74 protein-coding genes and 3 pseudogenes are annotated in these 105,042 nt (G+C 70.3%); 55 read left to right on the plus strand and 22 right to left on the minus strand.

All coding sequences use genetic code 11. The features are described 5' to 3' along the window. The 4 genes and pseudogenes from ABZS40_RS24950 to ABZS40_RS24965 form a co-directional block, all read left to right on the plus strand. Positions 1–198, plus strand: a pseudogene (locus tag ABZS40_RS24950) (arsenate reductase ArsC); the annotation flags it as partial. A 457-nt stretch (positions 199–655) separates the two neighbouring features. After that, positions 656–3,844 carry a hypothetical protein gene (locus ABZS40_RS24955; RefSeq protein ID WP_354945855.1) on the plus strand — a complete coding sequence of 1,063 codons (3,189 nt, stop codon included), beginning with the start codon at positions 656–658 and terminating at the stop codon, positions 3,842–3,844. Positions 3,845–3,847: 3 nt separating this feature from the next. Then, positions 3,848–7,705, plus strand: a complete 3,858-nt coding sequence (locus ABZS40_RS24960) for a hypothetical protein (protein WP_354945856.1) — start codon at positions 3,848–3,850, stop codon at positions 7,703–7,705. A gap of 5 nt (positions 7,706–7,710) precedes the next feature. Continuing rightward, positions 7,711–11,565 carry a hypothetical protein gene (locus ABZS40_RS24965; RefSeq protein WP_354945857.1) on the plus strand — a complete coding sequence of 1,285 codons (3,855 nt, stop codon included), beginning with the start codon at positions 7,711–7,713 and terminating at the stop codon, positions 11,563–11,565. Here the strand turns inward: ABZS40_RS24965 and ABZS40_RS24970 are convergent. From ABZS40_RS24970 to ABZS40_RS24985, 4 genes are all read right to left on the minus strand, one after another. Further along, positions 11,528–14,230: an AAA family ATPase gene (locus ABZS40_RS24970; RefSeq protein ID WP_354945858.1), complete on the minus strand. Its 2,703-nt coding sequence runs from the start codon at positions 14,228–14,230 to the stop codon at positions 11,528–11,530. The two genes, ABZS40_RS24965 and ABZS40_RS24970, sit on opposite strands and share 38 nt — an antisense overlap. A gap of 339 nt (positions 14,231–14,569) precedes the next feature. After that, complete coding sequence (locus tag ABZS40_RS24975; protein ID WP_354945859.1) at positions 14,570–16,066, minus strand: sulfatase; 1,497 nt, start codon at positions 16,064–16,066, stop codon at positions 14,570–14,572. Between the two features lie 218 nt (positions 16,067–16,284). After that, entirely contained in the window at positions 16,285–16,815 is a 531-nt protein-coding gene (locus tag ABZS40_RS24980; protein ID WP_354945860.1) for a hypothetical protein, read from the minus strand. Between the two features lie 320 nt (positions 16,816–17,135). Further along, complete coding sequence (locus ABZS40_RS24985; RefSeq protein ID WP_354945862.1) at positions 17,136–17,768, minus strand: TetR/AcrR family transcriptional regulator; 633 nt, start codon at positions 17,766–17,768, stop codon at positions 17,136–17,138. Positions 17,769–17,899: 131 nt separating this feature from the next. On the opposite strand from ABZS40_RS24985, the gene ABZS40_RS24990 reads away from it, so the two are divergent. Next, positions 17,900–18,652, plus strand: coding sequence for an SDR family oxidoreductase (locus tag ABZS40_RS24990; RefSeq protein WP_354945863.1), 753 nt, complete (start codon positions 17,900–17,902; stop codon positions 18,650–18,652). 86 nt (positions 18,653–18,738) lie between these two features. On the opposite strand, the gene ABZS40_RS24995 is transcribed toward ABZS40_RS24990, so the two are convergent. Continuing rightward, a complete protein-coding gene (locus ABZS40_RS24995) occupies positions 18,739–19,650 on the minus strand; it encodes a chlorophyllase (protein ID WP_354945864.1) in 912 nt (303 codons plus the stop codon). A gap of 423 nt (positions 19,651–20,073) precedes the next feature. On the opposite strand from ABZS40_RS24995, the pseudogene ABZS40_RS25000 reads away from it, so the two are divergent. Beyond that, positions 20,074–20,301 (plus strand): annotated as a pseudogene (locus ABZS40_RS25000) (LysR family transcriptional regulator); the annotation flags it as partial. 120 nt (positions 20,302–20,421) lie between these two features. On the opposite strand, the gene ABZS40_RS25005 reads toward ABZS40_RS25000, so the two are convergent. Then, positions 20,422–21,024 carry a response regulator transcription factor gene (locus ABZS40_RS25005; RefSeq protein WP_354945866.1) on the minus strand — a complete coding sequence of 201 codons (603 nt, stop codon included), beginning with the start codon at positions 21,022–21,024 and terminating at the stop codon, positions 20,422–20,424. Beyond that, positions 21,021–22,175 (minus strand): histidine kinase, encoded by a 1,155-nt coding sequence (locus ABZS40_RS25010; RefSeq protein WP_354945868.1) that lies wholly within the window; start codon positions 22,173–22,175, stop codon positions 21,021–21,023. Before ABZS40_RS25010 ends, ABZS40_RS25005 begins: the two co-directional genes overlap by 4 nt. Positions 22,176–22,279: 104 nt before the next feature. Here ABZS40_RS25010 and ABZS40_RS25015 point away from each other — a divergent pair, with 104 nt between their 5' ends. The 3 genes from ABZS40_RS25015 to ABZS40_RS25025 are packed head-to-tail and all read left to right on the plus strand — an operon-like array spanning position 22,280 to position 24,590. Continuing rightward, positions 22,280–23,161: an ABC transporter ATP-binding protein gene (locus tag ABZS40_RS25015; protein WP_354945869.1), complete on the plus strand. Its 882-nt coding sequence runs from the start codon at positions 22,280–22,282 to the stop codon at positions 23,159–23,161. Positions 23,162–23,187: 26 nt separating this feature from the next. Beyond that, a complete protein-coding gene (locus ABZS40_RS25020) occupies positions 23,188–23,907 on the plus strand; it encodes an ABC transporter permease (RefSeq protein WP_354945870.1) in 720 nt (239 codons plus the stop codon). Beyond that, positions 23,904–24,590, plus strand: coding sequence for a GPP34 family phosphoprotein (locus ABZS40_RS25025; RefSeq protein WP_354945871.1), 687 nt, complete (start codon positions 23,904–23,906; stop codon positions 24,588–24,590). Before ABZS40_RS25020 ends, ABZS40_RS25025 begins: the two co-directional genes overlap by 4 nt. A 115-nt stretch (positions 24,591–24,705) precedes the next feature. On the opposite strand, the gene ABZS40_RS25030 is transcribed toward ABZS40_RS25025, so the two are convergent. Beyond that, complete coding sequence (locus ABZS40_RS25030) at positions 24,706–25,284, minus strand: TetR/AcrR family transcriptional regulator (protein WP_354945965.1); 579 nt, start codon at positions 25,282–25,284, stop codon at positions 24,706–24,708. A gap of 156 nt (positions 25,285–25,440) precedes the next feature. On the opposite strand from ABZS40_RS25030, the gene ABZS40_RS25035 reads away from it, so the two are divergent. From ABZS40_RS25035 to ABZS40_RS25050, 4 genes and pseudogenes are all read left to right on the plus strand, one after another. Beyond that, positions 25,441–26,460 (plus strand): aldo/keto reductase, encoded by a 1,020-nt coding sequence (locus ABZS40_RS25035; RefSeq protein WP_354945872.1) that lies wholly within the window; start codon positions 25,441–25,443, stop codon positions 26,458–26,460. 24 nt (positions 26,461–26,484) lie between these two features. Further along, positions 26,485–26,793 carry a GNAT family N-acetyltransferase gene (locus tag ABZS40_RS25040; protein ID WP_354945873.1) on the plus strand — a complete coding sequence of 103 codons (309 nt, stop codon included), beginning with the start codon at positions 26,485–26,487 and terminating at the stop codon, positions 26,791–26,793. Positions 26,794–26,808: 15 nt separating this feature from the next. Next, positions 26,809–26,874: pseudogene (locus tag ABZS40_RS25045) on the plus strand ((4Fe-4S)-binding protein); the annotation flags it as partial. Continuing rightward, positions 26,854–27,099: a CDGSH iron-sulfur domain-containing protein gene (locus tag ABZS40_RS25050; RefSeq protein ID WP_354945966.1), complete on the plus strand. Its 246-nt coding sequence runs from the start codon at positions 26,854–26,856 to the stop codon at positions 27,097–27,099. The pseudogene ABZS40_RS25045 and the gene ABZS40_RS25050, both read left to right, overlap by 21 nt. 349 nt (positions 27,100–27,448) lie before the next feature. On the opposite strand, the gene ABZS40_RS25055 is transcribed toward ABZS40_RS25050, so the two are convergent. Continuing rightward, positions 27,449–28,630: an MFS transporter gene (locus ABZS40_RS25055; protein WP_354945874.1), complete on the minus strand. Its 1,182-nt coding sequence runs from the start codon at positions 28,628–28,630 to the stop codon at positions 27,449–27,451. Positions 28,631–29,125: 495 nt separating this feature from the next. Here ABZS40_RS25055 and ABZS40_RS25060 point away from each other — a divergent pair, with 495 nt between their 5' ends. Next, positions 29,126–31,162 (plus strand): glycoside hydrolase family 76 protein, encoded by a 2,037-nt coding sequence (locus ABZS40_RS25060; protein ID WP_354945875.1) that lies wholly within the window; start codon positions 29,126–29,128, stop codon positions 31,160–31,162. Between the two features lie 84 nt (positions 31,163–31,246). Here ABZS40_RS25060 and ABZS40_RS25065 read toward each other — a convergent pair whose 3' ends face one another. Beyond that, entirely contained in the window at positions 31,247–32,878 is a 1,632-nt protein-coding gene (locus ABZS40_RS25065; RefSeq protein ID WP_354945876.1) for a copper resistance protein CopC, read from the minus strand. Positions 32,879–32,919: 41 nt separating this feature from the next. Continuing rightward, positions 32,920–33,678, minus strand: coding sequence for a YcnI family protein (locus ABZS40_RS25070; protein WP_354945877.1), 759 nt, complete (start codon positions 33,676–33,678; stop codon positions 32,920–32,922). 218 nt (positions 33,679–33,896) lie between these two features. Between ABZS40_RS25070 and ABZS40_RS25075 the strand changes: the two genes are divergently transcribed. Next, positions 33,897–34,121 (plus strand): tautomerase family protein, encoded by a 225-nt coding sequence (locus ABZS40_RS25075; RefSeq protein WP_354945879.1) that lies wholly within the window; start codon positions 33,897–33,899, stop codon positions 34,119–34,121. A 205-nt stretch (positions 34,122–34,326) separates the two neighbouring features. Here ABZS40_RS25075 and ABZS40_RS25080 read toward each other — a convergent pair whose 3' ends face one another. Next, a complete protein-coding gene (locus tag ABZS40_RS25080; protein ID WP_354945880.1) occupies positions 34,327–35,115 on the minus strand; it encodes an IclR family transcriptional regulator in 789 nt (262 codons plus the stop codon). A 164-nt stretch (positions 35,116–35,279) separates the two neighbouring features. Between ABZS40_RS25080 and kduI the strand changes: the two genes are divergently transcribed. The 10 genes from kduI to ABZS40_RS25130 all read left to right on the plus strand — a co-directional run bounded on the left by kduI (position 35,280) and on the right by ABZS40_RS25130 (position 53,272). Next, a complete protein-coding gene (kduI, locus tag ABZS40_RS25085; RefSeq protein WP_354945882.1) occupies positions 35,280–36,095 on the plus strand; it encodes a 5-dehydro-4-deoxy-D-glucuronate isomerase in 816 nt (271 codons plus the stop codon). Continuing rightward, positions 36,092–36,871 (plus strand): 2-dehydro-3-deoxy-D-gluconate 5-dehydrogenase KduD, encoded by a 780-nt coding sequence (gene kduD / locus ABZS40_RS25090; RefSeq protein WP_354945884.1) that lies wholly within the window; start codon positions 36,092–36,094, stop codon positions 36,869–36,871. The genes kduI and kduD overlap by 4 nt, the downstream gene beginning before the upstream one ends. A gap of 56 nt (positions 36,872–36,927) precedes the next feature. Next, positions 36,928–38,019 carry a sugar ABC transporter substrate-binding protein gene (locus ABZS40_RS25095; RefSeq protein ID WP_354945886.1) on the plus strand — a complete coding sequence of 364 codons (1,092 nt, stop codon included), beginning with the start codon at positions 36,928–36,930 and terminating at the stop codon, positions 38,017–38,019. 2 nt (positions 38,020–38,021) lie between these two features. Next, positions 38,022–39,017 (plus strand): ABC transporter permease, encoded by a 996-nt coding sequence (locus ABZS40_RS25100; protein WP_354945888.1) that lies wholly within the window; start codon positions 38,022–38,024, stop codon positions 39,015–39,017. Positions 39,018–39,072: 55 nt separating this feature from the next. Next, positions 39,073–40,626 (plus strand): sugar ABC transporter ATP-binding protein, encoded by a 1,554-nt coding sequence (locus ABZS40_RS25105; RefSeq protein WP_354945890.1) that lies wholly within the window; start codon positions 39,073–39,075, stop codon positions 40,624–40,626. Beyond that, positions 40,623–41,618, plus strand: coding sequence for an ABC transporter permease (locus ABZS40_RS25110; RefSeq protein WP_354945892.1), 996 nt, complete (start codon positions 40,623–40,625; stop codon positions 41,616–41,618). The genes ABZS40_RS25105 and ABZS40_RS25110 overlap by 4 nt, the downstream gene beginning before the upstream one ends. A 33-nt stretch (positions 41,619–41,651) precedes the next feature. Further along, positions 41,652–43,148 (plus strand): aldehyde dehydrogenase family protein, encoded by a 1,497-nt coding sequence (locus ABZS40_RS25115; RefSeq protein WP_354945894.1) that lies wholly within the window; start codon positions 41,652–41,654, stop codon positions 43,146–43,148. A 319-nt stretch (positions 43,149–43,467) separates the two neighbouring features. Further along, entirely contained in the window at positions 43,468–47,778 is a 4,311-nt protein-coding gene (locus ABZS40_RS25120; RefSeq protein WP_354945896.1) for a LamG-like jellyroll fold domain-containing protein, read from the plus strand. A 371-nt stretch (positions 47,779–48,149) separates the two neighbouring features. Further along, a complete protein-coding gene (locus ABZS40_RS25125) occupies positions 48,150–51,596 on the plus strand; it encodes a discoidin domain-containing protein (protein ID WP_354945898.1) in 3,447 nt (1,148 codons plus the stop codon). Between the two features lie 209 nt (positions 51,597–51,805). Then, the gene (locus ABZS40_RS25130) at positions 51,806–53,272 is read left to right on the plus strand and encodes a glycoside hydrolase family 76 protein (RefSeq protein WP_354945900.1); all 1,467 of its coding nucleotides are present in this window, start codon (positions 51,806–51,808) and stop codon (positions 53,270–53,272) included. 50 nt (positions 53,273–53,322) lie between these two features. Here ABZS40_RS25130 and ABZS40_RS25135 read toward each other — a convergent pair whose 3' ends face one another. Then, a complete protein-coding gene (locus ABZS40_RS25135; RefSeq protein WP_354945902.1) occupies positions 53,323–54,447 on the minus strand; it encodes a DICT sensory domain-containing protein in 1,125 nt (374 codons plus the stop codon). Between the two features lie 261 nt (positions 54,448–54,708). On the opposite strand from ABZS40_RS25135, the gene bla reads away from it, so the two are divergent. Next, positions 54,709–55,677, plus strand: coding sequence for a class A beta-lactamase (bla, locus tag ABZS40_RS25140; protein WP_354945904.1), 969 nt, complete (start codon positions 54,709–54,711; stop codon positions 55,675–55,677). Positions 55,678–55,682: 5 nt separating this feature from the next. Continuing rightward, a complete protein-coding gene (locus ABZS40_RS25145; RefSeq protein ID WP_354945906.1) occupies positions 55,683–57,842 on the plus strand; it encodes a transglycosylase domain-containing protein in 2,160 nt (719 codons plus the stop codon). 80 nt (positions 57,843–57,922) lie between these two features. On the opposite strand, the gene ABZS40_RS25150 is transcribed toward ABZS40_RS25145, so the two are convergent. The 3 genes from ABZS40_RS25150 to ABZS40_RS25160 form a co-directional block, all read right to left on the minus strand. Beyond that, positions 57,923–58,843 (minus strand): serine hydrolase, encoded by a 921-nt coding sequence (locus ABZS40_RS25150; RefSeq protein WP_354945908.1) that lies wholly within the window; start codon positions 58,841–58,843, stop codon positions 57,923–57,925. Continuing rightward, complete coding sequence (locus tag ABZS40_RS25155; RefSeq protein WP_354945910.1) at positions 58,840–59,772, minus strand: LysR family transcriptional regulator; 933 nt, start codon at positions 59,770–59,772, stop codon at positions 58,840–58,842. Before ABZS40_RS25155 ends, ABZS40_RS25150 begins: the two co-directional genes overlap by 4 nt. A gap of 160 nt (positions 59,773–59,932) precedes the next feature. Then, positions 59,933–61,003: a PHB depolymerase family esterase gene (locus tag ABZS40_RS25160; RefSeq protein ID WP_354945912.1), complete on the minus strand. Its 1,071-nt coding sequence runs from the start codon at positions 61,001–61,003 to the stop codon at positions 59,933–59,935. 392 nt (positions 61,004–61,395) lie between these two features. On the opposite strand from ABZS40_RS25160, the gene ABZS40_RS25165 reads away from it, so the two are divergent. The 4 genes from ABZS40_RS25165 to ABZS40_RS25180 are packed head-to-tail and all read left to right on the plus strand — an operon-like array spanning position 61,396 to position 64,875. Next, positions 61,396–62,292 (plus strand): ABC transporter ATP-binding protein, encoded by an 897-nt coding sequence (locus tag ABZS40_RS25165; protein WP_354945967.1) that lies wholly within the window; start codon positions 61,396–61,398, stop codon positions 62,290–62,292. Continuing rightward, complete coding sequence (locus ABZS40_RS25170; RefSeq protein ID WP_354945914.1) at positions 62,289–63,038, plus strand: ABC transporter permease; 750 nt, start codon at positions 62,289–62,291, stop codon at positions 63,036–63,038. Before ABZS40_RS25165 ends, ABZS40_RS25170 begins: the two co-directional genes overlap by 4 nt. 23 nt (positions 63,039–63,061) lie before the next feature. Then, positions 63,062–64,222: a histidine kinase gene (locus ABZS40_RS25175; RefSeq protein WP_354945916.1), complete on the plus strand. Its 1,161-nt coding sequence runs from the start codon at positions 63,062–63,064 to the stop codon at positions 64,220–64,222. After that, entirely contained in the window at positions 64,219–64,875 is a 657-nt protein-coding gene (locus tag ABZS40_RS25180) for a response regulator transcription factor (protein WP_354945918.1), read from the plus strand. The genes ABZS40_RS25175 and ABZS40_RS25180 overlap by 4 nt, the downstream gene beginning before the upstream one ends. Before the next feature lie 46 nt (positions 64,876–64,921). On the opposite strand, the gene ABZS40_RS25185 is transcribed toward ABZS40_RS25180, so the two are convergent. Continuing rightward, a complete protein-coding gene (locus ABZS40_RS25185) occupies positions 64,922–66,466 on the minus strand; it encodes an MFS transporter (protein WP_354945920.1) in 1,545 nt (514 codons plus the stop codon). Between the two features lie 285 nt (positions 66,467–66,751). Next, on the minus strand, positions 66,752–67,348 hold the full coding sequence (locus ABZS40_RS25190) for a TetR/AcrR family transcriptional regulator (RefSeq protein ID WP_354945922.1): 597 nt from the start codon (positions 67,346–67,348) through the stop codon (positions 66,752–66,754). A 399-nt stretch (positions 67,349–67,747) separates the two neighbouring features. Here ABZS40_RS25190 and ABZS40_RS25195 point away from each other — a divergent pair, with 399 nt between their 5' ends. After that, complete coding sequence (locus tag ABZS40_RS25195) at positions 67,748–69,778, plus strand: hypothetical protein (protein ID WP_354945924.1); 2,031 nt, start codon at positions 67,748–67,750, stop codon at positions 69,776–69,778. A 29-nt stretch (positions 69,779–69,807) separates the two neighbouring features. Here ABZS40_RS25195 and ABZS40_RS25200 read toward each other — a convergent pair whose 3' ends face one another. After that, entirely contained in the window at positions 69,808–71,379 is a 1,572-nt protein-coding gene (locus ABZS40_RS25200) for an alpha/beta hydrolase (RefSeq protein WP_354945926.1), read from the minus strand. A 100-nt stretch (positions 71,380–71,479) separates the two neighbouring features. After that, the gene (locus ABZS40_RS25205) at positions 71,480–72,199 is read right to left on the minus strand and encodes an ABC transporter permease (RefSeq protein WP_354945928.1); all 720 of its coding nucleotides are present in this window, start codon (positions 72,197–72,199) and stop codon (positions 71,480–71,482) included. 363 nt (positions 72,200–72,562) lie between these two features. Between ABZS40_RS25205 and ABZS40_RS25210 the strand changes: the two genes are divergently transcribed. The 4 genes from ABZS40_RS25210 (at position 72,563) to ABZS40_RS25225 (ending at position 79,782) form a co-directional block, all read left to right on the plus strand. After that, a complete protein-coding gene (locus tag ABZS40_RS25210) occupies positions 72,563–74,056 on the plus strand; it encodes a hypothetical protein (protein WP_354945930.1) in 1,494 nt (497 codons plus the stop codon). 46 nt (positions 74,057–74,102) lie between these two features. Then, on the plus strand, positions 74,103–75,995 hold the full coding sequence (locus ABZS40_RS25215; protein WP_354945932.1) for a right-handed parallel beta-helix repeat-containing protein: 1,893 nt from the start codon (positions 74,103–74,105) through the stop codon (positions 75,993–75,995). A 209-nt stretch (positions 75,996–76,204) separates the two neighbouring features. After that, positions 76,205–77,449, plus strand: coding sequence for a LysR family transcriptional regulator (locus tag ABZS40_RS25220; RefSeq protein ID WP_354945934.1), 1,245 nt, complete (start codon positions 76,205–76,207; stop codon positions 77,447–77,449). After that, positions 77,446–79,782 (plus strand): sigma-70 family RNA polymerase sigma factor, encoded by a 2,337-nt coding sequence (locus tag ABZS40_RS25225; RefSeq protein ID WP_354945936.1) that lies wholly within the window; start codon positions 77,446–77,448, stop codon positions 79,780–79,782. The genes ABZS40_RS25220 and ABZS40_RS25225 overlap by 4 nt, the downstream gene beginning before the upstream one ends. A 10-nt stretch (positions 79,783–79,792) precedes the next feature. Here the strand turns inward: ABZS40_RS25225 and ABZS40_RS25230 are convergent, their stop codons facing one another. Then, positions 79,793–81,280: an aldehyde dehydrogenase (NADP(+)) gene (locus tag ABZS40_RS25230; protein WP_354945938.1), complete on the minus strand. Its 1,488-nt coding sequence runs from the start codon at positions 81,278–81,280 to the stop codon at positions 79,793–79,795. A 103-nt stretch (positions 81,281–81,383) separates the two neighbouring features. On the opposite strand from ABZS40_RS25230, the gene ABZS40_RS25235 reads away from it, so the two are divergent. The 19 genes from ABZS40_RS25235 (at position 81,384) to ABZS40_RS25325 (ending at position 103,947) form a co-directional block, all read left to right on the plus strand. Further along, on the plus strand, positions 81,384–82,094 hold the full coding sequence (locus tag ABZS40_RS25235) for a GntR family transcriptional regulator (RefSeq protein ID WP_354945940.1): 711 nt from the start codon (positions 81,384–81,386) through the stop codon (positions 82,092–82,094). Next, positions 82,091–83,242 (plus strand): hypothetical protein, encoded by a 1,152-nt coding sequence (locus tag ABZS40_RS25240; RefSeq protein WP_354945941.1) that lies wholly within the window; start codon positions 82,091–82,093, stop codon positions 83,240–83,242. The genes ABZS40_RS25235 and ABZS40_RS25240 overlap by 4 nt, the downstream gene beginning before the upstream one ends. After that, positions 83,239–84,180 carry an ABC transporter permease gene (locus ABZS40_RS25245; protein ID WP_354945942.1) on the plus strand — a complete coding sequence of 314 codons (942 nt, stop codon included), beginning with the start codon at positions 83,239–83,241 and terminating at the stop codon, positions 84,178–84,180. Before ABZS40_RS25240 ends, ABZS40_RS25245 begins: the two co-directional genes overlap by 4 nt. Positions 84,181–84,193: 13 nt before the next feature. Then, positions 84,194–85,078, plus strand: a complete 885-nt coding sequence (locus ABZS40_RS25250; protein ID WP_354945943.1) for an ABC transporter permease — start codon at positions 84,194–84,196, stop codon at positions 85,076–85,078. Between the two features lie 46 nt (positions 85,079–85,124). Then, on the plus strand, positions 85,125–86,687 hold the full coding sequence (locus ABZS40_RS25255; protein WP_354945944.1) for an ABC transporter substrate-binding protein: 1,563 nt from the start codon (positions 85,125–85,127) through the stop codon (positions 86,685–86,687). Between the two features lie 15 nt (positions 86,688–86,702). Beyond that, positions 86,703–88,547, plus strand: coding sequence for an ABC transporter ATP-binding protein (locus tag ABZS40_RS25260; RefSeq protein ID WP_354945945.1), 1,845 nt, complete (start codon positions 86,703–86,705; stop codon positions 88,545–88,547). Beyond that, entirely contained in the window at positions 88,535–89,749 is a 1,215-nt protein-coding gene (locus tag ABZS40_RS25265; RefSeq protein WP_354945946.1) for an enolase C-terminal domain-like protein, read from the plus strand. The genes ABZS40_RS25260 and ABZS40_RS25265 overlap by 13 nt, the downstream gene beginning before the upstream one ends. Further along, on the plus strand, positions 89,746–90,543 hold the full coding sequence (locus ABZS40_RS25270) for an SDR family NAD(P)-dependent oxidoreductase (protein ID WP_354945947.1): 798 nt from the start codon (positions 89,746–89,748) through the stop codon (positions 90,541–90,543). Before ABZS40_RS25265 ends, ABZS40_RS25270 begins: the two co-directional genes overlap by 4 nt. Further along, positions 90,540–91,277, plus strand: coding sequence for a ribonuclease activity regulator RraA (locus tag ABZS40_RS25275; RefSeq protein ID WP_354945949.1), 738 nt, complete (start codon positions 90,540–90,542; stop codon positions 91,275–91,277). Before ABZS40_RS25270 ends, ABZS40_RS25275 begins: the two co-directional genes overlap by 4 nt. Before the next feature lie 108 nt (positions 91,278–91,385). Continuing rightward, the gene (locus tag ABZS40_RS25280; RefSeq protein WP_354945950.1) at positions 91,386–93,347 is read left to right on the plus strand and encodes a hypothetical protein; all 1,962 of its coding nucleotides are present in this window, start codon (positions 91,386–91,388) and stop codon (positions 93,345–93,347) included. 62 nt (positions 93,348–93,409) lie between these two features. Further along, entirely contained in the window at positions 93,410–94,795 is a 1,386-nt protein-coding gene (locus ABZS40_RS25285; protein WP_354945952.1) for an FAD-linked oxidase C-terminal domain-containing protein, read from the plus strand. After that, a complete protein-coding gene (locus ABZS40_RS25290; protein WP_354945954.1) occupies positions 94,792–95,898 on the plus strand; it encodes a (Fe-S)-binding protein in 1,107 nt (368 codons plus the stop codon). Before ABZS40_RS25285 ends, ABZS40_RS25290 begins: the two co-directional genes overlap by 4 nt. Before the next feature lie 156 nt (positions 95,899–96,054). Next, positions 96,055–97,308: a cyanophycinase gene (locus tag ABZS40_RS25295; protein WP_354945955.1), complete on the plus strand. Its 1,254-nt coding sequence runs from the start codon at positions 96,055–96,057 to the stop codon at positions 97,306–97,308. A 186-nt stretch (positions 97,309–97,494) separates the two neighbouring features. Next, complete coding sequence (locus tag ABZS40_RS25300; RefSeq protein ID WP_354945957.1) at positions 97,495–98,922, plus strand: hypothetical protein; 1,428 nt, start codon at positions 97,495–97,497, stop codon at positions 98,920–98,922. A gap of 108 nt (positions 98,923–99,030) precedes the next feature. Further along, complete coding sequence (locus tag ABZS40_RS25305; protein WP_354945959.1) at positions 99,031–99,960, plus strand: MurR/RpiR family transcriptional regulator; 930 nt, start codon at positions 99,031–99,033, stop codon at positions 99,958–99,960. 91 nt (positions 99,961–100,051) lie between these two features. Beyond that, positions 100,052–101,005 (plus strand): transporter substrate-binding domain-containing protein, encoded by a 954-nt coding sequence (locus ABZS40_RS25310; RefSeq protein ID WP_354945960.1) that lies wholly within the window; start codon positions 100,052–100,054, stop codon positions 101,003–101,005. Between the two features lie 115 nt (positions 101,006–101,120). Next, positions 101,121–101,972: an amino acid ABC transporter permease gene (locus ABZS40_RS25315; RefSeq protein WP_354945961.1), complete on the plus strand. Its 852-nt coding sequence runs from the start codon at positions 101,121–101,123 to the stop codon at positions 101,970–101,972. Further along, complete coding sequence (locus tag ABZS40_RS25320; protein WP_354945962.1) at positions 101,969–102,775, plus strand: amino acid ABC transporter ATP-binding protein; 807 nt, start codon at positions 101,969–101,971, stop codon at positions 102,773–102,775. Before ABZS40_RS25315 ends, ABZS40_RS25320 begins: the two co-directional genes overlap by 4 nt. After that, positions 102,775–103,947 (plus strand): M20 family metallopeptidase, encoded by a 1,173-nt coding sequence (locus tag ABZS40_RS25325; protein WP_354945963.1) that lies wholly within the window; start codon positions 102,775–102,777, stop codon positions 103,945–103,947. Before ABZS40_RS25320 ends, ABZS40_RS25325 begins: the two co-directional genes overlap by 1 nt. A 201-nt stretch (positions 103,948–104,148) precedes the next feature. On the opposite strand, the gene ABZS40_RS25330 is transcribed toward ABZS40_RS25325, so the two are convergent. Beyond that, the coding region (locus ABZS40_RS25330; RefSeq protein WP_354945964.1) for a PP2C family protein-serine/threonine phosphatase at positions 104,149–105,042 on the minus strand (894 nt) is incomplete at its 5' end.

Genomic DNA, 105,042 nt, shown 5'->3' on the forward strand with positions numbered 1-105,042 from the left:
GTGATCCGCGCCGCCGACGTCGTGGTCACCATGGGCTGCGGCGACGCCTGCCCGGTCTTCCCCGGCACCCGCTACGAGAACTGGGACCTCGACGAACCCGCCGGTCGAAGCCTGGCCGACGTCCGGCCGATCCGCGACGAGATCGAACGCCGCGTCCGCCGTCTCCCTCACGAGCTGCACGTCCCCGCCACCCCATAGCCCCCTCGGGCCGACATCGGCTCACACCGCTACCGCACCAGGAGAGAACACACGATGACCATCGCCATCTGGCGGCGCCTGTTGGCCGAGTTTCTCGGGACCGCACTGTTGGTCACCGCCGTGGTGGGCTCCGGCATGGTTCCTCGGCCGCCGCGCCGGCACCGGCCTGACCGGCCGGGACCTTGGGCAGGTGCGGTGGGCGACGAGGTGGCGGTGCGTCAGGGTCCCGGTCGATGCAGGGCCTGCGGCGCGGGCGGCGTGGTTGCTGTCGGTGGCCGTCGCAGGGGTGCTCACCGCGGCGATGGCGGTCAGCCCGACGGTGGTCCCACCGTGTCATCGATGGCGGCGTTGGTCGTCGACGCGATGGTGGCGGCACGTGCAACGTAGGTAGCGGTCCGGCGAAGTATGGGCAGCGGTTACCGATGTCGTCGCGGGTGGTGGAGGCCAGGGTTGGCGTATGGCCTTTTCGCCGTCGTTCGCCCTCATCCGGGCCGAGGACCAACTCGTGTTGCAGGTGTCGGTCAGCAACCTGCAGCCGCAGCTGCGCCCCGGCCCACCGACAGGCTACGACCTGAAGCTGGTTGTCGGCGCCGCACAGGGGCACGTGTGGGTGCAGTTCCCTCCGCAGCAGCTCATGGAGAACGCGGCCCGGGGCGCCAGCCCGCGACTGGTGCAGACCAAGCCGATCTTCACGCCACGCAGCGACGTGGTGTTCGTGGTGCGCCCGTCGGACGGCCCGATCGATCTGTCCGTCGCCGGTATCCTGGCCGCGATCTCCCGGCTGGAGATCGTTGCCGGTGAACAGGGCGGCGCGGTCGACCCGCTCGACGCCCGGCCACCCCGGCCGGCCACCTCGGCGTACCACCTGGTCGCGGCCGCGATGGCCGGGCACGTCGGCCGGCCCGAGGACTCGGCCGCGGCGAAGGACCGGCGCCAGGACCGCGCGGCCCGCCGGGCGGCCGTCAGCCCACCGCGATCCAGCGGTACGTCCAGCGCCCGCGCGGCCGACGCCGCGCTGGTGGCCGCCCCGCCGCCGGGCTTTCCGCAGGCGTCACAGTTCCGCCTGCCCTACCTGCTCAACCTTCAGTCGCCCGGTGGCCAGGTCCGGCTGCGGCACGCCGCCGCAGCGCGGGTGAACGCCGGCCGCACCGCCCTGTGGAGCACCCGGCTGGAGGTCACCTCGGTGGACTTCTCGGCCAGCGCCGAAGTGCCACTGGCGGCGCGCTTCACCCACACCGCGCAGAGCAGTGCACCGCAGCCGGGGTGGGCCGACGACGTCAACGACGCGCGGCTCAGGAACACCCTCAGGGCCGACCTGTGCGTCGAGATCTCCGAGCAGTCGCGCACCGTCGCGCCGGCCACCGTGCAGCGGCTCGCACTGAGCAGCCTCGGCGGCTGGCTCAGCGTGCGTGGTGACTGGCCCGACCCGCCGCCGGGCTCCACGCCGGAGCAGATCGCCGCCACCGTCGCGCAGTGGCGCCACGACACGTCGATGGGCCGCGACCAGGCTCAACGGATCGTCGTGGTGGGCCGGCTCTACCCGTTCGGCCACCGGGCGATCTTCACCGAGGAGACGGTTCGGCGCTTCGAGAGCGGCAGCACCCGGGTGGCCGCGCTGCGCACCGCGGCGACCATCCTGGTCACCGATCCGCAGATGCCGTTCGTGCCGCCCGCCAAGGCGGTGACCGATGTGGGCGGCGATGCTCATCGGCGCTGGCCGTTCACCCGCGTCGATGTCATCACCACTGTGACCCCGCCGCTGGAGGCTGTCCAGCCGGTCGGTGGGATGACTGGCTCACGGGTCCTGCTGCTGGACGCCGCCACACCATTCGCCTATCAGCTGATCGGCTACGACCACGAGGGCAGCCCGGTGCCGTTCGCGCTGCCGCTGCTCTTCGTGCCGGGCACCGCCTCGGATGCGCAAGCCCGGGCGTTGTGGGACACCCTCGGCGGCGGAGCCCAGGTGCCCGAGAACGTCTTCCGGACCATCCAGGCCGGTGGACAGCCGATGGCGGTCGCCCCGATGCCGGAGCCCGCTTCGGCGGCGACCCGGTCAGCGGCCGGCCTGGACGTGCCCATTCCGGAGCAGGCCACGACGGTGCTCACCCGCAAGGTCGACCTGGCGCTGGATGCCGCCACCGGGCTGCCGGTCGCCCAACAGATCGTCGGGCGCATCGCCGCGCTGGACCGCTACGCGCCGGGGGCGAAAGAGGCGGTGCTGCAGTACGCCGCGCCGTACACCCAGGCGCTCTTCGACGGGGCGAACGCCCAGGGACAGGTCTTCCTGAAGCTGATCAGCGAATCGCCGGCGGTCGGCCTGGCGCAGCAGGCCACCGGCGGGCTGGCCGCCCTCACCCTGAGCACCTCGGCGATCTCCCGGCAGTTCGGGGCGCTGGCGGGCGCGGACCTGCCCACCCTGGCGGCCGGGGCGGTGGACCTGTCGTTCCTCAAGGACGCCGACAAGCTGCTGGGTCTGGCCAGGATCAAGGATCTGCTGCCCACCGACGAGGGCATCGTCCGGGAGCTGGGCAAGGCATACAAGATGGTCAGCGACCTGGTCGACGGCGTCGCCTCGCAGGTGTTGACCTGGGACACCAAGCTCTTCGGCGACAAGCCGCAGGCCCGCTTCCACCAGGGTTTCGTGGTGTTGCGGCCGCTGCGGGAAAGCCCCGGTGACGCCAACCGGGCCAACCTGAGGATCACGCAGACCACCGAGGTGGACACCGTCCGGCTCGAGACCCGGTCCACCAGCGAGTGCCTGGTCGAGCAGGTGGAGTTGCAGATCCACTCCACCACCACGCCGGCCTTCGACACCGTGCCGCTGCTCAGCGTGCCGATCAGGAGCATCCGGTTCACCAGCAGGGACGCCGGCAAGCCCGACGTCGACATCAAGCTGGGCGCGCTGCGCTACGGCCAGGTGCTCGCCTTCATCGCCACCCTGGCCGAGGTGATCGACCAGGAGGGCTTCTCCGATCCGCCGGCGCTGACCGTGACCCCGACCGGGGTGCGGTCCGGCTTCAGCTTCCCGGTGCCGTCGCTGGCGATCGGCGTCTTCGCGCTGGAGAACATCGCCATTTCCGCCGGCGCCGAGCTGAACTTCACCGGCGAGCCGTACCCGCTCTCCTTCGATCTTGCGTTTTCCACCCCGGACAACCCGTTCCGGCTGACCATCGCCGCGCTCGGCGGGGGAGGGCACCTCGCCATCGGCCTGGCCACCACCGGTTTGATCAAGCTGGTCGGTGCCCTGGAGTTCGGCGCCTCGCTATCGGTCGACCTGTTCGTGGCGCGCGGGTCGGTGGAGGCGATGGGCGGTGTGCTCTTCGACATCGACGCCAGCAAGGACATCGCCCGTATCGGCGGCTACTTCCGCATCCGCGGAGAGGTCGAGGTTTTGAGCATCATCAGCGTCTCGATCACCCTGACGCTCACCCTCGACTACGACCTCGACTCCAACGAGCTGTTCGGCTACGCCGAGATCGCCGTGGAGATCAAGGTGCTGTTCTTCAGCGAGTCGGTGGTGGTGGCCATGGAGCGCCGCTTCGCCGGCCCCAGCGCCGACCCGACCTTCGCCCAGCTGATGGCGCCGACCGGGCGGCCCGGCCCGCGCCCGTGGGACACCTACTGCGCCGCGTTCGCACAGGAGTAGACGATGACGTACAGCGTGCTCTGGACCGTTCTGCCGGCCGGCCTCGCCGACGGCAGGGCGCAGCTCAGCCTGGTCGCCGCTCCGCGCGGCCAGGGCATCACCACGATCGGCGGTACGCCGCTGGCGAACTGGCCGGCGGTGGTCAACGCCCTCGGGCCACTCTTTTTGGCCGACACCGGTGGCGGTGAGCCTCTGCCGCTGACCCGGCGCAGCCACCCGGCGTCGTCGCCGCTGTGGACGGCGCTCTTCGGTCCGGCCACCACTGTGCTCACCAAGGCTGGCGGGCGCCGCGCGTTGGGAGCCGCCCGACCGGGGCCGGCCTTCGCCGCCACCGCAACGGCTCTGGAGCAGTTGTACGGCAGCGTCAACGGCACCAACCCCACCGACTCGCTGGGCGCCGACCATGTCGTGCGACGGGCGATCGCCGCACTTGCCACAGTGGGCAGTGACCCCCGGGTGGCCCGGGCGATGGGCCTTCCGGCCGGCACCGCCCTGCTCGCCCCGGCGGCGACGTCGAACGCGACGCTGGCCACCGCGGTGCAGCGGCTGCGCCAGGAGGGTCACGAGGATCTTGCGATGGCGCTGCCGATCGCCGCCTACGCCCGCTGGTTACGCCGCGCAGGCGGCCCCCGCAGGGCACCCGGCCCGGGTGGGCGGGCCGCCGACGGGCCGCTGGCCGGGGTCAACTCGGTCGCCCAGGCCGACTTCCATCAGGTCTGCACCCTGCTGATGGCGCACCCCGCACTCTCCGTACCGCTGGGTCTACGCGTTGATCTCGAGATGGCGCCGTTCGACGGCGCACGCACCGTCCGGGTGGTGGACGCGGCCGGTCAGCCGCTGAACGGCCCGGTGCCCCGCTCCCAGCCTTTCAGCGCGGTGGTCAGCGACCTGCCCGCGCGCCGGTTCACCATGGCCACCGAGCCGGACGCCCGCGCCGAGATCGTCGGCGGGGTGCTCGACCTGCGTAACCCGGCCACCACCTACGTGCTGACCAGCGTGGATGTGGCCAGCCTGAGCGGTCAGCTGGTGGCGGCGTCGACCGCGTCGGCGCGCTCCGGCGAGCCGCTGCCGGCCCGGCTGCCGGTGCGCCGCGACGTCGGTCTGACCCTCGGCCAGCAGGCCCGTGCCGAGACAGTGGTCAGCCATGCCACCACCCGCACCGACGCGATCGCCTCGGCTGGTGTCCAGGCCCCGGCGGTGCTGTTCGCCGACGACGTGACCACCGGCTACCGGGTGGACGTGGCCACCGACGGCGGGCCGTTCCGGTCGCTCATGCGCCGCCGGGTGCGTTACACGGTGGGTGAGGTGACCATCGACGCCGACGACGAGGGCCGCACCGAGGCGGTGGTCGCCGCACAGCAGGATGACGAGTTCGGCGTCGCCCGGCTCATCGTCGGCGAGGAGGTCGCCGGGTGGGACGGCTGGGGCCTGTCGGTCGGCAAGCCGGGGCCGAAGGTGGGCGGCGACGGCCGCAACAGCCCGGAGGTGGAGGAGATCGACAGCGTCCTCGCGCCCGGCTACCCGCTGCGCGCGGAGATCACCGCCGCGCCGGGCACGCTACCGCGGCTGCGCTACGGACGCAGTTACCAGCTCCGGGCCCGGGCGGTGGACATCGCCGGCATCGCGATCGACCCGGACGTCTGCGATCCCACCCAGGTGCTGCCCGCGGTGCGCTACCTCCGCCACGAGGCGGCCGGCTCGCCCACCCTGGTGCCAACCAGGCGCTTCACCGAGGGCGAGTCGCTGCTACGGCTGGTGGTGCGCAGCGACGGCCAGGGCGCCCTACTGGGCACCTGCGAGCGGCACGTCGCCGCACCGGACAGCCCGCAGATGCTGGCCGAGCGGCATGCCATGTTCGACGCGGCCTTCGGGCCGCAGGCCACCCCGGCGGCCCGCGAGCGGATGTTCGCCGTCGCCCGTCGCGAGGAGGGCTCGTTCCTCGACCCGATGGTGCCCGGCCCGAGCGGCGCCATGGTGCCCCAACCGGGCCTGCAGATGGTCAGCAGCGACCCGACCAGGCTGGTCAAGGGCACCCTGCCGGTGCCTCGCGGGCGGGCACTGCCCAACGGCGCCTACGTGGTGATCGACGCGCCGGCCGCCCTGCTGCCCTACCTGCCGGACCCGGCCGTCGCGGGCGTGGCCATCGGCGGCGTGCCGGGTGCGTCGCCCGTGGTGAGCACGGGGTACGGGGGCAGCTGGCCGGATCTGCCGCCGGCGAAGCTGGTGGTCCGCCCGATGGCCGCCGGCTCCAACCTGGTGCAGGTCTCGGTGAAGAAGTCCGGCGGCCGATCGGTGATGACCATCGAGGTTCCTCCTGGCGTGGAGCAGACCTTCGAGCTGTCCAGCACGCTGCACCCCGACCGTCTGGACCACCTCGCCGTCGGCGCCGCCAACCCTCAGGACGTCCTGGACGGTCAGGTTCTGGGCCTGTCCTCCCGGCAACCGGTCACCGTGGTGCACGCGGTGCAGAAGCCGCTGGTGGCGCCGGCCCTGATCGGGCCGACGACGGTCACCGCGACCGGCCCGACCGGGCAGGTGACCGTCACCGCGCAGGTGCAGGCGCACCGGCCGACCACCGGCCGGGTGCACCTGGCGGCGTCCTGGCTCGAAGCGGTGGACGCCGGCACCGGCAGCGTCGAGCCGCAGCCGCGCACCGCCACGCTCGCCCCTACCGACCTGGAGCGCACCGGTGGACCGGTGGCGCTGACCGCGTCGCAGTTCTTCGGTGACACCCGGCACCGGGCGGTCGCCTACCGACCGGTCGGGTCCACCCGGTTCCGGGAGTACTTCCCTCCCGTGCCGGACGGCGATCAGAGTCAACTGCGCGAGGGCGCCCCGATGCTGGTGCACGTGCCCAACCGGGCCGTGCCGCCACCACCGGACGTGCACTCGGTGGTGCCGTCGTTCCGCTTCACCAGGGGCATGGAGTTCGGCGAGTGGACCAGCACCCGTGAAACGATGGGTGTGCGGGTGTGGCTCAACCGCCGCTGGAACCGCACCGGTGAGGGCGAGATGCTCGGCGTGGTGCTCTTCGCCAGCACGGCCGACGGTGACGTCGAGGAGGGCCGGGCGCTGTCCGGCCTGGTCACCCGCTGGGGCAGCGACCCGATCGAGGAGATCGGCCTCGGCGACCAGCAGCACTTCGTCGCCGACGACTTCGACACACCGGGCCAGGTCACGACCACCGTCACGCTGCTGGACCCGGCCGCGGGCGGCCGGCAGGTCACAGTGATCGGGCACCCGGTGCACTTCGACGCCGAGCGGGACCTGTGGTTCGCCGACATCGACGTGGACGTCGACCTCGCGGTGTGGCCGTTCCTGCGGCTGGGACTGGTGCGCTTCCAGCCGCACTCACTGCCCGGCTGCGCGGTTTCCCGGGTGGTCACCACCGATCTGGTCCAGCTGCCCCCGCACCGGCAGATCAAGGTGAAGAAGTTCGGGTCCACCGGAGTGCGGGTCAACGTCTTCGGCAAGCCCGCCGCCGCCAGCGAGTTCACGATGCGTCACGAGCGCCGGATGCCTGACCCGTTCCTGGCCAGCGCCGACATCGGCTCCGACATCGGCGTCCGGGCGCAGGAGGGCATCACCGGCACGCCCGGTGACGGCTGGCGGGTCACCGCCCTGCCCGCCCCGGCCGGTGGCATCGCCGCGATGCGCCTGGAGTGGGTGGCCGCCGGGGCGCCACCGGATCAGCTCATGCGCGAGCTGCGCGCCGGCCGGGTCGTGGTGCAGGAGCGCCAGCGCGGCTGGGCGGTCACCGGTCCGGGCGAAGCCCTGCGAACGGTCTACACGGAGGTCCTCGACCGCGCGCTGATCGACCCCAACCCGCCGGCCACCACCGCCGCGACCGAGGAGAGCTGAGCACAGTGGACGTCTTCGGACTGCACATCCGTGACGAGATCCGCATCGATCAGGCGTTCGTCGACGCTCTGCAGCCCTCGATCGCCGACAGTGGTCGCGCACTGGTCTTCATCGGCCGCCGGGTGGTGCTGCTCGGCGCGGTGATCCGCGGCTTTCGCAACGTCTTCGTCGTCGGTGACGAGATAATCGGCGGCGGCCCGGCCGGTACACCCTCGCTGGCCATGCAGGTGCCCGGCACCGCCGCCCAGGGCGAGGAGGGTCTCTCCGGCCGCCGCCTGGTGATCCACGCCCGCAGGCTGACGGGCGTCTCCGCCACCAGCACCGGGCAGCAGGGCGGCACGGGTGCGACCGGCGACCCCGGCCCACCGGTCAACGACCCGGGCGTCTCGCGGACCACCGCGCTGCCGCTACCTCCGCCGCCCCCGCCGCCGATCGGCGGGCATCCCGGTCTGCGAGGTCACCCGGGCGGCCCCGGAGGGGCCGGAGGTCCGGTGCACGTCTTCTTCGTCGAGGCATCCGGCACCAACACCTTCACCGGAGTCGGCGGCCCGGGTGGCGCGGGCGGTGCCGGTGGACCAGGTGGGCCAGGTATTCCCAACGACCCGGAGAACCAGGGACCACAGGGGCCGACGGGGGAGCCGGGTGGCCAGGGCGGCCCCCGCGCCGCCGAGGTGCTGGCCCGCACCCCCGAGCAGTACGACGAGGGGCTACGCCCGCTGCTCTCCGGCCGCGGCGGCGACCGCTGGGCCGAACAGCGCGGCCGGCAGGCGTGGTACGAGTTCCGCTCCGGGAACCTGATGCCGGCCGAACGGGAGTCGGCAGCCGTCGAGCGGCTTCGCAAGGGCACCATGGCGCCACAGGTGCGCGCCCTCATGGCCGATCACCGCACCGAGATCGGCGTGGAGCGCGATCTGGAGCTGGACCTGGTGCCGGCGGTCGACTTCTACGCCGGGCAGTGGCGCGCCGCGGCGGACACCCTCCGGGCGGCGCTGTTCGCGTCCGACGACGGCCCGGTCCTGCTCGCCGGCGACCAGCAACGGCTGCTGCGGGCCCGGGAGGCGGTGCGCACCCAGTTGACCGCGCTGCTGGGCGACCACGGGCCGCTGGAAGAGACCATCGGGGACAGCGCCCGGCGTCGACGGGCAGCCGCCGAACAGGCCCAGAAGGCCTCCGGGCAGCTGATCGGCCAGAGTGTGCTGCGCATCCAGGAACGGCTCGGCGACCTGACCGTCGCCGAGGCGCTCATCTCGTACGGCTCAGGCACTGTCTCCGGGTTCGACCTGGTCACGACGATCGCCCAGGTGCTCGGCGCACCCGACCCCACCCAGCCACATGGCGCCGCGGGCCTGCTGTTGCCGGCGGACACCACGGTGCTGGTTGACGCCGGCACCGCGGCCGGCGGCCCCTACCTCGCCGGGCAACCCGCCACCACTCAGCTGGCCGCGGCGGGTGTGGGCCTGGACGCGCACGGTCAATGGGCCCAGATCGGCACCCCCGGTTCCGGGCGGGTCGTGCACCTGCGCCGGGTCGCAGCCGATCTGCGCGCCGCCCAGGGTGACGGGCCCCTGCGGGACCTGCTGATCGAGATGACCGAGGCCTGCCACAGCTGGCGGTTGGCGACGCTGCGGCTGCGGCAGATCGATGGCACGACGGCGGCCATCGACGACCTCAAACGGCGCGCCCGGGAGGCGATCGGGGACCTGGACTCGGTGGACACCGACGATCGGCCGGCCAAATCGCCGGTGTCACGATTGCTGCGTGGCCTGCTCTGCCTTTTCGACGCACTCGACCATTGGAGCCAGCGGGCCCAGCGGGCGTTGAAGCTCTACATCCTGGATCGCGGCAACCCCGGCAGCATCTCGGGACAGACCGCGGCGCTGGCCTACCCGGACCTGGATCTGGACCTGGACGAGAAGGTCATGCCCGACTTCCCGGTGGGCGCCTACGACCTGATGATGAACGCCATCTTCACCCGGGACCCGGTGGCTGAGCGCGACCGGCACCGGGCCAAGGGACGGCCACTGGCAGTCCAGGACGGCACCCAGGTGATTCACAACGCGTTCTCCGTCGGCGCGTCCACCGCGGCGATCAACCGGTTCGTCAACGCCAAGTCGCTGTGGTTCGACCTGCCGCTGGCCAAGCTGCCGCCCGGGCTGGCCGAGTTGAAGGTGGTCGGGGTCACCGTCAACCTGCGGGGGATGGCCGGCAATGACAACAGCCTGCCGATGACGATCACACATGCCGGCTTCTCCCAACAGCGCGACCTCGATCTCGGCGTGCACGATCTGACCGGTCCACCGGCCACCCAGGAACTGGTGCTGCGCTTCGAACCGGCCACTCAGGTCTGGACCGGCGACACGGCGGCCGTCGCCGGCCAGGAGCACCTGTTCAGCCTGTACGGGCGTGGCCTCACCGGCGGCTGGACGCTGGCCTACGACTCGGTGACCGTCCCGTTCACCGGCCTGCAGCAGGTCGACGTCAACATCCAGTACGAGGCGATGGAGTCCCTCGACTCGGTGTCGCTCAAGCGAGTGGAGCACGCCCGCACCGGGCTCTTCGTCGGAGCCCGGGCCACCGGCCGGGTGCTGCTCACCGGCCCGGCACCGGCCGGCGGCAAGCGGGTCACCCTGCACAGCGGCCGGCCCGATCTGGTCAAGGTTCCCAGTGGAGTCGACGTCGTCGCGGGAGCTTCGACGGCTGAGTTCGCGATCGACGTGCTGGCGCCCACCGGTCCGCAGCCGATCGACATCTCGGCCAGCATGGCCGGCGTCCGGCGTGAGGCGATCGTGCACGTACCGCCACCGGTGCCGGCAGCGCCGCTGGTGACGACGGTGTCCCTGGGTGGTCCGGGCGCCGTCGCGGCGGTGGCGGTGTCCCGCGACGGCGCCGGCGGACGGGTCTTCGCTACCCATTCACCTCACGACCAGCCCGACGAGGACGGCACCCTGAGCAGCTGGGACCTGGCACTGACCCAGGCGCGGACGGCCGCCGTGGGTCACGGGCCGCGCGCGCTCACCATGCAGCCGCAGGGCAACCACGGATTCGTGGTCAACGGCGGCCACCACGACTTCTCCGTGCAGCGCTTCGAGGTGACCGCAGGCATCCCACAACCGGGGATCAGCAGACCGATCGGGCTGGGCGTGGTCGACGTGGCGCTCGACGCGGCCGCCCAGCGGCTCTACGTGGTGCACCAGGGCGGTGCGCCGCCAGTGGGAGTCGACATGCACGTGCGAGTGCTCAACCCGACCGACCTCAGTGAACTCGACGTGGTGGGTGACGAGGACGGCTTCGCCGGGATCATCGCCGCCGCGGTGGACAGCACCGCGGCACGCCTCTACGTTGCCCGGACCTACCGCGCCGGCGTACCGCAGACGGCAGCCATCTCGGTGATCACCCGGCGTGCGGACGGCCGGCACGCGGTCACCGGCACGGTCGACCTGCAGGATGTGCTGCTGCAGCCGGTCGACGTGGCGGTCGACGTACCGGCCGGGTTGATTTTCGTGTCCTGTCTCGGCGGCAACACCACCCACCCCTCGGTCGTGGTGCTCGACCAGGGCGACTTTCCCACCGACGGCGGCACCCGGCCGGTGCCGGCCGGCGCGGTGCTGCCGGTGCCCGGCGGTGGGCGGGCGGTGGCCACCCGACCGGGGACCGGCATCGGCTACGTCGCGACCTCAGCCGGTCTTCTGATGGTGGACGGCCGCTCCCGGGCCCTGCGGGTGGCGATCAAGCTGGGCGCCGCGCCGTGCTCGGTGGCGGTCGACCCGGTCACCGGCGTGGCCTACGTCGGTGACTTTGTCGCCGGCACCCTGAGCCGGGTGCTCACGCCGGCCGATGTGGCACCTCGGGCGTGGCGTTAGCCGGGCCGATGCCCCGAGCGCGGGCGGCCGCCGCGGCCTCCTGCCGGGTGCGCACCCCCAGCTTGTCGAAGATCGCTGCGACGTGGTGGTCCACTGTGCGCACCGACAGCACCAGGTCGGCAGCGATCTCGGCGTTGGTCCGGCCGGCGGTGAGCTGGCTGAGCACCAGCAGTTGCCGCTCGGTGAGGTGGGCCGGGTTGGCTAGGGTGCCGCGGCGCGCGCCACGCGGGACCCGGGCACCTCGATCGCGCAGCCGGCCCCGGACCAGGTCGGCCGCTGCCACCGCGCCCAGCCCGTCGAGCATCTGCAGCCCTCCGGCCACCGTGTCCGCGTCCGGGGATTCGGCCAGTTCCAGAGCCTGCTCGTACGGGTCGCCGTGGGTCGCCCACTGCGCCGCTGCGGTGGCCCAGTCACCACGGGCACCGGCCGCATACGCCTGGGTCACCACCAGATCGCACGCCTGCCTGCCCGCCGCATCGGTCACCGCGCTGCTGACGGGGTCGACAGCGACGCCCAGGCGGACCAGGTACCGCACCGCCTCGGCACGGAACGGCGCGGCACCCGGGTGCGCGAGGCGGGGCAGCAGCTCGGCCGCGACCTCCTCGGCCCGCTGACGGTCGTTGGTCAGCCAGGCCCACTCCAGGTAGGCGAGGCCGGCGTACGCCGTGCCCAGCAACAGCCGGCCGCGACGGGCCCGATCCCACGCCTGTGCCAGCAGCGGCGCGGCGGCCGGGTCACCCCGGCGGGCGCGTAGCCGGGCGTACCAGGGCACGCTGTAGACGTACAGCATGTCCGGGTCGTTCTGGCGCTGCGCCAGCGCGCGCAGCCCCGGTTCGGCGTGGTCCCAGCCGCCGCGGCGCAGCTCGACCAGCAGGTGGTGCACCCGCAAGTTGTAGGCGTGCGACCAGAAGCCGTGTTCCTCAGCGAAGGCCAGCCCGGCGCGCACGCACCCGGCCACCTCGGTCAGGGCGCCCATCCGGAAGAGCATCTCGCCGAGGTTGGTGTAGCCGCGCGCGACATACTCCAGCAAGCCGTCCTCGCGGGCCGTGTCGACGCTCTGGCGCAGCATGGCCAGCCCACCGGCGTCACCCACCTCGATTCGAGCGATGCCGAGATAGTTGAGGCACAGGGTGTCCAGGTCGGTGCGGCCGGTCCGGGCGGCCCGCTTGCGGGCCGACTCCAGGGCGGTGACCGCCCGCGCGAAATCGTCGGTCAACGCCAGGATCGCGCCCTCGTAGAGGAGTGCGTGTGCCGCCGCCGCGTCGTCGGTGCGGTTGTCGAGGATCCGCACGGCCTCGCCCGCGGTCCGCTCAGCGGCGTCGGTCTCGCCAGCCATGAACTGGTGCCGCGAGACGCGGATCAGGCAGCGCCCCCGGGCCGGCTCGTCGCCGAGCGCGGCGAATTCCCGGGCGGCCTGCTCGCCGACCCGCACCGCCTCGTGGAACCGGTGCGCGTTGTAGAGCTCCCAGCCGTACTCGTCCAACAGCGCGGCGCTCTCCGCGCCTCCCAGCCGGTCGCGGTAGGGCAGCACCGACTCGAGGAGCACCAGTGCCTGCCGGTGCGAGCCCGCTGCCGCCGCGGCTCGGGCCGCGCTCGGGCCGACCGCGACCACTGTCGCCGGATCGTCTCCGGCGACCGCGTGGTGCACCAGACGCCCCCGGTCCGGCGACGACTCGGCCCGCAGCGCCGCCAGCACCCGGCGGTGCAGCAGTCGCCGACGCAGCTCAGGCAGGTCGGCCTCGATCGCCCGTCGGGCCAGCTCGTGTCGGAAGGCCAGACCATCCGGTCGTACCTCGATAACCCCGCTCTGCTCCGCCTCGGCCAGCGCGGCCAGCGCCTGCGGCCCGAGCAGGATGGCGGCCAGGTCGACCCCGACCGCCCCCGGGATCACGCAGAGCTGCGCCAACGCCTCCTGACAGGCGGGCGTGAGGCGGCGGCACCGGGCGCGGACCGCGTCGCGCACCGCCCCCGAGGCGGCGGAGCCGTCGGACGCCAACGACTCACTGACGAAGAACGGGTTGCCGCCGGTCAGGGCGTGCAGCGCGGCGCCGTCGTGGCCAGTGCCGGCCGCCATCCGGGCCACCGCGGCCGCGGACAGCGCGGCCAGCGCGACTCGGACAACCGGCGCCGCGGTCAACGATCCCAGCAGGCGGTGGACGGGGTGCGCATCGTCCACGTCGTCACGCATGCTCAGCAGCAGGACGGCCGGCAGCGGCGCAATCCGCCGGGCGGTGTAGACCAACACGTCGATGGTCGCCTCATCCGCCCAGTGAATGTCCTCCACCACCAGGAGCGTCGCGGGAGCGCCGCGCAGCTCGGCCAGCATCGCGGGCAGCACAGCCACCAACGGGTACGCCCCGGCCGCGTCGCTCGGCGTGGTTGACGGGTGCGGCGCGGCCAGGGCGGCCGCCAGAGGACCCTCAAGATTCGCGACCGCCTCGCGCAACGGCGCCAGAGGAGCAGGGGCGATCAGATCGTCGCAGCCGCCGGAGAGCACCCGCACGGCCGGATCGACCTCGGCGAGCAGTTGGCGCACCACGCTGGTCTTGCCGATTCCCGCCTCACCGGTGAGCAGGGCCACCGAGCCCGCGCCGCCCAGCGCGGCATCGACAGCGGCCCGCAGCGTGGTCAGCGCGGACCGGCGCTCGAGGAGCTGCGCGGGCATTCTCCGATGGTGCCACCCGCATCGGGGGCGACTCCGGTTGAGACGGCTTGCTGACCCTACCTGCTGTACCGGCAGCCGAAGCCGCTGACCGATCCACGTGACCGGGACGCTCATCCCGCGCGGCGGCCACCTCGTCCCGCTCGACAGTCCAGACGCCGTCGCGGAACTCCTCCTCGGTCTCTCTGAAACCCCCGCCGTGCGGATCCGTCGACCTGGCGGCTGATATACAAGAACAATTTGAGCGCATTCGCGCTGATCGGCGGGGGGACCCGACGGCGATCGGTCATGGCCTGCGACAGCGCACTGTCGCAGGCCATGACCGCTGCGGTTGGTGCGCCGTCAGGCCGGCACGTGACCGGCCGTCCAGCACGCCGAGTGGCTGCGGCAGGAGACGTACGCCGCGAGCGCATCGTGCAGCGCGGCCAGTCGCGTTGTCGAGAGCCCGGCGGCGATGTTGTTGAGCTGGTGGGGGTCGATGGTCCGGTTGTAGTACTCCCGTTCGCCGTTTGCGTACTCGACGTAGGTGTAGGTCGCTGTTCGTAGGGCCTCGTAGGTGACCGGGCTGCCGTTGCGCCGGTCCTGGGCGTCGGGGTCATCAGCCGCCTGGTTGGGGCCGTGGTGCTCGATCAGCGCCCCGGTACGCCAGTTCGGTGCCGGGTCGCCCTGTGCGAGGGGGAGCAGGTTGCGTCCGTTGACGTGTGTGCCGACGTCGGCGGCGCCGATGCGGTGGAAGGTTGGTGCCAGGTCGATGTTCTGCACGATCTCGTCGCGCTGCGATCCTGGGACGACGCCCGGTCCGGCGACGACGAGCGGCACGCGTACGTCGGTGTCGAAGGCGGTTTGCTTGCCTCCGGTGAGTCGGTACTCGCCCATGTGGAAGCCGTTGTCGGAGCTGAACACCACGTAGGTGTTGTCGGCGACGCCGCTGGTGGTGAGTTGGGCGCGCAGGTTGCCGATCAGTCGGTCGACGGCTTGGACCGATTGGGCGCGCTTGCGGAAGTTCGTGTCCAGGGTGCTCTTCTCCTGGGCGGTCAGCGGTCCGTTGCCCGCCAGCCAGGACGGCGGGTTGGTGGGCAGCCGGTCGTACGCTGCGGTGCGCGGTGCGGTGAGGCCGGGAAAGTCGTCGAGGTCCTGGTTGGCCGGGGTGAACGGGCTGTGCGGGGCGAAGGTCGAGACCTCGAGCAGGAAGGGCGTGTTGGCGGCCGCAGAGCGCTGGATGAAGTCTTTGCCCTTGCGGGACAGCACGTTGGTCAGGTAATCGGCCGGCTGGTTGCCGTAGTGGACGACTGTGTGATTCTCGTTGAGGTCGTAGTTGTACCCGGCGTACCCGCTGCCCGCCACGTACCACTCCGACCAGCCGGGCGGGACGTACGGCAGCGCACCACCCTGCGTGTCCGCCGGAAGGTAGCCGTTGAGGTACTTGCCGAGGAAGCCGGTCCGGTAGCCCTTGCCCTGCAACGCGGTCGCGAAGGTTCGGTTCTCGTTGCCCCGGCCCTTGAAGACCGCGAATCCACCGTCGGCTCCACCGTTGGTGAAAACTCCCGTGTTGTGTGGGAACTGGCCGGTGAGGATCGACGAGCGGGACGGGCAGCACAGCGAGTCGGTCACCGTGTAGTTGGTGAAGGTGACCCCCTCACTCTGTAGTCGCTGCACCTGCGGCAGGTACGGCACGAGGTTCCACGCGAGGTCATCGACGAGCACGAAGATGATGTTGGGTGCGGTGGCGGTGGGCGCCGGCGGAGCGGGCTCCGCGCCGCGTGCCGGTGTCCAGGCGGCGAGCAGAGTCAGCCCGGCCACGAGGGTGGCGCCGAGGAGGCGTCGGTAGGTGATAGCCATGCTGCCAAGCGTGGTTGAAATTTGTCAGCATCTATTCAACAAGTGGTGATGATCCGATCAACATCCCGGCCCGGCCCGCGCCACGTCGCCATCGGGGCGAGTGGGCTCTGGTCGACGGCGATGAGCACCGCCCGAGGTGACAGGCGGCCGACGGATCAGTGACTGCCTGAACCCGCCCTCTCAAACAGGGCGAAGCCGGGCCGGGCGCACGGCGGGTGCTATGCAGGGGCGTCATCTTGCCGGGCCGGCCCGAAGAGAGTCATGACGAGCGCCACAATGCTGAAGAAGCCAGATCCCAAGGCCAGCAGAAGCGAGGGTACGAAGGCACTTGGCGGTGGCACCCAGCCACCAAGCACCCAGGGCAGCGTGACAAGGACGACGACCGCTGCCGTGGTGGTGACTTCGTTGACAATGAACGCGGTCGATATGGCCGAGCCGCCGCGAGCGACTGTGCGGTAGGTCGTGTCGGCGGTTGAGGCGATCAGCAGGACCGAGAGCGCGATGAAAGTAAGAGCACCCCAGATCGGCTCCAGGCCGGCGAGTGTGAGGGACACGATGAGCGGCACGGCCGAGACCAAGAAGATCCACCGCACTCCCGAGCGCATGTAGCGGTCGGCCGCAGCTGCGCCCTGGCGGGTCTTGTGCAGGTCGGAGTCGAGGTAGAAGAAGACTCCAACGAGGAGTGTGCCGACAATGGCACCCGAAATTTCTGCCATAGTCAAGAAGAACTCGTCGCCAATTTCTCGCATCGCGACCGACTCCCCTTCAACATGCAAGATGTCCCGACAGCGGTTTCTCGGTCACCTCGTGCAGCGCCCGGAACCGCCGCGGCTCCTGCCACTGTTCCGAATCCAGGGTCATCGCCGCCTCCGCCGGATCAGCCCATACCGGGCGAAGTCTCACTCACCGGACGGCCACCGGCGGCGCCGACACGCCGCAACCCTGGGCACGTCGAGATAGAAGGCACCCGCACCGCCCGCTTTGAACCCAGGCTGACGAAGTCGATCAGGCGCTGCTGACCTTCCTGAGCGAGTAACCGGAGACCGCAGTCCCGGTCGCTGTCCGGAAGTTACCGTCCTTCTGGCACCTGCAGCAGAACGGGCGGCCAGTTCTGCAGGACGGCATCGACGATCAGCTGAAGGTCGGCGCGTTCGGCGCCGCCGGCAGCCTGCACCGCGACGCCGTTGCCGATCGTCATGACGTACCTTGCCAGCAGTGCCGGGTCGGTCTCCGCGGGCAGGTCGCCCTCGTCGACGGCTCGCCGGAAGCGCTCGACCAAAAGGGTGCTGTTCTCGTCGCGCCACGTGGCCAGCAGGTCGCGGATCACTCGCCCGTCCTCGCCCCCGATCAGGGAGGCCCGCAGGCTGAGGCAGCCCGTTGGGTAGCCCGGCAGGGTGCTGCTCCGAACCGCGCCCTGAAGGAATACGGTGGCCACCCGGCGGGCGGTCGGCTCGGCCACCGCCTCGACACCGTACGACGCCGGGCCATGGGCGTAACGCTCCAGGGCCTTGCGGAACAACTCCTCCTTGTTGCCGAAGGCCGCGTACATGCTCGTGCGGCTGATCCCCATGGCCTCGGTCAGGTCAGGCAGGCTCGCACCCTCGTAGCCGTTCTGCCAAAACACCCGCATCGCGGCCTCAAGAGCCTCGCCGATGTCGAAGCCCCGAGGTCGACCGACCGGCGCGCTCCGTTGGATGTCCACGTGATTGAGCTTACCAATTGCGTACCGACCGATCCACAACTGCTACGTTAGTTCTGCACCGATCGGTCGGTACAGAATTCCAGGTTGCCGGGATCGGTGAGATGAGACCGTCTAGAGAGAGAGTGCGCGTGATGAGTGAGTTGACCGGTAAGACTGCACTGATCACCGGTTCCACCACCGGCATCGGCCGGGCGACGGCCTACGCCTTGGCCGCGCGGGGCGCGAGCGTGGTGGTAACCGGCCGCGACACCCAGCGCGGTGCCGAGGTGGTCAAGCGGATCCAGAACGATGGCGGCACGGCCCGTTTCATCGCCGCCGATCTGACCAACCAGGAGGACGTGACCCGGTTGGCCCGCGAAGCCGGCCAGGTGGATGTGCTGGTGAACAACGCCGGGGCGGCCAGCTTCGGCCCCAGCGCCAGCATTACTACTGAGCAGTACGACTCAATGCTCGACGGCAACCTGCGGGCGGTCTACATGCTGACCGCTGCCCTGGCTCCGAAGATGGCCGAGCGGGGCAGCGGCAGCGTGATCAACGTCAGCAGTGGGTCAGCCACACTCGGGGACTTCAACAACGCGGTCTACGCCGCCACCAAGGGAGCGGTGAACTCCCTGACCCGTGCCTGGGCCGCAGAGTACGGCCCGGCCGGTGTGCGCGTCAACACGGTCGCACCCGGTCCGGTGTACACCAGCGCTCCTGTCGAATATCTCGACAAGTACATCCCTCTCATCCCGCTGCGCCGCGTCGCCCAACCGGAGGATGTCAGCGAGGTGATCGCCTTCCTCGCCAGTGCCGGCGGCTCGTACGTGAACGGGGCCGTTATTCCCGTGGACGGTGGCCTCACCGTGGTCGAGCCCCCGAAACCCTCGCTGTCGATCGACTGACAGTCGAACGGACGCACCACATCGACCGGATCCTTGAAGAAGAGGAAGGTGCCGTGAGATCCACACTCCCTCCTGAGCTTGCGTACCTATTTGTTCTCGATGGTGAAGGTGTCGAAGCTGCCGGCAGACTGATCCTTCAGGGCGTCCCAGCCGTTCGCGTCGAGGCCTAGGACATCGAGTAGGTAGGCAGAGATGGCGTCAGCGACGAGGGCGACGCGGGCGGGGTCCTCGTCGGTGGTCTCCTTGACAGCTTCGCCAGCGACCCCGCCGAGGGTGTGCTCGCCGTCGGGAATCGTGAGCAGTCGCTTCGGCGCCGGGCTGAGGAAGTAGGCGTCGGTGAACCAGTCGGGTCCACGGGTAGACATGGCCGACTGGTCCTTGCCGCCGGCGATGACCAACGTGGGCGCGGTCATGGTGGAGAAGTCCGGGCGCATGAACGGGAGGTGCTCGACGGCGAAGGGGGTCAGGGAGTCGCCAGTACCGGTCGTGGTGATGAGGGCGCCAGCCTTGACGGCGGGGTGAGAGAAGTCCTCGCCCGGGTTGCCGGCGGCGTCGAATACCCGGGCACCGAGGATGGCTCCGGTGGTGTGCCCTCCCCAGGAGTGCCCGACGGCCGCAACGCGGTCGAGGTCGACTCGCGTGAGTAGGCCGCCGCTCTGACCGAGGATCTCCCGGAGGTGGTCCAGAACGGCATGTATGTCGGCGATTCGCACCCGCCAAATGCTGGCGAAGCGAGGGTCGTCGAGGCCGATGCGGTTGCGGCGGGAGTCGAGGTGTGTGGGCTGGACCACGACGAAACCGGCCACCGCCCACCGGTCTACGAGCGGCTCGTAGCCATCCATCGACCAGGCGTTGCCGTGGGAGAAGACGATAACCGGCAGATTCTCGCCGTCGGCCGGTGCGGTGACCTTAACCTGCAGGTCGATGCCGCGGTCGGTGGTGGGGACGGTGATGGGCTTGACGGCGATGAGCTGGCGTCCGTGCGGTGTGTTGGGCAAGGTGTTTCTCCGTAAGATGCTTTGCACCTGTCAAATTAACGGAACAGCGTTCCGCAACCGTAGCGGAACGTTGTTCCGGCAACAATGGGTGTGGTGCCCGGCACAATCGGCGCACGCGGCGGAACATGCGATGTGACCGCGAAACGTTGTTGGTCGGCGGCGACGGCGGTGTTCCTCGACGAGGGCTTACAGGCGCCTGTCCGTGACATCGCCAACTGCGCTGACGCGGAAGGCGGCACCGCCTACCGGCACTTTCCCACACGCAGACCTGGTAAGTGCCGTGTTCGGTCGCCAGGTTGACGAGTGCACGGCCCTGCCCGCAGAGCTTGCGCAGCATCCGGTCCCGGCTGTCGAGGCGTTGAGTCGATGGATCGCCGCCTTCGTTGAATTCCTGGCAATCAAGCACGGCCTCAGCGTCGCCACGCGAGGACCGACGACGCCCGGCGGGCACGGTTGCGCCCGCTGCGGGCCGCCGTACCCGAGGTCTGCCCGCCGTGCCGCATGGCCGCCCTGGGCGTCGCGGCGTGGCGGCAACAAATCCACCTGGAGGTACGGCCGGACGGCCCGTCTGAGCGCGCCCGGCTCTGCCAGACCCTGGAGGTCGCGGCCGGGATCGTCGCGGTTCCGGAGGCGTCGCCGTCCTGGCGGGTGCTGCTGGCGGCCTTGCCGATCTTGCCGACCGACCGCAGGCCGGTCAGGAGTTGCTCGGCAAGGGGTGCCCGCGGCGAACGCCTGCTGGGTGAAGCGCTCGGCGAGTCGGCCGTCCGCCGCTCACAGCCAGTCGTGTTCGCGGGCATAGCGGGCCGCTTCGTGGCGGGTGCGGGTTTGGGTCTTGCGCATGGCGTTGGAGAGGTAGTTGCGGACGGTGCCCGGGGCGAGGTAAAGCCGGGCGGCGATGTCGGCAACTGAGTAGCCCTCGCTGGTGACCCGCAGGACGTCGGCTTCGCGGTCGGTGAGGGGGGAGTCGTCGGTGACGGCGAGCGCGGACACGTCCGGGTCGATCCAGCGTTTCCCCGCGTGCAGGGTGGCGATGACCGAGGTGATGTGGGCTGGTTCGGCGGACTTGCTGACGAAGCCCTGGACGCCGAGCTTCAGCGCCTTGCGCAGCACGCCGGGGCGGGCGTGCCGGGTCAGCATGAGGATCACCTGCTCGGGTCGGTCCCGGCGGATCTCGGCGACCGCGTCGAGGCCGTCCACGCCGGGCATTTCCAGGTCGATGACCAGCACGTCGGGCCGGTGCCGGAGGGTGGCGGCGATAGCCGTCTGGCCGTCCTGCGCCTCGGCGAGAACGCTGATGTCGCCCTCCATCGGCAGCAGCGCGGCGAGGGCCGTGCGCAGCAGCACCTCGTCGTCGGCGAGCACGATGGTGGTCATCGGCCGTCCCCCGTAACGGTCGGGGCCGCGTCGGCCCGAGCGGGTGGGAAGACCGCTGCGGTCAGGAACTGCCCGTCGTTCTGTTCCACTGTCAGCTCACCCCCGTCGCCGGCCACCCGTTGCCTCAGTGCCGCCAGTCCTCGAAGCTCGGGGGGCGTGCCGGCGGTCGCGCCGTCGTTGACGATGGTGATGCCCGACGCGGCGAGCGTGATCTGCACCTGGGTGGCCTGCGCGTGGCGCAGGATGTTCGTTGTCGTCTCCCGCAGCACCAGCCCGAGCAGTTCGCTGGCGCGGGTGTCGACGTCGGCCTCGCGGGTCACCCGGACCCGGATACCGGCGGCCTCGAACAGGTTCTTCGCGTTCTCGATCTCCGCGGTGAGGTTGAGCCGCCGTTGGGCGTAGGCGAGTTCCTTGGTCTGCGCGATGGTGTCGCTGACCAACGTGTACGTCTCCCGCAGCTCCTTCTCCGCCCGAGCGGTGTCGCGCACCAGGAGTCGCTGGGCGAGGGCGATCTTCAGCTTGACCACGTGCAGGGTGTGGCCCTGGATGTCGTGCAGGTCGCTGGCGAACCGTACGCGCTCCCGCACCACGGCCAGCTCCGCCTCGCGTTCCCGAGTCTGTTCGAGCTCCCGGATGAGGTCGTAGAACCGCTCGCCCACGATCGTGAAGACCGTCACGACGACGGTGAGGACGGTCGGGATGAGGACGTAGGTGACCAGAACGTGACCGATGTCGTCGCGCTGCACCAGCAGCCGCGCCGCGCCGACGGCGGCGACGTAGGTGAACAGGCCGGCCACCGCCAGCTTCCGGCGCCGCCGGACCTCCCGCAGGGCGAGCGACCCGACGGCGCACACACCCCAGTAGGCGTTGGGGCTGCCGGTCACCAGGACCCCCAGCGGCCACACCGTCGCGGCCACGACCAGGCACGGCAGGGCGACCCGGGCGAGGTCGTTGGCCGTCCACCGTTCGAAGGCCACCACGGCCGCCACGACCCCGGGCGCCAGGACGACGATGTGCCACCAGGCACGCGCGTCGGTCCAGAGCAGGACCACCGCGGCGAACACCACCGGCGGCAGTGACGTGGCGAGGTTGAGCCGGCGCAGCCTTCCCTGCGTCGACTCGGTGAAGCGCGGCGATCTCGCGGTCACCATGTCAGTATCCGGCAGCCACCGGCCACGACCAGTGACACCACGTCACTTGTAGCCATGACGTGGTTGCACTGACGGCTGGCCGCGATCGCTGCTGTCATGGGTGCATGTCCACCACACCCGTCATCGAAGTCGAACGGCTGAACCTCACCTACGGCGACTTCCACGCCGTGAAGGACCTCTCCTTCGAGGTACGACCCGGAGAGCTCTACGCACTGCTGGGCACCAACGGAGCCGGGAAAACCTCGACCCTGGAGGTCATCGAGGGACACCGGAGGCCAACCTCGGGCACCGTACGCGTCTTCGGGCGCAGCCCCGACGACCGGCGAGCGGTACGTCCCCGGATGGGCGTCATGCTCCAGGAGAGCGGATTCTCCCCGGACCTCACCGTACGTGAGTCCGTCCGGCTGATCGGCCGGCTCAGCGGACGCACCGACGACGTCGACCGGGTGCTCGACATGGTCGACCTCACCGGCCGAGCTGGCCGCAAGGTGTCGCAGCTGTCCGGCGGGGAGAAACGGCGGCTGGACTTCGCCACAGCGGTCTACGGCACCCCGCAGCTGATCTTCCTGGACGAGCCGACCACCGGCCTCGACATCCAGTCCCGCGACGCGGTCTGGACGACCGTCGACCGGCTCCGGGAGAACGGCGCGACCATCGTGCTCACCACCCACTATCTGGAGGAGGCACAACAACGCGCGGACCGGATCGGGCTGATGCACCAGGGCACCCTGCACCGGGAGGGCACCGTGGCCGAGCTGACCCGCACCCTGCCCGCGGTCATCCGCTTCTCTCTCCCGGTCGGGTCACCGACGCTACCGCTACAGGCCGCCGTCAACGCCGAGGGGAAGGTCGTGGTCGAGACCTTCGGACTGCAGAAGGACCTGCACGTCCTGCTCGGCTGGGCCCAGGACCACGCCGTCGAGCTGCAGGGCCTTGAGGCCGGACCGACCCGCCTGGACGACGTCTTCCGCGCCATCAACAACTGATCCGATCTTCCGCGAGGAGCCGCACCGTGTTGTCCATCGCGTCCAGCGAACTGATCCAGATCTTCCGCAACCGGCTGGTACTGATCACCAGCCTCATCATCCCGGTGGTCGTCAGCGCGTTCTTCGTCCGCCAGCACGAGACCTACGCCGCCCTCGGCAGCCTCGGCTACATCGCCGCGATCGTCCTGTTCACGATCACCGCCTTCGGGCTCTATGCCACCGCCGTCACCACCCTGGCCTCCCGACGACAGAACCTCTTCCTCAAGCGGCTGCGCTCCACCGCCGCAAGCGACACCAGCATCCTCGCCGGACTGCTCCTGCCCGTCGTCGTCCTCGCCCTGATCCAGGTCACCGTGATCCTGACCGCCCTGGCCATCGTCGCCGGAGACCCGGCGAACATCGCCCTGCTCGTGGTCGCGACCATCGCCACCCTGGCCATGATGATCGGACTGGCGCTGGCCACCGCCGGGCTGACCAACTCACCCGAACACGCCCAGGTCACCACCCTGCCCATCACCCTCGGCGTGATCGCCGTGTCCAGCTGGATCGGCATCACCGGCACCGCGGACCTCACCTGGCTCAAACGACTCCTGCCCGGCGGCGCCGCCACCGAACTGACAATGAACGCCTGGAACGGCGGCGTCGCCGTGACCGAATCCCTGCTCCTGCTCGCACCCACCCTGGCCTGGGTCGCCATCGCCGTCACCCTCGCCACCCGACTCTTCCGCTGGGAGCCCCGCCGATGACCACCGAACCCCGCGAGCATTCCCACCAACCGACACTGGTGGAAGACCTCCTGCTGCTCCTGTTCCAACCTGCGTCCGGCACCATCGCCGGCGAGAACACCCTCTTCTACGTCCTCGGCGGAGCCGTCCTCACGGACCTCGCCCTCGGCGACCACCTGACCACGGAGGCCCGGGGCAGGGTCAGGAGCGTTGAGGGTCACCCACCGTCGGACGACCTTCTGCGTCCGGCGTGGGACTACCTCTCCGCAAAGCCAAAGGGCGTACAGACCGCGCTCGCGGCGATCGGTCCCCCTCTGCGTGCGCCGGTGCTGGACAGGCTCATCGCGCGAGGCGACATCGACCAGCATCCGCGCAAGGTGCTCGGCCTCTTCCGCACGACAGCTCTCCGGGAGGGTGGGACCGGACGCCGGGCACGTCTGCTCGCCGACGTCCGACAGGTCCTCGTGGAGGGCACGCAGCCGCCGACCCGCATCGCCGCGCTCGCGGCACTGCTCTCCGCAAGCGGAACCCTCCCGCAGTTCCACAGCGAGATCCCATGGACGTCATCGGTGATCACGCGGGCCAAGGAACTCGAGCGAGGCGACTGGGGAGCCGACGCCGCGGCGCAAGCCGTAACCCGCACCGTGACAGCCACCGTCGTCAACAGCGCCATCGCGGCCATCACCGTGCTTCCACGCAGCTAGGACACACCTCACCACACGGCGGGTGCCGGCAACTGGGACACCATCGACACCCACATCCGCCGAGGCGACGGCTACCTCCGCCCGCGCGATCCGAGGCGTGCCTTCCAAAGCCCTACTAGCGGACGCGAAGCCCGGCCACGACGAGGCCGACCAGGCGGCGTGCGTCGTAACGGGGATCGTTGCCCGCGCCGATGCAAAGATTGCCGACGCCGCGCAGCAGTCCGTAGGCATCCATGTCGGGGCGGATCTCGTCGGCGGCGACGGCGGCGGCGAGGAGCTGGTCGCAGACCGGGACGAGCCGGTCGAGGAAATAGGCGTGCAGGGTCTGGAAGGCGGCGTCGTCGGACTGTAGCGCTGCGGCGAGGCCGTGCTTGGTGACCAGGAAGTTGACGAACAGGTCGATCCACTGCGCCAGGGCGGCGTGCGGTGTGTCGCTGTCGGCCAGCAGAGCCGGTCCTGCCTCGGCGCATGCCTCGATCTGGTGGCGGTAGACGGCGACGATGAGGTCGGCTCGGGTGGAAAAGTGGCGGTAGATCGTGCCTACGCCGACGCCCGCCCTGACGGCGATGTCCCGCACAGGGACGTCGACGCCGGAGGTGACGAACGCCGCGGCAGCGGCGTCGAGCAGGGCCTTCTCGTTGCGCCGGGCGTCGGCCCGCTTGCGCGGGACCGGTTGCTCCGAGCCGCTGTTGATGTCGGCCACGTCGCGTTACCTCCGTCACTCCACTAGGCATACGGAACATCGTTCCGTATCTTGTTTATCGGAACAGCGTTCCGCTTGTTCACCATACTGACCGGCCGTGCTGTCACCAAACCAGGCACCGCCGGACGTCTGAAGGGGGAAACAGTCATGCAGTACCGCACCTTGGGTCGCACCGGTGTACAGGTCAGCACCCTCGCACTCGGCGCGATGAACTTCGGCAAGATCGGCAACACCAGCCAGGAAGAAGCCACCGCCATCGTCGACGGCGCGCTCGAGGCGGGGATCAACCTCATCGACACTGCCGACGCCTACAGCGGCGGCCAGTCCGAGGAGATGGTCGGCAAGGCCATCGCCGGCCGCCGGGACGACGTCGTCCTGGCCACCAAGGCGACCCTGCCGATGGGCGACGAGCGCAACCAGCGGGGTGGCTCGCGCCGCTGGCTGGTCACCGCATTGGAGAACAGCCTGCGCCGCCTCGGCGTCGACCACGTCGACCTCTACCAGATGCACCGGTGGGATCCGACGACCAGCGACGACGAGACGCTGTCGGCGCTGACGGACCTGCAGCGCGCGGGCAAGATCCGCTACTTCGGCTCCTCGACGTTCCCGGCCTACCGCATCGTGCAGGCGCAGTGGGCCGCCCGCGAGGGACGTCTGAGCCGTTACGTGACCGAGCAGCCGAACTACTCGATCCTGCAGCGTGGCATTGAGACCCACGTGCTGCCCGCGACGCAGGAGTACGGCATGGGCGTGCTCGCCTGGAGCCCGCTGGCGTCGGGCTGGCTGTCCGGGGCGATCCGCGCCGGCCAGGACATCAGCACGAACCGCGCGGGCTTCATGCAGCAGCGCTACGACATCAGCATCCCCGCCAACCGCGCCAAGCTCGACGCCGTCGAGCAGCTCGCCACACTCGCCGACGAGGCCGGCCTCAGCATGATCCAGCTCGCCCTCGGTTTCGTCACCGCACACCCGGGCGTGACCAGCGCGATCATCGGCCCCCGCACGATGGACCACCTCCGCTCGCAGCTCGCGGCCGTGGACACGGTGCTCTCGGCCGACGTGCTGGACGCGATCGATGCGATCGTGGCTCCCGGCGTCGACCTCGCCGCCAACGAGAAGAACGACACCCCGCCCGCCCTGCTCGAGCCGGCGCTGCGCCGCCGCTGACCACTGAAGACACATGGAGGGCACATGGCAGTAAGGGTGAGTGATGCTCCCGAGGCCAAGCGATATGAGGCCCGGGTCGAGGGAGAGTCCAGGGTCGCGGGCGTCGCGCAATACATCCGTACCACGGAACTCGTCGCGTTCGTCCACACCGAGGTTTCGCCCGAGTACGAGGGCAGGGGAGTCGGAGCGGCACCGGCCCGCACCGCCCTCGATGAGGCGCGGGCCGCGAACCTGCTGGTCCTGGCGACCTGCCCATTCATCGCGGGGTGGATCGCCAGGCACCCGGAGTATCAGGATCTGGTGTACCAGTCCCGCAGCAGAGTCAGCGACTGAACGGGTCAGCGGCCGTGGATTCGGCCCGACGGGGCCGAGGCCGAGCGCTTGGCCGAAGTGGTGCGGCGCTGCCCCTCGGGGGCGCTGCAGTACGAACTCGTGGACGGCGGGGCCGAGACCCCGGACCGCCCCGCGCGGATTGCGCGCAACTCCATCGGACAGGTGGTCGTGCACGGCGAGCTGAGCGTGGATACGCCGGAAGGTCCGCGCGCGGAGACCAGGGTTGTCCTGTGTGCGTGCGGGCAGAGCCAGCTTCAGCCGTACTGCGACCACTCGGGGCCCTGCGGTCAGGCACCGCAGGGCTGACCCGTCACCCCCATCGGTGGATGCTCCGGGAGAGCGCTGTGCCGGGTGGTCATGCCGAAGGAGGCGGGGATGGGTGCGACGCCGCAGAGGCGTCGACAGGTTTCATCGATGCGGTGGGGGAGGGCCGGATCCGACGCCACTGACCGAAAAGACCTCGCGGCCGCACCGTCCGGGCGGCAGGTGCTCTGTCTCTCCGTCGCTGCGTTCGTCGACGGAACATGGACGGTTAGCAGCATCGCCTCGGTGGCCGGCCCGCCCCGCCGTGTCCGGATGGCTTCTGGTGGCGTCCGGTGCGCCGACGACGACCCGTACCGCGCCACGGTCGTCATCGGGGCGAAATTGGGCCCCACTACAGTGGGGGCGGCGTTGCCGCGGGTGTGGTGCTGAGGTGATGACGGCCTGCGAAGGCGGCGGCCAGGGCGACGACGCCGGCACCGGTGGCCGCCCATAGGGCGGCGTCGGCACCGGTGGTGTCGATGAGGGCACCGCCGATGGGTGCGCCGACGGCGATGCCGGCGGGAATGGTCACCCCGAGCCAGGTGTACGCCTCGGTGACGGCGTGGCCCGGTATCACGGTGGCGACGAGCGTGTTACCGGCGATCAGGGTGGGCGCGTTGGCCACGCCGGCGACCACGAGTGCCGCGGTGGCCAGCGTCAGCGAGCTGGTGCAGGCGGCGACCAGGACGCTGCCCGCCGCCATGGCGGCGACACCGCGCAGGAACCGTCCCCGCGTGTGGGTGCGCCAGGTTTGGCCGCCATAGACGACGCCGGAGATCAGACTGGCGCCCGCCCAGGCGGCGAGCATGGCGCCGGACACGTCGGGACGTTCGAGTTCACGGGTCAGCGCCACGACGCCGACCTCGATGAAGCCAAACAGCGCGCCGATGCTCAGGAACACGGCGATGAGCACCCACAACGCGGGGTGGGACGTCGCTCGCACCCGGCGGCCGCCATGTCCGTCGGGCTGCGCCGCCGGCTCGGTCGACCGTTGAGCGAGGAACAGGCCGCAGCCGACGGCGACGACGGCGGCAGCGATGAGTAGCCCCGCTCCGGGCGCGATGGCCGTCGTGGCGGCGACGACCAGTACCGGGCCGATCACGAAGATCGCTTCCTCGATGAGCGACTCGACCGCCAGGGCGGTATCCAGGCGCTGATCACCGCGCAGCAACGCTGTCCAGCGGGCGCGTGTCAGCGCCCCGATCTGCGGCACGGACACCCCGACGGCCACGCCGAGCCCGATCAACGCCGCCGCAGGCGCCTGCCGGTAGGCGGCGATGACCAGGGCCAGCAGCGCCGTGACGTTCGCGAGGGCCTGCGGTGCCAGCACGCGGGCCTGACCCAGCCGGTCGGCAAGCCGGCTGACCTGCGGTGCGAGCAAGCCCTGCGACAGCGAGATCGCACCGGCGACCGCACCGGCGACCGTGTAGGAACCCCCCAGACTGGTGATCATCATGACCGCGCCCAAGCCCACCATCGCCTGCGGCAGCCGGGCAAGGGCGCCCACGGAACTGAACGCCAGCGCGCCCGGCACGGACCACACCTGGCGATACGACCCCCACCAGGGGCCGGGGTGCCTCGGGCCACTCATCGCCAGTGCGGCCTGCCGTCACACAGGATCATCCCCGGACCGTACGGCACAGAGAACCAGGTCCGGTCCGGGCCTTCGCCCTACTCGACTCTCGACCATCAATCCCGTGAGGCAGGTCAAGCCGCCCAATGCTTTGGTATCGCCGTTACACAGGCACCTCGGGCAGCGGCCTTCGGCAGTGGTACACGAAGGCAGGCGGGAGGTTGCGCCAGGTGGTCCGTCCCACGGTGACTTCCTCGAAGGCGGCCTGGGGAAGTTTGGGGGATGGGCCGCCAAGACGGCCGGCACCGGCGAGTACGGGCGTGTCATCATCGGCTTCGGCGGGGCGTCGGGCCGTCGAAGACCTGGAACTCATTGGAAACAATCCTTGTTAATGTCGAATGACAGCCGTCAATATGTGTGCCAGGGCAGTTCCGGTCCAGCGCTGAGGAGCGCGCCATGTCACGCATGCTGGTCTTCATCCTCGTCACCGTCCTCATCGGAGTGTCGCCGCAACCTGCGGCGGCCGATCCGCCGATCACCACCCTGGCGGCGGTCTGCTCGGTGTACTGCGACACACGCGACCCGTCCCAGGCCCGGCAGGACACCTTCCCGGTGCCGGACCGGATCCAGAACGGGCGGCGGATCGCGCTGCACCTGTCCGAGGCGGACGCGATGGCCTGGGGCAGCATCGACGACGGCACGAACGGTGACGCCATCTGGCTGGACCGCAGTTTCGACGGCGGCGCCACCTGGGAGGGCCTGCTCGGGCGGGCCACCGTGCCGGGCAGCTGGACCGGCACCCGGACGCTGATGTACAACCTGGCCGACCCGGCCAGGCATCGCCGAGGGGTGATCCGGGCGTGCGGCGACTCGGCCGGCATCCAGTGCACCGACTGGGTGCGGGCGCGGGCCTGCGACGCGCTCTGCGACGGCGCCGGCGCGGGCACCGCCACCGGAGATCAGCAACCGGTCGGCCCGGCCTCGCTGAGCGGCCGCACCATCGCACTGCACCTGGACACGCGCGGCCTGGCCTGGGCGACCATCGACGGCGGTGCGTCGGGCGACGAGGTCTGGCTGGACCGGTCCTGGAACGAAGGCGCGAGCTGGCCCGGCGGGTCGTCACTCGGCCGGACCTTGGTGCCGTCCGGCGGCACCGGCACCCGGACCACGCTCTTCGCGTCCCGGGACCCGCAGTACCGGCTCTACGGCGGTGCCCTGCGGGCCTGTGGACGCGCGGTCACCGGCAACAACGGCGCCTGCACCGCGTGGGCCCGCCCGGCGCACGACCGCCCGGCCGGTGCTGTGGACGCGCTGATGTATGACTACCGGCCGGACACCGCGTGGTGGCCGTCCAGCTGGTGGAACTCGGCGGTGGCCGTGACGCACGTGATGGACTGGATGCAACGCACCGGACGCACCGACTACCGCTGGATCGTGGACCGGACTTTCGAGGTCAACCGGGTGGCGTTCCCGGCCGGGGTGAAGAGCTCGGATGCGATCGAGGGACATTTCATCAGCCGGGCGATCGACGACGCCGCCTGGTGGGGGATCGCCTGGGTTCAGGCGTACGACCTGACGAGCGACCGCAAGTACCTCGACGAGGCAATCACCATCGCCAATTACGTGCACCAGTTCTGGGACACGTCGACCTGCGGTGGAGGGGTCTGGTGGGACCGCGAGCGCACGTACAAGAACGCGGTCACCGCTGGTCTCTACATCCGCCTCACCGCAGCGTTGCACAACCGGCTGGCCGGCGACACCACCTGGCTCGATCGCGCGACCACCTCCTGGACCTGGTTCACCCGCAGCGCAATGGTGAACGGCTCCAACCTCGTCAACGACGGCCTGACCACCGCCTGCACGAACAACAACCAGCAGGTCTGGACCTACAACCAGGGCCTGGCGGTGGGCGGGTCGCTCGAGGTCTGGCGGGCCACCGGCAACGGTGACGTTCTGGCGTACGCCCGGCGTCTGGCCGACGCGGCGATGACCAGCGGCGCGCTCAGCCCCGGCGGCATTCTCACCGAGGCGTGCGACGCGCCCGACCGGACCTGCGGCGACAACGCGAAGCAGTTCAAGGGCATCTTCATGCGCTACCTGATGGACCTGGCCGATGCCACCGGGGTGACCTCCTACCGGGCGTACGCGCGGGTCCAGTCGGACCGGATCTGGAGCGCCGACCGGGACTCGCTGAACCGGCTCGGACAACGGTGGACCGGGCTGACCTCGTCCGCGTACCCCAATGGGCGCGACTGGCGCACCCAGGCGTCGGCGCTGAGCGCCCTGCTTGCCGCCACCGACCGCCCAGGGGGTCCCACGACGCCGCCGCCCACCACCCCGCCACCCGGCGCGGCTGCCTGGGCGCCGGGTGTTTCCTATGTAGCCGGAGGGATCGCCACCTATGCCGGGATTCGCTATCAATGCCGCCAGCCGCACACGTCTGTCGTCGGCTGGGATCCGCCGAACGTCCCAGCCCTGTGGCTCCGACTGTGACCCGCGCCGGCGCGGACCTGTCCAGTGGCCGGTTCAGCGCTGCTGAGCGCAGCTGGCGACAGAGTCGAGATCCCCACGGCCTGGTCATTCTGCGACTGCGAACTCCATTTCGCCCACGGGGTTCGCGAAGTCGCTGACTCGCAATGACACCTGCAACCGCCACGTTCCGGCTACCGGAAGCATGACCTGGGCCGTGTAGTGGCCCGGTGATACCTGTGTCAACGGGACAGCGCCGAGCGTCGCTCGGTCGGAGGACAGGCGCACCACCGGCGGCGCAACACCCTCCGTGGGTTCACCGTTCGCGGAACTCAGCCGAAGGGTGACACTGTTGGAACCGCGGGTCAGTGGTGCGACGACGGCCCGCACCTCGATGTCGCCCAGAGTTGTCATCCGAGTGCCGGGGTTGGTCTCGGCCACCGCGCTCGCGGGCCCGGAAACGCCCTCGGGGCTGGTGTCGACGAGGAAGCCGGTGATGAGCAGGGCAACAGTAAGGACGGCACCCTCAATGGCGGTGGCGCGCGCGACCGGCCGGGCGAGCGTCTGTCGGTCGGGTTGTTTCGCTGCCCGCTTGAGCCGGGGGAGGAGCGACCACCGGTTCCAGGCCGCGATGGCGAGCGCCGCCAGCACGACGGCGATTTTCGACAGCAGTAGCTGCCCATAACTGGTGTCGACGAGAGCTGTCCAGGACCCGAGGATCCGCCATGCGAGCAGCGAGCCGGTCGCGACCAGGGCCGCGAGAACGCCGGCGGCGGCGGTGGAGAACCGGGCGAGTACCTCGGCCGCGGCGGTGCCACGACGGGAGAGGCCGGGCAATGTCAGTGCCAAGCCGGTGACCCCGCCGAGCCAGATGCCGCCCGCGAGTAGGTGCAGCGCATCCGCAGCGACGGCGAGGAATTCTGGGCTCGCTGCGCGGGTGTGCCCGACCAGCGCAGGAGCCATGGCCGCGATCGCAGCGGCCGCTACCGCTGCGCTGCGTCGCTGTCGTGAGGCGGCCCCGGTGCCGAGCAGAGCCACAGCCACTACTGATCCACCGATCACGGCCGCGGAGACGGCGTAGTCGGTCGGCGGCAAGGAGGCCCATGTCGAGCCTCGGCTGAGCAGGCTCGGCCCGCCGCCGAGCAGATAGACCGCGGCTATCGGCAGAACTGCGAGCCACGCCCCAGCCCCGACGGCCGCGGCGGCACGTGCGGAGATGACCAAACGGCGTCGTGGGCGGTCGGCCCAGGGACCGGTGGGCAGGAGGATGGCGGCGAAGATGACGAGCCCGGTTGCGAGGAGGAGGCCGACATAGCCCACCCAGCGGGTCAGGGTCAGCGGCCAGGGGACCTCCGAGACACTGCTCGGTTCGCTCGAAGAGGGGGTGACGTCGCGGCTGGGCGCGCCGACGGAGAAGGTGAGGGCGCCGCCGATGGGGTGCCCGTCGTCGGAGATGACGCGCCAGGTGATCACGGCCGTACCGTTGCCCAGTTGTTCGGACAGATTGACGTCGAGCTTGGCGCCCTCGACTGTCGCCCTCGCTTCGACCGGCTCACCCTGGGAGTCGAAGACCTGAACACCGTTCGGTACGCCGCGCACGGCCTCGTTGAATGTGAACAGGACCTGGTTGGGTGCGGTCTGGAGAATTGCGCCTTCGGCCGGGTCGGTGCTGATCAGGTTGGCGTGGGCGTACGCCGGCCGGGAAATGCCGAGCAGCATCGCGGGCACCAGGACCAGCATCAGCAGTGCCGTTCTCCGGACTCGCCGCGGTCGCCGGTCGATCATGTGCGGCGGCGCTGCCGAACAAGCGCTGCGCTACCGAGCAGCGAGCCGAGGAGGCCGGCCGCCAGTGCGGCGAGTGTCAGCGCGTTGTCCTTTCCTGCCGCCGGCGTCGCAGCACGCACCTGCTCGGCGGTCACGTGGTGGTGCGTGCCCCCAGCAGGTTCGGAGATGGTGAAGCTGGGGGCGGGCAACTCGAGTTCCCCGACGGTATGCGCGTCCTGCGGTACTTCTATCCAGGCCGATTCGCCCTGTTCGCAGGTCTGGATGGTCGGAAACACCAGTGTGGTTCCGCTGGCTTCGGGCAGCTGGACCGCGAGCTCGAACACCTCGCGGTACCCGTCCGGGAGCGGGGTGTCCGTGCTGAACGTGACCGAGGCGACCCGTTCCACGATCTTGTTCCCGTGTGGGTCGACAGCAGGCGGGTCGACCTTCTCGGTCTTCTTGGCGACCTTCCACAGCGCTGTGCGGGTGGGGGTCACCGAGGTGATCTGCGCCGGGATCTGGACGGTGACGCTGGTGGTGGGCGACGTTCCGCAGCCGTGCCCGACACCGAACTGGAGGACAGCGTGGGCGCCGGCAGCGGTCGTGGAAGGGGTGACGGTGACGTGGGCCCTCGCTGGGGAAGCGATACCAACCAGGCCGACGGTCAGCGTGGCGGCGCCGATTCGCTGAATACCCCGCGACCGCGTCCGGGCCGAACGACGGCGGTCGTGCTCGACAGTCGGGGGCTGGGCAGATGCTCTGTCATCGCGCCGCATGTCGCATCCTCGCGCGTCAGGACGAGTCGGCTCGCCGTGTTGATCCGGGGGAGGTTCGTCGACTGTGATCAGAGGGATTGGATCAGCAGGCAGAATTCATGTCAAGGATGTGAACCATGATTGGACCGCGCATTGCGGCGCCCTGAGTAGCGCTGTAACGTTCGTTCACGTTGGTGAACCGAAGTCCGCAGCGTGAACGACTGATAGGAGGGGCCGCCATGCCCAACATCACCGTCGAGTTGCTCGCAGGCCGGTCCTTGGAGCAGCGCAAGGCGTTCGCGCGGGCCGTGACCGACAGTGCCGTCGAGATCCTCGGCGCCCGTCAGCAGGACGTCCGCATGGTGTTCACCGAGATCACGGCGGATGTCGTGGCCAATGGAGGCGTACTGGCCAGCGAGGACGCCTCCCGCGCCGGCGTGTTGGCCGCGCTCGACAAGAACTGAGGTCGCCGACGCCGCGCAGCGCGGTCGCGCGGCGCAGCGGTTTGATCAGGGTTACGTTGCCTGCGACAGGCGGCGACACTGTGGTCTCCTGCCTGTCGCCTCGATCAGGCGGACGACGCCGACACCGAGAGGTTGCCGTAGCCCGCATCCTCGGTGTCGGCGTCGCGTGCTGTCGGCGGATGATCCGCGGCATCGTGTTCCCGGGTCAGCGCATCAACCCGTTGTCACGCATCGCCGACAGGCGAGCCTTCACACTCAGCAGGGTCTCGATGATGAAGTCCTCCCGCCCTTGGCCGAGGCGGCTGACCGGGACTGCGACGCTCAGCGCGTCAACCGATCGGTGGGAGAAGGGCATGGTGACGCCGAAGCAGCGTACGCCGAGGCAGGATTCCTCGCTTTCCTCTGCGTAGCCGAGCTGGCCGGCCTTCCCGATGATCGCCATTAGGAGGTCCCGGTCGGTGATCGTCTGGGTGGTGACGGGCTTGATCTGGTGGGGGACGAGTGTGTCACGGACGTCTTCGGGCAGCTCTGCGAGAATCGCCCGACCGAGTGCCGTCATGTAGGCGGGAAGGCGGCGGCCAACAGCCGAGTACATGCGCAACGGATGCTTGGACTCGCGCTTGGCGGTGTAGATGATCTCCGCGCCCTCCAGGCGACCGAGGTGCACCGTCTCCTCGGTGGCCGCCGCGATCTCGTCCATCACCGAGCTGGCGCGCGACAGCACCGGGTCGCCGTCGAGATAGGCGGAGCTGACCGTCAGCGTGTGCACTCCGAGTCGGTAGACGCTGCCGGTCTCGTCGGTGTCCAGCCAACCGCGCGAGCACATGGTGCGCAAAAGCGCGTGCAGACTGCTCTTCGGGATGCCGAGGCGCGTCGCCAGCTGCAGTTGGGTGCCGGGACCGTTGGCGGCGATGTCGTCCAGAGCGTCGAGGACTCGTGCCGCAGATTTGACCTGCGAGGTGGCGGAGCCGTTGGCCGTCTTCTCCCTGTCCACCGAGACCTCCTGAGCAGTCGACACGCCTTCGTTTGAGATCGCACCACCCTACACCCGTTCACATAGAGGAACACGCTTCGGCCCCTTGACCTGTGATCGGAGCCATAGGTATCGTCGCGCTCAGTTCATATAGCTGAACGCGGTTCACAAACGAGGAGAGTTCCTTGATTGAGGTTAGGTACTCCGCATCGCCCTCCGCCGTGGAGACGGCGACGAATGCGGACCTGCGCAAGAACTTCCTCGTGGAGAACCTGTTCCGCATCGGCGAGGTGCACGGGGTGTACACCCACGACGACCGGCTGGTTGTCGGCGGTGCGGTGCCCGGCGCCGGTCAGCTCCAGCTGCCGGCCTGGGACGTGCTCGGCACCACCTCGCACCTGGCCCGCCGCGAGCTCGGCATCGTCAACGTCGGGCAGCCCGGCCACGTGCTCGTCAACAATGAGAAGTTCGAGCTCGGCCACCTCGACGGACTGTTCGTCGGCCGTGGCAACGAGGTCGTCTTCGAAGGCCCCGACGCCGCGTTCTACTTCGTCTCCGCCCCGGCACACGCGGTCTACCCCACCGCCCTGCTGAACCACTCGGCGATCGAGCCGGTCAAGCTGGGCACGCCTCAAGGCGCCAACGAACGCCACCTCTATCGGTACGCCTGGGGCCAGGAACTCCAGACGTCGGTTCTCCAATTCGGCGTGACGGTCATCGCCGACGGCTCCGTGTGGAACACCTTTCCGCCGCATCTGCATGACCGGCGTACCGAGGTCTACCTGTACGTCGATCTCGACGACAAGGACCGGGTCTTCCACCTGATGGGCCGGCCCGGCGCCGCCCGCCACCTCGTCATGCGCAACCACGAGGCCGTCATCTCGCCGCCGTGGTCGATCCACTCGGGCGTCGGCACCGGCTCGTACGCCTTCATCTGGGCCATGGGGGGAGAGAACAACGAGTACACCGACTTGACCCCGGTGGCCCTGGAGGACCTGTGACCACCCAGACTGCCGCCGCGGTGCGCTCGCCGTTCGACCTGCACGGCCGCTGCGCCGTCGTGACCGGCGCCGGCCGCGGCCTGGGACAGGCCATCGCTCGTGGGCTCGCCCAGGCAGGAGCCGACCTGGTTCTCCTGGGCCGACCGGGATCCCAGTCGTCCACGCGGGACCAGGTGGCGGACCTCGGTGGTGACGTGGAGATCGTCGATCTCGACATCAGCGACCACGACGCCGTCGAGCGGGTCGCCGCCGAAGTGACCAGCAACCGCCAGGTGGACATTCTGATCAACAACGCCGGCGTCATCGACCGCGCCGACTCGGTCGATGTGAGTCAGCAGTCGTGGCACCGTGTGGTCGACATCAATCTGACCGGCGTCTTCCTCCTCTGCCAGCAGTTCGGGCACCCCATGACCGAGCGCGGGCAGGGAAAGATAGTCAGCGTCGCCAGCCTCCTCTCCTTTCAGGGCGGGCTCCGTGTGGCGGCGTACACCGCCAGCAAACACGGTGTCGCCGGCATCACCAAGGCGCTGGCGAACGAGTGGGGCCCGCTCGGGGTGCAGGTCAACGCCATCGCACCCGGTTACATGGCCACCGACAACACGACCGCGCTGCGCGAGGACCCCGACCGTTCCCGGTCCATCCTCGAACGCATCCCCGCTGGCCGCTGGGGAGACGCCACCGACGTCGCCGGAGCGGCCGTCTTCCTGAGTTCCGCCGCCGCCGACTACGTCAACGGCCATGTCCTGGTCGTCGACGGAGGCTGGATGGCCCGCTGACCGCGGCCTTTCCCGTACCGAACAAGCAGTTTCCTTTGGAAAATGGAGGATCGACAATGAAGCTCCGCACTCGTCCCAGTGCAGCCATCATGAGCCTGTCGCTGGCGGCGGCCGTCCTTGCCGGTTGCACCGAGGAGGCCGCCGGAGGAAACGACACTGCCGGCGCTGCCGCCGGTGCCTGCGCACCGACCGACGTCAGGCTGGTGGGACAGGTTCGTAACGAGTCCAACCCCTACGAGGCCTCGTGGCTCACCGGCGGCGATGCCTTCGCCAAGACGGTCGGCCTCACCCAGGAGCGCCTCACCTACGACGGCGACTCCACCAAGCAGCAGGAGCAGATCAGCCAGATCCTCGCCGGCAACACCAAGTGCCTGGTCATGAATGTGCTGCCCAACGGCGACTCGGACACCGCGCCGATCGTCAAGGGCGCCGACCAGGCCGGCGCCTACCTCGTCACCCAGTGGAACAAGCCGGCCGACCTGCGCCCGGCCGACCACGACACGTGGCTCAGCCACATCACCTACAACGGCGTCGAGTCGGGCCAGCAGATCGGTGACGCGCTCGCCGCTGCGATCGGAGGCTCGGGTGGCATCATCGCGCTGCAAGGTGTCCTTGACACCGCGGCCGCCAAGGACCGGTTCACCGGCCTCGAGACGTCGCTCAAGAAGAACACCGGCGTCAAACTGCTCGACCAGCAGGCCGCCAACTTCTCGCGCGCCGAGGCGCTCACCGTCACCAAGACGCTGCTGACCAAACACGGCGACAAACTCAAGGGCATCTGGGCCGCCAACGACGACATGGCCCTCGGCGCTCTGGAGGCACTCCAGCAGGCAGGTCGGGCCGGCAAGGTGGCGGTCGTCGGTATCGACGCCGTTCCGGACGCCGTCAGCGCCGTCCAGAGCGGAACCATGACCGCCACCGTCTCCAGCGACGGCGCGTGGCAGGGTGGGATCGGTCTGGCGATCGGCTTCTGCGTCGCCACCGGCAAGCTGTCGGTCAAGGACATCGCCGCTGACAACCGGGCGTTCTTCGCCGAGCAGTTCCTGATCACCAAGGACAACGCCGCCAACTTCGCGCAGCCGAAGACGAACCCATCGGACTTCGAGTGCGGCAACGTCTTCAACCGTGTGGCCGGGCCCCTGACGTGACAATGACTTCCGAGGTCGTCACCGCTCCTCGCCGCCAGTCCCGGCGAGGGGCGTCGTTTCGAGACGTTGGCCCATCGGTCGCGCTGATCGTCATCTTCGTGATGTTCGCGGCCTTGAGCCCACAGTTCCGCAGCATCGACAACGTCCGGAACATCGTGGACGCGGCCGCCGTGCTCGCCGTCGTCACCTGCGGCATCACGTTCGTGCTGATGATGGGGTCCATCGATCTCTCGGCCGCCGGTGTGATGGGCGCCTCCGCCCTGACCGTGTCGCTGCTGGTGGCCAACAATCGCAACGACAACGACTTCGGGCTCTGGGGAATCGTGGTGGCCGTCCTGCTGGGCTGCGCTTTCGGTTGCCTGAGCGGGCTCGCACTGGTTCTCTTGAAGGTTCCCTCGTTCATGGGCACGCTGGGGGTTTCGGCCGTCGGGCTCGGCGTCGCGACCCTGATGTTCGCCGGCGTCCAGCCCAACATCTCTGATGCCATGCTCGAAAGCTGGGCGATCGAGCGCCTCCTGGGGTTCTCCTACCTCACCTGGATCGCCGTCGCGTGTGTCCTGGTGGGCTGGCTCGTTCAGCGCTACACCCGGCTCGGTCGCTACGCCTACGCCATTGGCGGCGCCGAGGAAGTCCTCACGCTCTCGGGTATCAGGGTGAAACCGTACAAGGTCGCGGTCTTCACCCTGGCCGGCGCCTTCTACGGCCTGGGCGGTGTCATGGTGACCAGCCAGCTCGGCGCTGGCCTCGTGCAGGCCGGCGACGGATACGACTTCTCCGCCATCACCGCCGCCGTCGTCGGCGGCACCCTGCTCACCGGAGGCCGGGGCGGCATCCTGCACTCCGCCGTCGGTGTCGTGCTCGTCATGGTGCTCACGAACGGTCTCGTGCAGGTCGGGGTCAGTCCCTACTGGCAGAGCGGTGTCGAGGGCCTCATCGTCGTGGCCGCGGTCGCCGCCGCCGTCATCCCTCAGCGTCGACGAAATCAGGTGGTCAAGTGAGCGCGAGGAGTGAGCCGGGTTTGCGAGCCCCGCAGTCGCGAACAGAGGCGGATCAGTGAGCGTCTCCGTCGGGCCGGAGCCCATGACGTCCACGCCGGTGTCGGCGCTCGAGATCCGCGGCCTGGTCAAGCACTACCCGGGCGTGAAGGCTCTCGACGGCGTCGACCTGGTGGTCCGGCAGCATGAGGTCCTCGGTCTGGTTGGCGAGAATGGCGCGGGCAAGTCCACGCTGCTCAAGGCGTTGGTTGGCCTTGTCGCCCCGGACGCCGGTCAGATCTGTGTCCGTGGCGAGCCGGTCAGACTGCGCAGCGTCGTCGACGCCGCCGACCACGGCATCGGGATGGTCTTCCAGGAACAGTCTCTGGTGCCCAACCTGACCGCTGCGGAGAACATCGTCCTCGGCAGCGAAGGAAACGCGGTCCGGCGGGGCATCTACCGCTGGGACGCCATGCGTCGCCTGGCCCAGACGCAACTCGACAAGCTCGGGTCGGACATCGACGCCCTCGCTCGTACCGACACGCTCAGCTTCGCCGACCGGCAGATGGTCGAGATCGCCAAGGTGCTGCGCATCGAGGAGCGCAGCCAGCACCCGCCGGTCATCATCCTGGACGAGCCGACCTCGGTCCTGGAGTCGAAGGAGATCGACACCCTCTTCGCGCAGATCCGTCGGCTGCGCGAGTTCGCCTCGGTCGTGTTCGTCTCGCACCGTCTCGACGAGGTGCTCAATGTGTGCGACCGCGTCGTCGTGCTGCGCGGCGGCCGGTCGGTCGGCGAGGTCGCCACGGCAGGCGCCGTCCCGCGCGAACTGCACCGGATGATGATCGGGTCCACCGGATCCGACGATCACTACCACGAGAACGCCGCCGAGCGCATCGGGGCCGAGCAGCCTCGGCTGTCCGTACGCGGGCTGTCGGGCAGGTCGTTTCACGACGTCGACCTGGACGTCGCGGTCGGCGAGATCGTGGCGATCGTCGGCGTCCACGGGTCCGGACGCGAGGACATCTGCCGCGCCCTGTTCGGCGCCGAGCCAACGACAGCCGGCGAGATCCGGATGGACGGCAAGAAGATCGTCCTGCCCAACACCCGCGCCGCGTGCGCCGCCGGCATCGGCTACGTGCCGGCCGAACGCAAGATCGAGGGCATGGTCGGCTCGATGTCGGTGGCCGAGAACATGACCCTGACCAAACAGAAGGCCCGCTGCGCGGGCCCGTTCGTGGCACCCAGGAAACAGGCCACTCTCGTGGACAGCTGGATCCGCCGGCTGTCCATCCGAACCCCGGGCCGGGACACCGCCATCCAGCGGCTCTCCGGCGGCAACCAGCAGAAGGTGGTCCTCGCCCGATGGCTCGTCGGCGGCGACATCCGGCTGCTCTTACTGGATCACCCGACGCGCGGCCTGGACATCGGCGCCCGCTCGGAGGTGTACCGGCTGATGCGCGAACTCGCCGCAAGCGGAGTCGCCACCGTGCTGTTGGCCGACAGCCTTGAGGAGGCAATCGGCATGGCCGACCGGATCCTGGTCATGAACGACGGACGGGTCGCCACCGAGGTCGCCTGCCCGAACGGCGGCAAGCCGAGCCCTCTGGACCTCGTGAAAGAAATGGTATGAGCACTGACGTCGCCATGCACCCGGCCACCGAACCCGCCACCGTCGGAGCGAGGCCCCGCCTCAGCGAACGACTCACCGGGTTCATGCCGCTCATCGCCCTGGTAGCGCTGGTGACCGCTCTCACCATCGCCGACCCGGATTTCCTGACTCAGCGGAGCCTGACCGCCGCAGCACGGACCGCCGCGCCTCTCATCGTGCTCGCTGCGGGGGCGACACTCGTCGTCCTCTGCGGTGGGATCGATCTCTCCATCGCGGCGTTGGCCTCGCTGTCGACAGTCTTTCTGGCCCTGTGGCTGCCGGACCTCGGTGCCCTGGCCACGCCGGCCGTCATCGGAGTCGCGGCGACGATCGGCGCGGTGCAGGGCGTGGCCCACGTGCTGCTGCGGATTCCGTCGTTCATCGTCACCCTCGGCGGGTTGAGCATCCTCTCCGCAGTCGCCCTCGTCGTCTCCGGTGCCGGCACCGTGCGGGTCGTGGACGACTCGACGGTCAGGTGGCTCGACCTCTACGTCGGCGGCTACGTGCCGATGTCGGTCGCGGTGGCGGTCATCGTCGTGGCCCTGATCGCCGTGGTCCTGAAGGTGACCCCGCTGCACAGTTGGATCTCCGCGACCGGCTACTCGGAGTCGGCCGCGCGGCTCGCCGGCACGCCCGTCGATCTGGTCAAGATCGGTGCGTTCTGTGTCTCCGGGGCCTGCGCCGGACTCGCCGCAGTCATGCTGGTCTCCCGGCAGTTCAGCGGCGGTCCCACCATGGCCGACAACCTTCTTCTGCCGGCGGTCGCGGCGATCGTCGTCGGAGGCACCGCCATCACCGGTGGTCACGGCAGCGTGTGGCGAAGCCTCGCCGGCGCGCTCGTCGTGACCCTGCTCCGGGTCGGCCTGCCGATCGTCGGTGTGCCGTCCGCCTACGAGCAGATCCTCTACGGCGCGATCATCGTCGTCGCCGTCGCACTCACCCTCGACAGGTCGAAAATCTCGATCATCAAGTAACCGGTTCAGCCCACCCCGATACGGAAGGCCACCATGCCCCACGAGAACCCCGCTCTGCTGCCCGCCGTCCGCTCGTTCCTCTCCGCACCCAAGCAGTTGCTCATCGGCGGCGAGTGGGTGGACGCGAAGGACGGCAGAACCTTCGCCACCGTCAACCCGTCCACCGAGGAGGAGCTCGTCCAGGTCGCGTACGCATCGGCGGTCGACGTGGATCGCGCGGTGGTGGCGGCTCGTACGGCGTTCGAGTCTCCCTCTCCCTGGTCGAAGATGACTCCGCGCGACCGCTCCCACCTGCTGTGGCGGATCGGCGATCTCATCGAGGCCCACGCCGACGAGTTCGCCCAGTTGGAGGCCCTCGACAACGGCAAGCGCGTCGACGCGGCCCGCAACGGTGACATCGCGGTGGCCGCCGAGCTCTTCCGTTACTTCGCGGGCTGGGCGACCAAGATGGAGGGCACGACCATCCCGATGTCCGTGCCGGGTCGCGACTTCCACGCCTACACCCGCCGCGAGGCGATCGGCGTCGTAGCGGGCATCGTGCCGTGGAACTTCCCGTTGCTGATGGCCTGCTTCAAGATTGTCCCGGCCATCACCGCGGGCAACACCGTCATCCTCAAGCCGGCCGAGCAGACCCCGTTGACAGCCCTGCGCCTCGGTGAGCTCCTGCTCGAGGCCGGTGTGCCCGGCGGCGTCGTGAACATCCTGCCGGGCTTCGGTGACACCGGCGCCGCGCTGGTCGACCACCCCGGTGTCGACAAGGTCGCTTTCACCGGCAGCACCGAGGTCGGCAAGAAGATCGCCGCGGCGGCCTCGGTCAACCTCAAGAAGGTCTCCCTCGAGCTCGGCGGCAAGGCGCCCAACATCGTCTTCAATGACGCCGATATCGACGCCGCCATCGCCGGAGCGGTGCTGGGTGGCTACTTCAACGAGGGGCAGTGCTGCGTGAACGGCTCGCGCCTCTACGTCCAGCGCGGTGTCTTCGACCGGGTCGTCGAGGGAGTGGCCGCCGCCGCGCGCGCGATCACGGTGGGCGATGGCTTCGACCCGGCTTCGCAGATGGGCCCTCTGGTTTCACGCGAGCAGCACGAGAAGGTGCTGGGCTACATCCGTGGTGCGGTACGCGACGGTGCCAATCTCAACGCGGGAAGCGCCGACGCGGTCGGTGATCGCGGTTTCTTCGTGTCGCCGACGCTCATCACCGGCGTCAACGAGCAGATGGCGGTGCAGACCGACGAGATCTTCGGTCCGGTCGTGACTGCGGTCCCGTTCGACACCGAGGACGAGGTGGTCGCGGCCGCGAACAACACGGTGTACGGGCTCGCCGCGGGTGTCTGGTCGACGAACATCGGTACGGCGCATCGCGTCGGTGCCCGTCTGCGGGCCGGCACTGTGTGGCTCAACACGTGGCATGCCGACGATGTCACCCTGCCGCGCGGTGGCTTCAAGCAGTCGGGCTGGGGCCGCGAGCTCGGGTCGTTCGGCCTGGACGACTACACCGAGCTCAAGACCGTCATCGCCGAGTTGCGATAAGCGTCGTCATCGACATGTTGCGGTGGTGCCGGCTGTCGTCCTGAAGGGTGCCGCGTACACCGATGACCTCGGCGCTGCCTTGGTCGCCGGAGCAGAGGACAGGCCCGGCAGGGTTGAACGGAAATAGGCTCCGCGTCATTCGCTGGAGTCTATTTTTGTCGGGACATGATTCACATATGGGAACTGCATTGATTTCGGTTCAAGTATATAGACGTAGTTCTTGACTATGCATCCATGGGCGTCATACGTTCAGGCCCTCCGGTGGCGGTGGCCGTCCCCACCGCCATGTCAGCCGAACCTCGAGGGATCTCTTATGAAAGTGCCCCGCAGGTCTGCCCACCCCCATCATTTCGCCCGTCTCGATCGACTCTTCGGAGGGATCTTCGTTCCGGTCGCCGCAGCGTTCGTCGCGTTGACGCTGGTTGCCGGATCGGCGTCCCCCGTCTCGGCCACCGCCGCCGCCAGAGCGGCTGCCGTCGACGACGGCCGGCTCAACGTGCTGTTGTTCTACAAGCCCAATTTCCACGCTTCTCACGTGCAGGCGCGCCAGGCTGTGCGTGACCTGGTCACCCAGCTCGGCACCCAGTACAACCAGCCCGTGGACATTCAGGAGACCGACGACCCCGCGGTCTTCAACACGGCGAACCTCGCCGCTCGGGACACTGTGGTCTTCGCGCAAACGGGTGGCGTGCTGTTCAACGCGGCGCAGCGCAGCGCGCTCGAGGCCTACATCCGCGGCGGTGGCGGCTTCATGGGCCTGCACTACACCGGCTGGTCGGTCGGTGAGAGCGAACACGACGTCAACCCGTTCTACGCCCGCCTGGTCGGAGCCGTCTCCGAGGGGCACCCGGAGAACCCCGGCGTCCGGCCGGGCCGAGCCGTGGTGAGGGACACCAACCACCCGCTCACTCAGGGTGTGCCGGCCACGATCACTCGTAGCGATGAATGGTACGACTGGGTCGTCAACCCGGCGCCCAACGTCCGTACCCTGATCGAGGCCGACGAGGCGTCCTACGGCGGGGGCCGCCAGGGCACCTCGCACCCGATCACCTGGTGCCAGAAGATCGACTCTGGTCGGTCCTGGTACACCGCGATGGGGCACGAGGGCACGGCGTACTCCGAGTCCTACATGCGCGCCCAGATGAAGAACGGCCTCGCCTACGCCGCCGGGCTGTTGCCCGCCGACTGTTCACCGCCGACGAAGGATCGGGGCGGCGCCTGGAGCGGCGTCACGCCATGGCCGCTGATGCCGATCAACATGGCGTTGACCTCCGACGGCAAGGTGCAGTCGTTCGGCAGCGTCGGGGGCTGGGGCAACGACACGACGCCGTACGACTGGACCGGCAACGACTCGATCACCCAGGGCGGCCAGATGGAGGTCGACGTCTGGGATCCCGCCCAGCCGCGCACCCTGGCGAATCTGCGCGCCGGCATCCTGCCGAACGTCACCTACACCGACCTGTTCTGCTCCATGCAGGTGCAGAACCCGCACGACCACTCCACGATGACTGTCGGCGGCGACGACAGTCTGGGCGGCAACAGCCCGAACGATGCCGCCATCGGCGTCACCAGCTACACCACCAACAACGGGCTGCAGAACGAGGCGCCCATGAACTACCCCCGCTGGTATCCGACCGGCACCACCATGCCCAATGGCGATGTCGTCGTCCAGGGCGGCAGCCTCCGTGGCGGGCCCGGTGGACCTGGCGTGCTCACCCCGGAGATCTACACCCCCGAGTCGGGCTCAGGCTGGAAGACGCTCACCGGCGCCAGGAGCCCGGCGGCGTACGGCGACGGCGGAGCCGACCACGCCGGTGCGGACGAGAACCGTTGGTGGTACCCCCGCGCGTTCGTCGCGCCGGGCAGCGGAAACCTCTTCAACATCAGCGGCACACAGATGTTCGAGCTCAACCCGCAGGGCAACAACGGCACGGGACAGCTGGTGCTGCGCGGCACGCTACCCGCCGGCATCGCCAACCAGGGCACCAACGGCAACCCGGTCGGTGCGACGTCCACCGCCACGATGTACCGCCCCGGCAAGATCCTCCAGGTCGGCGGGGGCTGGTGGGCGAACGGTGGCGGCCCGGACGGCGCACGCGCCGGCTTCACAGTCGACATCACCGGTGGCACGGCCAACCCGGTCATCGCGGCGACCGACCCGATGAAGTACCAGCGCCACTGGGCGACCTCGACGGTTCTGCCCGACGGCGACGTGCTCGTGACCGGTGGCGGCCGTGAGAACAACGGTGCTGGCGGATACGTCACGAACGCCGAGATCTGGGACCCGGAGACCGGCGACTGGAGCGAGGTCTCGGTGCCCTACGAGCACGCTCGGCTCTACCACTCCGCGGCCCTGCTCCTGCCCGACGGCCGTGTGATGATGGGCGGCGGCGGTGCTCCCGGCCCACGCAACTACACGGACGTGGAGTATTACTCCCCGTCGTACCTGTTCAACGGCGATCAACTCGCCCCGCGCCCAGTGATCACCACCGCGCCGCAGAAGATCGGCTACAACGGCAACTTCGCGATCACCGCGTCCGGCGCCGTCTCGCGGGTCTCGCTGGTCCGCAACGGTTCGGTGACGCACGGTTTCAACAACGATCAGAACTTCCAGGACCTGGCGTTCAGCCAGTCCGGTTCGACGGTGAACATCACCGCGCCGGTCAACGGCACGTACGCGCCCCCCGGTTCGTACATGCTGTTCGTCTTCGACGCCGCCGGCACCCCGTCGGTCGCGAAGATCGTGCAGATCGACCCCTCGGTGAAGCTGACGCAGCTGAACCCGCGCGTCGTCGACCAGTTCGAATACCCGCGCGTACCCACCGAATGGCGCACCAGCAACCCGCCGGCCGTCGTCGACGTCGCCGCCGGCAACGCCCGGATGGCACCGTGGACCGTCGAAAGCCCGGTCCAGTTGGTCCGCGGCACCGCTACCGGTCAGGGCGGCCTCGGCCTCACCGGTTACCAGCTCAGCCTGGGCAACGCGGGCAGCATCAAACGCACCATCAACGGTCTCACCCCCGGAAGTACCTACCGGATCTCACTGCGCTACGCCCGCGACAGCCGATCCGCCTCGGCGGCCGGCGCGGCAACGGCCGCACTGACGGCCGGCAACCTGAACGCCACCATCACGGCCACGACAGGCCTGCCCTCGACGGGTGCCTACGGCACGTACGTCGGCACCTTCACGGCCGCGACGAGTTCGCTGACACTCGGCCTGAAGGCCCCGGGAACCGGCGCTGGCCTGATGATCGACGACCTGGTGATCGTGGGCGATGACGCCCCGGTGGTTCCCGGTGTCCCAGTCCGTTACGAGTTCGAGGAGGGCCAGGGCACCTCTGCCGCGAACACCGGCGCCCCCGGCGGTGCCGGGCCGGCCATCCTGACCGGAACCACAGGCTGGTCCACCAACGGTGTCATCGGCAAAGCCATCAACCTGCCCGGTGGCAGCACCGCCAACGCGGTAGACCTGCCGGACAATCTGCTTCAGGGCGCGGCCAACTTCTCCACCGGGTTCTGGGTGCGCCCCGACACCTTGAGCAACTGGACCGGGCTGTTCCACATCGGCGACGGGCTCGGCTCCGCCGGGAGCTACTTCCAGATCCAGATGCAGACGCAGGCGGGCGGCAGCACAGGGCTCGCCGCCACCTTCAAGGCGAAGAGCAGCGCCACCGAGGAACGGATCTACGCCAGTCCGGCCCGGGACGTGGCCGCCAACCAGTGGAACCATGTGGCCTTCACCCGCCAGGGCGCGGTCGGCACGCTGTACCTCAACGGTGAGGCGATCGCGAGCCGGACCAACCTGACAATCGACATGAGCGGCATCGGTCCGACAGCCAACAACTGGCTGGGCCGCAACGGATACCCGGACGCCGCGTTCGACGGTCTGATGGACGACGTACGGGTGTACACGTCCACGTTGAGCGCGGCGGAGGTAATCGCGATGTATCGCGAAGGTGCCGCAGTCCGCTACACCTTCGACGAGAACCAGGGTGTCTCCGCTGCCAACACGGGAACGACGCTGTCGGTCGGCGCAGCCACCCTGCAAGGCACGGCGTCCTGGAGCACCGGTGGCCGGTTCGGCAGCGCGGTGTCACTGCCGGGTGGTCCCGCGTCCTCGAACAATCAGGTCCGGCTGCCTGACAACATCGAGGCCGGCCTGGACGAACAGTTCACCGTGTCCTTCTGGGCGCGTCCGGACCTACTGCCGAACTGGGTGCCGCTGCTGCAGATCGGCAGCAGCACGGACACGTTCTTCCTGCTTCAGTCATCCACGAACGGCGGGACTACCGGGTTCGGTGCCACGTTCAAGGCCCCGGGGGTGCCGGCGCAGGAGCGGCTCCTTCTCGGCGCGGGCAGGGATCTGCCTCTCAACGAATGGACGCACGTGGTGTTCACCATGAGCGGCTCGACTGGAAAGATCTACTTCAATGGCATCCAGCAGGCCATTCGAACTGATTTTCCCATCGGCATCGGCGGCGTCGGCGTGGGCGGCACCACCACGGCCAACTTCATCGGCGGGACGAGCTGGGGGGACGCGAGGTTCGACGGCTTGATCGACGACGTCCGGTTGTACAGCCGTGAACTCAGCGCCGAGCAGGTAACGCAGTTGCACGCGGGCCGCCGATGAGCGCGTAGGAATGTCCACGCAGGCGTGGGCCCTGGGAACCTCTCCAGGGCCCATGTCTCGGGCAGCTCGGGTACGGGGCGGAGATGACGAAGGCGGCCTGTTGAATGGGCCGCAGCAGTCCTGCGGGTCTGCCGTAGCCGATCTTTTGCTTCGGCCAGCAAAAGATGACTCGATTTCTGCAAAACATCTAGACGTTTGGATTAAAGAATCCTAGATTGATGTCACCAGGCAGCGGCGTGCCAGGCCAACCACCCGAGATGACATCGATGTCATCGGTTGACCAGACACGTCGTTGAGCGGATGCCGTGTCGGCGATCGAGTGTCGTTGTCCCGCTCCCCCTGGAGGAGAAGTGTTCGGACCCTTCCGACGAGTGCGCCTGTCTGTGGCGGGTGGGCTTACCGCCGCACTCGCTGTCGCCAGCCTGTGGTTGCCCACCGCAGCCACGGCCGCACCCGCAGCCCCACCACCGCAGGAGCCCGGCGTCACACTCCGGATCTTCGACCTGCAAACCTCTCTGAACAGCCTCTGCACGCTGAAGGCGGCACAGACACCGAACATCGACAAGGTCATGTCGACGATCAACTGGACGACGGCAGCCGAGTTCGGGTTGGAAGACAACTTCCTGGCCCAGGTCTTTGGCAACGTCAACATCCCGCAGGCCGGCAGTTACTCGTTCCGGTTGACAAGCGATGACGGCTCACGTCTGCTGATCGACGACACGCTGGTGATCAATCACGACGGCCTGCACGGAGCCGAACCGAAAGACGGCTCCATCAACCTGACCACCGGCTATCACTCGTTGCGCATCGAGCACTTCGAGGCAACCGGGGGACAGCAACTGACACTGCAGTGGCAGACGCCCGGCTCGACGTCGTTCGTGAATGTTCCCAACTCGGCCCTGAGCACCGACGCCGGCGTCGTGCGGGTGACCGCTCCGGGCCGCAAGGAGTGCGAAGCCACCGGCGACTCGCCGGGCGACGGCTTGCCGTTGACCTCCGTGCACCCGAATTTCTCGCTGACCAACCTGCGACCCAACGGCTTCCAACCGAAGGTCACCGGGATGGACTGGCTGCCCGACGGTCGCCTGGTCATCTCCACCTGGGGCGGCAACGACCAGTCCGGCTCCTCGCAGGCCGGTGAGGTCTACATCCTCTCCAACACAGGTGGCAGCACGTCACCCGGGAACGTGACGACCAAGCGCATCGGCAGCAACCTCAAGGAGCCGATGGGGCTCAAGGTCGTCGACGGCGTCGTCTACGTCACGGAGAAGGCGCGGCTGACCAGGCTGGCCGACACCAACGGCGACGAGGTCGCCGACCAGTACCAAACCGTCGCGACCTGGCCCTACGGCGGCGGCTTCCACGAGTTCGCCTTCGGCCTGCTCTATCAGGATGGGTTCTTCTACCTGAACCTGTCGGTGGGCATCGACTACGGCGGCAACACCACGAATCCGCAGACGGTCGCCAACCGTGGAACGACCATCAAGGTCAACAAGGACACCGGCGCGGTGTCGTACGTAGCTGGTGGACTGCGGACGCCGCACGGCATCGGTTGGGGACCGGAGAACGGCATCTTCGTCACCGACAACCAGGGTGGCTGGCAACCAGCGTCAAAGCTGGTGCACATCAAGCAGGGTCGCTTCTTCAACCACTACCTGAACCCGGCGGGCCCGTTCGACAACGCGCCGGTGACCCAGCCGGTGATGTGGATGCCGCAAAACGAGATCGGCAACTCGCCGAGCACGCCGCTGCTGATGCCGACCGGCACCTACGCGGGCCAGTTCGTGATCGGTGATGTCACCTACGGCGGGTTGCAGCGGGGCTTCGTCGAAAAGGTCAACGGCGAGTACCAGGGTGCGCTGTTCCGCCTCACCCAGGGCTTGGAGGCCGGTGTCTCGGAGGTCAACCTCGGACCGGACGGCGCCATCTACGTCGGCGGGCTCGGGGCCGGTGGTAACTGGGGCCAGTCCGGCAAGCTCAACCACGGGTTGCAGAAGCTGACCCCGAACGGCGGTAACGCCTTCGACATGCTGGCCATGCGGGCCCTGCCCAACGGGTTCGAGGTCGAGTACACCCAGCCGCTGTCCGCAGCGACCGCCAGCGCCCTCGCGACCAAGTACCGGGTGAAGCAGTGGCGTTACGTCCCGACGGCAGCCTACGGCGGCCCGAAGATCGACGAGGAGACCTTGTCAGTGTCCTCGGCGACCCTGTCGGCCGACGGCAAGAAGGTCACGCTCGCGATCAACGGCCTGAAGCCCGGCCGGGTGGTGCACATCCGCTCACCGAAGCCGTTCGCGGCGAGCAACGGTCAGTCGCTCTGGAACACCGAGGTCTGGTACACGCTCAACGCGATCCCCGGTCAGGCCGTCGCCACCAACCTCGCCCTCGGCAAGCCGGCAACCGCCGACAGTTCCTGCGCCACCGCGGAAGGCCCCGCCAAGGCGGTCAACGGCACCATCAACGCCGGCAACACCGACAAGTGGTGTTCGCTCGGCACCAACAAGTGGCTGCAGGTGGACCTCGGCTCGACGCAGAACGTCAACAGGCTGGTGGTCCAGCACGCCGGCGCCGGCGGCGAGGACGCCGCCTGGAACACCCGCGACTTCAATCTCCAGGTCAGCACCAACGGCACCTCCTGGACGACTGTCGCGAACGTCACCGGCAACACCGCCAACACCACCACGCACACCATCGCCGCCACCCAGGCCCGCTACGTCCGGATCAACGTCACCACCGGTGGCACCTCCGGCAACGGCGCCGCCCGGATCTACGAGTTCGAGGTCTACGGGGGTTCCACCCCACCGGCCGGCAACATCGCCCTGAACAGACCGGCAACCGCGGACAGCTCCTGCTCGGCCACCGAAGGCCCTGCCCAAGCGGTCAACGGCAGCGTCAGTGGAGGCAACACCGACAAGTGGTGTTCCCTGGGCGCCACCAAGTGGCTACAGGTCGACCTCGGCTCCAGCCAGAGCGTGAGCCGCTTCGTCGTCAAGCACGCCGGCGCCGGCGGCGAGGACGCCGCCTGGAACACCCGCGACTTCAACCTCCAGGTCAGCACCAACGGCACCTCCTGGACGACTGTCGCGAACGTCACCGGCAACACCGCCAACATCACCACCCACGACATCACCACCACGCAGGCCAGGTACGCCCGGATCAACGTCACAGCGGCCACCAGCACCACTGACACCGCCACCCGCATCTACGAGTTCGAGGTGTACAGCGCCGCCGGCCGGGTGACCCTGTTCAACGGGTCCAACCTGGACAACTTCCAACACGCCAACGGCAGCCCGGCCACCTGGCCGCTCGCCGGCGGCGGAATGGAGGTCCTGGGCGGCGACATCAAGACCAGGCAGGCATTCGGCGACTTCAAGCTGCACGTCGAGTTCTGGCTGCCAAACCTACCGCCGGAGATCACCGGCCAGGCCCGGGCCAACAGTGGCATCTACCTCCAGGACCGCTACGAGCTCCAGGTCCTGGACTCCTTCGGAGACACCACCCCCGCCAACAACGAAGGCGGCGCCATCTACGAGAAACTGGCCCCCTCGGTAAACGCCGCCACCGCGCCACAGACATGGCAGACCTACGACGTCACCTTCCGCGCTGCCCGGTTCAACGCCTCCGGAGCCAAGACGGAGAACGCCCGGGTCACGGTCGTGTGGAACGGCGTCACCATCCACAACAACGCCCAGATCACCGGCTCCACCGGCAACGGCGCAGCCGAAGGCCCCTCCGCCGGTCCGATTCGTCTGCAAGACCACGGTGACCCTGGCGCCAACATCGTCTACCGCAACATCTGGGTCGAACCGATCAGCTGAACCATCGCGGGCGGGAGGAGTGGCGCGGCGCCCCTCCTCCCGCCCGCTGGTCACGCACTGGTACTCCCCGCATCCGTGGACTCGCGGATATGTCTCGCGCCGTCAGGACAAGCGGCGGGCCTGAGCATGCGTGGTGCACCGCCCGACGAGTCCGCGGACCGTCCCCCCGCAACATCCGGCTCCACCCGCTACTTCCCAGGAGAGTCACGATGTCCGTCCTCATCTCCCGGCTCGCCGCACTGCTGACAGCCGGCATCTCCGCCGGGATCGGCGTCACGGCGACGCCCGCTGCGGCGACTGCCGCTCCCGCCAAGCTGGCCATGATCTGCAACCGGCACTGTGACGGTCGTGATGCCGCGTTGGCGCCGTCCGATCGGGCCGCGGTCACGGCGACGATCCACGGCCGGCAGATCTCGCTGCACTTCAACGACATCGACGCCATGTCCTGGGCCAACATCGGCAACGGCAACCCCGGCGACCAGACCTGGCTCGAGCGGTCATTCGACGGCGGTCGCACCTACGCCGCCGACGGCCGGCTCGGTCTGACCCCGATTCCCACCGGCGTACGCACCGGCCGCACCGCCATGCACAACGTGGACAACTGGGCGACCAACCGTGTCGGGGCGTTGCGCGCCTGCGGCAAGGCAGGTGATCGGCCCGAGACGGCTTGCACCACCTGGGCCCGCTCGACGTGGAACGCCAGCAACCGCCGGACCGCCGCCGCCACCGGCCTGATGATGAGCTACAACCTTGACACCGGTCTGTTCGACACGACCGGCTGGTGGAACTCCGCGAACGCACTCACCGCCGTGATCGAGAACATCAGGGTGAGCGGGATGGGCAGCTACCGGTACGCGATCGCCAACACCTACGACCGCAATGTCAACAAGTGGCTCGGTCAGTTCCGCAACGAGTACCTCGACGACACTGGCTGGTGGGCCATGGCCTGGATCGCCGCCTACGACCTGACCGGCGAGGCGCGTTACCTGGCCACCGCCCGCGCCGCCGCCGATCACATGAGCGCCTACTGGGACACCCGGTGCGGCGGCGGCATCTGGTGGAGCACCGCCAGGGCCTACAAGGCGGCCATCGCCAACAGCCTCTACCTACAGGTGACCGCAGCGCTGCACAATCGCATCCCGGGCGACACCGCCTATCTCCAGCGGGCGCAGCAGGAGTGGGCCTGGTTCCAAGGCACCGGCATGATCAACAGCTCGAACCTGGTGAACGACGGGATCAGCCTGTCCACCTGCCGCAACAACGGCAGTGCCGTGTGGTCGTACAACCAGGGTGTGCTGTTGGCAGGATTGACCGAGCTGCACCGCGCCACCGGCGACGCGGCGCTGCTGACACGGGCCCGGCAGATCGCGAACGCCGCGACCACCAGCACCCAGCTCAACTCGGGCGGCATCCTGCGCGATCCGTGCGAGCCGAACAACAACTGCGGAGCCGATGGCGCGTCCTTCAAGGGCCCGCACGTCCGAGGGCTCGGCCAGCTGAACGCCGCGCTCAGTGACCATCCGTACACCGGTTATCTGCGGATGCAGGCCGACACGGCGTTCGCCAACGATCGCACGGCGTTGGACACCTACGGTCTGCGGTGGGCCGGACCGGTCGACGTCACCGACGCGGCCCGTCAGCACATAGCGGTAGACCTGCTCAACGCCGCTCCATAACACGTTCGCGCCCGGGTCACCCCGACGAATCCAGTTGCTGGGCTCTGGGCTCAGCGGACACCGGCTGGCGCCGGAGCGGGCTCCAGCGCCACGGTGGCCAGCGGCACCCCCTGCTCCACCGCCCACGACAATGCGTGCCTGACGTCGGTGACCGGCAGGGGTCGGCGGGCGGTCACCGTGAGGGCGGCGTGCACATCGAACGCGACGAACGGGTAGGAGCGGGCCAACCCGGCGACACCCTCCCGGATCCGGTCGGTTACCTCGATCGCCTGATCCTCGTCGAGTGAGGGCAGCACCAGCAGATATTCGTCCTCTGCCAGCCGGACCGCCCGGTCGTTGGGGCGCAATGGCGCGGTGAGCGCGCCGAGCACGGCCTGCGCCTCCCGGGCGGCGCCGCGCCGGCCGAACCGTTCCGGCGCCTCGGCCGGCTCGGTCACCCGAACCGCGACCAGCGCCACCGGCAGGATTCCGGAGGCGGTAACCCCGTCCAGGCCGGTCCAGCGCCGCATCGCCGCGTCGTCGAGCAGCGTGGCCGGTTGCGCCGAAACGTCATCCGGTCGGCGGGTGGTGTCGAGCGCGACCCGGTCCCGCTCGGCGCGCCGCACCAGCAGCCGGATCGCCGCCTCGCCTCGTGTCTCGCCAGGCGTCGCCGGCAGCTCACGGGTCCGGCCCAGCACGTCGTCGAGCACCAGCAGCGCGGCCCGGGGCAGCCGGTCACCGAGTTGCCCGCGCAACCGGACCATCTCGTGCAGCGCGTCGTCCCGCCGAAAGCTCCACCCGCCGTCGAAAAGCCGCCCGGCCTCGAGCGTCGCCGCAGTGGGCTCCACCTCCATCCGGTCATGGGCCACCAGCGCCGCACCGAACCGCGGCGTGAGCACCAGCACCGACCACTCCCGGGCCAGCGGCTCCGCCGCGTCCAGCAGCACGCCGTACGTCCCCTGCGGCAGCGCGGGCGGGGTGGGACCAACCATCCCGATCACGGTGACCGCCGCGGTCGCCGCGATGCGCTGGTAGAGCGCGCTCTCCCGTTCGAAGTACGGCATCCGCTGAAAGAGCGCCACGACCACCAAGGGCCCGTCCTCGGCGGGCGCCAGGGCCGCCCGCTCGATCGCGTGCGAGACAGCGACGAGGCTGCGCTTGGTCAACCGCTCCGGGACGCGTCCACTCTGCAGCACTGGCCGAGCCTAACCGCCTCACGGCGCTGCCGCTGTTGTGGACGCGGTGTCCGGCGCCACGACCTGTTCGGTTGGCGATCTGCCCCCGGCACCACCGACCTGACCTCGACCAGGAGTTGCCCGCACAGCGGCGGCGATGCCCGATCGGCATGAACACCGCCACTTCCGTCTTCGACGGCATGCCGGATCGCTGCCAGTGTCGAGTCCTGCCCGACCGGCGCTGTCCGGCGCCGGGGGCCACGGCACCCACAAGGAGCGATCATGGTTCTTGCGACACACCGCCTGGTGACCGCTGTGGCAGCGGTGTTCCTCGCCGCATGCGGCCCCGCCGGTGCCGCCGAACAGCCGACGCGGGATCGTCCGATGACGGCGACCACGTCATCCGGCGCCGACCGCGACCACGAGTTCCGGCATTTGGAGGAGGAGTTCGACGCGCGGCTGGGGGTCTACGCGATCGACACCGGCACCGGTCGCACGGTGCAGTACCGAGCCGACGAGCGGTTCGCCTTCACCTCGACGTTCAAGGCGTTGGCCGCCGCCGAGGTTCTCGACGAGACCACCGACGCCGAGCTGGACCGGGTCGTGCGGTACTCGGCGGACGACCTGGTGACCTACTCGCCGATCACGGAGCAGCACGTCGCCGACGGAATGACGCTGCGCGCCATCGCCGACGCCGCCGTGCGCTACAGCGACAACACCGCCGGCAACCTGCTCCTGCGCCAGCTCGGCGGACCGCAGCGGTTCGAGAAGGAACTGCGGGGTGTCGGCGACAGGGTCACCGATCCGGCGCGCTACGAAACCGCGCTCAACGAGGCGAGGCCGGGCGACCGGCGGGACACCAGCACCCCGCGGGCCCTGGCCCAGGATCTGCGGGCGTACGCCGTCGGCGACGCCCTCGAACCGGCGGACCGCGACGTGCTCACCGGTTGGCTGCGGGGCAACACCACCGGCGGCGAGCTGATCCGCGCCGGTGTGCCTGACGGCTGGGTCGTGGGGGACAAGACCGGTGCCGGCGGCTACGGCACCCGCAACGACATCGCGGTGATCTGGCCGCCGGATCGTGCGCCGATTGTCCTCGCGGTGCTGTCCAGCCGCGACCAGAAGGACGCCGGTTACGACAACGCCCTGATCGCCCGGGCGACCGAAGTCGTGATCGCCACGTGGTGTCGGTGTGCCGGCCAGCCCGGGGTTCGCACCGTCGGCTGGCTGCATCACGCGGATCGAGGTTGACCAGAATGCGTAAGCGTGATCACAGAGCCCTGACCAGCACCGTGTCGCTACTGGCCTGTGGCCTGTTGGCCGGCGTGGCGGTCGCGGCAGTCGCCGTCCCTCCGGTGGCCGTGTCCGGCCTGGGGGCGAAGGCCGGCGCGGAGGCGTTCGGCGCGTTGCCGAGTGAGTTGACGGTGGCCCGCGCGCCGCAGATCAGCTACCTGTTCGCCGCCGACGGCAAGACCCCGCTGGCAACCGTGTACGACGAGAACCGTCGCGACGTGAAACTGACCGAGGTGGCGCCGGTGATGCGCAAGGCGATCATCGCCGCCGAAGACCACGACTTCTACCGGCACAACGGGGTCGACCTCGCCGGCATCGCCCGCGCCTTCGTCAACAACTCCTCCGGCGCCCAGGACCGGCAGGGCGCCTCGACGCTGACGATGCAGTACGTGCGGCTCGCCCTCGCGTACTCGGCGGACCACCCGGCCGACGTGGTCGCGGCGACGGAGGACACCAGCGCCCGCAAGGTGCGCGAGGTGCGTTACGCGCTCCAGGTCGAGAAGGACTACGCCAAGGACGAGATCCTCGAGCGCTACTTGAACATCGCCTCCTTCGGCAACGGCGCGTACGGCGTCTTCGCCGCCAGCCAGGTCTACTTCGGGAAGCCACCGAGCAGTCTCACGATCGCGGAAGCGGCTCTGCTGGCCGGCATGGTGAAGGCGCCCACCACCAACGACCCGACCACCCGTAGCGGCCGTGTGTTGGCGCTGGACCGGCGCAACTACGTGATCGGCAACATGGTCACGACCGGTGCCGCCACACAGGCGGAGGCCGATGCCGCCAGGGCGGCCCCGCTGGTGGTCACTGGCAAGCGCCCCCCGAACGGTTGCGTCACCACCAACGAGAAGCGCTGGGGATTCTTCTGTGACTACTTCTACCGCTGGTGGCTGTCACAGGAGGAGTTCGGCGCCACCCCGTACGACCGGGAGCGGCGGCTCAAGGGCGGCGGCCACCGGGTGGTCACCACCCTCGACGCCCAGGTGCAGCGCGGCGCCGACCGGGCCGTGCGCAGGGCCAAGGGCGAGACCGCCAAGGAGGCTGCCATGGTCGCCGTGGTCGAACCCGGCACCGGCCGCGTCCGCGCCCTCGCCGTGAACCGCACCTTCCGGATCGACGACCCGGAGCATCCGGCCAACAAACCCCACAGCGACCCGAAGCAGCGGGCGAAGAGCACTGTGGGCAACTACCCCAATACGGTGAACCCGCTACTCACCGGCGGGGACGGCATCACCGGCTACCAGGCCGGCTCGACCTTCAAGATCTTCACCGTCGTCGCCGCCCTGGAGAAGGGCATCCCCCTGAGCCACACCATCGACGCGCCGCAACGGTTCCGGTCGGAGTACGTCATCGACCGCGCCAGTCCCACCGCGTGTCCCGGCACCGACCGCTACTGCCCCACCAACTCCGATCAGAAGGCCGGTGGCGCGCTGAACATGTGGAGCGCGTTCGCCCGGTCGACCAACACCTACTTCGTCCCGCTGCAGCAGCAGGTCGGCGCCGAGAACGTGGTCGACGTGGCCAAGCGGCTCGGCATCCAGTTCCGGGTCGACCGGGAGAACCGGTGGGCCGCCGACCGGGAGGCCGCCCACGACTGGGGCGCGTTCACCCTGGGGGTCTCCGCCACGACCCCGCTGGAGTTGGCCAACGCATACGCGACGCTGGCCGCGGACGGTACCTACTGTGTGCCGACTCCGGTGCAGGAGATCCGCGGCCCGGACGGCAGAACGCTCGACATCGCCAGGCCCCGCTGCGAGAAGCGCGTCGCCACCGATGTGGCCCGCGCCGCCGTCGACGCCGCCCGCTGCCCCGTGGGCGACGACTCTGCCACCAGCCGCTGCGGCGGCAGCCGTACGGCCGCGCAGGTGAAGGCCGCCGTCGACGCTCCGGTCGCCGGCAAGACCGGCACCACCGACGCGGAGAACTATGCCTCCCTGGTCGCGATGACGAAGCAGTACGCGGTGGCCGGCATCCTGACCGACCCGGACTGGCCTCAGTCCAGCGTGAAGATGCGGCACCAGCAGCGCAACGGCATCAATCCGCCGGTCTACGAGAGCCTGGCTGCGGCGATGCACGGCAAGCCGCGCATCGATTTCTCGCCCGCACCGGCCGACCTCGCCAGGTGAGGTGGTCGGGGCGCCGTCGACATCGCCATGGTGGCGCTGGTCTGGCTGCACGAGCGGCGAGCCCGGGTCACCAGCGCGGGCTAACCCCACCAGGGCAGGGTGCCCGTCCGCAGGTGATCGTGCAGCCCCCGGGCGACCTGGGCCATCGTCGCCTCGCTGCCGGGCTGCGCGACGGCGGGCACCCGGGACGCGGTGAGCGCGGCGACCGCGTACGACTGCCCGTCGGCATGATCCACCACCCCTACCTCGTGGCGCAGGTGCAGCAGGGTGCCGGTCTTGGACGACCAGCGGGACGCGTCGGAGGTGAAGTCGGGGGCGAGTCGCTGCCGGTGCAGGTTGTCGGCCATCAGGGCGCGTACTCGGGCGGCGGCGGACTCGTGGATCGTCGAGGGCCGCCAGAGGGCGTGCAGCAGGTCGACAAAGGCTCGCGCCGACCCGGCGTTGGCACGGGTGACGTCGAGTTGGGCGACTGGGTGGCCCTGCCCGGGGGTCGCCGCGCCGATGGCGAGGGAATGCGCCAGGTGCACGCTGTCGGGCCCGAGGCGTTCCGCCGGCGTCTCGGCGAGGTCGCCGACCCGGTGCCGCACGGCGATGCCCTCGATCCGGAGTCGCCGGAGTTCGGCGGCGACCGCGGCCGGCGGGATGAGGTCGAACAGGGCGTCGGCGGCGACTCCGTCGCTGACGGAGGTGCTCAGGTAGAGCAGGTCGTCCACGGAGATCCGCGCAGGATGGCGGAAGCGGCTGAGCCCGGTCGGGCCGGGGGTGGTGATCCGACCGGGCGCGACGTCGACCGGCGTCGCCAGGTCGAGTTCCCCGCGCACGACCCGCTCCAGGACGGCGACCGCCAGCGGCACCTTGAGCAGCGACGCCGTCGGGTACGGGGCGTCGGCGTCGAAGCCGATCTCCTGGCCGGTGTCGAGGTTGCGGACGAGGAAGGCGCCGTGTAGCCCTGCCTCGTCGAGCAGGTCACGCGCGTTGCGTACGACGGCGGCGGCGCTCATTCCGGATCTTCCGTCGAGCGGTCACCGGGTGCGCGATTCCCGCCCGGACCCGAGGGGCCGGTGGCCGCGCCCAGGCATCGTGCGACGTCCGCGTACAGAACTGTGCGGAGGTGGTCGAGGTCCTCGCGTACGCCGGCGGCGACGTCGTAACCCCGTAACAGCCGCGGGCCGGCGAGGGGGCACCAGTGCAGCGCGAAGTCCTCGGCCTGCTGACGAGAGCAGAGCAGCAGATCGGGGGAGCCGAGGGCCGCTGCTGCGGCGTCGACGAGGGACGGCACGACCGATACCTGAGCCGGTGCCAGGCCGGCCGACTGGCCGGCGCGGGTCAGCGGGTCCCGCAGGTGCGCGACGTCGTCCTCGGGCTGGATCAGGATCCGCCGACGTGCCTGCGTGCGGGCTCGCCCGCTGCGCAGCGTCTCCAGGAACACCGTCGCCGCCGGGAAGGGAGTCCGGGCGGCCAGCCCGAGCGGCACCCGCCAGGCTGCCGTTCCTTCCGGAACCGCCACGATCCCGGTACCGACCTCAAGGGTCTGGCAGAGCCGTTCGCGCTCCTGCGGACCGGCCGGCCGTACCTCAAGGTGGATCCACTGCCGTCGTGCCGCGACCACCAGGGCTGCGAGGCGGTGCGGCGGACAGATCTCGGGTACGGCGACCCGCAGCGGCCGCAACCGGGCCCGCTCGGCGTCGTCGGCCATGGCGTCGGCGAGGTCGACCAGGCGTCGCGCCGTCGGCAGCATGTCCTGCCCGAACGGGGTCAACCGGACCGCGCGGGACGTCCGGTCGAACAGCCGCGCCCCGAAGTGCTCCTCGAGGGCGGCAATGCGGCGGCTGGCGACCGACTGGGGAATCCCCGCTGCGGCGGCGCCGGAGGTGAAGCTGCCGCGGCCGCTGACGGCGACGAAGGCCCGACAGCCGGCGACTAGATCCATCCACCGAACCTATACCCGGAACGCATGGACGAGGCAGCAGGGAGCCCGATCAGCATCGTTCGGTGGGCGGTTCGCGATGAACGCAACGCGGGCCATGCGCTGGCGAGTTCGTGGTACGGGTCCACAGCCACCACGTCTGCCAGCCCCGTCGACGCCGTCCTCACCTCATCGGGTGGCGCTTGGCGAACTCCCAGACGATCTCGCTGGCGTCGGGGCCTGCGTGATCGGTGTACCTGCCGTCGCCGTCCGGGCCCGGCCAGGCGTGCCCCATGTCCTGGACGCGGTACGCCTCGACGATCGACGTGCCGTTCGGTGCCTTGATCGTCGAGTGCGCGTACGCGTGGCGGCCCATCGCGGCCGGCACGGACACGGTCTCCTCGGTCTGGTCGAGGCTGTCGTTGGGCAGTTCGTCGTCGACGAGATCGCCCACCGTGGTCCAGTGTTCGACGAGTCGGGTGGCGACCAGGGGTGGGACGACCTCGTCCTCTTCGCCCTGAATGACCAGCAGCGGCACCTGTCGGGCGCGGCTACCCATCTGCGCCCGGGCCTGACGTGCCGTGTCCAGCGGTGGCGTCGCGTCCGGGTCGTCCGGGTCGACCTGGTCGAGTCCGTACTCACCGCCCGCCACCGAGGTCACCGTGGCAAACACGTCGGGGTAGGTCGCGCCGAGGATCACGGCCGTCCCCGCGCCGGACGAGGCGCCCGCCACGTGCACCTGGTCGGGATTCGCGTCGTACTCCTCGACGACCTGGCGGGCGACGCCGGCGAGCAGCGCGGGTTCGCCGGTCTGGCGGTGTTGCTCCCGAGGGTCCGTCGAGTTCCAGCAGTTGATCGGACTGCGGAAGATCCGTTGCGTTGGGTAGACGACGATGAAGCCTTCGCGATCGGCCAGGCTGTTGAACTGCGTCGTGGACTTCATGGAGTTCCACCCGTAGCCGGTCATCGCGCAGCCGTGAATCGCCATGACGACAGGCAACCGGGCCGTCCCGTCGTGCTGAGGCGGAAGGTGGACCTGGTAACGCTGCGAACCGGCGTCGCTCTCGTACACGTGGTTGCGGTCCCCTTCCTGCATCCACCACGGCAGGCCGAACTGGAGAGCGGTCGTGCCGACGCCGATGGCGACCAGGACAGCGACGAGGGAGGCGGTGACGATCCATGGCCATCGCCGTCGACTGGGCGGAGGAGCGGACGGTTCGAGTTCGGCATCAGGCGCGGAGGGTGGGGCAGTCATTCGGGCGATCCTCTCTCAACGGGTTGGGCCTTAGATGGTCGCCGTCGCGGCGGTGGGGCGTGCGCGCGGCGGCGCTGCCTGCATGCATGGTGAGGATGCGTTCGCCAGGATCGACTCACGGATGGCGCGAGCGCGCTCGTTGTACCCATGACAGCAGCGGTCGCGGCCATCCGTCAGTGCAACCACGTCACGGCTACCAGTGACGTGGTGTCACTGGTCGTGGCCAGTAGCTGCGGTCACTCGACGGGAGGCCTCCGAACGGTGGACGGCGACCGCCCCTGTGGGCCGGCCCCGCTCAAGGGGCACCAGTGGTACGTGGGTACCACTGGCGGCCGGAAAGTGTCGACTGCGGTACCACGATCCTGGCGCTGCGCGAATCTAGCGTGGCGAGCATGATTCAGGTACGCGAACTCACCAAGCGATACGGTGCGAAGACGGTCGTCGACCATCTGTCGTTCACCGCGAAGCCCGGACAGGTCACCGGCTTCCTCGGCCCCAACGGCGCCGGCAAGTCGACGACCATGCGGATGATCGTCGGCCTCGATGCGCCGACCTCCGGCGACGTGCTGGTCAACGGCAGGCCGTACGCATCGTCGAAAGCCCCTCTGCGCGAGATCGGCGCGCTGCTCGAGGCGAAGGCCATGCACCCGGGCCGCACGGCGGTGAGCCACCTTCTCACCCTGGCTCGTACGCACGGCATTTCTCGCTCGCGCGTCGACGAGGTTCTCGGCCTGGTCGGCCTCTCGGCCGTCGCCCACAAGCGGGTCGGCACCTTCTCCCTCGGCATGGGCCAGCGGCTCGGCATCGCCGCCGCGTTGCTCGGCGACCCGGCCGTGGTGATGCTCGACGAACCGGTCAACGGCCTCGACCCGGAGGGTGTCCTCTGGGTGCGCAACCTGCTCACCGGCCTGGCCGCCGAGGGCCGCACCGTGATGCTGTCCTCGCACCTGATGAGCGAGGTCGCGCTGATCGCGGACCACCTGGTCATCGTCGGCCGGGGCAAGCTGCTCGCCGACACCACCGTGGCCGACCTCGTGACCGCCGAGGGCGTCCGGGTCGTCACCGCCGCCCCGGACGCGCTGCGCACGACGATCGCCGGCCCGGGCGTCACGGTCACCTCGACCGGCGCCGAGGAGCTGTTCGTCGCCGGCACCTCCGCCCGCAAGATCGGGCTGGCCGCGGCCGCCCGCGGCATCCCGCTGTTCGAACTCACCCCGCAGAACGCCTCGCTCGAAGAGGCGTTCATGAACCTGACCCGCGACGCTGTCGAATACGAGGCCACCCGATGAAGATCACCCCTGGCGGCGTCGTCGCCGCCGAATGGACCAAGTTCTCCTCGCTGCGCTCCACCTGGATCACGACCGGCATCTCCGTCGTCCTTCTGATCGCCTTGGGCGTGATCGCCTCGGCTTCGTTCTCGGGCGACAACCTGAGCTCGATCGATTTGGCCCTGTCCGGCAGCTTCCTGGCAGCCCTCTCCGTCGGCGTGCTCGGCGCGCTGCTGGGAGCGGGCGAATACACCACCGGCATGATCCGGGCGACCCTCGCCGCGGTGCCTCGCCGGTTGCCGGTGCTGTGGTCGAAGAGCCTCGTGGCGGGGTCGGCGGCCTTCGTCACGATGACCGCCGGTGCCTTCGCCGCCTTCGCACTGGGGTCGGCCGTGCTCAACGACAAGGTCGGCGGCCTGGGCCTCGGCGACGACGGCGTGCTGCGGGCCCTGCTCGGCGCCGGCCTCTATCTGGGCCTGGTCGCGGTGCTGGGCGTCGCGCTCGGCATGCTCGTCCGCTCCAGCGCCGGAGCCATCGCGATCCTGGCCGGTCTGCTGCTGATCGTGCCCGGTCTGGCCGCGCTGCTGCCGGATTCGATCTCCGAAGCCATCACCCCCTACCTGACGAGCAACGCCGGTAGCGCCGCGATGGCGCTGACCCAGACCGACGGCACCTTGGCTCCGTGGACCGGTCTCGCGGTCTTCGCCGGGTACGTGGTCGTGACGCTCGCCGCGGCGGCGTACCGGCTCAAGATGACCGACGCGTGAGCGGGTAAGGGGAGAATCGGCTGATGAGCACGCAGGGATGGCTGGTGGACCGGCAGGCGCGGGTGCGGGCCTTCGACCGGCGCCACCCGTGGGTCATGGACACCCTGGTGGCCGTCCCGATCGTGCTCTTCAGCATCCCCAACCTCATCGAGAGTCCCCTGTCGGCGGCGATCGCGACCCTGGTCGTGCTGCCGCCGCTGTACTGGCGGCGGCGGTACCCGTTCCCGGCGTTTCTGGTCACCGCGACCATCGAGTTGATCCAGGGATTGCTGGACGTCCGCGTCGGCGCCGGGGTGATCCTGCTCGTGATGCTGTTCGGGGTGGCCTCCCGCGCTTCGTGGCGGGCGCTGGCCTGGGCATCCGGGATCAGCCTCGCGCTGCTGGTCACCGAGATCTACCTGGTCAACCCCGTGCCCGTGACGCAGAGCCGCCTCATCACGCTGCTCCTGTCGATCGGCACATTGGGGGCCGCGATCGCGTCCGGCGTCGCGGTGCGCACCCGCCGGGCGTACCTCATCGCCCTTGAGGACCGCGCCGCCCGCCTGGAGGTCGAGCGGGATCAGCGGGCCCGCCTCGCCGTCGCCGAGGAGCGAGCCCGGGTGGCCCGCGAGATGCACGACATCGTCGGCCACCACGTCTCGGTGATCGTGGGCCTGGCCGACGGCGGCGCCGCGGTCGCGACCTCGCGGGCCGAGCAGACCGCCGAACCGCTCCGGTTGATCGGCGACACCGGCCGGCAGGCGCTGTCCGAGCTGCGCCGGGTACTGGGCGTGCTGCGCGAGAGAGACGCCGATCCGCAGCTGAGCCCGCAGCCCGGCATCGACGATCTCGACCAGCTGCTGCCGAGCGTGCGGGCGGCGGGACTGCCAGTCACCTACTCCACCTCGGGCGAGCTGCACACCCTCGGTCGGGGCGTGCAACTCGCGGTCTACCGCATCGTGCAGGAAGCGCTCACCAACACCCTGAAACACGCGGGACGCGGGGCGGCCGCGGACGTCACTCTCGCTGCCTGCGATGGAGAGGTACGGGTACGGGTACGCGACGACGGCCGTGGCAAACCCGCTGCTCCGAGCCACGGCTTGCTCGGCATGCGGGAACGCGCCGCCATGTACGGCGGGGTGGTGACCGCGGGCCCGGCCGAGCGGGGCTGGCTCGTCGACGTAGTCCTCAGGGAGCCCTCATGACCACCGTGCTGATCGCAGACGACCAGCAGTTGCAACGGATGGGTTTCAAGATGCTGCTCGATGGCACCCCCGAGATGACAGTGGTCGGCGAGGCCTCGGGCGGCGCCGAGGCGGTGCGGATGGTGGAACAGACCCGCCCTGACGTGGTGCTGATGGACGTGCGCATGCCCGGCATGGACGGCATCGAGGCCACCCGCCGGATCACCGCGGCCGGCTCGCGAACCCACGTGCTCATGCTGACCACCTTCGACTTGGACGAATACGTCTACGCCGGACTGCGAGCCGGAGCGAGCGGCTTTCTGCTCAAGGACGCCCGCCCCGAGGAACTGATCGCCGGCATCCGTGCCGTCGCGAGCGGAGACTCAGTGGTAGCCCCCAGCCTGACCCGCAAGCTGATGAACGCCTACCTCAAGGACTCGGCACCGACCAGACCTGCGGACCCCCGCCTGAGCAGCCTGAGCGAGCGAGAGCGAGAGGTCCTCGAAGCAATCGGCCGGGGCGCCACGAACACCGAGATCGCCGAACGCTTCACCCTCACCGAATCCACAGTGAAAAAGCATGTCGGACGCGTCCTGGCCAAAATCGGAGCGCGGGACCGAATCCAGGCGGTCATCTTCGCGTACGACAACGGCCTGGTCGAACCACGCGCCTGAGCACATTCCGTCACAGCTCAGTGGCAGAACGAGGGGACCAGCTCGGTCAGTGCTCGTGGTCTGCGGCGAGATCCTTGTTCGCATCTGCGCCGCGCAGGGTGATGAAGGCCCAAACCGCGGTGACGACCATGATCACGGCACCGGCGATACCGGTGATGGTGATCGCTTCGGTGAACGCGGCCATGGCGGTATCGAGGATGGAGGTTCCCGTGCTGCCACCGACCTCGCTGGCCACCAGCAGGGCTTCTGCCATTGTCGAGGACGCTCGTTCGGCTACGCCTGCCGTCAGGTCGAGGGCTCCGGTTCCCGCGGTGACGGCCCGCGTGTACCAGGCGACGAGTACCCCGCCCAGGATGGCCGTACCCAGCGTCGTGCCGATCTCGTAGGCGGTCTCCGATGTCGCGGCGGCCTGTCCGGCTCGTTCGGGCCTGACCGAGCTCATGATGATGTCGTTGCTCAACGTGAGGCTTGTGCCCGCGCCCAGCGCGACCAGCGCCAGCGAGGTGGCGACCAGCGCGGGACTCGAAGTCGGCGTCAGGAAGATGGTCAGTCCGAAGCCGACGGCGGCGATCAGGAGTCCGGCGGTGATGACATATGCGGGCAGGAAGCGCTTGACCAGCGCTGCCGCGAGGACGGCGGCGACCGCGGCCATGACCGCCTGGGGCATCAGCCAGACGGACGCCTCAAGCGGGTTGAGGCCGAGGACCAACTGGAGGTACTGAACGAGGGCGACCAGCGCGCCGACCATCGCGAAGACCGACAGCAGGTCCCCGACGACGGCGCCGCGGAAGTAGCGCAGTTTGAACAGCCTGACCTCCATGAGCGGAGTGGGAAGCCTGAGCTGTCTGCGGACGAACAGGACGACGGCGATCAGGCCGATGATCAGGGTGGCGATTCCGAGAGCTACGTCCTTGCCGCCGGTGAGGGTCTTGATGGCGTAGACCACTCCGATCATGCCGACCAGGGAGAGCGCGACGCTGAGGATGTCGATCCTGTGCAGGTCAGGGTTGCGGCTCTCGGGCAGCAGGAGCGGGCCGAGGACGAGCAGGAGCAGCATGACGGGGATGTTCATCAGGAAGGCGGCCTGCCAACTGAACGTCTCGATGACCCAGCCGCCGACGATCGGCCCGATCGCCGCACCGACCGAGGCCATCGCCCCCCACACGGCCATGGCGTACCGGCGCTGCTGCCGGTCGAGGAACATGTTGCGCACCAGCGACAGTGTCGAAGGCATCATGATCGCGCCGCCCACGCCCAGGAGCACGCGAGCGCCGATCAGCATCCACGGCGCTGTGGCCAACGCGCCGGCCACGGAGGCGATCGCGAAGACGACCGCGCCGATGAGCAGGTTGCGCCGCCGCCCGAACCGATCGCCCACGGCGCTCATCGCCACGAGCAGACCGGCGAGGACGAGCGAGTAGGTGTCGATCATCCACAGCTGCTCCGTGCCCGTGGGACTCAGCTCGGCGGAGATCGCGGGCAGGCCCAGGATCAGGACGGTGCCGTCGATCGTGATCAGCAGTAGGGGCAGGACGAGCACGGCTAGACCGAGCCAGGTCCTGGCTGTGGCCTTGGGAGGGGCGTCTTTCACGAGAGTTCCTTCTCAAAGTCGGGTGACCGATGGTCAGGAAACAGCTTACCGACCATATGGTCTGCTGAAAAGCACAGCAGGACTTTAGTAAGGAACCACGGTTCGGCTGAGGTTCTTCCCACCCAAGACCGAGGCGGGGAAGCGGCTGCTCTGGCAGGCGACCGGCCAGCCGGGGTCGTCCCGGGGCGGTGTGAGTCCACACGGATCCCGCCGATGGCGGGGATCGGCGATCTCAGACTCGTGGTGGCGTGTCTCGCCGCTGGGACGCGGGAGCGGCGTCGGGGATCAGACGGGCGTGTGGAAGGTGCCGTCGGTAGCGAGGTCGAGCAGCAGGCGACGAGCCGTCGCGATGCTCACCTCGTCCTCTTCCCCGTGCAGGGCCGCGGCTGCGACACCCTCGGCGGCTCGGCGCACGATCTGGATGCGCTCGGGGCCGAGCCCGTCCAGGGCGAACTGCTCGCTCCACCACGCGCTGTTCTGGTCGATGACCGACGCAACCGCAGGAATCGCGTACAGACCACTCCACATCGGCACAGACGTCACGTCAGGCGCAGCCAGAGCGTCGGTGCTTCCTGCGCAGAGCGCGCGAACGTAGGCACGAAGCATCTTGCCGGGATGGTTCTCTGACAGGTCGAGGTGGCTGACAACCGCCTCCCGGAAGCGCTCGTACACATCTTCCACCACGGCGATCACCAGGTGATCCCGACTCCCGAAGTGGTGGATCAGACCGCTCTTGGACACTCCGGCGACCGATGCGACCTGAGCCAGGGTGACGGCGGCGCCCTTCTCGAGAATCACCTGGGTGGCGGCATCGAGAACCGCGCGCCGCGTGCGCTCGGTGTTGCGCGTCTGTCGCACGTCGACCGCCGGATCACCTGCCATGCGTCTACGTTACTACTGACCAACTGGTCGATAAGACGGCACGCCCTGCCGGAAGTGTGGTCCGTGCCTCGGTGGCCTGGTCGGGTCTTCGCAAGCGTGTCGAGGCGGAGAGCTTTGCAGGTCTGTCATGGGGCCGTTCGGGTATGCGCGGCTGGACAGCGCCTCACTCCGAGGTCTGTTCCAGCCTGTGAGGTAAGAATGCCGGAGTCATCGCCGTGCTGTGCACGTGGGCCACGCCATCCTCCGGGTGACGTCGTCGAGTTGCGGGTGCACGGGGTGATGGGTGCCGGAGCGGACGACATCCTGGATCGGCCGCACGTGCAGCGGGTCGCCGGCGATAGGAAGGCTGGCTTCTACCGGCCCCGTGAAGGCTATGGCGACTCCCGAGGTGCCTGCGGCGTGGTGTTGGAGACATACCAGTGGAGCGATCTGCGGAGCGGTGCGGCCGCGAGGACGCTGTCGCTGGTGCTGCTGTTGCCGTTCATGGCGTGCAACGCGGCGGCCTGGATGCGGCCGAGGGCGAAGGTCAGCGGCGGTGTGGTCTGGGTAGGTTGCCGGCTGGTCGGCCTGAGCCTCACGGCCCTGTACGTCTTGTCCTTCGTCGGTGTGGCGTTGGACCTGCTCGCCTACAAGTGCATGTCCCTGGGTAGTTGCCTCGGGGGTCGGACCTGGCTGTCCTGGCTCGGCGGTCAACCGGTCGGATTGCGCGCTGCGCTGCTGGCGCTGGTGCCCGTCGCCGCGATCTGGGTGTTGTGGCTTGCGGGCTCCTGGTGCGGCCACTGGTATGACAACTTCATCTCACCCACTGGTGGGCCGGCCGACACACCACTGGGCGCGATCGGGACGCCCAACGCCACGCCGGGAGTGCTGCGACTTCGCTCCATCCATGTGGCGACCGGTCTCGCCGTACTCGATCTCAGTCTGGTTGCGGCGTTGTGGGCTGCGCGGGGACCAAGCCCTGTCAACGTCCTGCTCACGGTCTGCGGCGTGCTCGTCCTTGTCGCCAGCGTCGTGCTGCTGTGCGTACCGTCCGTCATCGACGCCGTAGCCGGCACTCCGGTGGTCGATGCGGTGGTCCGTGCCCTGCGGTCGGCTGCCGTGGTGGTGACTGTCGTCGTCATCGGACGGGTCGCGTTCGACCGCAGCGAGTGGCCCGCCGGAAAGGGGCTTCCCGGCCACGACGTCGCGGTCGTCCTGCTCTTCGGGATTCAGGGCGTCCTACTGGTGCTGCTCGGGATCGCGGCACTGATAGGCCGGGATGGCAGCCTTGGGAAGCTACGCTGGTTTGGTGCGCCGCTGTTCGCGTGTCTGGCGGTAGGACTCGCGGTCAGCTTTGCCACCGAATTCAACTACCGCGTCTCGGACTACCTCGACCGCGACCTGCCGACACCCGATGTGCTGCCCACCAGCCCTGTTCTGCCGTACAAGTGGACGATGTTCGGCTTCTTCGTGTCGGTCCTCGGCGCAGCGGTCACAGGTGTGGCAGTGGTGCTGTTCGGGCGGATCTACCGACGGCGGGCGGCGGACGACATCGTCGCGCGCGACTTCCCTGATGCGGCGGCGGATGCGACGACGGCCCGACGGCGGGCACGAGTGCGCGACACGATCGCCCGCGCGCGGTTCACCGAACAGCTGTGTCCGCTCGGGGTGACCTACTGCTGCGTCGTCGCGCTGAGCCTGGGTTTCACAGCTCTGGCCCTGGACGAGCTGCAGCCGAGTGTCGCCGTGGAGGGCCTGGTCGGCCTACCGTCCGACTTCGTCAGTGCTGGCACCCAGTTTGGCAGCTACCTGATGGCACTGCTGTTCGTCGGCTTGTTCTTCGTTGGGCTGTTCGCCTACCGGACGACGACTGTTCGTCGCTACATCGGCATGCTCTGGGACCTCGGGATGTTCTGGCCGCGTGCCGCTCACCCCTTCGCCCCACCGTGTTACGCCGAGCGCGCCGTGCCCGAACTCGCATGCCGTATCAGCATGCTGGTCCGGCAAGGGAGGTACGTGTTGGTAGCGGCGCACAGCCACGGGTCGGTACTCGCCCTGGCGAGCGTCCTGCAACTAGAGCCGTCGGTGCTGTCCAGGGTCGCTCTGCTGACGCACGGTTCCCCGCTCGGACGCATCTACAGCACGCTGTTTCCGGCGTACGTGGGCCCGGATGTGCTGAGTGAGGCGGGCCGCCGGCTGGGCTGGCGCTGGGTGAACCTGTGGCGTGACACCGATCCCCTCGGCGGCTGGATCTTCACGCGCGGATACGAGGGCGACGACACCCTGCGTCGGCGGTCCGAGGTGGACCGCCGGCTCCGGGATCCGGAGAATCTCGACGCCCGAGGCCGTGACACGGTCTGGCCCCCGATCTGCGGTCATCAGCCGGACGTGACGGACGACCGGTACGAGGCGGCGGTCTGCGAGCTGTCCGAGCGACTCCGGACCGGTTGAGGTGATGTAGCTGTCGCCGACCTTTAGGGTCAGCCGGTGCAGGTCGCCCCCTCCGCGGGGAGCTTGAGGTTGATCAGGTAGTCGGCGGCGATCTGGAGAACGCAGGGGTTGGTGCCGGCCAGGACGATGGTGTGTCCCTCGCCCTGGACGGTGAGCAGTGCGCTGCCGAGGGTCTTGGCAAGGCTGATTCCGCCTGCGTGAGGCGTGGTGGGATCACCGGTGATCGAGACGACGAGGGTGTTCGGGAGCCCTTCGACGTTGTCGGCGTACGGGTAACCGAGGGTCGGCTTGGCCGGCCAGTGCTCGCAGCCTTCACGGGCGCCGGTGGAGACGTCGACGCCGGGATCCATGAACGGGGCGTCGCGGAAGGTCTCCGTCCGTAGCCTGCCACCTTCCTGTTCGCTGAGTCGTTCCTCGTCCATGCAGTTGATGGCGAAGTTGGCCTCGGCGAAGTTCGTCCAGGCGCCCTTGGCGTCACGCCCGGAGAAGTCGCGGCTGAGCTGGAGCAGTTCGTCACCGCGGCCCTGCTGGAGCTGGGTGAGGCCGTTGATGATGCGCGGCCACGCCTCCTTCGTGTAGAGGCCCGCGATGACCCCTCCGACCGCGTCGTCGAAGCGAAGCTCGACGCCGAGGGCCGGCACGGGGGTGGCGTACAGCGGCCGTACGATCTTCTGGAACTCCTGGGTGGCCTTGGCCGGGTCGCCGCCGAGCGGGCAACTCTCCTGCGTCGCGCAGAAGGCTGCCATCCGGTCGAAGGCTCCCTGGAACCCGGCGTACGCGCTGGCCCGTCGTTGCACGGTGCCCTGCTGCGGGTCGATGGCGCCGTCCAGCAGCATCGCCCTCACGTTCTGGGGGAACTGTTCGGCATACACGGCGCCGAGCCGCGTGCCGTAGCTCTGGCCGAGGAACGAGAGTTTCTCGTCCCCGAGCACGGCGCGCAGCACGTCCATGTCCCTGGCCGTGTCGCGGGTGCCGACATGGGTCAGCATCTCCGCGCCGCCGGAGCCCTTCGCGCAGCGATCGAAGATCTCCCGAGTGTCCTGCTCGGTCAACTGCAGGGTCGTGCCCTGTGCCGAAAGCTTTACGGCGCCGCGATCGTTCTCGTCGTCGGAGTAGCAGTCGATCGCCGGGACGGACGCGCCCACACCGCGCGGATCGAAACTCACCAGCTGGAATCGTTCGGTCAGCGGGCTCGTGGCCAACGTTGCCGACGAAGCCGCCGCAGCGAACAGACCCGAGCCGCCAGGCCCACCGGGATTCAACACCAGTGAGCCGATCGCCTGACCACGCGCGGGCTTGCGCATGACGGCGATCTGGATGGTACGGCCCGCTGCGTCGTCGTAGTTCAGCGGCACGTTCATGCGCGTGCACTCCAACGCGCCGCTGAGCGCGAAGACCTTACTCTCGGTCTCGTTGGTCGCGTAGTCGTCGCACTTCTCCCACGCGAGCTTCTGATTGTAGAAGCTCTCAAGACCGGCCGGGGTGCCGCTGGGTGACGGCGACGGCTTGTCGGGTGCAGCCGGGGAGCAGGCCACGAGCGGCATGACGAGCGAGGCGGCGGTGACGCAGACCAACACTCGCGCAAAGGTGGATCTCATCATCAGCGGGTCCTTGTTGGTCGATGCACTGGGGTGTGAAGACGAGCAGTGACGCCGTCTGGGCGCGGCGCACGACATGGGCGCGCCGATCGTGGCGCGCCGCTCATCGGCGGGGCTCCCAACGGAACAGCCGGGCGGCGATGGCGACGGCGACGACGACCCAGCCCAGCGTCGGTGCGAGCAGGAGGAGAGAGTCGCTGACGGCGACGCCGCCGTTCCAGGCGTTCACAGTCAGCTCGGTGGCCGCGCCGCCGGGCAGCAGCCGCTTGAGCAGGGCGAGGTCCTCGGTACCGCTGATGCCCACCCAGGTGGCGACGCCGATCACGCCGAGGGTGACGGGCAGGGTGGTGACCTGGGCGTGCTCGGGTGAGTTCGTCAGCCCCGCGGTGGCCAGGCCCAGACCGATCATCATGGTCAGGGTGGCGAGGACCGCTGCCACCAGCAGGGCGACGTTGGTCGGGCCGCCAGCGACGATGGCCAAGGCCGTCAGGATCGCGGCCACTTGCACCACCGCGATGACGGTGGCGGGTAGCAGCAGGCCGGCGAGGATGCCGCGGTCCGACGCGGCGGTGGATCGCAGCCGCTTGAGGAAGAGGTTCTGACGCCGGGACGCCAGGGTTGTGACGGCCGTGGTGTAGAGCCCGAACGCGGCCACGGTGAACATCACGATCGCGGCGATGTAACCGAGACTGCCGATGGCCTCGAAGGTCTCGTGCTGACGGACGAAGAACGCGCTGACAGCCACCGGAATGATGAGACTGGTGACCAGCACCAGCCGGTTGCGGAGGATCTGGATCAGCTCACTGAAAGCGATGGAGAGCACGGGTTGCATTCCTTCCGGGAAACGGGTCGGTGACCCTGACGTTCAGCTGCCAGTGGTGCGGAAGACGTCATCGAGCCGGACGGTGAGATCCGGGGAGAATCCGCTCTCCTGGAGTAAAACGTCCATCCGGGGACATGCGGCGCGCCGATCTCCGGGGCTGTGCCGCCGTTGGACTTCGATGACGGATGTGGTGGACATGTACCCATGACATCAGCGGACGCGCCTACCCGTCAGTGCAACCACGTCATGACACCATGTGACGTGGCGTCACTGGCGAAGATTCAGCTGGCCGGCGTTGCCTCGAATGCGTCCGTTCCCTGCCGCGTACGATCCGCTGCGGTATCTCTGGGAAGGGGCAGGCCCGTGCACCAGATCTTCACCCACCGGCGGATGTCACTGACCGCGGCGCTGCTCACCGTCGCCCTCGCCGGTTGTGGGGACGGGACGTCGGCCGAGGGTGCCCGCTGGTCCGACGCTGCGCCAGCGACGCCGACCACCGCCGCACCGCCGTCAGACGCCTCTCCGGCCGCCGCCGGCACGCCCACCGCGACCACCGTGAATTGCCCCGAGCCCGGCCCGGCCCCGCGCGCGGCCACCGCGCTGGACCCGACGGCAGCCACCTATCTCGGGCGGGACGGCGCGGACAGCGCCAACGCGGTCGACATCACCGCCAGCTGTGAGATCGCGGTCGGCGGCCGCTTCACCGGTCTCACCGGCGGCACCGCCACCACGCTGGGCAAGGGCGGCGCCGGTGCGGTGCTCCGGCTGGACCCCACCGGCCGCAAGCTGCTCGGCACCACCCGGCTCGCCGGCACGGTGGAGGACCTGGAGGTACGCCGCGGCGGCGGCGGCGAGATCGCGGTCGCCACCGACCGGGGCGTGATGCTGCTCGACGCGCGCGCCACGGCCGCCCGCTGGCAGCGCGGCGGCGCAGCGACCCGGGCCGCGGTCGGCAGCGCGGGCACCGTCGCAGCCCTCGTCGGCGGCACCGTCGAGGTGTACGACCTGAAGGGCGCAACCCTCACGCGCATCCGCCCGTCCGACCGGACCGTGAGCGACGTGGCGGTGGACGACCGCTCCGGCCTCGTCTTCGTGAGCGGGTTCCGGCAGGTCAAGGTGGGCCGCTGTGTGCCGGTGCAGATCGCCTACGTGCACGCCTACGACCATCGGGGCAAGCTGCGCTGGCGGGCGTACGACCACGCGGCCGACCGGCTCGGCGACCTCTGCGCGGACAGCCGGGCCGACCGGATCGCGCTGGGCCGCGACGGCCGTCTGTACCTGGCCGGAGAGACCGCGGGCGGAAACACCATCTTCAACAGGTCCGCCGCCGACCCGTCCCGGCCGGCACCGAACGTGGTGATCGACTCGTTCACCGAGGCGTCCAACACGTCGAACGCGCACCTCACCTACCTGGCCCGGTTCGACCCGGCCACCGGCCGGCAGCTCGCCGGGCAGATGCTGCTGGCCCGGATCGACACCAAGGGCGACCAGGGCAACACCATCAAGCCGTACGCGATCACCGCCGACGAGTCCGGCCGGGTGTACGCGGGGGGCGTCTCGGCGTACCAGATCGCCGGCCGGAGCCGGGCGACCCTCGGTGGCGACCGGCTGGCCCCGTACGCCGGCGGGGACGCCTGGGTGCTGGTGCTGTCGGCGGACCTCAAACGGCGTACCACCTGGACGGTCTTCACCGACGGCGGTGCCGGCGCGGTACGCGGGCTGGTCGCCGGTTCCGGGATCGCGGCCGCCGCGGCCCGGGTGGACAAGGGGCGGTTCTGGCGGACCCGCAGCGTGCAGTCCGGCGGTCCACCCGCCGGAGGCTCCGGCTACCTGGCGGCCTGGCCCGGACTGTCCTGACTGGACCCGCCACGTGCGCCTGTCAGCCGGCGTTGGTGCGTGCGGGGTGTCCGCGTGCACCCGGGAGGGCACCGACCTCGCCGATATTGACGAGGACATGTCAGCTCAGGTCGCCGCTGGGTACGCACCCGGCTTGGAGGCCCGCCATGCCGGATACCTTATCGACGTGCCCGGCCATAAGCGCAAGAACATAATCGCGGGTCAACGGCGTGTGCCCATTAAGTTTCTCGTAAGAATTGCCGATCCGCCGCTTTATCCGGGTGTGGCCGACAGCTTCCTCGCTAATCTTCCACCGGTCAGGCCAGCGATTCCAGCGGCCGACAGGAATTGTTTACCACTGAAAGGCGAAGGATCAATGCGAGTTCGTTCGGACGACCGCACACGTCGTACAACCGCGCTCTCCGGCCTCGCTGCCGGCGGCGCTGTGCTGCTGGCCCTCACCACGGCGCTGACTGGATGTCGGGCGGAGAGTGGGGCCGGTGACGCGCCGGCTCCGGCCTCGCCCACCACCGCGTCGGGCGGCGCCCCGGCCCCCGGTGGCAGCGAGCCCGCCACCGCGCCGACCGTCGCCGGGGGCGAGCTCGGCTCCGCGCCGCCCGCACCGAGCCGGTCGCCCGCGCGTCCCGGCGTCCCGAGCGGACCGGGCGCCGGAGCGGGCAACGGCGGGCCATCCTGGGCAGCCGGAGCAGTGCCGCCCACCCAGGGCGGGCGTTACCTCTACGTCTCGACCAGTGGCAACGACCGTGCCGACGGTCGTTCGCGGGCCACCGCGCTGCGGACGCTGCAACGTGCCGCGGACCTGACCGAGCCGGGGGACACCGTGCTGGTCGGCGGCGGCGAGTATCGGGCGCCCGGGCGGGTCAACGTGTTGGGGGTGAGCCGCTCCGGCACCGCGCAGCGGTGGATAACCTATGCCGCCTACCCGGGTGAGCGGCCGGTGGTCAGGGCCACCGGCTGGCAGGGCATCAACGTGCGGGCCTCGTACATCACCCTGGCCGGCTTCACGGTGATCGGGTCGCGGGCCACGCTGACCCCGGCGCAGATCGCGAAGGCCAAGCGTAACGACATCTCCGACGTCGAGGTGACCAGCAACTGCATCGCCGTGGACGAGCAGCGCAACGCCAACCCGCCGCACCGGCCGCACCACGTGGTGGTCTGGGGCAACACGGTCACCGACTGCCCGTTGGTGGGCATCTCGGCGCAGTATGCCGACTACGTGACCATCTCGTACAACGAGGCGGCCCGCAACGGGCACTGGTCGCCGCTGGGCGGCAGTGGCATCTCGGTGTTCGGCGGCTGGAACTCCGACGGCAACACCGGATACAAACTGATCGTGCGGGGCAACGTCACCCACGACAACTGGAACCATGTGCCTTGCCGGTGCAGTGGATTCAAGAAAGTGACCGACGGAAACGGCATCATCATCGACTCCCACGACAATGTCGACGTCGCCGGTGCCCCACTGTTTCAGAAGCCGTATGCGGGCCGGACCCTGGTGGAGAACAACATTTCGTACAACAACGGCGGTCGGGGCATCAACGTCTTCAAGAGCGACCACGTCGACGTGGTCAACAACACCTTGTACCACAATGCGCGGCACCCGGCGATCGAGACCGACCTCGGGGTCGCCAAGGCCCATGACGTGCGGGTGGCCAATAACATCGTCGTCGCCGGCGGGAGCAAGCCGGCGGTTCAGGTGGGTGGTGCCACCGGCGTCCGGCTCACCAGTAACCTGCTCGTCGGCGTGTCGAAGGCGCCCGCCGACCCGAGCGCACTGACCAGGGACCCACAGTTCGTCGCGCCCGACGCCGCTGATTTCCGGTTACGGTCGGGCAGCCCGGCGATCGACAGCGGCACGTCTGCGCTGGCGCCGTCCGCCGACGGCCGGCGGGCTCCTCGCGCCGGCCGGGTTGACCGCGGCGCACTCGAACGCGGCTGACCCACCCAGCGTCCGCCCCGTACCTCCCTTGGTGCGGGGCGGGCCCGTGCGACCCGGTCGCCGAATTTCTGTAACGCCCGGCGCGCCAGCCGGGTCCCTCTGGGCGGCCGTCCACGCGGACGAGCCGTCGAAGGAGGAAGTGTGAATCGTCCTGACCGACTCCGACCGTCCCGCGTGGGCTTTTCCCGCCGGCCACGCTGGAGGCGGCCATGAACTGGGCCGACCTGGTGGCGTTCGGCGTGTTGGCCGAGGAGCGCCATTTCACCCGGGCCGCCGCTCGACTGGGTGTCTCGCAGCCGGCGTTGTCGGTGCGGATAGGCCGCCTGGAGCGGGTGCTGCGCGCGCGACTGGTCGACCGGACTTCGCGCGGGGCGGTGCCGACCCCGGCTGGCCGGAAGCTCGCCGAGTGGGCCGCGGCCACCCAGCGGGGCTGGGACGAGATCCGCCTGGAGGTCGCCGACCTGGGCGCTGCCCACGACACCGCCGGTGGCAATCCGGCCGTTGGGGTCCGAGGCGCGCCGACACCGACGGTACGCATCGCGGTGTCCCGCTCGGCCGACCCCCACGTCGTCGACCGGCTCACTCGCGACCAGCCGGGGGTGGACTGGCGGCTGCGAACGGTGGTCGACCCGGCCACGCTCGCCGAGCGACTACGCCTCGGCGACGTGCAGCTCGGACTGTGGTGGGATTGGCCGCACACACCGTTGGTCGACCTGGCCGGTCTGCGGGCGCTCGCCGTGCGTCAAATTCCACTCAGCGTGGCGCTGGCTGCCACGCACCAGTTGGCCGGCGTCGCGCTGGTCGACCTCGTCGACCTGGCCGGGGAGGAGTGGGTCGCCAGCGCGGACCCGCACCTGCGCGACGCGCTGCGGCGCGTGTGCCGGCAGGTGGGGGGCTTCAGCCCGATGATCAGCCACGTTACCGATGACCAGGCGCAGGTGGCGGCCCTGGTCGCGGCGGGCCGCGCGGTTACCGTGGAGGCCGCGCCCGCGCCGCCCGCGCCCGGGGTGGTCCGGCGCCCGTTCCGGGGCGCGCCGCCGGCCACCGTACGGCTGGCCTGGCGACCCGAGACCGTGTCGGAGCGCCTGGTCCGCGACGTGCTCAACATCCTCACCGACGCCCCCGTCAACTCCGATGCTCCGGTGCGTCGTGACGGTCCGGCCGAGGGCGGTGACCGAGGCGCTACCGCCGGGCCGAGGGTTGCCCAACCCGCGGCAGCGGAACGACCCTCCGCCGCGCCGATCGCGTCGGAGCGACGACGCCTCGCGCGGTCCGGGGAGCCGGGCGGCGTCCGACCCCACAGCCGGACGGTTCCCCTCCGGTCCCGGCCGACCGGCGAACCCCGGGCGGCCGGCCGAGGGCCTGATGCGGTTAACCTCGCCCATCCGGTGCCGGGTGTGCTCACCACTTGGCCCACCGCCACCACCCGCCCAGTTCAGGAGCGACCACGATGACGTCGGCAGAGGAGACGAGCCGGTTGGTCCGCTCCGCCCAGCGCGGTGACCGGGCGGCGCTGGACCGGCTGTTGCGCGGGGGCCTGCCGCTGGTGTACAACCTGGCCGCGCGCAGCCTTGAGCCCGCGGACGCGGATGACGTCACGCAGGAAACGATGATCCGCGCGATCCGCGGGTTGCCGGGGCTTCGCGAGCCGGCGAAGTTCCGTTCCTGGCTGGCCACGATCGCCTTGCGCGAGACCCGTCGGCGCGGGGCCCGGGCCGTCGCGCACCGTCGGTCGGTGCTGCTGCTGGACCCGGACGTGCTGCCCGGTACGGCCGACGCGACGGACGACGACGCCACGCACCGCGGTGACGTTGATCTGCAGCGCCGGCAACTGGCCGAGGCGACCGGCTGGCTGGACGTCGCCGATCGGGACCTGCTCAGCCTGTGGTGGCTGACCCAGGTGGGTCGTCTGGATCGCGCGGACGTCGCGCGCACGCTGGGCATCTCGGCGGCGCACGCCCGGGTTCGTCTGCATCGGCTGCGGTCCCGGCTCGACACGGCGCGGCGCATCGTGGCGGCGCGGGAGGCCGCCGGCCGGCCGGACGGCTGCCCAGAGCTGCGGCGGAACCTGGCCGGCTGGGACGGGGTGCCGTCGCCGGTCTGGCGCAAGCGGCTGGCCCGGCACCTGGACAGCTGCCGCAGCTGCGCCGGATCGAGTACGCACCTGTTGGCGCCGGAGCGGTTGCTCGCGGCGACGCCGCTGCTGCTGCCGCCGGCGCATCTGCGCCCACCGGCCGACCACGCCGTGCTCTCCGCCTTCGCCACTCCCGCCGGCGGGTGGCGAGGGCATCCAGTGCGCCCGGTGGTTGGGGTGGCGGCGGTCGTCGTCCTCGCGCTGGCTCTCGGGGCAGGGCTGATCTGGCGGAGCGACCCGCCGCCCGGGGCCGTCGCCCGGGCACCGGCTCCGGCGGTGTCGCCGGCCACCACAGTGCCCTCGGCACGCCCGTCGCCGTCCGCGTCGCCCACGCCGACCGACGGTGGGGGACCGGTCGCCGGGGCGGGCACGGGCGGCCCTACCTGGGGTGTCGCCGACCTGCCGCCCACGCAGGGGGGTCGCTACCTGTACGTCTCCGGCACCGGCGACGACCGGGCCGACGGTCGGTCCCGGCGCACCCCGCTGCGCACCCTGGGCCGGGCCGCCCAGCTCACCCTGCCGGGTGACACCGTGCTGGTGGACGACGGGGAGTACGCCGACCGGGACACCTCCGCCGTGCTGCCGATCGAGCGCTCCGGCACCCCGCAACGCTGGATCACCTGGGCGGCGCTGCCCGGCGCCCGGCCGATCGTGCGTGCCACCGGCTGGCAGGGCATCCGGGTGCACGCCGCGTACGTCATCGTGCAGGGCTTCACGGTCGTCGGAGGCCGGGCCACGTTGTCCGCCCTGCAGCGCACGGCGGCCGGGCGAGGCGACGTCTCCGACCCGGCGGTCTCCACCAACTGCATAGCCGTGGACGAGCAGCGAACGGCCGACCCGCCGCGCCGGCCGCACCACGTGATGGTCTGGGGCAACACGGTGACCGACTGCCCGCTGTCGGGGATCTCCGCCATGTACGCCGACCACGTGACGATCGCCTACAACGTGGCCGCCCGCAACGGCCACTGGTCGCCGTACGGTGGCAGCGGCATCTCGGTGCACAGCAGCTGGAACTCCGACGGCGACACCGACACCAAGATGATCGTCCGGGGCAACGTGGTGCACGACAACATGAACAGGGTGCCCTGCCTGTGTAGCGGCGCCGCCCGCCGGATCACCGACGGCAACGGCATCATCGTCGAGTCGTCGACCAACGAGGACGTGCGCGGCGCACCACTGCGTCAGACCCCGTACACCGGTCGGACTTTGGTGGAGAACAACGTCGTCTACCGCAACGGCGGCCGGGGGGTGAACATCTTCGACGCCGCGCACGTCGACGTCGTCAACAACACCCTGTACCGCAACGCCACCCACGCCGACATCGCTACCGACCTGGTGGTCACGCGGGCACACGACGTGCGGGTCACCAACACCGTCGTGGTGTCCGCGCCGGGCGAACCGGCGGTCGCGGTGTCCGCCTCCACCGATGTGCGGTTCAGCCACAATTTGATCGTCGGCCGGTCCAGCGCAACCGCCGATCCGGCGGGCCTGGCCGCGTCCCCCCGCTTCGTCGACGCGGACGCCGCGGACTTCCGGCTGGCCGCCGGCAGCCCGGCGGTGGACAGCGGCGTCGCGACCGGGGCACCGGAGCGGGACGCCGCCAGGGCGCCCCGGACCGGCCCTGTGGACCGGGGCGCCCTGGAACGGCGGTGACAGCGGTGGGTCAGACGGACGACGTGCCGGGGCGTGGGACGAGCACCCCGTCCACCCGGCGGGGCAGGCGCAGCGGGTTGGCGTCGTGCAGCGCCTCGGGCAGCAGTTCGGCGGGCACGTCCTGGTAGGCGACCGGGCGCAGGAATCGCCGGATCGCGGCCGCCCCGACGCTGGTGTGCAGCGATGCGGTGGTGGCCGGCCACGGCCCGCCGTGGTGCATCGCCCAGGTCACTGCCACCCCGGTCGGCCAGCCGTTGACGACGACCCGTCCGGCCCGCTCGCTGACCACGTCGAGCACCGCGCGGACCAGCTCGCTGTCACGGTCCGGTTCGGTGTGCACGGTGGCGGTCAGCGCCCCGGGCACGGCGTTGAGCGCGGCCAGCAGCTCGGCCCGGTCCGCGTACTCCACGACCAGCGACGCCGGCCCGAAGCACTCCCGGGCGGCGGCCGGCTCGGCCAGAAAGTGGGCGGCGGGCATGGCGAGCAGGGCCGGCGTGGCAGTGATCCCGGTGCCGGCTGTCGGCGCCACCAGCGACCGGACGCCGGGCACCGCAGCCAGGGCGGCCACGGCCTCGTCGAAGCCGCCGCGGATCCACTCACCGAGCAGCGGACCCGCCGCCACGGCCCTCACCGCGTCGACCAGCGCCGACTCCAGGCCGTGCCCGGCCGGCAGGAAGAGCAGCCCGGGCTTCGTGCAGAACTGCCCCAGACCCAGGGTGTACGAGGCGACGTAGGCTGCCGCGACAGCGGCGCCCCGGACGGCCACGGCGGTCGGGGTGACCACCACCGGGTTCACCGAGCCCAGCTCGCCATAGAACGGGATTGGGTCCGGCCGCCTGGTGGCCAGGTCGAACAGCGCCCGGCCACCGGCCTCGGAGCCGGTGAACCCGACCGCCCGTACCGCCGGATCGATGACCAGTTCGCGGCCAGCGGCCCGGCCGTGCACGACGGTGACCGCGCCGGGTGGCAACACGTCGGCGAGCACCCGGCCGACCAGGTCGGAGAGGCGGGGGTGACCCTCGTGCGCCTTGACCACCACCGGGCAGCCGGCGGCCAGAGCGGAGGCGGTGTCCCCACCGGCCACCGAGAACGCGAGCGGGAAGTTGCTGGCCGCGAAGACAGCGACCGGCCCGAGCGGGCGCATCATCCGACGTACGTCCGGCCGGGGCACCGGCATGGCCGCCGGGTCGGCGCGGTCGATCGTGACGTCCAGGAAGGACCCCTCCTCGACGGCGTCGGCGAAGAGCCGCAGCTGTCCGGTGGTGCGGGCCAGCTCGCCGGTGAGCCGGGTCGGACCGAGGTGGGTCTCGGTGTCGGCCAGGGCGACGACCTCGGCGGCGGAGGCGTCCAGCGCGTCGGCGGCGTCGCGCAGCCGGGCGGCCCGGGAAATGAACGGTTCTCGGGCGAGGATCGGGGCGGCATCGCGGGCTGCCGCCACGGCCTCGGCGACGGTGGTGATGTCAAGCGGGTTGGCGGTGGCGGGGACGAGAGAGGTCACGGCTGCTCCTGTTACGCGGAGGTGACGAGCCGGTCAGCGGAAAATGAAGAAATTCCGCTCCGAACGCTTGTCTAAAGGCATCGTGGTATACCACGATACTGGCATGCCGCGATCGCTTCCTCCCACTGTGGATCCCGCCGTTCCCGCGGGCGCCGCCCTCGCACTGGAGCAGCCCGCCTCCCGGGCCGACCGGGTCCGCGACGCGCTGCGCCGGGCCATCCTCGACGGCACCCTCGCGCCGGGCCGGCCACTGGTCGAGCGGGAGCTCGCCGAGCTGCTCGGTGTCTCCAAGACCCCGGTCCGGGAGGCGCTCAAGCAACTGCACTCCAGTGGACTCGTCGAGATCAACGCCTACCAGGGTGTCAGCGTCCGGCGGATCGACGCCGACACCGTGCGCCAGCTCTACACGGCGCGGGCCTCGGTCGAGCCGGCCGCGGTGCGGCTGGCCAGCCAGGGCTCCGGCTCCTTCGCCGCGGCCCGCGCCGCGCTCGCCGACGCGGCGGTGCTGGTCGACACCGGCGAGACCGCCGGGCTCGGCATCGCCAACCGGCGCTTCCACCGTGAGCTCTACCTGGCCTGCGGCAACCCGTTCCTCTGCGGGTTCCTCGACCAGTTGCAGGACCTGACCGCGTTCGTGGCCACCGCCGGTTGGCGGCTGCGCGCCACCTTCGCCCAGGAGTCCGCCGAGCACGAGGCGATGCTTGACGCCGCCGAGAGCGGTGACGCCGCGCTGGCCGAGCGGCTTACCCGCGACCACATCGAGAACGCGCTGACCACCCTCGTCGCCGTCCTCGACGAACAGGCCGGCCGATGAGACCCGAGGTCTACGCTCACCCCGTCTCCTTCCGCACCGACCCGCAGGCGCAGGCCGCCCGGCTCGCTGCGGCTCGGGTGCACACGGTGCGCCTCGCGTACGCGTACCACAGTGGACGCTGGCTGCTCAGCACCAGCGACCCCGGCGCGGTGGCCGACCTCGACGCCGGCCGATGGTTCGCCCCGACCGGGCCGGACGCCGGGCGGCTCGCCGGGCCGTTGGTGGCCGACCTGGTCAGCCCCGCCACCGCGGCGCTGACCGCCGCCGGTGTGCGGACGGTGGCCTGGCTGGTCGGGCTGCACCGCTCCGCCCTGGCCACCGCCCGACCCGACCTGGCTCTGCGCAACGCCTTCGGTCACCCCTACCGGCACGCCCTCTGCCCTACCCACCCCGAGGTGGTCGAGCTGGCCGCCGACCTGGTCCGGCAGGCCGCCACCGCGCCCGGGGTGAGCGGGTTGGACCTGGAGGCGTTCGGCTACCTCGGCTGGGCCCACCAGGGCGCGCACGAGAAGGTCGGCGCCGCGCTGCGACCGACGGACCGCTGGCTGCTCTCGCTCTGCCTCTGCCCCGCCTGCGCCGTCGAGTTCGTCGCCGCCGGCGTCGACCCCACCGCGCTCGCCGACCGGGTTCGGACCGCCGTGCGCGGCCAGCTCGCCGACCCCCGGCCGGCCGCACCGGACCCCGCCGAGGACGCCGTCGCCGCGCTCGACCAACCGCTGCACGACACCGTGCTCGCCGTGCGCGCGGCCGTGGTCCGTCGACTGGTCAGCGCGGCCGTCGTCGCGGCCGGCGGCACCCCGGTGTCGCTGCGGGTCACGGCCGACCCGTACACCACCGACGGCAAGGCCGGCGGCGACCTGGCCGGCCTCGGCGCTCTGACCACCGGCCTGATCGTGTCCAACCTGCACGGTGACCTGCCGGCGCTCGCCGCCGACCTGGCCGCCGCCCGCCCGTACACCGGCGAGCTGACCGCCGCCTGGAGCGGCGCCGTCGCCGCCACGCCGCAGCGCGACCGGTTTGCCGCCGCGTACGACGCCGCGCTGGGCGCCGACGCGTTCGCCCTCTACGCCTACGACCTGATGCCGGCCGACCGGCTCGACTGGCTGCGGCAGGTCGCGCCGAACCGGGAGGAGGTGCCCGCCACATGATCGGATACCTGGTCCGTCGGGTCGCGCAGCTGATCCCCGTGCTGTTCATCGTCTCGGTGGTTTTGTTCCTACTGCTGCGGCTGCTGCCGGGCGACCCGACCACCGAGATCCTCGGCCAGGAGGCCAGCGCCGCCGACCGGGCAGCGCTCCGCGCCGACCTCGGCCTGGACGCCCCGCTCTGGCAACAGTTCCTGAACTGGATCGGCGGGGTGCTCACCGGTGACCTGGGCCGCTCCTGGCTCACCGACGAACCGGTCGCCGGGGTGATCGTCGACCGGTTGCCGGCCACCGTCGAGCTGGGTCTCATCGCGCTGCTGCTCGCCGTTCTGATCGGCATCCCGGCGGGCGTGCTCGCCGCGATCCGCCGGCGCACCGCCACCGACAGCGCGCTGACCGGCCTGGGTGTGCTGGCCCTGTCCACCCCTCACTTCTACCTGGCCGCCCTGCTCATCGGGGTCTTCGCCATCTGGCTGCGGCTGGTTCCCCCGTCCGGGTACGTGCCATTCACCGAGGATCCGGCTGGCAATCTGGTCCGGATGGTGCTGCCCGCCATCACCGTGAGCTCCACAGTGGTCGCTGTGGTGCTCCGACAGACCCGCGGCTCGCTGCTCGCCGCGCTCGGCGAGGACTACATTCGCACCGCCGAGTCGACCGGCCTTCGCCGAAGCAGGATCGTCGCCGTCTACGCGCTGCGCAACGCCATGGTGCCGGTGGTGACGGTCACCGCGTTGCAGATCGGCGCGCTGATGAGCGCCACCGTGGTCACCGAGACCATCTTCACCCTGCCCGGCATGGGCACCCTGATCGTCAACGGCATCTTCAGCCGGGACCTGCCGGTGGTGCAGGGCGCCGTGCTCGTCGTGGTCACCTTCGTCCTGCTGGTCAACCTGGTCACCGACCTGGTCTACGCCTGGCTCGACCCGCGTATCACCTACTGAGAGGAGGGTCGTCATGGCCACCGACACCACCGTCACCGCCACCACCCGGGAACCGCGCCGGCCCGTGCTCAGTCGGCTGCTGCGCGACCGGCGGGCCCGCTTCGCTCTCCCGATGCTGTCCGCCGTGATCCTCGCCGCCGCGGCGAGCCCGCTGCTGGACGCCCGCAGCCGGGCCACCGACACCGATCGGCTGCTCACCGGGCCGGGCGCCGTGCACCCGCTGGGCACCGACGAGCTGGGCCGCGACGTGCTGGCCCGAATCATCGACGGCGCCGGCGTCACCGTGGCCGTCGCCACCGTCGCCGTCGGCGTGGCGCTGGTGCTGGGCACCCTGCTCGGGCTGATCGCCGGTTACCGCGGTGGCTGGCTGGACGCGCTGCTGATGCGCGCCGTGGACGGCCTGCTCGCGTTCCCTCTGCTGGTCCTGGCGCTCACCGTGGTCGCCGCACTTGGGCCCGGGCTGCGCAACGCGCTGATCGCCATCGCCGTGGTCGCCACCCCCCGTTTTGCGCGGGTCGTCCGCGGCGAGGTCCTGTCGCTGCGTACCCGGGAGTGGGTCTCCGCCGCCCACATCGTCGGCGTGCCCACCTGGGCGTTGCTGCGCCGGCACCTGCTCCCGCACCTGGCCGGCACCCTCGGCGTCTTCGCCGCGTTGCAGGCCTCTACCGCCATCATCGCCGAAGCCTCACTGAGTTTCCTCGGCCTCGGCGTGCAACCACCCCAGCCCAGCTGGGGCGCCATGGTCGCCGCAGGCACCGACCATCTCGATGCCAGCTGGTCGCTGAGCGTCTTCCCCGGCCTGGCGATTCTGCTCACCATCGCCGCGTTCAACCTTCTCGCCGACGCGCTGCGTGACGCGCTCGACGCCCACCGACCCGACCTCAACCCGGGCCGGTAACTCCCACCGCATCCCCCACCACCCCCTCCCGGAAGGGATCCCTGTCATGGCCACACCTTCCTCGCTGCACCCTGCCCTGCTCAGCCGCCGCGCCCTGCTCGGTGGCACCGTCGCCGCGATCACCGCGGTCGGCCTGACCGCCTGCGGCGACAGCGACAGTGGCGGCGGCGCCAAGCGCGGCGGCACCCTCACCGTCGGCTTCGACAACGAACCCACCACCCTTGACCCCGCGCTGAGCAGCGCCATCTCCTCCGACCGCAGCGTGCTCAACCTCTTCTACGACACGCTGCTGCGGCAGGAGCGCGACGGGTCGTTCGTGCCCGCGCTGGCCGAGAAGTGGACCATCGACGGCACCGCCGTCACCTTCACCCTGCGTGACGGGGTGAGTTTCCACGACGGCACCCCGTTCGACGCCGAGGCCGCCGCGTTTAACCTGCGCCGCGTCATCGACCCCGCCACCAAGTCCACCAAGGCGGGCGCGCTCAAGAAGCTCGCGACCGTGGACGTGGTCGACCCCCGCACCCTGAAGCTCACCCTCAAGGCCGCCGATCCGCTGCTGCTGGTCCAGCTCGCCCACGAGCCGGGCATGATGGCCTCGCCGACCGCCGTCAAGGCCGGCGAGTACGGCCGCAAGCCGGTCGGCACCGGCCCGTTCGTCTTCGACACCTGGCGCTCCAAGGTGCAGCTGAGCGGTAAGCGCAACGCCTCGTACTGGCGCAAGGCCATCGACGGCGGCACACTGCCGCGCCTCGACGCGGTGGTGTTCCGCTTCGTCACCGACACCAAGGTGCTGCGCGCCGAGGTGACCACCGGTGGTGTGCAACTCGTCCGGACCCTGCCGCCCGAGGAGTTCAAGCAGCTCGCCGGTGACAAGCAGGTCGTGCTGGAGGACATCGGCGTCCGGCGTTCCTACTATGTGGCGCTCAACGTCACCCGGGCCCCGTTCAACGACCCGAAGGTCCGCGAGGCGTTCGCCATGGCCATCGACCGGGCCGGTGTGGGCAAGGCCGCCGCCGGCGGCGAGTACGACCTGGCTCCCTCCTTCGCCACCAGCAAGGACTGGTTCTTCGACCCGTCAATCAACCCGCCGCCGCTCGACCCGGCCAAGGCCAGGGCCGCCCTCGGCGGCACCCCCGTGCCGATCACCGTGGTGGCCCGTCGACGGGCACCCGACCCCACGATCGCCGAGCTGCTCCAGTCGCAGCTCACCGCCGCCGGCTTCGCCCCGAAGGTGGAGGTGCTGGAGGCGCAGACCCAGCTCGACCGGATGCGCAAGCAGGACTTCGACGCCACCCTGCTGGTCATCGACATTCCCCGGCTCGACCCGTCACTGTCGTTCGACCCCTATTTTGCCAGCAAGGGCTCCAACAACTGGTCCGGGCTCACCGACACCACACTGGACGCGCTGCTGGAGAAGGCCGTCAGCAGCGGCGATCGGGCGGTCCGCAAGCAGGCGTACGTCGACGTGCAGCGTCGGATCGTCGGCGAGAACTACTGGATCTTCCTGCACCAACCGAAGTCGCCGCTCATCCACAGCGCCAAGCTCAGCGGGATCGTGCTCAACGTCGACGGCCAGTGGCGCCTCGACGAAGCCGAACTCGCCTCCTGAGAGGGGGTGCCTGCCATGCGGCTGCTCGACATCGAGAACCTCACCGTCACCTTCGGCCCGCCGGAGCGGCCGGTGCACGCCGTGGCCGGCGTCGACCTGCACGTCGACGCCGGTGAGACCCTCGCCGTGGTGGGGGAGTCCGGCTCCGGCAAGACCGTCACCGCGCTCAGCGTGCTCGGGCTGACCCCCCGGCCGCCGGCCTGCCACACCACCGGCAGCGTCCGCCTGGCCGGCACCGAGCTGACCGGGCTGGACGCCCGGGGCTGGCGTGCGGTGCGCGGCCGGGACGTGGCGATGGTGTTCCAGGACCCGAGCACCGCGCTCAACCCGCTGCTGACCCTCGGCACCCAGATCGCCGACGCGGTTCGCGCCCACGAGCCGGTCAGTCGGGCCGCCGCCCGGGAACGGGCGGTCGCGGCGCTGGAACTGGCTCGGCTGCCCGAGCCGCGGACCCGGCTGGCGCAGTACCCCCACCAGCTCTCCGGCGGGATGCGCCAGCGGGCCGCCATCGCGCTGGCCCTGGCGACCGGACCGAAGCTGCTCATCGCCGACGAGCCGACCACCGCGCTGGACGTGGCGGTGCAGGCCGAGATCCTGGAGATGCTGGACAGCCTGCGCCGCGACCTCGGCATGGGGCTGATTCTGATCACCCACGACCTGGGGACGGTGGCCACCCACGCCGACCGGGTGGCGGTCATGTACGCCGGTCGGGTGGTGGAGACCGGTCCCGCCGCGCAGCTGCTCGGCTACCCGCGAATGCCGTACACCCGTGCGTTGTTGGCGGCCACCCCCCGCCTCGACGCCCCGGCCCGGCAGCGGCTCGCCGCGATCGGCGGGCAGCCGCCGGACCTGCGCGAGCCGACGCCGGGGTGCGCGTTCGCCCCGCGCTGCCCCGTGGTGCTGGACGCCTGCCACGAACGGCGTCCGGCGCTGGAGCCGCACGGCTCGGACCAGTGGGCGGCCTGCCTGAACCCGGTGCCGGCGCCGGCGGAGACGCCCGGCCCCGACGTGACCGCGCCGGTGGCCGCCGTGCCGCCGGACGGCCCGCCGGTGGCCGAGTTCGACGAGGTGGTGCTGCACTACCCTGTGCGGCGCGGCGCGCTGCGCCGGGTGGTCGACCACGTCCGCGCCGTGGACGGGGTGAGCCTGCGCCTGTACCCGGGCCGGACGTTGGCGCTGGTCGGCGAGTCCGGCTCGGGCAAGACCAGCCTCACCCGCACCCTGCTGCGACTGGAACGCCCGTCCGGCGGCACGGTTCGCTACGCCGGCATCGACGTCACCCGCCCCGACCGGGCCGAGCTGCGCCGGTTGCAGCGCGAGGTGCAGGTGGTCTTCCAGAACCCGTACGCCAGCCTCGACCCGCGGATGACCGTGGCGCAGATCCTGGCCGAGCCGCTGCGGGTGCACCGGCTGGACGACTCTCGCGCCGAACTGGTCGGGCTACTGCACCAGGTGGGTCTGGACGCCACCGCCCTGGACCGGCACCCGGCGGCGTTCTCCGGCGGCCAACGCCAGCGCATCGCCATCGCCCGGGCGCTCGGCCCACGACCCCGGCTGATCGTCTGCGACGAAGCGGTCAGCGCGTTGGACGTCTCGATCCAGGCGCAGGTGCTCAACCTGCTGACCGATCTGCAACGCGAGCACGGTCTGGCGTACCTGTTCATCACCCACGACCTGGCCGTGGTCCGTTCGGTGGCGCACGACATCGCGGTCATGCGCCACGGCCGGATCGTCGAACAGGGCCCGGCCGAGCAGATCTACGACCAGCCCACCCACGAGTACACCCGCCTGCTGTTGGAGATGGCCCCCGGCCACCCCACCCGGGCCCACACCGGAAGGACGGCCGCGTGGTCCAGATAACCCAGGTCCGGCTGACCTCGGTCAACACCCCCCGACACGGCAGCATCACCTGCGGCCACGTGCTGGTCGAGCTGCTCACCGACACCGACGGACTGGTCGGGGTGGGGGAGATGTCGGACTTCCAGCACCTGCCCCGCTACCACGTCGACGTGGCCGACCTGGAGGGCACGCTCAACGAGCTGCTGGTCGGCCTGGAGCCGTTGCAGATCACCGAGGTGGAGCGGCGGCTGGAACAGAGCTTCCCGCAGGCTGGCTACATCTACGACAAGAGCCGCACCATCAAGTGTGGCGTCGACATCGCCATGTGGGACCTGGCCGCCAAGCACCTCGGCGTACGGGTGGTGGACCTGCTCGGCGGCGCGGTGCGCGACGCCGTGCCGATCGCGTACCCGATCTTCCGCCAGCAGCGCGACGAGGACGTGGCGCGCAACCTGACCATGGTCGACCGGCGGGTGGCCGAGGGCTTCGACCACTTCCGGGTGTACGTCGGGCGGCAGCTCGACCTGGACGAGCGGTTCCTGCGGGCGGTCCGGGAGAAGCACGGCGACGCCATCATCATCAAGTCGCTGGACTTCTCCAACCTGCTCGACCCGCGCGCGGCCTGCCGTTTCGTCGACCGCGTCGCCGACGTCGGCTTCGACCTGGTGGAGTCGCCCGCGCCGCACCACGACATCCGGGGCCTGGCACACGCCCGGGACCGGCTGCCGGTGCCGGTCAGCGAGCACGTGTACGGCTTCCGCTGGGCGCTGGACCTGGTGGCCGCCGACGCGGTCGACGTGTTCAACGTCAGCGTCATCGCCATCGGCGGGATCACCCCGGCCCGGCGGATATTCGCCATCGCCGAGGCGGCCGGCAAGTCCTGCCTGGTCGGCACCACCCAGGAGCTGTCCATCGGCACGGCGGCCGCCGCGCACCTGGCGATGGCGATGCCGTCGGTGTCCCTGCCCAGCGACCCGGTCGGCCCACTGCTCTACACCCGCGACGTGGTCCGCGAGCCGGTCAGCTACGTCGGCGGCACGCTGCGGGTGCCGGCCGGCCCGGGGCTGGGCATGGTGCTCGACCCGGCCCGGGTGGCCGCCAGCGCCGGCCCGCTGACCTGGGCCGGCACCGACGCCGCCACGGTGGTCGACCGGGCACCCACCGATCCCGCCGCCGGCACCGGCCCGCTGCGTCCCACTCTTCCTGTCGGAGCGTCGCGATGAGCCGCCTCGCCGGCAAGGTCGCCCTGGTCACCGGCGGCGGACGCAACATCGGGCTGGAGATCGCCCGGCGTCTGGCCGCCGACGGTGCTGCCGTGGCGGTCAACGGCCCGGACGCCGACGAGCTGGCCGCCGCGGTGGCCGAGCTGCCCGGCCCGGCCCTCGCGGTGCCGGCCGACGTCGCCGACGTCGCCGCGGTCGACAACATGATCGCTGCCACGATCGAGCGGTTCGGCCGGCTGGACGTGCTGGTGAACAACGCCGCCGCGACCATGCTGGGCCGGGGGCCGCTGTTGGAGCTGGACCCGGCCGACTGGGACCGTGCGTTCGCCGTGAACGCCCGGGGGCTGTTCCTCTGCACGGTCGCCGCCGCCCGGGTGATGACCGCCGGCTCGGCCGTCGTGAACATCTCCTCGATCGGCGCGACCAGGGCACACCGCCAGGCCGTGGCCTACGACGCCACCAAGGGCGCGGTGGAGGCCGCCACCCGGGCCATCGCCCTGGAGCTCGCCCCGCGCGGCATCCGGGTCAACGCCATCGCCCCCGGGGCGATAGCCAACGACCGCTTCGAGGCCCTCGACGACGCGGCGAAGGCCGCCCGGGCCGCCCCGGTGCCGCTCGGCCGGGTCGGCACCGGCGCCGACGTCGCCGCCGTCGTCTCGTTCCTCGCCAGCACCGACGCAGGCTACGTCACCGGACAGGTGCTCACCGTGGACGGCGGGCTCTCCGTCCAGGCACGACCCCCGGGGACCGACCCGGTCCTCGACACCTCCAAACCCGAAGGCCAGCAGACATGACCGACCAGTTCCTCGCCCCGCTCGACCCGGCCGACCTCGCCGCGCTCGCCGAGGCCAGCACCGCGACCCTCACCACCCAGCTGTTCAAGCTCGGGCTGCGCAACACGTACCTGGCCGGGCTTCGCGGGCTGAGCCGGCACACGCCCCGGATGGTCGGTGAGGCGTTCACGTTGCGCTACATCCCGGCCCGGGAGGACATCGACACCCTGGACGTCTTCGCCGACTACGACCATCCGCAGCGCCTCGCCGTCGAGTCGGTGCAGCCTGGTCAGGTGCTGGTGATGGACTGCCGGGGCCAGGGCCGGGCCGCCTCCGCCGGGCACATCCTGCTGACCCGGCTGGCCGCCCGCGGCGCGTCGGGCATCGTCACCGACGGCACGCTGCGCGACGTGGAGGGCATCGGCGAGCTGCGGCTGCCGGTCTTCGCCGCCGGCCCGGCCGCGATGACCAACCTGGCCCAGCACCACGCCGTCGACCTCCAGGTGCCGATCGGCTGCGCCGGCGTGGCGGTCTACCCCGGTGACGTGCTGGTCGGCGACGCCGACGGGGTGGTCTGCGTACCCCGGCACCTGGTGCCGGTGATCGCCCAGCCGGCGCGCGAGCAGGAGGAACTGGAGGCGTTCCTGCAACGACGGGTGGCGGCGGGCGCGCCGCTGCGCGGCACCTACCCACCCGACGAGCACACCCTGCGGGCGTACGACGAGAGCCGCGCCGCCGTCAGCGACGCCCGGTGACCACCCGCCCGTCGACCCTCCCACGGACCACCGCGGGGGTGGTCCGCTAGGCCCGTCCGGCAACACCCGTACCACCGTCCGAGACCGTCCCCTCCCGGAGGTACCGCAATGTCTCGACGTACACCCCTGCACCTCGTCCTGATCACCGCGCTGGTCGGTGCCACCGTCACGGTGCCGGCCAGTCCTGCCCTCGCGGCCGACCTCAACGACACCTTCGACACCACCGCGGTCGGCGCCACCCCGGACGGCTGGACCGCCGGCGGCGGTGGCGGCGCGGCCGTGGCCGCCGACGTCGCCGGCACCGTCGACCGCAGCCTGCGGCTCACCGACACCTCCACCACCGCCGGAATCAGCGCCTCCCGGTCGTACGGCGCCACCTCGGCGACCGTGGTGGCCAACGCCCGGATGCGCGCCGCGCAGACCACCGCCGTGGTCGGCCTGCACCTCGACGGTACGGCCGGACACACCGTCAGTGTCGCCCTCGACGCCGCCGGGCGCATCTACACCTACAGCGGCGCCACCCGGGTCGACCTGGGTGCCTACACCGCAAACCGGTGGTACGACGTGCGGATCGTCGCCCGTCCCGGCACCGCCACCGCCAGCATCTGGATCGACGGCCAGCGTCGCGCCACCAACCTGGCTTTCCGGGTGGCCAGCACCACCCTCGCCACCGTGCAGGTGGGCATTTCCGCCGCCGACACCGGCACGGTCTGGGTCGACGACGTGCGGACCCGGTTCGAGCCGAACCCGGTGAGCTGGCCGCAGGTCGGCACGGTCGCGCCGCGCAGCGCCAGCCAGATCGGCACCTCAAAGCTGATCGTCGGCGCGGAGACCCTGGACCGCGACTACACCGACTACCAGTCCTACAAGGGATACCTGGGGCCACTGGGGGCCACCCGCGCCCGCTTCCAGGCAGGCTGGGCGAAGACCGAGAAGGTCAAGGGCAGCTACGACTGGGCCTGGCTCGACTCCATCGTCGACGACTCCGTCTCCCGTGGTGTGCGGCCCTGGTTGCAGACCTCCTACGGCAACCCGATCTACGCCGGCGGTGGCGGCGCCGGCCTGGGCGGGCAGGTGCCAAGCTCGGCCGAGGCCCTCGCCGCCTGGGACGCCTGGGTCAGCGCGTTGGCCACCCGCTACGCCGACCGGGTCACCGAGTGGGAGATCTGGAACGAGCCGAACCTGGGCGGGGTGGACCCGATCGTCTACGCCGACTTCCTCATTCGCACCGCCACCCGGATCCGGGCGGTGCAGCCGGGCGCGGTGATCTTCTGTTGCGCGCTGGCCGGGGTCGAGCGCTCCTACGCCGACACGGTGCTCACCCGCGTCCGGGACCTGGGCAAGCTCAGCCTGGTCAACGGGATCACCTACCACCCGTACAACGCGAACCCGGACGCCTCCTACGAGCAGGTGCGGCTGCTGCGGCAGACAGCCGACTCGTTCTCACCGGGTCTGCTGCTGCGGCAGGGCGAGAACGGGGCGCCGAGCCGACCGGACAGCTTCGGTGCGTTGGGCGAGCTGAGTTGGACCGAGCTGGGCCAGGCCAAGTGGATGCTGCGCCGCACCCTCGCCGACCTGGGCCGGGGAATCAGCACCAGCGTGTTCAGCATCGCCGACCTGAACTACCCGTCCAAGGTGAACTCCAAGGGCCTGGTGCGTACCGGCACCGACAAGAAGGTCCGATACGCCAAGCCGTCGTACTACGCCATCCAGTCGGTCGCCGCGCTGTTCGACGACACGATGACCCCGATCACCGGGTACGGCGTCACCGACGACACCACCGAGGTCCTCGCCGCGCAGGCGTTTCGCAAGGCCGGCACCGGCCGGCAGTCGGTGGCGCTCTGGTTCAGCGGCGCCACCCCCGGCGACGACAACACCCGTACGCCGGTGACGCTGACGGTCAGCGCCGGCAGCTTCGCCGACCCCGTCTACGTCGACCCCCGCACCGGCGCGGTCTTCGACATCCCGGCCGGCAACTGGTCGGTGAGCGGCACTTCCTACACCTTCCGGAACGTGCCCCTCTACGATTCGCCGATCCTGATCGCCGACCGCTCAGTCATCGGTCTCTGACCCACTGCGGCCCCCGTCCCCGAACCCGTGGACGGGGGCCGATCCCTCTCGGAGGCGCACCCGTGACCCTTCCCGCTCCGCTCCTCGCCGAGCTGCGCGGCATCGTCGGCGCGGACGACGTGCACGACACCACCGGCGATCTGGTGGCCTACTCCCGCGACGCGACACCGCTGTTCTCCCACGCCCCGGACGCGGTGGTGTTCCCGGCCGACACCGCCGAGGTGGCCGCCGTGCTCGTCTGGGCCAGCCGGCACGGCGTACCGGTGGTGCCCCGCGGCGGCGGCTCCAACCTGTGCGCGGCCACCGTGCCGCTACGTGGCGGGATCGTGCTGGTGCTGACCCGGCTCGACCGGATCCTGGAGGTCAGTGCCGACGAACTGCTGGCCCGGGTGCAGCCCGGCGTCACCAGCGCAACGCTCGCCGACGCGGCCGCGGCACGGAGCCTGCTCTGGGCGCCCGACCCGGGCAGCCGTACCGTGGCGACCGTCGGAGGCACCATCGCCACCTGCGCCGGGGGCCTGCGCGGCCTCAAGTACGGGGTGACCCGCAACTACGTCCTGGGGCTGGAGGCGGTGCTGGCCACCGGGGAGGTGATCCGCACCGGCGGTCGGTTGTGGAAGGACGTGGCCGGCTACGACCTCACCCGACTCCTCACCGGGTCCGAGGGCACCCTCGCCGTGCTCACCGAGGCGACCGTGGCGCTGCTGCCCGCGCCGGAGTCCAGCAACACCGGTGTCGCCTACTTCCGTACCCTCGCCGACGCCGGCGCGGCGGTGGCGGAGGTGATCCGCGCCGGCGTGCTACCGGCGACCCTGGAGTTCCTCGACCGGGCCTGCATCGACGCCGTCGAGGACTTCGCCCACCTCGGGCTGCGGGCCGACGCCGGCGCGCTGCTGCTCTTCGGTGACGACGGCCCGCCGGACATGGTCGCCCGAAACCTGGACCGGATCGGGGCGGCCTGCGCCGACGCCGGCGCGATCGAGGTCACCACCGCCCGCGAGGTGGCCCAGGCCGAGGCGCTGCTCGCCGCCCGTCGCTGCGCCCTGCCAGCGCTGTCCCGTCGGGGCGGGGTGACAATCCTGGAGGACGCCACAGTGCCCCGCCCGCGGATCGCCGAAATGGTGGATCGGATCGACGCAGTCGCCGCCCGCCACGACGTGCGGATCGCCACCTTCGGTCACGCCGGGGACGGCAACCTGCACCCGACCTGCGTGCTGGGCTCCGCCGACGACACCGACGCGGTACGCCGGGCCGAGGCGGCGTTCTCCGACATCTTCGCCGCCGCCTTGGAGCTGGGCGGCACCATCACCGGCGAGCACGGGGTGGGCGCGGCGAAGCTGCCGTTCCTCGCCGACCGGCTCGGCGGCGACCAGCTCGCCCTGCTGCGCCGGATCAAGGCCGCCTTCGATCCGGCCGGCATCCTCAACCCCGGAAAGCTTGGCTCATGACCGGTGACGTCTTCGACCCCGCGCAGTTGTCCCGCTGCATCTCCTGCGGCTTCTGCCTGCCGGCCTGCCCCACGTACGCGTCCACCGGCGACGAGGCGTCCTCGCCCCGGGGCCGGATAACGTTGATGCGCGCGTTGCAGGACGGCGTGCTGCCGCCCGACGACGAGACGCTGGCCGAGCAGGCGTCGTTCTGCCTCGGTTGCCGGGCCTGCGAGCCGGTCTGCCCGGCCGGCGTGGAGTACGGCAGCCTCCTGGAGCAGTGGCGGGTGCACCAGTGGCGGGGCCGGCGCCGACCGCTGTTGGCCCGCGCGCTGATGCTGATCGCCGAGCAACGCTGGCTGCTGCGCCTGCTCGGCCTGCTCCGCGGTGCCGCTTCCGGACCTTCCGCCTCCGCAACTCCGACGGCTGGCCCTCCGGCGGTTGGTGCTGCCGCGGCCGCTGCCGGCGCGCAGCTCCTGCTCGGCTGCTTCGAACGAGGGCTCTTTCCTCATGTCAGTCGAGCCGCTCGGCTCCTCGACCCGACTCTGGCCGCGCCCGTCCGGCAGGGCTGCTGCGGTGCGCTGCACGCCCACAACGGCGACCTGGCCGGCGGCGAGCGGCTTGCGCACCGACTCGGCGCGGAGCTGCCCGGCATCATCGTCACCACCTCCGGCGGCTGCGCCGCGCACCTGGCCGCCGTGCTTGGCCGGGACCGGGTACGCGAGCTGTCGCAGTGGCTCACCGAGCGGGCGCCGACCGGCGAATTGCGGGTCGACGGCCGGCGGGCGCGGGTGACGCTGCAGGACTCCTGCCACCTGCGCAACGGCCTGGGCGTGCACGCCGAACCCCGGGCCCTGCTGCGGTCGGTCGCCGAGCACGTCGAGCTGCCCTCAGCTGGCACCTGCTGCGGCGCCGCCGGCACCTACTCCCTGCTGCGGCCGAAGGACTCCCGACGTATCTTGGACGCCAAGATCGACGAGATCGAGGCGGCCGGGGTCGACTACGTGGTCGCCGTCAACCCCGGATGCCTGCGGCAGCTGCAGGGCGGGTTGCGTCGACGTCGCTCCGCCGTCAGGGCCGTTCACCTCGCAGAGGTGCTGACCGAGCTGGCACCGATCGAATGAGCCCATGCTCAGGTGGTCGTAGCACCGGGGCGGATGGCGTCGTTGTTGGGTAGCCGGCGGAGCGGCCGCAGGGGCCGATGGGAGAGCTGTTGGCAACGACGGCGTTGACGTATGCTCCTCCTCGGCCCGCCCTCACGGTTCCAGTGAGGAGCAGTCATGCCCTTGTCCCGCCTGTCGACCCTATCCGTCGGCGCATGCGTGGCGGTCGCGCTGAGCGTTCCGCTTGCCGCGGCGCCGGCCTCGGCCCATCCGTCCAGCACCCGCGGCGGAAGTCTGGTGCTGGTCGGCGGCGGGCTCGCCGACGACAACGCCGCGGTCTACGGCGACATCGTCCGACTGGCCGGCGGCACCGGCAAGGCCCGGATCGGAATCTTCACCGCGGCAGCCCCGGTGCCGGCCGAGGACCCGGACAGGGACACCCCGGATTGCAACAACAGCGTTTGCAACGGCGATTACTACGCCAAGCTGTTCCGGTCGTACGGCGTGGCCGACGCGCAGTGGATCCCGATCGACCTGGACCGGTCGGGGGCGGCCGAGGATCCAGCCGTGGTTGAGCAGATCAGCTCGATGACCGGCTTCTTCTTCGGCGGCGGCGACCAGTACCGCTACGTCACCACGATGACCCGGGGGAACGCGCAGCGTGACACCGCAGCGCTCGCCGCGGTGCGGCGCAAGCTTCGGGGCGGCGCTGTGGTCGCCGGCACCAGCGCAGGCGCGCAGATCATGGCCGGTCGCGACATGATCACTGGTGGTTCCACCGAGCCGGGCCTGCGCGACGGTGCCCGGCCCGGCTACTTCGACGACCCGGGCATCCTCGCCTACCTGCCCCAGGGCGGCTTCGGGTTCTTCACGGAGGGTCTGCTCGACACCCATTTCTCCCGCCGGGGCCGGGAGGCGCGGTCGATCCGGCTGGCAGCGGACACCGGGCACCGGCGGGTCTTCGGGCTGGACGAGGACACCGCGCTGGAGGTGACAGGGGTCGGCACCCGGCACCGGTCGCTGCGGGTCCTGGGCCTGCGCGGGGTGAGCGTGCTCGACCTGCGCCAGGCCCGGGTGACCGACTCGCAGCTCTGGGGGATCGAGCAGGTTCGGTGGAGCCGGCTGACCACCGGTGACCGGTACCGGGCCGAGCGCTGGCAGCTGGTTGTCGCGCCCGGCAAGCAGCGGGTGACCGCCGCCGCTGGCCCCTGCCCTGTCGTAGCGTCGGAGGACGTCTTCTACAACTACGAGATCGTCGCTCTGGCCGAGGGCCTGGTCGGCAACCGGGGCTGTGGGTCGGTCTCCGGCACCTCGTACGAGAAGGACCCGCAGTTCGAGGCGCGGTTGACCCGCGGACGCGACCTCGCTGCCTGGCGGGCCGGGGCCGCCACCTCGTTCACCGGCGTGGTGATCGGTATCGGCGCGGCCTGACCCGCGCCTCTCGCCGAACCCCGGGGCACCCAGGTGCCTCGGGGTCGTCGGCGTGCGCCGCCAAGCCTGGCAGCTTGGCCAGCCGGCGGAGCGGTTTACGAGGATGTAACAGAAACTACTCATTGAGCAATGAAGGCAATGGATGTAACTTCTGTTTCATCGATTCGTGGCCCCTCGGAGGTGCCCATGTTCCTTCACCGCAATCCCATCCGTGTCCGGCTCGCGGCGCTCGTCGCCACGGTAACCGTGCTGACTCTGGCTCCGATCGGGGTGACCGCAGCGCAAGCCCAGGTCAACCGGGTCCGGCAGGGCAATGCGGCGGACGTCAGCCGGGCCAGTTGGTCGGGGCCCGCGTACACCATGAACGGCTCGGGCGGCATCATCACCGCCACCATGAACCAGGCGATCGGCGCGATCCGCGGCGGCTCCGGCTCCATCGACGTGGTCGTCGTCGCCGGATCCGGCGCCAGCACCCCCGAGTGCGACGTGATCACCGGCCTGAGTGGGATCAACTCCTGCACCACCCTGACCCTCACCGCCGCCAGTGACGGCAACAACAGCCAGGTCAACACCGACATCCGCAACGCCGAGTTCGTCTATTTCGCCGGCGGCGACCAGTGCCGGTACGTGGCCTGGAAGGGCAGCGCGCTGGAAGCGTCCGTCGAGTCGGTGGTCGCCAAGGGAGGCGGGGTCGGCGGCGGCAGCGCCGGGCACCATGTCAACAGCGACATCGTGTACGACGCGTGCGGCGGCAGCGCCACCTCGGCCATCGCCCTCGACAACCCGTACGACTCATCGTTGACGTTCACCAGCGGGATGTTCCGCTGGCCGAACTACGCCGACACCATCAACGACTCGCACTTCGTCGCCCGGGACCGGATGGGCCGGCTCATGGCGTTCGTGGCGCGGTCCGTCAAGGACGGCCGGACAAGCGGCGGCAAGGCGTGGGGCGTCGGGGTGGAGGAGGGCGCCTCGCTCTTCATCGACCGCAACGGCCTGGCCACCCTCAGCGGGCCCAGCGCGTATGTCGTGCTCGGCGACCACCAGCCGGAGGTGGCGTCCTCCGGACAGCCGCTGACCTACTCCAACTTCAAGATCTGGAAGCTGACCGCAGGCCAGACCTACAATTTCGCCAATCGTCCCACCTGCGGTTACTACCTGAAGAGCGTGACCAACGGGGTGCCCAGCAGCAGCCTCTACAGCGGCACACCGGTCACCGACTGCACCACACCGCCGCCCAGCGGCGGGTCCGGCTACGCCGAGGTGGAGCCGAACGACTCGCGCACCACGGCCAACGACGTGAGCGGTCGCAGCTACCCGCTGACCATCACCGGCGACATGTTGAGCGGCAGCGACCGGGACTACTTCGCGGTCAGTCTGGCCAGTGGGCAGACGTTGGCCGTGACCTGTGCGGTGCCCAGCGCGTACGACGCCGACCTCTACCTGCTCAGCTCGACCGGTAGCACGCTGACCCGATCGGTCAACAATGGTGCGGGTGCCGACGAGTCGGCGTCCACGAGCCGAACCGCGTCCGGCTCGGCGACCTACTACGTCGAGCTGGAGGCGTACTCGGGCTCAGGCGGGGCCGACTACAGCTGCACACTCGCCAAGTAGGGCGGTTCGTTCGCCGTGACGTGTGGCCCTCGGCAATCCGCCGAGGGCCACCGTCGCGTCGCGGTCGGTGTGGCGGGCGAGCGGGCTCCGCCCGTTAGGCTCGGCTCCGTGTCGACATCCGATGAGCCGGCCGAGGTGACAGTGACGGGCAACCACGGAGGCGGGCCCGCGCCGGACGAGCCGCAGGGGGTGGGCGTCGCCGCCCTGGTCCGGCAACGCGTCGGTGAGTGCAGCCCGGCTGAACGGAGGGTCGCGCGTGCCCTGCTGGCCGACTATCCGGCGGCTGGGCTCGGCACGGTGGCAACGTTGGCCGAGCGCGCCGAGGTGAGCGCGCCGACCGTGCTGCGTTTCCTGACCCGGCTCGGCTTCGGCGGCTACCCGGAGTTTCAGCGGGCGCTGCGCGACGAGCTGACCGAGCGGGAAACCTCGCCGCTCACCGCGTACCGGGCGGCGGAGCGTACAAGTCATCCGCCGACGGGCGCGCTGGCGCGCGCTGCGGGCAACCTGCCCGAGGCGGTCGCCCGCACCCTCGTCGAGCTACCTCAGGGCGAGCTGGACGCCGCCGCCCGACTCCTGGCCGACCAGCAGTTGCGGGTCACCGCGGCCGGTGGCCGGTTCTCCGGGCTGCTCGCCCACTATCTGGTGCTGCATCTGATGCAGGTACGTGGGTCCAGCCGGCTCTTGCCGGTCAGCCCGGTGGAGCGCACCGACATGTTGGTCGACGTGGGCCGGCGCGACCTGGTCGTGCTGTTCGACTTCCGCCGCTACGAGGAGCCAACTCTGGCGTTGGCCCGGGAGGTGACCGCGCGCGGTGCCCGGGTGGTGCTGTTCACCGACCGGTGGCTGTCCCCGGTGGCCGGTCTGGCCGAGGTGGTACTGCCCGGTCGGGTCGAGTCACCTTCGCTGTACGACAGCTTCGTCCCGGCGTTGGCGCTGGTGGAGACGGTGGTGGCGGCGGTGATCGACCGACTCGGTCCGGTCGCGGGCACCCGCCTGAAGGCGATGGAGCAGGCGCAGCAGGAGTTCCACACCGGCTGACTGCCGTTACAGGAAACTGTAACCCCACAGAAATAGTAATGTGCGTTACAGTCCGGGTGCTGGTTCGTCTGGCACCCGGAAGGACACCCCCATGCGCACCCGTCAGCTCGCCCTGGCCACCATGGCCACGGCTCTTCTCGCCGTCACCGCCGGTTGCGACGGCAACTCCTCCTCCTCCACCGCCGCCGGCTCCGGTGGCGAGGTCCCGACCGTCACCGTCACCGTCGAGGGCGTCGGCCCCGTCAGCACCGACGCCAACCTCGCCCGGAAGGTCCCCGCTGACCTGCGCGGCCGGGGCACGGTCACGGTCGCCACCAACGCGCCGTACGAGCCGTTCATCGACTTCAGGCAGGAGGGTCGGACCGACGAGTTCAAGGGTCTGGACTACGACCTGTTCCTCGCCGCCTCCGCCCGACTCGGCCTCAAGGCCACCTTCACCCAGCAACCCTTCGACGGCCTGGTGCCCGGTCTTCAGGCCGGCAAGTACGACGCCATCGCCGGCGGCATCACCGACAAGAGGGAACGCCAACAGGTCGCCACCTTCGTCGACTACTCCGCCTCCGGCACCGGCTTTCTGGTGCGTACCGGCAACCCGCTCGGCGTCAAGGCCGTCGCTGACCTGTGTGGCCACAAGGTCGCCGTGCAGAAGGCCAGCAATCAGGCGAAGAACCTGACCGCATATTCGGCGAGCAGCTGCGCCGGTAAGGCCATCGAGATCAAGGAATACCCGGAGAACCCGCAGGCGGTGCAGGCGCTGATCGCTGGGAACGTGGAGGTGGTCGCCGCCACGAAGGTCAACCTGGTGGACACCGCTGACACGCTGGCCGGCAAGGCCGACCTTGTGGAGGATCCGGCTGCCCCCAACGGCTGGCTGGCCAGCCCGAACGGCTTCGGCTTCCTGAAGGGCGAGAAGGACGTCGCCGAGGCGTACCGGGCCGCCGTGCAGTCACTCATCGACGACGGCAGTTACGCCAAGATCCTCACCCGGTGGAAGCAGAACCCGATCGCCGTCAAGCAGGCCACCATCGACCAGGCCATCGACTGATCCCGGCGGAGGCGACCCCCTGAACCGCGGTCGCCGGGTGCCCCTCCGACCCCGTGAGGGCGGGCCCGGAAGGCACCCGGCGACCGCCGCACCGTCTCTCCAGGAGGCACTACAGATGAGCGACACCCAGACCGTACGGGTGGTCCCCGTGCGGCACTACGGTCGCTGGCTGACCGCGCTGCTCGTGGTCGGACTGGCGGCCCTGTTCCTCCGGGCACTGCTGGACAGCCCCAACCTCGAACCCGCCACCATCGGCGACTACCTGTTCAAGGACTACATCCTCGACGGCGTGGTCACCACGCTCTGGCTCACCCTGCTGGCGATGGTGCTGGGCACTGTCGGTGGCGTACTGCTCGCCGTACTGCGGCTGTCGCCCAATCCTCTGCTACGCGGCGTTGCCTGGGCCTTCGTCTGGGTCTTCCGCGGCACCCCCCTGCTCGTCCAGATCATTTTCTTCGGGTTCCTCGGCGCGCTCTTCCCCCGGCTGACGCTGAGCGTGCCGTTCACCGGAACCGTCCTGTTCGACCAGCCGACCAGCGTCGTGGTCACCGGCACGGTCGCCGCCGTCCTGGCCCTGTCGCTCAACGAGATGGCGTACGCCTCCGAGGTCATCCGGGGTGGCATCCTGGCCGTCGACGACGGCCAGACCGAGGCAGCCGCAGCGCTCGGCATGAGCCCGACGCTCACCCTGCGTCGAGTGGTGCTGCCCCAGGCGATGCGGGTGATCATTCCGCCGATGGGCAACGAAACGATCACCATGCTCAAATCCACCGCACTGGTCTCGATCATCGCCGGGCGGGACCTGATGACCGCCGTGCAGACCGTCTACCAGGGCAACTACAAGGTGATTCCGCTGCTGGTGGTGGCCGCGATCTGGTACCTGGCGCTGGTGAGCCTGCTCTCCGCCGGGCAGTGGGCGATCGAACGGCGGTTCGGCCGCGGCTTCACCAGGGGAGGAGTGCGATGACGGTCGTCGAACGTCCCAGCGTCGGGTCCAAGAGGAACACCACGGTGCCGATGGTCCGGGCCGAGGCGGTCACCAAACGGTTCGGCCCGCTCGAGGTGCTCACGGGGATCGACCTCGCGGTCGCACCTGGCGAGGTGTCCTGCCTGCTGGGGCCATCAGGCTCCGGCAAGTCCACCTTCCTGCGCTGCATCAACCATCTGGAGCGGATCGACGGCGGCCAGCTCTGGGTCGACGGCGAGTTGGTCGGCTATCGGCGCAGCGGCGACAAGCTGTACGAGCTGAAGCCTCGCGAGGTTGCCCGCCGTCGGCAGGACATCGGCATGGTTTTCCAGCGGTTCAACCTGTTTCCACACCTGAGCGCGATTGGCAATGTCATCGAGGCGCCGATCCGGGTGCTCGGCACCGCCCCTGAATCAGCCCGCGCCGAAGCGATGCGGCTGCTGGAGCGGGTCGGACTGGCGCAGAAGGCGAAGGCGTACCCGGGGCAGCTCTCCGGTGGGCAGCAACAGCGGGTGGCTATCGCCCGGGCGCTGGCCATGCATCCGAAGCTGATGCTCTTCGACGAGCCCACTTCGGCGCTCGATCCCGAACTGGTGGGTGACGTGTTGGACGTGATGAAGGGCCTCGCCGCCGACGGAATGACGATGGTCGTGGTGACCCACGAGATGGGCTTCGCCCGGGAGGTGGCCGACTCGGTGGCCTTCCTCGACGGCGGGGTGGTCGTCGAGGCCGGCCCACCGGCGGATGTGCTGGGCAACCCGCGGCACGACCGCACCCGTGCCTTCCTGAACAAGGTGCTCTGATGGATCCGCTGCTCACCGCCGCCGGCGACCGGCTCACGGCGTACCACGTGCGGTTGGCCGAACTGGTCAACATCGACTCCGGGTCCGGTCAGGTCGACGGGCTGCGCGCGACGGCTGATCTCGTGCAGACCTGGTGCCTGGCCGCCGGCCTGGCTGTCGAACGGGTACCCGTCGCCGACCCGACCGGCGCGCCGCTGGGCGACGTGCTGATCGCCCGCCGACGTGGACGCGGCACCCGTCGGATCCTGCTTGCCGGCCACCTGGACACGGTGTTCCCGCCCGGCACGGCCGCCGCCCGCCCGTTCCGCGTGCAGAACGGGCGGGCGTATGGCCCGGGGGTGAGCGACGACAAGGGCGGCGTACTCGCCGGGCTGGCCGCGATCGAGGTACTGACCAGGCTCAAGCTGGCCGAATACGGGGAGCTGATCCTGGTCTGCACTCCAGACGAGGAGATCGGCTCGCCCGGCAGCCGCGCCCTACTGCGAAGCCTGGGATCACAGGTGGACATCGCGCTCTGCCTGGAGTGCGCGCGGGACAACGGCGACCTGGTCTCCGCCCGCAAGGGCGTCGCGGACCTGGAGATCACCCTGCGCGGCCGAGCCGCACACGCTGGCATCGAGCCGGAACGCGGTGCCAACGCGTTGCTCGCCGCGGCCCGGCTGACCGTCGCGCTGGACGCCCTCAATGGCCGCTGGCCCGGGGTGACGGTCAACGTCGGTCATCTGCAGGCGGGTGACCGACCGAACGTGATCGCCGATCGGGCCCGGATGCTGGTCGACCTACGGGCCTGGCGGACCGGCGAGTACGAGGCCGCCCTGGCCCAGATCCGTCGGTTGGTAGCGGCGCCGATCGTCGCCGGGGTACGCGCCGAATTGGCAGTGCACGCACCGACTCCACCGTGGGAGCCGGGGCCCGCCAGCCGTCGGCTCACCGAACTGGCTGCAAAGGTCGGGGCCGAGCTCGGGATGCCGCTGTCGCACACCGCCACCGGCGGGTGCGCCGACGCGAATCTACTGGCCGAGGCGGGTGCGGCAGTGTTGGATGGACTGGGCCCGGTCGGCGGCGCCGACCACAGCCCGTCGGAGTGGCTGGACCTCGACACGGTGGTGCCCCGCACCGCTCTACTCGCCGGACTGATCGACCAGGCCAGCCGGATAGACGGGCCCCTTTGATGACGCCGCGCTGACGGAGTCCTCGTGGACCCGGGACGACATGGAAGACCTGTACCGCACAGTCCTTCACGTGCTCGCCGTAGCCGCCGTCCCTGCTTCGCTACGACGGCGACGGCGACGGCGACGGCCCGTGCCGGGACGCCTGCCCAAACAGCCTTGACCGATCACGGTCGATCGACGGACATCTGCGGTGTGGGGTTATCACTGCGTTTCGAGTGGTCGGTGGGTTGGTGCGTTGATTGTTTCCCGGTCTGAGTGCGGGGGTGCGGGGCTGCGCCATTGGGCGAGCAGGACGGTGGCGTCGTCCTGCAGGCGGTCGTCCTGGTGTTCGAGGATGGCGTGCACGAGTCGGCGGGCGGTTTCGGGCAGGGGCAGTTGGTCGGCGACTGCTCTGGTGGCGAACTCGACGAGCCGCTCGGTGCCGAATATCTCGCCATCAGAGGTGCGGGCTTCGATGATGCCGTCGGTGTACAGCAGCACCTGGTCGCCGGGTTCGAGGGCTTCCTCGACGACCACCGGTGGGCGCCGGTCGCCGAGGGTGACCGGGAGGGCGGTCGGGGTGGGCAGGACCTTGACGATCTTGCCGGCGCGCAGCACGATCCCACTCGGGTGACCGGCGGAGATGACCTGCAGGATTCCGGTGAGCTGGTCGAGTTCGGCGAGCACGGCGGTGATCATCCCGTATCGGTCGTGGTCGCGGACCGCGTTGTCGATGTGGTGGTAGGTGGCGGTCAGGTCCAGGCCGGTGCGGCGGGCGTTGCGGTAGGCGGCGAGGGCGATGGAGGCGAGCACCACGGCCCGCATACCGCCACTGGAGCCATGACCGGCCGCGTCGAACAACGCCAGGTGCGCGGTGTCACCGTTGACCGCGTAGTCGAACGCGTCGCCGCCCACGTCGTAGCACGGTTCGAGGATGCCGCTGATGATCAGATGCCCGGTCGAGAAGGTCAGCGGCGGTAGCTGCGCGCGCAGCATCTCCGCAGCCAGTTGCATCGGTGCCCGGCGCCGGAGCCGCTCGATCGTGTCGCTGTAGGAACTACGCGTCACGACCAGCTCGGCGAGCAGCGACGCGACCGCGGCGCAGTCGTCAACGCT

Origin of the sequence: Micromonospora sp. NPDC005324 (assembly GCF_040607155.1) — a bacterium.
Classification (GTDB): Bacteria; Actinomycetota; Actinomycetes; order Mycobacteriales; family Micromonosporaceae; genus Micromonospora; species Micromonospora trifolii.

Excerpts from the sequence above, each read along its gene's own strand:
- ABZS40_RS25175 (WP_354945916.1), top strand. The coding sequence starts at position 63,062 with ATGAGCACGCAGGGATGGCTGGTGGACCGGCAGGCGCGGGTGCGGGCC.
- ABZS40_RS25295 (WP_354945955.1), top strand. The coding sequence starts at position 96,055 with ATGCCCTTGTCCCGCCTGTCGACCCTATCCGTCGGCGCATGCGTGGCG.
- ABZS40_RS25315 (WP_354945961.1), top strand. The coding sequence starts at position 101,121 with ATGAGCGACACCCAGACCGTACGGGTGGTCCCCGTGCGGCACTACGGT.
- ABZS40_RS25170 (WP_354945914.1), top strand. The coding sequence starts at position 62,289 with ATGAAGATCACCCCTGGCGGCGTCGTCGCCGCCGAATGGACCAAGTTC.
- ABZS40_RS25070 (WP_354945877.1), bottom strand. The coding sequence starts at position 33,678 with ATGCGGCGCGATGACAGAGCATCTGCCCAGCCCCCGACTGTCGAGCAC.
- ABZS40_RS25035 (WP_354945872.1), top strand. The coding sequence starts at position 25,441 with ATGCAGTACCGCACCTTGGGTCGCACCGGTGTACAGGTCAGCACCCTC.
- bla (WP_354945904.1), top strand. The coding sequence starts at position 54,709 with ATGGTTCTTGCGACACACCGCCTGGTGACCGCTGTGGCAGCGGTGTTC.
- ABZS40_RS25150 (WP_354945908.1), bottom strand. The coding sequence starts at position 58,843 with ATGAGCGCCGCCGCCGTCGTACGCAACGCGCGTGACCTGCTCGACGAG.
- ABZS40_RS25160 (WP_354945912.1), bottom strand. The coding sequence starts at position 61,003 with ATGACTGCCCCACCCTCCGCGCCTGATGCCGAACTCGAACCGTCCGCT.
- ABZS40_RS25065 (WP_354945876.1), bottom strand. The coding sequence starts at position 32,878 with ATGCTGGTCCTGGTGCCCGCGATGCTGCTCGGCATTTCCCGGCCGGCG.
- ABZS40_RS25165 (WP_354945967.1), top strand. The coding sequence starts at position 61,396 with ATGATTCAGGTACGCGAACTCACCAAGCGATACGGTGCGAAGACGGTC.
- ABZS40_RS25010 (WP_354945868.1), bottom strand. The coding sequence starts at position 22,175 with ATGGTGACCGCGAGATCGCCGCGCTTCACCGAGTCGACGCAGGGAAGG.
- ABZS40_RS25220 (WP_354945934.1), top strand. The coding sequence starts at position 76,205 with ATGAACTGGGCCGACCTGGTGGCGTTCGGCGTGTTGGCCGAGGAGCGC.
- ABZS40_RS25130 (WP_354945900.1), top strand. The coding sequence starts at position 51,806 with ATGTCCGTCCTCATCTCCCGGCTCGCCGCACTGCTGACAGCCGGCATC.
- ABZS40_RS24955 (WP_354945855.1), top strand. The coding sequence starts at position 656 with ATGGCCTTTTCGCCGTCGTTCGCCCTCATCCGGGCCGAGGACCAACTC.
- ABZS40_RS24960 (WP_354945856.1), top strand. The coding sequence starts at position 3,848 with ATGACGTACAGCGTGCTCTGGACCGTTCTGCCGGCCGGCCTCGCCGAC.
- ABZS40_RS25100 (WP_354945888.1), top strand. The coding sequence starts at position 38,022 with ATGACTTCCGAGGTCGTCACCGCTCCTCGCCGCCAGTCCCGGCGAGGG.
- ABZS40_RS24970 (WP_354945858.1), bottom strand. The coding sequence starts at position 14,230 with ATGCCCGCGCAGCTCCTCGAGCGCCGGTCCGCGCTGACCACGCTGCGG.
- ABZS40_RS25180 (WP_354945918.1), top strand. The coding sequence starts at position 64,219 with ATGACCACCGTGCTGATCGCAGACGACCAGCAGTTGCAACGGATGGGT.
- ABZS40_RS25325 (WP_354945963.1), top strand. The coding sequence starts at position 102,775 with ATGGATCCGCTGCTCACCGCCGCCGGCGACCGGCTCACGGCGTACCAC.
- ABZS40_RS25235 (WP_354945940.1), top strand. The coding sequence starts at position 81,384 with ATGCCGCGATCGCTTCCTCCCACTGTGGATCCCGCCGTTCCCGCGGGC.
- ABZS40_RS25060 (WP_354945875.1), top strand. The coding sequence starts at position 29,126 with ATGTCACGCATGCTGGTCTTCATCCTCGTCACCGTCCTCATCGGAGTG.
- ABZS40_RS25300 (WP_354945957.1), top strand. The coding sequence starts at position 97,495 with ATGTTCCTTCACCGCAATCCCATCCGTGTCCGGCTCGCGGCGCTCGTC.
- ABZS40_RS25025 (WP_354945871.1), top strand. The coding sequence starts at position 23,904 with ATGACCACCGAACCCCGCGAGCATTCCCACCAACCGACACTGGTGGAA.
- ABZS40_RS25250 (WP_354945943.1), top strand. The coding sequence starts at position 84,194 with ATGGCCACCGACACCACCGTCACCGCCACCACCCGGGAACCGCGCCGG.
- ABZS40_RS25005 (WP_354945866.1), bottom strand. The coding sequence starts at position 21,024 with ATGACCACCATCGTGCTCGCCGACGACGAGGTGCTGCTGCGCACGGCC.
- ABZS40_RS24980 (WP_354945860.1), bottom strand. The coding sequence starts at position 16,815 with ATGCGAGAAATTGGCGACGAGTTCTTCTTGACTATGGCAGAAATTTCG.
- ABZS40_RS25110 (WP_354945892.1), top strand. The coding sequence starts at position 40,623 with ATGAGCACTGACGTCGCCATGCACCCGGCCACCGAACCCGCCACCGTC.
- ABZS40_RS25260 (WP_354945945.1), top strand. The coding sequence starts at position 86,703 with ATGCGGCTGCTCGACATCGAGAACCTCACCGTCACCTTCGGCCCGCCG.
- ABZS40_RS25280 (WP_354945950.1), top strand. The coding sequence starts at position 91,386 with ATGTCTCGACGTACACCCCTGCACCTCGTCCTGATCACCGCGCTGGTC.
- ABZS40_RS25270 (WP_354945947.1), top strand. The coding sequence starts at position 89,746 with ATGAGCCGCCTCGCCGGCAAGGTCGCCCTGGTCACCGGCGGCGGACGC.
- ABZS40_RS25095 (WP_354945886.1), top strand. The coding sequence starts at position 36,928 with ATGAAGCTCCGCACTCGTCCCAGTGCAGCCATCATGAGCCTGTCGCTG.
- ABZS40_RS25255 (WP_354945944.1), top strand. The coding sequence starts at position 85,125 with ATGGCCACACCTTCCTCGCTGCACCCTGCCCTGCTCAGCCGCCGCGCC.
- ABZS40_RS25015 (WP_354945869.1), top strand. The coding sequence starts at position 22,280 with ATGTCCACCACACCCGTCATCGAAGTCGAACGGCTGAACCTCACCTAC.
- ABZS40_RS25200 (WP_354945926.1), bottom strand. The coding sequence starts at position 71,379 with ATGATGAGATCCACCTTTGCGCGAGTGTTGGTCTGCGTCACCGCCGCC.
- ABZS40_RS25310 (WP_354945960.1), top strand. The coding sequence starts at position 100,052 with ATGCGCACCCGTCAGCTCGCCCTGGCCACCATGGCCACGGCTCTTCTC.
- ABZS40_RS25155 (WP_354945910.1), bottom strand. The coding sequence starts at position 59,772 with ATGGATCTAGTCGCCGGCTGTCGGGCCTTCGTCGCCGTCAGCGGCCGC.
- ABZS40_RS25225 (WP_354945936.1), top strand. The coding sequence starts at position 77,446 with ATGACGTCGGCAGAGGAGACGAGCCGGTTGGTCCGCTCCGCCCAGCGC.
- ABZS40_RS25115 (WP_354945894.1), top strand. The coding sequence starts at position 41,652 with ATGCCCCACGAGAACCCCGCTCTGCTGCCCGCCGTCCGCTCGTTCCTC.
- ABZS40_RS25190 (WP_354945922.1), bottom strand. The coding sequence starts at position 67,348 with ATGGCAGGTGATCCGGCGGTCGACGTGCGACAGACGCGCAACACCGAG.
- ABZS40_RS25240 (WP_354945941.1), top strand. The coding sequence starts at position 82,091 with ATGAGACCCGAGGTCTACGCTCACCCCGTCTCCTTCCGCACCGACCCG.
- ABZS40_RS25320 (WP_354945962.1), top strand. The coding sequence starts at position 101,969 with ATGACGGTCGTCGAACGTCCCAGCGTCGGGTCCAAGAGGAACACCACG.
- ABZS40_RS25275 (WP_354945949.1), top strand. The coding sequence starts at position 90,540 with ATGACCGACCAGTTCCTCGCCCCGCTCGACCCGGCCGACCTCGCCGCG.
- ABZS40_RS25290 (WP_354945954.1), top strand. The coding sequence starts at position 94,792 with ATGACCGGTGACGTCTTCGACCCCGCGCAGTTGTCCCGCTGCATCTCC.
- ABZS40_RS25040 (WP_354945873.1), top strand. The coding sequence starts at position 26,485 with ATGGCAGTAAGGGTGAGTGATGCTCCCGAGGCCAAGCGATATGAGGCC.
- ABZS40_RS24990 (WP_354945863.1), top strand. The coding sequence starts at position 17,900 with ATGAGTGAGTTGACCGGTAAGACTGCACTGATCACCGGTTCCACCACC.
- ABZS40_RS25075 (WP_354945879.1), top strand. The coding sequence starts at position 33,897 with ATGCCCAACATCACCGTCGAGTTGCTCGCAGGCCGGTCCTTGGAGCAG.
- ABZS40_RS24975 (WP_354945859.1), bottom strand. The coding sequence starts at position 16,066 with ATGGCTATCACCTACCGACGCCTCCTCGGCGCCACCCTCGTGGCCGGG.
- ABZS40_RS25245 (WP_354945942.1), top strand. The coding sequence starts at position 83,239 with ATGATCGGATACCTGGTCCGTCGGGTCGCGCAGCTGATCCCCGTGCTG.
- ABZS40_RS25145 (WP_354945906.1), top strand. The coding sequence starts at position 55,683 with ATGCGTAAGCGTGATCACAGAGCCCTGACCAGCACCGTGTCGCTACTG.